This window comes from Streptomyces sp. NBC_00510 (genome assembly GCA_036013505.1).
In the GTDB taxonomy this organism is placed as follows: Bacteria; Actinomycetota; Actinomycetes; order Streptomycetales; family Streptomycetaceae; genus Actinacidiphila.
This window is the reverse complement of sequence record CP107851.1, coordinates 7121065-7234370: the sequence shown is the minus strand read 5'-3', so window position 1 is coordinate 7234370 and position 113306 is coordinate 7121065. Positions and strand designations below refer to the sequence as shown.

The window sequence follows — 113306 nt, the reverse complement described above, 5'->3', positions numbered from 1 at the left end:
GCCGACCTGGGGAAGATCCGGACCGAGCTGGCAGACCTGGCAGCAAAGCGGGTGCGGGTAGATCTGGGGGACGTCGAGTACCTGTGGGAGGAGCTGGACTACGAAGACCCCGACCGGATCGACTACGTGCGGACGGTCGTCATGCAGGTCTGCGAACTCGTTGAGCTGCTGCCGAGAGGTCGAGGAGTGCGACGGTTCAGGTCGGAGCACTGCCGGATCACCTTCCGGATCCCGTGAGCGATGCGTGACGGCCGGGCTCAACTCCGCGCCGGCCCACCGGCAAGCCGCGAACGAGGCGCACAGCGGCTCAGGCTCCGGCGGACGGCTTGGCTCTCGGGCTCAGTCGGTACGCCGAGACCGTTGGATCACCGGCTAGGTAGAAGCGGTGCTGCCAGTCATGGGCTTTGCTCACACCTACCCGAGGACCGGCCCGGATGAGTGCGGCGGGTACCGGCTCACCCTCGGACAGCGCGACCGAGGCGCCTGTCAGCAGGTCTGTGCCGTTGTGCTCTGCCGTGATGCCGAGCGCTTGGCACAAGTTCCCCGGACCCCGCGCGAGACGTGGACTCTCGACCTTGCCCCCTCGCCGCTCGCGGGCCAGGTCTTCCCCTTCGATGACCCTGCCTGCCCGGATGAGGACAGCTGTAGCGATGCCGTCTGCCCCGGTGACGACGTTGGCGCACCAGTGGAGTCCGTGAGACCGGTAGACGTACAGGTGTCCCGCGGGTCCGAACATGACGGCGTTTCGGGCTGTCCTGCCTCGGTAGGCGTGGGAGGCGGGGTCGGCCGAACCGGAGTACGCCTCGGTCTCCGTGATGGTGATGCTCACGGTTCCCTCGGGGGTCTCGTGGGTGAGGATGGCACCGAGCAGCTTGGGCGCGACTTCTTCAGCGGGGTGAGCAAGATCCACAACGTTCATGCCGACCGCCTTGACATGCCGTAGGTGAAGTAGACGTACGCGTGGCCGGGCGGGCCGAACATGACCGCGTTGCGGTCGGTGCGCCCGCGGTAGGCGTGGGAGCCCGGGTCGAGGGGGCCGGCGTAGGCCTCGACCTCGGTCAGCCGGAGCGCCACGGGGCCGTCGTCCGTCCTGCGTACGAGGGTCCGCCCCAGGAGGTCGGGGGCCACCTCCAGCACCGGTCGGTCGAAGAAGGACCTGGGGAGCGGGGTGCTTTCAGGAGGGGGGATCATGCGGTACGAGAGTAATGGAACCGTTCGGGGTGGGGCCGCGTTCGTAATGACCGAGGCAACCGCCAGTAAAGGGAGAGGGACATCGTGGGCTTCAAGAAGCTGCTTGCGAGCTTGGGCGCCGGTGGCGCGTCGGTCGAGACGGTGCTCAACGAGCCGAACGTCGTCCCGGGCGGGGTCGTCCAGGGCGAGGTGCGGATCCAGGGCGGCTCGGTGCCGCAGCGGATCGAGGGACTGTCGGTGGGCCTGCAGGCCCGCGTCGAGGTCGAGGGCCAGGACGCGGAGTACAAGCAGGACGTCGAGTTCCACCGGCAGCAGCTGGGCGGGGCGTTCGAGGTGCAGCCGGGTGCGGTGCACGTGGTGCCGTTCGGGCTGGAGATCCCGTGGGAGACCCCGATCACGACCTTCCTGGGGCGTCACCTGACCGGGATGAACGTCGGGGTGACGACGGAGCTGGCGATCGCCCGTGCGGTGGACTCCGGTGACCTCGACCCGATCAACGTGCACCCGGTGCCGGCGCAGCAGGCGATCCTCGACGCGTTCGGCCAGCTGGGCTTCGGCTTCAAGAACGCGGACCTGGAGCGCGGCCACATCCGTGGCACGCGGCAGCGGCTGCCGTTCTACCAGGAGATCGAGTTCTTCGCGCCGCAGCAGTACCGCGGGCTGAACCAGGTGGAGCTGAGCTTCGTCGCCGACGGCCACGAGATGGACGTCATCCTGGAGATGGACAAGAAGCCGGGCCTGTTCAGCGAGGGCAGCGACGCGTTCCGTTCCTTCACCGTGGACCTGAACAACTTCCACGCGACCGACTGGGCGGGTTACCTCAACCAGTGGCTGGCCGAGGTCGGCGGGAAGCGCAACTGGTTCTAGGATCGGCGGGCGGAAGCGCGTTTCGCGATCAGCAGGAGGTACCGAGGTGACCGAGCACAAGCGGCGGCCGCTCCCCCACGATTTCCATCCTCAGGTGCCGTCGTTCACGGTGGTGAGCGACGACATCGAGCCGGGCGGCACGCTGAAGGACTCCCAGGTCTACGCCGAGGGCAACGTCTCGCCGCACCTGCGGTGGGAGGGGTTCCCCGAGGGGACCGGGAGCTTCGCCGTCACGTGCTACGACCCCGACGCGCCCACGGGCAGCGGTTTCTGGCACTGGGTGCTCTTCGACATCCCGGTGTCGGTGACGGAGCTGCCCGCGGGTGCCGGCAGTGACGGCTTCAAGGGGCTGCCCGAGGGTGCGGTGCACGTGCGCAACGACTACGGGAGCAAGGACTTCGGCGGCGCCGCGCCGCCGCCCGGGGACGGACCGCACCGTTACGTGTTCACCGTGTACGCGGTGGACCAGGAGAAGCTGGGGCCGGACGGGGACGTGTCGCCCGCCGTCGTCGGCTTCAACCTGCGGTTCCACGCGATCGCGCGGGCCAACCTGATCGGCGAGTACGAGAACCCGCAGTAGTCGTGGCGCTCCCGGCCGAGGGCCGGGGGTCCCAAATTCCGTTGCGCCCCGGCGCTCCCGCATCGCACTGTGGTGTCTGCCTGGTGACCTGACCGTCACCGGGGGTCGGCACCGCAGTGGCGGGGGCGGCGGGGCGTTGCGCTGTGCGGCTCTCGCCGCGCGACCTGCCCGCCGTCCGCCGGAGCCCGGTCATGCGCCCGGGCGTCCACGCCGATCGCCGCGCTCCGGGCGCCCCGGACCCCACGGGGGCGGGCGCCCGGAGTGGCCGGCGGCCGGGGACGCCGTTTCGTTCCCCGTTTCCTCCTGTTCGCTTTCACGTGCGGAAATTACGTTGTCCGCGCGGGTATCGCCCGGTCACAGTGGAGCCACCTCGCCGCGGGGCGGGGATGGACCCGAGGGGTGGGCGACATGCGTGAGACGCTGGTGCTGAACGCGAGCTTCGAGCCGCTGTCGACCGTGTCGCTGCGGCGTGCGGTGGTGCTGGTCATGCAGGACAAGGCCGTGGTCGAGCAGGCTCATCCCGGGCTGCGGATCCGCGCGGCGGCGGTGGAGGTACCCGTGCCGCAGGTGATCAGGCTCTGCAGGTACGTGAGGGTGCCCTTCCGACAACGGGCGGCGTGGTCGCGGCGGGGTGTGCTGGTCAGGGACCGGCACCGGTGCGCGTACTGCGGCCGGAGGGCGACGACCGTGGACCACGTGCAGCCGCGTTCGCGCGGTGGTGGGGACACCTGGCTGAACACCGTGGCGTCGTGCGCGGAGGACAACCACCGCAAGGCGGACCGTACGCCGGAGCAGGCGGGGATGCGGCTGCTGACCCAGCCGTTCGAGCCGACCCCGGCGGACGCGCTGCTGCTGGCCCTGGGTCTGAAGGACCGTGAGGACGTCCCCGGCTGGCTCGCGCTGCCGGCCTGAGTCCTGAGCCCCGAGGCGGTCGCCCGGCTACTTCAGCAGGAGCTGGGCGATCGCCACGAGGCCCACGACGACGATGACGCCGCGCAGGGCGGCGGGCGGCAGGCGGCGGCCGATGCGGGCGCCGAGGACACCGCCGAGCGCCGCCCCGACGGCGATGAGCGCGACGGCGGTCCAGTCGAAGTCGGCGACGAAGAGGAAGAACGCCGCGGCGACTCCGTTGACGATCAGTGCGAGGACGTTCTTCACCGCGTTGATCCGCTGCCAGGACTCCTCGAGGAGGACGCCCATCAGGGAGAGGTAGATGACTCCCTGGGCCGCGCCGAAGTAGCCGCCGTACATGCTGGCGAGGAGGAGGCCGCCGAGGAGGAGCGGGCCGCCGTGCTCGGGGGCGTGCGTGCCGTTGCCGGCCCGGCGGGCCTGGAGCACGCGGGAGAGCCGGGGCTGGACGACGACGAGGACGAGGGCCACCGCGATCAGGATCGGCACGATGGTGTCGAAGGCCTGGGAGGGCAGCGCCAGCAGCAGGACGGCCCCGGTGAGTCCGCCGACGAGGGCGGCGGCGCCGAGCCGCAGCAGACGGTCGCGCTGTCCGGCGAGTTCGCGCCGGTAGCCGATGGCACCGCTGAGGGAACCGGGGACCAGGCCGAGGGTGTTGGACACGTTGGCGGTGACGGGCGGCAGGCCGACGGCGAGCAGGACGGGGAAGGTGATGAGCGTGCCGGAGCCGACGACGGTGTTGATGGTGCCGGCCCCGATTCCGGCCGCGAACACGGCCAGGGCTTCCCAGTAGGTCATAGGCGTCTCCATGGTCGGTGCGGCTCCCCTCCCCCCGACGGGACCGGGGGGAGCCGGAGCGCACGGATCATGTCATACGCGTTCGCGGCGGCGGCCGCGCTGCTCAGTCCTTGTCGAGCCGGGGGGTCTCGCGACGGGTGCCGCCCTCGCCGTTGCCGGGGGCGCCGGGGAGGTTGACGATGCCGCCGAGGCCCTTGAGGGCGTCGTTGAGTTCGCTGGGGATGATCCAGAGCTTGTTGGACTCGCCCTCGGCGATCTTGGGGAGCATCTGCAGGTACTGGTAGGCGAGCAGCTTCTGGTCGGGGTCGCCCTCGTGGATGGACTCGAAGACCGTGCGGATGGCCTGGGCCTCGCCCTCGGCCTTGAGGGCGGCGGCCTTGGCCTCGCCCTCGGCGCGCAGGATCGCGGACTGCTTCTCGCCCTCGGCGGTGAGGATCTGGGACTGCCGGATGCCCTCGGCGGTGAGGATGGCGGCGCGCTTGTCGCGGTCGGCGCGCATCTGCTTCTCCATCGAGTCCTGGATGGAGGTGGGCGGCTCGATGGCCTTGAGTTCGACGCGGTTGACGCGGATGCCCCACTTGCCGGTGGCCTCGTCGAGGACGCCGCGCAGGGCCGCGTTGATCTCCTCGCGGGAGGTCAGGGTCCGCTCCAGGTCCATGCCGCCGATGATGTTGCGGAGCGTGGTGACGGTGAGCTGCTCGATCGCCTGGATGTAGCTGGCGACCTCGTAGGTGGCCGCCCGCGCGTCGGTGACCTGGTAGTAGATGACCGTGTCGATGTTGACGACCAGGTTGTCCTGGGTGATCACCGGCTGCGGCGGGAACGGCACGACCTGCTCGCGCAGGTCGATGCGGTTGCGGATGGTGTCGATGAACGGCACCACGATGTTGAGGCCCGCGCTCAGGGTCCTGGTGTAGCGACCGAAGCGTTCGACGATCGCCGCGCTGGCCTGCGGGATGACCTGGACCGTCTTGATGAGCGCGATGAAGACGAGCACCACCAGGATGATCAGGACGATGATGATCGGCTGCACGTCCACTCCCACGCCGATTGCCTGTGGCTACCTGTACGAAGACATGATCAAGTCTGACAGACCCCGCGGGGAGGCGGGCCGGGTTCGGCGAATTCCCGTGCCGTCTCGGGGTGCGGGGGCGGGCAGGATCACATCACGACGGCCGTCGCGCCCTCGATCTCGACGACGTCCACGCTCTCGCCGGGCTCGAAGGCCCGTCCCGTCTCGAGGGAACGGGCGGACCAGACCTCTCCGTTGAGCTTGATCCGGCCGCCGTGCCCGTCGACCCGTTCCAGGACGACGGCCTGGCGGCCCTTGAGCGCGTCGATGCCGCTGCGCAACTCCGGGCGTTGCGAGCGGCTCCGGTTGGCCAGCGGGCGTACGACGGCGATGCCCGCGACCGAGACGATGACGAAGATCAGTACCTGCGGAGTGATGCCCAGGCCGAGGCCTGCCGCGATCGCGGCGGCGACGGCTCCGACCGCGAACATCCCGAACTCGGGCATCGCGGTCACCACGAGCGGAATACCCAGCCCCACGGCGGCGATCAGCCACCACAACCAGTCGTCCACAGGCCCATCGTAGGGGTCCGCAGTGGATCTGTGACAGGGTGCGACGGCTCTCCCCGAGGCTTTCGGCGCGGGGCTTCGTGCGCGGGTGGCCTCAGGGGGTCACTTCAGGGGAAGCCCGTTGGCCGTCCAGCGGTCGCCACGGCGCTCGACGACGAGCGGGAGGCCGAAGCACAGGGAGAGGTTGCGGGAGCTGAGTTCGGTCTCCATGGGACCGGCGGCGACGACCTTGCCCTGACGGATCATCAGGACGTGGGTGAAGCCCGGGGCGATCTCCTCGACGTGGTGGGTGACCATGACCATGGAGGGCGCGATCGGGTCGCGGGCGAGCCGGCCGAGGCGGCGGACGAGGTCCTCGCGGCCGCCGAGGTCGAGGCCGGCGGCGGGCTCGTCGAGCAGCAGGAGCTCGGGGTCGGTCATCATGGCGCGCGCGATGAGGGTGCGCTTGCGCTCGCCCTCGGAGAGGGTGCCGAACTTGCGGTCGAGGTAGTCGCTCATGCCGAGCCGGTCCAGGAAGGCGCGGGCGCGGTCCTCGTCGACCTGCTCGTAGCTCTCCTGCCAGTGCGCGGTCATGCCGTACGCGGCGGTGAGCACGGTCTCCAGGACGGTCTGCCTGCGCGGCAGCTTCTCGGCCAGGGCGACGCCCGCGATGCCGATGCGCGGGCGCAATTCGAAGACGTCGACGCCGCCCAGCTTCTCGCCGAGGATCTGGACGGTGCCGGAGGTCGGGAAGAGGTAGCTGGAGGCGATGTTCAGCAGGGTCGTCTTGCCGGCGCCGTTGGGACCGAGGATGACCCAGCGCTCGCCCTCGGCGACCGACCAGGAGACCTGGTCCACCAGAGCCCGGCCGTCTCGGACCACGGATACGTCCACCAGCTCCAGAACATCGCTCATGAGCGTGTTGTCTCCCACTTCCCGATCGCATGTCTGCCGTTGCGAGCACCTGCAGGCGCCGCCCCCAGGAAATCTACGCCACGCCCGGGCCGCCCCAGTCCTTAGGCTGGGGGGATGCTCGACGAACCTCGCTCAGGACGGCTGGCGGCCTGGGGAAATGCACTGATTGCCGGACTTGCCGCGCCCGATGACGCCGCTCAGGAAGTGATCGCCGACGATTCGGTCCACCGGATCTCCGGCCTCCCAGGGGAGGCCGGCCCGGTGGGGCTGACGCTGGGGCTGGGGCGGCTGCGCGCGCTCGGCGTGTCCGGGCTGCGGATAGCGCTCCCGGTGCCCGGGCACCCGCTCGGGCTCAGCGGGCCACCGGAGTTCAACGCGCGGGCGCTGGCGGCGGGCGAAGCGGTCATCACCGTCGGCGGACCGGCCATCGGCCTGGTGCCGGAGGTCACGGAGGCCGGTCCGCAGGGCGACGTTCACGTGTCGGTCGAGTGGCAGTGCCTGGAGGTGCGGAACGCTCCGCCGGCGGACGTGCCCTCGCTGGGCGAGGCGGAACGGGAGCTCGCGGAGGCGCTGCGGGACGCCACGGAGGCGCTGGCGCGGCTGGACGTGGCCGGCGCGGGCCCGGCGGCGCAGGCGGCTCTGGAGGCGTACCGGGCGCGGGCGGCGCGCGGCCGCGAGGTGTTGGCGCCGGGGTATCCGCCGCGGGCGGTGCGGGTGCTGGAACTGGCCCAGCGGGTGGGCGCGCTGGTCGGGATCGCGACCGAGGCCCGGTCCGGGCACGGGGCGGCGGTCAGCGCCTCGGAGATCGCCGCCCGGGCGGAGCTGCTGCGGCCGGTGGAGCGCACGGCGCGGCGGGCGCAGGTGGCGGCGTACAACGCGTACGTCGAGGAGGCCGAGCGGCGCAGCGGCTGAGCTGCGCCCGGGACAGGGGAAGGCCCCGCGAACGGCGCTGTCCGCGGGGCGCTCCGCACGCGTCAGCGGTTGAAGCAGACGTTGCCGATCGCGGGGTTGTGAAGGGCAAAACCGTTGACGGTGTTGCCGCACAGGTTGATCGGGATGTTCACCGGGACCTGGATCACGTTGCCGGAGAGCACACCGGGCGAGCCGGCGGCCACGGCACCCGCGTGGGCGTCGGCGGCCGCGGCACCCGCGTGGGAGTCGGCGAGCGCGGTACCGGCCGAACCGGCGGCGGCCGCACCGACGGCGGCGATGATCAGGGCGGCCTTCTTGGCGCTGTTCATGAAACTGTTCCTCCTGTGATGGCACGGCCCGGTTCGAGGAGCCGCACTGTGAGGAACGCGGAGCCCGGGGCGTTGACACGGGGAGGGCACCGGAAACCTCCGTACGGCGGAATCTGCGTGTCGCACCGGCGTGTGCCGCGCGCCGTACGCCTGACGCCCGTGAGCCGCACGAACGGACCGGCCCCGGGGCGGCGGAGCGCTCCGGGGCCGGTGGTCACGGCCGTGCCGTGGGGGTGACGTCCCGGGTCAGCGGTTGACGCAGACGTTCCCGATGGCCGGGTTGAGCAGACCGATGACGCTGATGGTGTTGCCGCAGACGTTCACCGGAACGTGCACCGGCACCTGGATCACGTTGCCGGAGACCACGCCGGGGCTGTTCTTCGCGCCGCCGTGGGCCTGGGCGCCACCGCTGTGGGCGGAGGCGGCACCCGCGCCGACCATGGCGAGGCTCCCGGCGACCATGGCGACGGCGGCGGCCTTGTGCAGGTTCTTCACGTTCTTGACCCTCCTTGCATGGGTACCGCGGCAGGCGCCGCAGCACGCCATGGAGAACGGCCCACGCCCGGCCAGGTTGCGCCATCCGGGCGACATACACCCGACGGTATGAATCTCACTCCGGATGGCGACGATCCGCTTGTCCTACCGCTACGCGCCCCGGCTTCCGTGGCGTCGGACCCCCCTCGGATGCGTCGGATCAGCCGCCGATGCCGTGCCGCACCGCCCACAGGGCGGCCTGGGTGCGGTCGGAGAGGTCCAGCTTCATCAGGATGTTCGACACATGGGTCTTGACGGTCTTCTCCGACAGCACCAGGGCGCGGGCGATCTCCCGGTTGGAGCGGCCCTCCGCGATCAGCGACAGCACCTCGCGCTCCCGGTCGGTGAGGGTGCCGCCGCGGCCCTGACCGGGACCGGAGTCCTCCTGGGAGAGCAGGGCGTCGGCGACCTCCGACTGCAGCAGCACGTGGCCGGCGTGCACCGAGCGGATGGCGCCGGCCAGCGCGTCCGGGTCCACGTCCTTGTACACGTAGCCGGCCGCGCCCGCGCGCAGCGCCGGGACGACGGTGCGCTGCTCGGTGAAGCTGGTGACGACCAGGACGCGGGCCTTGCTGCCGCTGTCGCGCAGCAGGCGCAGGGCCTCGATGCCGTCGACGCCCGGCATCCGGACGTCCATCAGGATCACGTCGGGCGCGAGTTCCCCGGCGCGCTGCACGCCCTCCTCGCCGTCCCCGGCCTCGCCCACCACCTCGATGTCGGGCTGCACCTCAAGGAAGGTCCGCAGGCCGCGCCGGACCACCTGGTGGTCGTCGACCAGCAGGACGCGAATGGGGCCGTCAGCCACCGGGCACCTCCATCTCGATCACGGTGCCCTTGCCGGGCGCCGAGTCCACCGTCAGTCCGCCGCCCACCCCGTCGGCCCGGTCCCGCATCGAGACCAGTCCCAGGTGGCGGCCGGCCCGGCGCACCGCGGACGGATCGAAGCCCCGCCCGTCGTCGCGCACCGTGAGCACCGCTCCCCTGCCCCGGCCCTCCAGGCGCACCGTCACCGAGGCGGCGTCCGCGTGGCGCAGCGCGTTGTGCAGGGCCTCCTGGGCGACCCGCAGCAGCGCTTCCTCCTGGGCGGCGGGCAGGGCGCGGACCCGGCGGTGGCTGAAGGAGATCCGCGACGAGTGCGCCCGGTCCAGGACGTCGACCTGGGTGCGCAGGGTGGCCAGCAGGCCGTCCTCGTCCAGGGCGGCGGGGCGCAGCTCCACCACGACCGCGCGCAGTTCGTCGACGGCCTCGGCGGCGAGCGCGGCGACCTGCCGCAACTCTTCGCGGGCGCGCTCCGGGTCGCGGGCCACCAGGGCGGAGGCGGCCTGGGCGGTCAGCCGCAGCGAGAACAGCTTCTGCGAGACGGCGTCGTGCAGTTCGTGGGCGATGCGGGCCCGTTCGCCGGCGAGCGTCAGCTCGCGGCTGCGCTCGTACAGGCGGGCGTTGGTGAGGGCGATCGCGGCGTGCGCGGCCAGGGTGCGCAGCAGCTCCTCGTCCTCCTCGGTGAAGCCGCCGTCCTGCGGTGGGCGGGTGGCGCAGCGCTTGTTGGCGAGGAAGAGGGCGCCCAGGATCTCGTCGCCGTCGACCACCGGCATGCCGAGGAAGTCGGACATGTCGGGGTGGGCGGACGGCCAGCCGCCGAAGCGGGGGTCGCCCTTCACGTCCCGCAGGCGCTGCGGGGTGGCCTCGTGGAGCATCGCGGCGAGGATGCCGTGCTGCCTGGGCAGCGGGCCGATCGCCTTCCACTGCTCGTCGCTGACGCCGTCGACGACGAACTGGGCGAAGCCGCCGTGGTCGTCCGGCACGCCCAGCGCCGCGTACTCGGCGTCGAGCAGTTCGCGGGCGGACGAGACGATGGTCTGCAGGACCTCGCGCACTTCCAGGTGCCGGCTCATCGCGAGGACGGCCGCGCTCACCGCCTCGATGCCGCGTCGGGACGATCGGCTGGACATGACCTCACCGTACCGGCGGATCGCGGCCCGCGGGATCGGCCAGGTGACCGAGCGCCCCCGGTCCCTGGACCTAGGGCGAAGTTCCCTGCCCCGGTGCTGCGGGCGGCCGAGGTGGCCGGGACGGGGCCGTTCCTACGGTGGGGGGCAGCCGCCGGGCGACGGACCGGGCGGCCGGTGGGAGGACACGTCATGCCGGTGGCAATCATCACGGGGGCGTCGCGGGGACTGGGACGGGCCCTCGCCGGAGCGCTCGCGGAGCGGGGATGGGACCTGGTGATCGACGCGCGGTCGGCCGAGGCGCTGAAGCGGGTCGAGGGGGAGCTGGCGGGCCGGACGCGGGTGGCCGCGCTGCCGGGCGACGTCACCGACCCCCGGCACCGGGTGGAACTGGTCTCGGCGGCCTGGGAGTTCGGTGGGCTCGACCTGCTGGTGAACAACGCGAGCGCACTGGGCGCCGAGCCGCTGCGGCCGTTGTCCGAGCAGCCGCTGGAGGGGCTGCGGGCGGCGCTGGAGACCAATGTGGTGGCCGCGCTGGGCCTCGTGCAGGAGGGGCTGCCGCTGCTGCGCCGGCGGCGCGGGACCGTGCTCAACATCAGCTCGGACGCCGCCGTCGAGGCGTACCCCACGTGGGGAGGGTACGGCGCGAGCAAGGCGGCGCTTGAGCGGTTGTCGGCGGTGCTGGCGGTGGAGGAGCCGGAGCTGCGGGTGTGGTGGCTGGACCCGGGCGACATGGGCACCGCGCTGTACACGGCGGCGGTGCCCGACGATCCGGACGCGGACGGGCGCCCGGCCCCCGAGTCCGTGGTGCCGGCCGTGCTGGGGCTGCTCGACACGGGTGCGGCCGGTGGCCGCTACGTGGCCCCGGCGCTGCTGGAGGCCGGGCGGTGACCGCGCTGGGCGCGCTGAGGGTGCCGGAGGAGCTGGCGGCGCGGGTCCCGGTGGAGCAGCGTGCCGACGGGGCGTCGGGCCGCGACGGGGTGCGGATGCTGGTGGGCGGGCGCGCCCGGGGCGAGGTCGCGCACCACGCCTTCGGTGACCTGCCGGGGCTGCTGCGGGCCGGGGACGTGCTGGTGGTGAACACCTCGCGGACCCTGCCGGCGGCAGTAAACGCGGCGCTCGGGGAGTCCCCGGTGGTGGTGCACTTCTCGGGGCTGCTGGACGACGGGCGCTGGGTGGTGGAGCTGCGGACGCCCGACGGACGGGGCACGACCCGGCCGCGGGCGGGCGGCCCGGCGGGGGTCGCGGTGGCGCTGCCCGAGGGTGAGCGGCTGATGCTGCAGGAGCCGCTGAGCCCCTGCGGGGAGCGGCTGTGGGTGGCGCGGGCGTCGGTGGCGGACGCGATGGCGTTCCTGCACCGGCAGGGGCGGCCGATCCGGTACGCGTACACCCGGCGGGACCAGCCGCTCGCGGCGTACCAGACGGTGTTCGCGGTGCCGTCGGCCGACGGCCTCGGCTCGACGGAGATGCCGAGCGCGGCGCGCCCCTTCACGGCCGGACTGGTCACGGCGCTGGTGAGCCGCGGCGTGCAGATCGCTCCGGTGGTGCTGCACACCGGGGTGTCCTCGGGCGAGGCGCACGAGCCGCCCTACCCGGAGCGCTTCTCGGTGCCGCGGAGCACCGCCTGGCTGGTGAACGCCGCCCGGGCGGGTGGTGGCCGGGTGGTGGCGGTGGGCACCACCGCGGTGCGCGCCCTGGAGACGGCGGCCGACGAACGAGGGCGGGTCGCGGCGGCGGACGGCTGGACGGACCTGGTGGTCACGCCGGAGCGGGGCGTACGGGCGGTGGACGGCCTCCTCACCGGGCTGCACGACCCCGCGGCGTCGCATCTGCTGATGCTGGAGGCGGTGGCCGGGCGCGAGCTGCTGGAACGGGTCTACGACGCTGCGGTGGGGGCCGGTTACCTCTGGCACGAGTTCGGGGACGTGAACCTGCTGCTGCCCTGACGGCCCCGCCCGGGGCACCCGGAGTGGCCGCGCGGTCGCGGTGCGCGACGGGCCTGTGAGGCGGCACATAGGGCGTACGTCACGTACGAGGACGCCTAGTAGGAGGCGGGGTGGCCGGATCGGCCGGAAGTGCGGCGTGTGCCGTACCCGGTCGGTCCCGCCACTACGACTTCGGGTAGTAATGGATGGGTTTGGTCGGGGAATTTCCCGGGGCTAAGAATGCTCGGGTCGCTCCGCGCCGCGTTCGACACGCGGCGCCTCTCCTTGCCCGAGGGCGGAGTGGGGCGCAGCCGAATGGAAGAGGTCACTCCCCCATGCAGCTCCCGACGATCCCGAAGTTCGACCGTCTGACCAAGACCCACAAGTTCTCCGCCGCCGGCCTCGCCGCGGCCGGTGTGGGTGTCCTGGCCATCACCGGTGTGACCGGGACCAGCGGGACGGCGCAGGCCTCCGGCAAGGCACCGGAGGCGGTCGCCGGACAGGTACGGTCCGCCGCCGCCAAGCAGCACGCGTCGCACGTCGCGCACGTGGCGCACCGCAAGGCGCTCGCGAGGCAGCACGCCGCCCACGTCGCGCACCAGGCCGCGGAGCGCAAGCGCCGGGCCGAGGAGCGCGCCCGCCAGGCCGCGCACGAGGCGCACCGGGCCCACGCGCGCCGGCAGGAGCAGCAGGCCGCCAACCGCAGCCACGAGCGCAGGGCCCTCGTCCCGCAGCAGCGGCACGAGACCTCGCGTCCGGCACCGCGCGCGGCCGCCCCGGCGGCCCCGTCCGGCAGCCCGCAGCAGATGGCGCAGCAGATCATCGGCGACGCGGCCCAGTTCCAGTGCTTCGCCAACATCGTGATGCACGAGAGCACCTGGAACCCGTACGCGGTCAACCCCTCCTCCGGCGCGTACGGCCTGGTCCAGGCGCTGCCGGGCTCCAAGATGGCCTCCGCGGGCGCGGACTGGCGCACCAATGCGGCCACGCAGATCAAGTGGGGCCTGGACTACATGAACGGGCGCTACGGCAGCCCCTGCGGCGCCTGGTCGTTCTGGCAGGCCAACCACTGGTACTGAGCCGGCGGGCGCGGACCGTACGGACATGCGGAAGGCGGCGGTTCCCCTCCCCGGGGAGCCGCCGCCTTCCGCATCCGTACGCGGGGGCCGCTACTTGCGCATGACCTCCGGCTCGTGGCGGCGCAGCAGCCTCAGGACGAGGATGCCGCAGACGAGGGCGATGCCGAGCAGGATCGCCATGTCGAAGCCCCACTGGCTCGCCGAGTGCTCCCACAGCGGGTCCAGGTTGTCGGGCTTGGCCTGGTCCCACGGCGGCATGAGGTGGCCGAGGTCGAGGGTGGCGCCGGCGGCGCCGACGGCCCAGCGGGAGGGCATCAGCCAGGCGACCTGCTCCAGGCCGACGGTGCCGAAGATCTGGAACAGGACGCCGGTGAAGACGACCTGGACGATCGCGAACATCACCAGCAGGGGTATGGTCTTCTCGGCGGTCTTCACCAGCGAGGAGATGACCAGGCCGAACATCATCGAGGTGAAGCCCAGCGCGATGACCACCAGGGTGATCTCCGCGGCCGGGAAGCCCTTGACGATCAGGCCCTCCTCGGGGAGCTTGCGCACCGACAGCCCGATGGCGCAGATGATGACGCCCTGCAGGGCGCTGATCAGGCCCAGCACGAAGACCTTGGAGACCAGGTACGCGGAGCGGGACAGGCCCGTGGCGCGTTCCCGTTCGTAGATCACCCGTTCCTTGATCAGCTCGCGCACCGAGTTCGCGGCGCCCGAGAAGCAGGCGCCGACGGCGATGATCAGCATGATGGTGCCCGCGTCGGCGTTGAACTTCCCCGCCTCGTCGGGCGGGGCCAGGCCGAACTTCGCCGGGATGACCACGCTCACCAGGCCGAGGACGGCCGGGAGGATCACCATCAGCGCCATGAAGCCCCTGTCGGAGGCGATCACCGACAGGTAGCGGCGGACGAGGGTGACGAACTGCGCCGGCCAGCTCTGCGGCTTGGGCGGCTTGGCCCGCTGCGGGGCGGCGCCTACGGACTGCGGGGCGACCGCGTCCAGGTCCGCGGCGTAGATCTGGTAGTGCTGGGAGCCGCGCCAGCGACCGGACCAGTCGTAGTCGCGGTAGTTCTCGAAGGCGGAGAAGACGTCGGCCCAGGTTTCGTAGCCGAAGAAGTTCAGCGCCTCCTCGGGCGGGCCGAAGTAGGCCACGGCACCGCCCGGCGCCATCACCAGCAGCTTGTCGCACAGGGCGAGTTCGGCCACCGAGTGGGTCACGACGAGCACGGTGCGGCCGTCGTCGGCGAGGCCGCGCAGCAGCTTCATGACGTCGCGGTCCATGCCCGGGTCGAGGCCGGAGGTGGGCTCGTCCAGGAAGATCAATGAGGGCTTGGTGAGCAGTTCCAGGGCGACGGAGACGCGCTTGCGCTGGCCGCCGGAGAGCGAGGTGACGCGCTTGTCGGCGTGCACGTCGAGCTTCAGCTCGCGCAGCACCTCGTCGATGCGGGCCTCGCGCTCGGCGGCCTTGGTGTCGCCGGGGAAGCGGAGCTTGGCCGCGTAGCGCAGGGCTCTGCGGATCGTCAGCTCCTTGTGCAGGATGTCGTCCTGCGGGACGAGGCCGATGCGCTGCCGCAGCTCGGCGAACTGCTTGTAGAGGTTGCGGCTGTCGTACAGCACCTCGCCCTCTTCGGCCGGGCGGTAGCCGGTCAGGGCGCGCAGCAGCGTCGACTTGCCGGAGCCGGACGGGCCGATGACGGCGACCAGCGACTTCTCGGGGACGCCGAAGGAGACGTCGTTGAGGATGGTCTTGGTCGTGCTGCCCTGCGGCACGCGGACGGTGAGCCGGCGGGCGGAGAAGGAGATCTCGCCGGTGTCGACGAACTCCTCGAGCTGGTCGCCGACGAGCCGGAAGGTGGAGTGGCCGACGCCCACGATGTCGTTGGGGCCCAGCAGATGACGCTGTATCGGCTGGCCGTTGACGTACGTGCCGTTGTGGCTGCCGAGGTCGACGATCTCGTAGCGGCCGTCGGGGTGCGCGCGGAACTCCGCGTGGAAGCGCGAGACCTGCAGGTCGGAGACGACCAGGTCGTTCTCCAGGGCACGGCCGATCTTCATGACGCGGCCGAGCACCAGGTGGTGGAAGGTGGTCGGGCTGCGGTCGCCGTAGACGGGCGGCGCGCCGGAGGCGCCCGACGGCCCGTGCGGGGACGGGATGTGCGCCTGCGGTTTGCGCTGGTCCGGCCGTGGGGCCTGCGAGGGCTGCGGCACCTGCGCGGCGGACGACCCGTTCCCCCAGCCGCCCTGCCGCGGCGGGGCGACGGAGTGGGGCGTCCCCTGCGCGGCGGGGCCGGACTGGCGCGCCTGCTGCTGCGGGTTGGCCAGCGCGGTCTCGGCGCTGTAGATGTCACCGCCTGCCGCGGCGCCGCCGCTGAAGCTCAGGCGCGGGCCGTCGGTGGCGTTGCCGAGGTTGACGGCGGCCCCGGCGGCGACGTCGTAGGCGTGGACGCGCTGGCCCTGGACGTAGGTGCCGTTGGTGCTGCCGAGGTCCTCGATGACCCAACCGCGTTCGCCTCGGCGGATGGTGGCGTGCCGCCAGGAGACCCGCGCGTCGTCGAGGACGACGTCCGACTGCGGATCCCGGCCGAGGCTGTAGGACCTGGCCGGATCGAGCGCCCAGGTCTGTCCGTTCAGTTCGAGTACGAGTTCAGGCACCCCAAGCCCCACAAAGTTGTCCCCCGGGTTATCCCCCATGAGGGGAGTCTAGGGATTGCGAACATCGGGAGGAACCATTCCAGGCACGCCCACCCGTCGGGAAGCCGTGCAAGGGGAGTGATGTGAACCCTCTTCCGAGAAGCCGTTGACGGCGCCGAAACACCACCGGAGAGTGGTAACCGCCCATGAACCGTGCGGATCATGACGGATCAGGGCACCATGCAGCGCAGGCGGTTCGGACGCGAGACCTCGGGGGCGGGCATGACCGCGTACACCTCCACACCTTCGAACGCGCCCGCGCGCCCGGGGCGCCCGGTCCCCTGGGGCGGTGTGCTGCTCTCCGCGGTCGCCGCGGTCAGCTGGGCGTACCTGGGGATGGTGGGGGCCGCCGCGCTGGGCCTGCACCTGCTCGGTGCCGACACCGCGGGCTCGCTGGGGCCGATGACGGCGGCCGTGGTCGCGATGGCGGTGGGCGGCAAGGTCGTCCCCTCCGGTGACGTCGCGGTGTTCGGGCTGGGCGGTGCGGGCGGCGAGGGCCGGCTCGACCTCATGCCGCTGGGCGTCGCCCTGGTGGGTGCCCTGCTGCTGGCCTGGGTGTTCCTGCGGTCGCTGCGCGGCGCGGGGCTGACCGTCCCCGGGGGCGAACTCGCCGCGCGGGCCGGGGCGGTGGTGGTGCTCTTCGTGACGCTGCTCGGCGCACTCGCCTGGGCCGGGGAGGACACCATCGCCCTCGACGGCGCCGCGCTGGGCGCGGACAAGGGCGGCGGCCTGACGGACGGAATCCCGGGCATCGGTGACATCGGCGGGGGGCTCGGGGACGGGCTGCAGGACCTGATCGACGCCAAGGCCTCGGTGAGCTTCCACGTCGCCACCGGCCGCACCCTGCTGGGCGGCCTGCTGTGGGTGCTGGTCGTCCTGCTGCTGGCCCTGCTCACCTCGCGCCGTACGCCGCTGCCGCCCGCCCTCGAAGGGCTGCACCGGGTCGTCCGGCCCGCCGCGTCGGCGCTGCGCTGGGTGCTGCTGCTGGCCGTCGTCGCGGGCTGTGCCGCCGCCGGGTACGCGGCGGTGACGGGTGACGAGCCCGGCCGGATCGCCGGGGCCGCCCTGCTGGGGGCGCCCAACGGGGTGTGGCTGGCGGTGCCGCTCGGGCTGTTCGTGTCCTGGCGGGGCACGGCCACCGGGGAGCTGGCGAAGGTGCTCCCGGATCCGCTGGACCGGCTGCTGTCGACCAGCGTGGCGGAGCCGGTGACGCCCGCCCGGCTGGCCGAGTACGACCAGCGGGTGTGGCTGCTGACCGTCGCCGCGGCGCTGATGATGCTGGCGGCGGGGGCGCTGGCGGCGGCCCGCACCCCGCTGTGGGGGGCGACGCGGGCCGGGTACGCGGGGCGCTGCGCGGTACGGCTCGGCCTGGTCACGGCGGTCGCCTTCCCCTTGCTGGTGTGGGTGACGGGGGTCTCGGTGAACGCGGGCGTCTCGGTCTTCGGGTTCGACGCCGTGGGCGCCGGCGTCGACCTGCACGGCAGCCTTCCCCTGGCGTTCCTGCTGGGCGCCGCCTGGGGGGCGGTGGCGGGCGGCACGGGGGCGCTGCTGGCCCTGCTGACGGGCACCGCCGGGCGCCGGGTGTCGCCGTACGCGCTGCGCCGGGCGGCCGAGGCGGCGGCCGGGGAGAGCAGCTCCCGCACGTACCCGGGCATCGCGTACCAGCCCGGTCCGTACATCCCGAGCGCCGGTTACGGGCCGCCGGACGCCGGACCCAACCCCTACCGGCAGCCCCCGCAGGGACGGCCGCCACAGGGCCAGGCGCCGCATTCCGCGCGGACCGTCACCGGGGCGCCGCTGCCCCCGCCGCCCGGGCCGCCCGGGCCGCCCCCGGGGCCGCCGCCCGGCCCGTCGCGCGAGGGCCCGCCGCCGCCCGGCGCGCCCGGGGGCCGCCGCTGACCACGGACGGTGTCCGCCAGGCGGAACACATGTCCGTCCAGGGCGCGGTGCCCGATACGGTGGAGGCACCATGAACGACGCATCGCAGGCGACCGCTGCCACCGCCGCCAATGTGCCGACGCTGCTGGTCAAGATCTTCGGGAAGGACCGGCCGGGGATCACCGCCGGGCTCTTCGAGACGCTGGCCCGCTTCCAGGTGAACGTCATCGACATCGAGCAGGTCGTCACCCGTGGGCGCATCGTGCTCTGCGCCCTGGTGCCCGCCCCCGCGGGCCGTTTGGTGGAGGGCGAGCTGCGCGCGACGGTGCACGCGTGGGCGGAGTCGATGCGCCTGCAGGCCGAGATCATCTCCGGCATCGGTGACAACCGGCCGCGCGGCGAGGGCCGCTCCCATGTGACGGTGCTGGGGCACCCGCTGACCGCGGAGTCCACGGCGGCCATAGCGGCCAGGATCACCGGCACCGGCGGCAACATCGACCGCATCTTCCGGCTCGCGAAGTACCCGGTGACGGCCGTGGAGTTCGCCGTGTCCGGTGTCGCCACCGCCACGCTGCGTCCCGCGCTGGCCCTGGAGGCCCACGAGCGCGGGGTGGACGTGGCCGTGGTCTCGGCCGGCCTGCAGCGCCGGGCGCAGCGCCTGGTGGTCATGGACGTGGACTCCACCGTCATCCAGGACGAGGTGATCGAGCTCTTCGCGGCGCACGCGGGCTGCGAGGACCAGGTCGCCGAGGTGACGGCCGCGGCGATGCGCGGCGAACTGGACTTCGAGCAGTCCCTGCACGCGCGGGTCGCCCTGCTCAAGGGGCTGGACGAGTCCGTGGTGGACAAGGTCCGCCAGGAGGTGCGGCTGACGGCCGGGGCCCGCACGCTGATCCGCACGCTCAAGCGGATGGGCTACCAGGTGGGCGTGGTCTCCGGGGGCTTCACGCAGGTCACCGACGACCTCAAGGAGCGGCTGGGACTGGACTTCGCCGCCGCCAACACCCTGGAGATCGTGGACGGCAAGCTCACCGGCCGGGTGACCGGCGAGATCGTCGACCGGGCGGGCAAGGCCCGGTTGCTGCGGCGCTTCGCGGCGGAGGCCGGGGTACCGCTCAGCCAGACCGTCGCCATCGGCGACGGCGCCAACGACCTGGACATGCTCAACGCGGCGGGCCTCGGGGTCGCCTTCAACGCCAAGCCGGTGGTGCGGCGGGCCGCGGACGCCGCGGTCAACGTGCCGTTCCTGGACACCGTGCTCTACCTGCTGGGCATCACGCGCGAGGAGGTCGAGGCGGCCGACGCCGGGGACGGCGCGGCCTCCGGGGCCTGACCGGCGCGGACCCACGGGCAGGGAAAGGGCTCCGGAGCAGGTGCTCCGGGGCCCTTTCCGTACGGTCCCTGCGTCCCTGCGTCCCTGCGTCCCTGCGTCCCTGCGGCTCGGCCGGTCGCGGCCGGTCGCGGCCTCAGTCGTGCGGCGACCAGAAGTCGACGAGGCGGCCGACGCCGTGCTCGACCGTCTTCCACGGACCGGAGAAGGTGATCACCGCGATGGCCGCCGTCGGGAATCCGGTGCGGTTCATCCGCGCACGGGCGTCCCCGTCGCTCTCCCCCGCGAGGGCGTCGGCCAGTGCGTGGATGGTCGGGTTGTGACCCACCAGCAGCAGGTCGTCGACGTCCTCCGGGGTCTCGTTGAGGAGGGCGATCAGGTCACCGAGGGTCGCGTCGTAGAGGCGCTCCTCGTAGACGGTGCGCGGGCGGTGCGGGAGTTCGTGGGCGGCCAGCTTCCACGTCTCGCGGGTGCGCGCGGCCGAGGAGCAGAGGGTCAGTTCGAACGGGATCCCCAGCTCGGCGAGCCTGAGGCCGGCGACGGGGGCCTCCTTGCGTCCCCGTTCGGCCAGCGGTCGCTCGTGGTCGGGGACGTCGGGCCAGTCGGCTTTGGCATGCCGGAGCAGGACGATCCGGCGTGGCGATGCAGCTGCGCTCATGACCCTCAGCTTTCCAGAAATCCGGCCGCCAGGCGCGGGCTGCGGGACGGATCACGGTTCGCCGCGGGAGGGTCACAGCAGGTGCTGCAGGAGCCCCGGGAGCCCTTCGCCGACCGCGTGCAGGAGCTGTCCGACGGGCTCCGCGGCCGAGGCGTCCGCGGCGCCGGGGCCCGCGACCAGGGCGAGCAGCGCCACGAAGGCGAGTGCGGGCAGGGCGAGCGCCCACCACGGCAGGCGCGTCTGCGTGCCGCCCCCGACCGCCGGGCGGGCGGCGCGGGTTCGCGGGGTACGCGAGGGAACAGCCTGCAGGGACACGGGACGCCTCCGTGGGTCAGCCGGGGTGCCGGAGCGGTGTCCGACCTTGCACCACGACGCTACGGAAGGGCGGCCGCCGGGCCCATCGGGTGGCCCACCCACTCGACCCTGACCCTGGCCCCCTAGGGGAGGTGGGGTTGTCCCTACCCCGGGTCTCGGGGTCGCAGGTCAGCCGAACTTGGCGCCGATGATCGCGATCACCGCGACGAGGGCGGGCACGGCCATCATGAGGCCGAAGATGATCAGGAGCTTCTTCTGCGGCTGCGGGGGGTCGGGCTCGAGCACGGGCATGCGGCCCAGTCTCGCACCCGGTCGCGGCAGCCGCGCACGCGGGTGGTCAGAGCTCGTCCTCCACGGCGCGGTCGCGGCCGGCGACCACGCCCGCGGCGATCTGCGGCACCAGCAGGGCCAGCATGAAGGCCACCGGCAGGTCCCAGCCGCCGGTGTGCTGGTAGAGGGCCCCGACGAGGATCGGACCGGGGATGGAGAGCAGGTAGCCCGTGCACTGCGCGAAGGCCGACAGCCGCACCACCCCGCCGCCGGTGCGCGAGCGCATCCCGATCATGGTGAGGGCGAGCGGGAACGAGCAGTTGGAGATGCCCAGCAGCAGGGCCCACACCCAGGGCGCGGCGGCCGGGGCCGCCCACAGGCCGCCGTAGCCGACGATTCCGAACAGGCCGAGGCCGACGGCGAGTCCGCCCTGGTGCCGCATCCGGCCGGCGAGCGCGGGCAGCACGAAGGAGAGCGGTACGCCCATCACCATGGTGACGGCGAGCAGCACGCCCGCGGTGGAGGCGGAGACTCCGGCGTCACGGAAGATCTGCGGCAGCCACCCCATGGTGATGTACGCGCCCGTGGCCTGGAGCCCGAAGTAGACGGCGAGTGCCCAGGCGGTACGGCTGCGGGCGATGCTGCCGGCCGGCGCCCGCTCCGCGGCCGGCGCCGCGGGGGTGGCGGCGGGGGCCGCGGGAGCGTGGTCCCGGTCCCGGACGAGGGCGAGCCAGGGCAGTACGGCGACGGCGGCGATCACGCCCCAGGCGGCGAGACCGAGCCGCCAGTCGCCGCCGAAGGCGCGGGTCGCCGGGACGGTCGCCGCGGCGGCGAGGGCGGTGCCCAGGGACAGGGCCATCGAGTAGAGCCCCGTCATGGTGCCCACCCGGTCCGGGAACCAGCGCTTGACGACGACGGGCATCAGGACGTTGCCGACGGCTATGCCGCCGAGTGCGAGGGCGCTGGCGGCGAGGAAGAGCGCCGTACCGCCGGCGAACGGACGCAGGAAGAGCCCGAGGGTGATCGCGACCAGCCCCGCGCAGACCACGGCGCCGGGGCCGCGGCGGCGGGCCAGCCGGGGCGCGGTCACCCCGAACACGGCGAAGCACAGCGCGGGGACGGAGGTGAGCAGCCCCGCGACGGTGCCGCTCATGCCGAGGCCGTCGCGGACCTCCTCCAGGAGGGCGCCGAGGCTGGTGATGGCGGGCCGCAGATTGAGGGCGGCGAGCACCAGCGCGACCGCCACCAGGATCCGGGTGCGCCGTACGCCTTGCGCGGCGGGGGGAAGGTGTGCGGGCATGGTGGCCCGTTCCGTGGCAGGGTCGAGCGTCGCTTCGTCGTCACGCATGCCGACCATCATAGAATGATGGGATGAATGTTGAGGAGACCCCATGCCCCTGACCTCACCCCGGCGCTCCGCCCTGGCCGACCAGGTGATCGCGCAGCTGCGCGCCCAGATCACCTCCGGTGAGTGGCCGGTGGGGTCGCGGATCCCCACCGAGACCCAGCTGGTCGAGCAGCTCGGGGTGGCCCGCAACACCGTCCGCGAGGCGGTGCGGGCGCTCGCGCACAACGGACTGCTCGACATCCGGCAGGGCTCCGGCACCTATGTGCTGGCCACCAGCGAGCTCGCCGGGGTGATGCACCGCCGCTTCGCCGACGCCGACCCGCGGCACGTGGCCGAGCTGCGCAGCGCCCTGGAGGCGTCCGCGGCCGCGCTCGCCGCGCAACGGCGGACGGACCGCGACCTGAAGCAGCTGGACGCGGCCCTGGCCCGGCGCGAACGGGCCTGGGAGTCGGGCCGTACCGAGGCCTTCGTCGACGCCGACGCGGCGCTGCACCTGTCCGTCGTGGCGGCCTCGCACAACGACGTCGTCGCCGAGCTCTACGCCGACCTCGGCGAGGTGCTGCGCGCCTTCCTGCGCGCGGACGTCGGCGAGGAGCTGCGCGCCGAGCAGTACGTGGACCACGCCCGCCTGGTCGAGGCGATCCGGGCCGGCGATCAGGAGGCGGCCTCCGCCGAGGCCTCGGCGCACGCCTTCAGCTGCCGCTTCAGTCCAGCGTCCCGGTGACCCAGACCTCCTGGATCTCCTCCCAGCAGCGGTCGCTGAGCGTGACGGTCTGCGCGGGTCCGACCGGGACGGGGGCTCCGTCGACGTCCGGGTCCCACCACTGGAGGCATTCGATGTGCAGCTGCACGCGGTCCAGGTCGGGGTCGGGGTTGAAGCACACGGCGACGCCCTCGCTGCCCTGCACCGAGGTCCGGCACTGCGCGACGTCCGGCAGCCGTGCCGCGGCCTCCGCCGCCGCGGCCGCCGGGCCCACGCCCGCGGCGAGCGCCGCGAGCACCGCCGCGGCGCATACGTAGGGACGCACGATCGACGCCCTCCCTCCGCTCGCCCCCGGCCCCCGCACAGCCATCCTCCCGGCCCGGGGGGTCCGGCCACCCGGTCTGCTGGGCCGAACGGGGGACAGCGCCCCGAACGTGCGTACGGCCCTGGTGACGCCCGAGGGCGGCACCAGGGCCGTACGCGAAGGGGCCGGAACGGCCCGTACGATCAGGCTCCGACCGCGTGCAGACCGCCGTCGACGTGGATGATCTCCCCCGTGGTCTTGGGGAACCAGTCGCTCAGCAGCGCGACGACACCGCGGCCGGCGGGCTCGGGGTCGGCGAGGTCCCACTCGAGCGGGGCCCGGTGGTTCCAGACGTCGGCCAGCTCACCGAAGCCCGGGATGGACTTGGCGGCCATGGAGCCGATCGGACCGGCCGAGATCAGGTTGCAGCGGATGTTCTGCTTGCCCAGGTCCCGGGCGATGTAGCGGGAGGTGGCCTCCAGCGCCGCCTTGGCCGGGCCCATCCAGTCGTACTGGGGCCAGGCGAACTGCGCGTCGAAGGTGAGGCCGACGACCGAACCGCCCTCCTGCATCAGCGGCAGGCAGGCCATGGTGAGCGACTTCAGCGAGTACGCGGAGACGTGCATCGCGGTGGCGACGGACTCGAACGGCGTGTTGAGGAAGTTGCCGCCGAGGGCGTCCTGCGGCGCGAAGCCGATGGAGTGCACGACGCCGTCGAGGCCGCCCAGCTCCGCGCCGACCACGTCGGCGAGGGAGGCCAGCTGCTCGTCGTTGGTGACGTCGAGCTCGATGACCTTGACCGGCTTGGGCAGCTTCTTGGCGATGCGCTCGGTCAGCGTGGGCCGCGGGAACGCCGTGAGGATGATCTCGGCACCCTGCTCCTGGGCGAGCTTCGCGGTGTGGAACGCGATGGAGGACTCCATCAGCACGCCGGTGATGAGGATGCGCTTTCCAGCGAGGATTCCGCTCATGGTGCTCAGTGACCCATACCCAATCCGCCGTCGACGGGAATGACGGCTCCGGTGATGTATGCCGCCTCGTCGGAGGCGAGGAAGCGGACCGAGGAGGCGATCTCCTCGGGCTGCGCGTAGCGGGCCAGCGGGACCTGGCTGACGATGTTCTTCCGCTGCTCGTCGGTGAGCACACGGGTCATGTCGGTGTCGACGAAGCCGGGGGCGACGACGTTGACGGTGATGTTGCGCGAGCCGAGCTCACGGGCGAGGGAGCGCGCGAAGCCGACCAGGCCGGCCTTGGACGCGGCGTAGTTCGCCTGGCCCGCCGAGCCGAGCAACCCCACCACGGAGGAGATCAGCACGATGCGGCCCTTGCGGGCGCGCAGCATCTTCCTCGACGCGGCCTTGACCACGCGGAAGGTGCCGGTGAGGTTGGTGTCCACGACGGACGTGAAGTCGTCGTCGGACATCCGCAGCAGCAGCTGGTCGCGGGTGACGCCGGCGTTAGCCACCAGCACCTCCACCGCACCCTGCTGGGCCTCGATCTCCTTGAACGCCTGCTCGACCTGCTCACCGTCGGTGATGTCGCACTTGACGGCGAAGAGCCCCTCCGGGGGCTCGCCCGAGCGGTAGGTGACGGCGACCTTGTCGCCCGCGTCGGCGAACGCCCTGGCGATGGCGAGGCCGATGCCCCGGTTTCCTCCGGTGACGAGAACCGAGCGGCTCAACGGATCACCCTTTCCATAGAGGTCTGGTACTCCAGAAAACTATCTGCCTACCTCGCGGTACGGGGAATCGACCCCCGACAGGGGCGTGTGCGAGTCGCTGTCGAGTCTCTACAGAAAACCGCAGGCGGGCGGATTGTCGGAGCGGCATGATTCACTGCGGAGACCTTGACGATTGGACAGAACGGGAGGCCGTCGTGCCCCACGAGGTCGATCAGTCATTCCTGGCGCTGCCCCTGCGGGCGCTCGCGGACGCGGCGCTGGCACGCGCCCGCGCCCTGGGAGCCGAGCACGCGGACTTCCGCCTCGAGCGGGTGCGCAGCGCCTCGTGGCGATTGCGCGACGGCAGGGCGTCCGGGTCGTCCGACACCACGGACGTCGGCTACGCGGTGCGCGTGGTGCACGGCGGGGCGTGGGGCTTCGCCTCCGGGGTCGACCTGACGATGGACGCCGCGGCGCGCGTGGCCGGGCAGGCGGTCGCGATGGCGAAGCTGTCGGCCAAGGTGATCGCCGCGGCGGGCTCCGACGAGCGTGTGGAGCTGGCGGCCGAGCCGGTCCACTCCGACAGGGTGTGGGTCTCCTCGTACGGGACCGACCCCTTCGAGGTGCCCGATGCCGACAAGACGGGTCTGCTGTCCGAGTGGAGCGGCCGGCTGCTGGCCGCCGACGGCGTGTCGCACGTCGACGCCTCCCTGATGACCGTCCACGAGAACAAGTTCTACGCGGACACGGCGGGGACGACCACGACCCAGCAGCGGGTGCGGGTGCACCCGGAGCTGACCGCCGTCGCGGTGGACCCGAAGTCCGGGGAGTTCGACTCGATGCGCACCCTCGCGCCGCCGGCCGGCCGTGGCTGGGAGTACCTGACCGGCACCGGCTGGGACTGGGACGCGGAGCTCGCGGAGATCCCCGGGCTGCTCGCCGAGAAGATGGCGGCGCCCTCGGTGGAGGCGGGCTCGTACGACCTCGTGGTCGACCCCTCGAACCTGTGGCTGACCATCCACGAGTCGATCGGCCACGCCACCGAGCTGGACCGTGCGCTGGGCTACGAGGCCGCCTACGCGGGCACCTCCTTCGCGACCTTCGACCAGCTGGGCACGCTGCAGTACGGTTCCCCGCACATGAACGTCACCGGTGACCGCACCGCCGAGCACGGCCTGGCGACCATCGGCTACGACGACGAGGGCGTGGCCGGGCAGTCCTGGGACCTGGTCAAGGACGGCGTCCTGGTCGGCTACCAGCTCGACCGCAGGATCGCCCGGCTCACCGGGTTCGAGCGCTCCAACGGCTGCGCCTACGCGGACTCCCCCGGCCACGTCCCGGTGCAGCGGATGGCGAACGTGTCGCTGCAGCCCGCGCCGGACGGGCCGTCGACGCAGGAACTGATCGGCGGCGTCGAGCGCGGCATCTACGTCGTGGGCGACCGCTCCTGGTCGATCGACATGCAGCGCTACAACTTCCAGTTCACCGGCCAGCGCTTCTTCAGGATCGAGAACGGCCGGCTGGCCGGGCAGCTGCGCGACGTCGCCTACCAGGCGACCACCACCGACTTCTGGGGCTCCATGGAGGCCGTCGGCGGGCCGCAGACCTACGTCCTGGGCGGTGCCTTCAACTGCGGCAAGGCCCAGCCGGGTCAGGTCGCCGCCGTCTCGCACGGCTGCCCCTCCGCGCTCTTCCGCGGCGTCAACATCCTCAACACCACGCAGGAGGCCGGTCGATGAGCTCCGTTTCGAAGCCCCACGAGATCGTCGAGCGCGCCCTGGAGCTGTCCCGGGCGGACGGCTGCGTCGTCATCGCCGACGAGGAGTCCTCGGCCAACCTGCGCTGGGCGGGCAACGCGCTGACCACCAACGGCGTGACGCGGGGCCGCACCCTCACGGTGATCGCCACGGTGAACGGCTCCCAGGGCACCGCCTCGGGCGTGGTGTCCCGCGCCGCGGTCACCGCGGACGAACTGGAGCCGCTGGTGCGGGCGGCCGAGACGGCCGCGCGCGCCGCCGGTCCCGCCGAGGACGCCCAGCCCCTGGTCGAGGGGGTGCCGGCGAGCGCCTCCTTCACCGAGCCGCCGGCCGAGACCTCCTCCGAGGTGTTCGCCGCCTTCGCGCCCGCCCTCGGCGAGTCCTTCGCCGCGGCCCGGGCCGGCGGCCGGCGGCTGTACGGGTTCGCCTACCACTGCGTCACCTCCACCTACCTGGGCACGTCCTCGGGGCTGCGGCTCCGGCACGACCAGCCCAGCGGGACCCTGGAACTCAACGCCAAGTCGCAGGACATGTCGCGCTCGGCGTGGGCCGGGGCCGGCACCCGCGACTTCACCGACGTCGACCCGGCGGCCCTCGACGCCGACCTGGCGCAGCGCCTGGCCTGGGCCGAGCGCCGGATCGACCTGCCCGCCGGGCGGTACGAGACGCTGCTGCCGCCCTCCGCCGTGGCGGACCTGGTGATCTACCAGCAGTGGAGCGCGGCGGCCCGGGACGCCGCGGAGGGCCGTACGGTCTTCAGCCGGCCGGGCGGGGGCACCCGGGTCGGCGAGAAGCTCTCGGAACTGCCGTTGACGCTGCGCAGCGACCCGGCCGAACCGGGGCTGGAGTCGGCGCCGTTCGTCATCGCGCACGCCTCGGGTGACACCGCGTCGGTCTTCGACAACGGGCTGCCCGTCGAGGCGACCGACTGGGTGCGCGAGGGCGTGCTCAACCGCCTGTCCACCACGCGGCACAGCGCCGGTCTGACCGGGCTGCCGTTCGCGCCGTCCGGGGGCAACCTGGTCCTGGACGGCGGCGGCAAGCGGTCGCTGGAGGAGATGGTGGCGGACACCGAGCGCGGCCTGCTGCTGACCTGCCTGTGGTACATCCGCGAGGTGGATCCGGCCACCTTGCTGCTGACCGGGCTGACCCGGGACGGGGTCTACCTGGTGGAGGGCGGCGAGGTGACCGGTGTGGTCAACAACTTCCGGTTCAACGAGTCGCCGGTGGACCTGCTGGGCCGGGCCACCGAGGTGGGCCGCACCGAGCGGACGCTGCCGCGCGAGTGGAGCGACTGGTTCACCCGGGCCGCGTTCCCGGCGATGCGGGTCCCGGACTTCAACATGAGCTCGGTCAGCCAGGGGGTCTGACCAGGACGATGGGTGGGGCGATGGACGAGAAGCAGACGGTCAAGGTCTCGAAGTTCCTGGCGCGGGTGCTGCGGCACGACCCGGCCTCGATCGGGATCACCCTGGACGAGGCCGGCTGGGTGGACGTGGACGCGCTGATCGCCGCGTCCCGCCGGGCGGGCCGGCGTTTCTCGCGCACCGACCTCGACCACGTCGTGGCCACCAACAACAAGAAGCGGTACGCGTTCTCGGAGGACGGGCGGCGGATCCGGGCCAGTCAGGGGCACTCGGTGGAGGTCGACCTCGGGCTGTCGCCGGCGGAGCCGCCGGCCGTCCTCTTCCACGGCACGGCGAGCACCACCCTGCCGACCGTGCTGCGCGAGGGGCTCAAGCCGATGTCCCGGCAGGACGTCCACCTGTCCGCGGACGTGGAGACGGCCGTGCGCGTCGGTGCGCGGCACGGCCGTCCGGTTGTGCTGGCGGTGGACGCGGCCGGACTGGCCGCCGCGGGCCACGAGTTCCGGGTGAGCGCCAACGGCGTGTGGCTCACCGACCTGGTGCCCCCGACGCATCTGCGCCAGCACGTGCTCTGAGCCTTGAGCGGGGCGCCCCTGTCAGGTGGCCGTCCGCCGCCGCCTGCCGCGGATCGAGGCCCACAGCGGGGTGATCACGGCGACGACGAGGATCGCGCCGAGGATCTGGAGCACGTGACGGATCCAGTCGATGCCACCGGTGTGCCGGACGCCGATCCATCCGGCGACCGCGTTGCCGAGGAAGGCGCCGAGGATGCCGCAGATGATGGTGAGCCACCAGGGGATGTCCTGTCTCCCCGGCAGGAGCAGCTTCGCCAGGAAGCCGAGCACGATGCCGACGATGATCGCCCAGAACCAGTTCATGCGGCCAGTCTCGGCGTGGCCCGGGTACGCCGCATGCCGAAGGCGGCCATACGCCGTACGGCGGGTGCTGTCACACGCGGACGGCCTCCCCGGTCTCCTCTGCGGCAAACCCACGGCGTACCGTGGACAGTGCCGGAACCGGGTGGCTTCCGGCGTTTCGAGCAGGTGGTGGAACGTGATGCGGAAGCGGAGCGGTACCGAGGTCTTCCGGATCACCGGGACCGCGGCAGGGCTCACCGACGACGTCCGCGGAAGGCAGCGGCGCTACATCATCTCGATGTCGGTCCGCACCGTGTCCTTCATCCTGGCGGTCGTCCTGTGGAACGTCTCGACGCCGCTGGCCTGGATCGCGCTGGTCCTCGGCCTGGTGCTGCCGTACATCGCGGTCGTCATCGCCAACGCGGGCCGGGAGAACGCCCCCGGACTGCCGTCGGCCCGGATCGCGCCGCCGGTGCGGCCGGCGCTCGGCCCCGGCGAACCGCTGCTGCCTGCGGAGCGGACCCCGGAAGAGGACGGACGTTCCCCCTCCGGTCAGGTCTGAACCTTTCCACCGCTCCGGGGCTGCTCAGGGGCCGCTCCGAAGCTCAAGAAAACCTCAGATCAATCATGGGGATCCACTGCACTGCGGGCCTTTCCGCGTGACATACTGCGTACGCGCTCCGCATCCCCCGTCGGAGCGACGGACCGACGCCGGGCGGCTCCCCCCGTGGCTGCCCGGCGTCGCCATGTTTGGATGGGGTTCGTGAACGACGAATCCCCGATCTGCTCCGCCAAGGGTTGCCGCGCCCCCGCCGTGTGGGTGCTCGCCTGGAACAACCCGAAGATCCACACGCCCGAGCGCCGCAAGACCTGGCTGGCGTGCGAGGAGCACCGCGAGCACCTCTCGTCGTTCCTGGGCGTCCGCGGCTTCCTGAAGGACGTCGTGCCCTTCGAGGAGTGGGAGTCGAGCTCAGCCGCCGATGGCTGACATGGGCCGCTCGGGCTGCAGGAACGTGGGGTCGTCCAGGCCGGAGCCGGCCTTCTTGCCCCACATCGCGGTCCGCCAGAGCTCGGCGACCTCCTCGTCGGAGCCACCAGAGCGGAGCGCCGCGCGCAGGTCGGTCTCCTCGCGCGCGAACAGGCAGTTGCGCACCTGACCGTCGGCCGTGAGCCGGGTGCGGTCGCAGGCCCTGCAGAAGGGCCGGGTGACGGAGGCGATCACACCGACCCGGGCGGGCCCGCCGTCCACCAGCCAGCGCTCGGCGGGGGCGTGGCCGCGGGCCGCGTCGGGCTCGGCGGTCAGCGTGAACCGGGTCCGCAGGCTCTCCAGGATCTCCTGGGCGGTGACCATGTCGCTGCGCTGCCAGCCGTGCTGGGCGTCGAGCGGCATCTGCTCGATGAAGCGCAGCTCGTAGTCGCGCTCCAGGGCCCAGGCCAGCAGCTCGGGGGCCTCGTCGTCGTTGATGCCGCGCATCAGCACGGTGTTGACCTTGACCGGGGTCAGACCCGCGGCGTGGGCGGCCGCCAGGCCGCGCACGACGTCCTCGTGCCGCTTGCGACGGGTGAGGGTCTGGAATACGTCGGGACGCAGGGTGTCCAGGGAGACGTTCACCCGGTCCAGACCGGCCCCCTTCAACGCCTGCGCGGTACGGGCGAGGCCTATGCCGTTGGTCGTCAGGGAGAGCTTGGGGCGGGGCTCCAGCTCCGCGCAGCGCTCGACGATCCCGACCAGGCCGGGGCGGAGCAGGGGCTCTCCGCCGGTGAAGCGGACGTCCTTGACGCCGAGCAGGGTGACGGCGATCCGCACCAGCCGGACGATCTCGTCGTCGGTGAGGAGATCGGGCTTGCCGAGCCACTGCAGGCCCTCCTCGGGCATGCAGTAGGTGCACCGCAGATTGCACCGGTCGGTCAGCGAGACCCTCAGGTCGGTCGCGATCCGGCCGTAGGTGTCGATCAGCACGGCGCGCCTCCCTTTGAGGGTCCGGTCGGTGGAACGGCAGTGCCGTCCCGCTACTTCGCAGCCTACGGGACGGCACTGACCTTCAACAGTCTGTTTAATGCGCTCCGGCTCCCGTGAGGGAGCGGACCTCCAGTTCCGCGTACTTGCGGTCGGCGTCCTCTTCCGGCTTGGACAGGAGCGTGCCCACCACACCGAGCAGGAAACCGACGGGGATGGAGACGATCCCGGGGTTCTCCAGCGGGAACCAGTGGAAGTCCACGCCGGGGAACATCGCGGTCTCCTTGCCCGAGACCACGGGCGAGAAGACCACCAGGAACACGGAGGTGATCAGACCGCCGTAGATGCTCCACAGCGCCCCGGTGGTGTTGAAACGCTTCCAGAACAGGCTGTACAGGAGCGTCGGCAGGTTCGCGGACGCCGCGACGGCGAAGGCCAGGGCGACCAGGAAGGCGATGTTGAGCTTGCCCGCGAAGATGCCGAGCAGGATCGCCACGGCCCCGATGGCGACCGCCGCGATCTTCGCCGCCGCGACCTCCTCCTTCTCGCTCGCCGTGCCCTTGCGGATGACGTTGGCGTACAGGTCGTGCGCGAAGGACGACGAGGAGGCGAGGGTGAGGCCCGCGACCACGGCCAGGATCGTGGCGAAGGCGACCGCGGAGATCACGGCGAGCAGGATCGCGCCGCCCGTGGAGTCCGCGCCGCCGCCGATCTCCTGCGCGAGCAGCGGGGCCGCGGTGTTGCCTGCCGCGTTGGAGGTGGTGATCGTCTCCGGGGTGAGCAGGGCGGCGGCCCCGAAGCCCAGCGCGATCGTCATCAGGTAGAAGCAGCCGATGATGCCGATCGCCCAGTTCACCGAGGTACGGGCGGCCCGGGCGGTGGGCACGGTGTAGAAGCGGATCAGGATGTGCGGCAGGCCCGCGGTGCCGAGCACGAGGGCCAGGCCCAGCGAGATGAAGTCGATCTTCGAGGTGGCCGTGACGCCGTACTTCAGGCCCGGCTCCAGGAAGGCCGCGCCCTTGCCGCTCTTCTCCGCGGCGGCGCCGAGCAGCGACGACAGGTTCCAGTGGAACTTGGCGAAGACCAGGAACGTGATCAGCAGGGTCCCGCCGATCAGCAGCACCGCCTTGACCATCTGCACCCAGGTGGTGCCCTTCATGCCGCCGATGGTCACGTACAGCACCATGACGACGCCGACGAGGATGACGATCAGACGGCGCGGCCCCTCACCGGTGATGCCGAGCAGCAGGGCCACCAGGGCGCCCGCGCCCACCATCTGGGCCAGCAGGTAGAAGATGCTGACAACGATGGTCGAGATGCCCGCGGCCGTGCGCACCGGGCGCTGCCGCAGCCGGAAGGCGAGGGCGTCCGCCATGGTGAACCGGCCGGAGTTGCGCAGGGGTTCGGCGACCAGCAGCAGCGCCACCAGCCAGGCGACGAGGAATCCGATCGAGTAGAGGAAGCCGTCGTAGCCGACGAGGGCGATGGAACCCGCGATGCCCAGGAAGGACGCGGCCGACATGTAGTCGCCGGAGATCGCCAGGCCGTTCTGGAAGCCGCTGAAGGAACGGCCGCCGGCGTAGAAGTCGGTGGCGTCCTTGGTCTGGCGGCCGGCCCAGACGGTGATGCCGAGCGTCGCGACGACGAAGACCGAGAACAGGGTGATGATGAGCGGTCGGTGTTCGCTCGCGCCGACCGCGACCACCTGGACTCCCGTGGTGTGCAGCGCGGTCATGCGGTGGCCTCCGTGCTCTCGGTGTCGTCGGTGCCCTGGGGGCCAGGGCCTTCCAGGCTCGCCTTGATGGCGTCCGCGCGGGCGTCGAGCTTGGCGTTCGCGTGCCGGGAGTACCACACGGCGATCCCGAAGGTGGTGGCGAACTGCGCGAGCCCGAAGACGAGGGCCACGTTGATGTGGCCCACGACCTTGGTGTCCATGAAGCCGCCGGCGTAGTTCGACAGCAGGACGTAGAGCAGGTACCAGGTGATGAACGCGACCGTGAGCGGGAACGCGAACGAGCGGTATGAGCGGCGCAGTTGGGCGAACTCCGCGCTCGCCTGCACCTCGGCGTACGAGTCGGCAGACGGCGGACCGGAGCTTGCCGACGGTCGTGCGGGGTCCACGATGCCTCCTGTGGGGCGGAGCTTGAGAGGGCACGAGCAGGCGACGCGACCCGCGTGGGCGCACGGGGGCGCCGACGTGAGCTACGTCACGTAAAGATCGGACCCGCGCATGGTAGATGCGCGACCACGGCCTTCGACAGGGGGCGGTAGTTGAAAACTGGTTGTTCCTCGGCAACCGGAACTTGAGCTTTCTTTACCAATCCATTGATAGCGCGCCGACGGCGACGATAGCTTCCAGCGTCATGTACCCGTCCAAGGGCAACACGGCCGCCAGGACGGGTGTTTGGACGATTGGAGATCCCATGGCTCCACTGCCAAGACGGCGCCGCGCCTTCGCGATACCGATCGGTGTCGCGGTGGCGAGTGCTCTCGCCTTCCTGCCGAACGCCGCCTCGGCCGCCACCGCCGGATCCGCCTCGGGCGGCGGCAGTGCCGCGTACGACGGCCCGACGCTGTCGTACGTGGTCAACACCAAGACCGACCGGGGAACCATCAAGTCCGTGGAGCGGGCCGTGTCCCGCAGCGGTGGCGACGTCGTCACCACCTACGACCGGATCGGCGTGATCGTCGTCCACTCGGCGAACCCCGCGTTCGCCTCCGAGATGCGCAAGGTCCGCGGTGTGCAGACCGCCGGGGCGACCCGGACGGCCGCGCTGTCCACGGCGTCGACGACGGAGCTGGGCGCGGTGCAGGAGATCACGGCCGCCGACGCCGCCCGGGCGAAGTCCGCGGCCACCGCCGCTCAGGAGCCGATGGAGCCGGACCAGTGGGACCTGCCGGCCATCAGGGCCGACAAGGCCGCCCGGATCAACCCGGGCAGCCGCAAGGTCACCGTCGCCGTCATCGACACCGGCGTCGACGACACGCACCCGGACCTCACCGCCAACTTCTCCGCCTCGCAGTCCGCCAACTGCGTGGGCGGCAAGGCCGACACCGGCCCCGGCGCCTGGCGCCCGTACACCCCGGACGCCTACCACGGCACGCACGTCGCGGGTGAGATCGCCGCGGCGCGCAACGGGATCGGCGTGGCCGGTGTGGCCCCGGGCGTGAAGGTCGCCTCCATCAAGGTGGCCGACCCCGTCACGCAGCTGTTCTTCCCGGAGAGCGTGGTCTGCGCCTTCGTCTTCGCCGCCGACCACGGCGTCGAGATCACCAACAACAGCTACTACATCGACCCGTGGCTCTACAACTGCTTCGGCGACGCCGACCAGCGGGCCATCGTCGACGCCGTCAACCGGGCCGCGCAGTACTCCCACAAGAAGGGCGTGTTGAACGTCGCCTCGGCGGGCAACTCCAACCACGACCTCGACTCGGACGCGATCGTCGACTCGACGAGCCCCGACGACACCACCCCGGTCACCCGGACCATCGACCCGCACGTCTGCTGGGACATCCCGACCCAACTGCCGGGCGTCGTCACCGTCTCCGCGACCGGCGTGCAGAAGCTGAAGTCGTACTACTCCAGCTACGGTCTCGGCGTCGTCGACGTCGCGGGCCCCGGCGGCGACCGCTACCAGATCCCCGCCACCCCCTCGGCCAACGGGCGGATCCTGTCCACCCTGCCCGGCAACACCTACGGCTACCTGCAGGGCACGTCGATGGCCAGCCCGCACGTGGCCGCCGTCGCCGCGCTCATCAAGAGCCGCCACCCGCACGCCTCCCCGGAGCAACTGCAGTGGATGCTCAAGGCCCAGGCCGACGACCCGGGTTGCCCGACGGGTCTGTACGACCCGGACGGCAACGGCGTGCAGGACGCCACCTGCACCACCGGCCGGCACGTGACCAGCTTCTACGGCCACGGCGTCGTCGACGCCCTGGACGCCGTCACGAAGTGACGCGCCCCGCGTGACACGAGGAACGCCCGGCGGGATCCCCGCCGGGCGTTCCGTTGTCCGGGCGTTCCGCCGTCCGGGCCCGGGTCAGGCCTTGACCAGGACCTTCAGCGCGGTGCGCCCGTCCATCGCCTTGTAGCCGCCGGGGACGCCGTCCAGGCCGACGGTGAGGTCGAAGACCGGGGACGGGTCGACGGTGCCGTCGAGGACGTCCGGGAGCAGTTCGGGGATGTAGGTGCGGACCGGGGCGACGCCGCCGCGCAGGGAGACGTTGCGGTCGAACATGTCGCTCAGGTCGAGGCCGGTGCCGCTGCCGTGCGGGACGCCGACGTAGCCGACGGCGCCGCCGTCGCGGGTGATGGCGACGGCGGTGCGCATCGACTGCTCGGTGCCGACGGCCTCGATGACCGCGTGGGCGCCGTGGCCGCCGGTCAGTTCGCGGACCGCCGCGACGGCGGCCTCGCCGCGCTCGGCGACGACGTCGGTGGCGCCGAAGGTGCGGGCGATCCCGGTGCGGGCCTCGTGCCGGCCGAGCGCGATGATCCGCTCCGCGCCGAGCCGCCGGGCGGCCAGCACACCGCACAGTCCGACCGCGCCGTCCCCGACGACCGCGACCGTGGCGCCGGGCCGCACACCGGCGCCGACGGCGGCGTGGTGGCCGGTGCCCAGTACGTCGGAGAGGGTGAGCAGACCGGCCAGCAGGCGGTCGTCGGAGAGCGCCTCGGCGGGCAGCCGTACGAGGGTGGCGTCCGCGAACGGCACGCGCACGGCCTCGCCCTGGCCGCCGTCGGAGCCGACCTGGCCCCAGAAGCCGCCGGCCGGGCAGGAGGTCGTCAGACCCTCCGCGCAGTAGGCGCACGTACCGTCGGACCACACGAAGGGCGAGACGACCAGGTCGCCCGGCTTGAGCCCGGACACCTCGGAGCCGGTCTCCTCCACGACGCCGAGGAACTCGTGCCCGATGCGCTGTCCCGGCTGCCGGGCCGACTCGCCGCGGTACGCCCACAGGTCGCTGCCGCAGATGCAGGCCAGCACCACGCGCACCACCGCGTCGGTGGGCTGCCGGACCACCGGGTCCGGCACCTCCTCCACCCGTATGTCGTGGGGGGCGTGGATCACGGTGGCGCGCATACGGAGGTCGTCCTCGCTGGTCGTACGAATGGGGTCGTACCACCGTACCGGCCGGTGGCGAGCAGGAACTGCGCCCCGAGATAGGTGAGCATGATCCAGAAGTCGGCCGCCGGGAGCTGCGGGAGGTCGGCGAGCCGGATCGCGAGCAGGGTGTCGGAGAGCAGGAAGAGCGCCCCGCCCACCGCCGTCGCCCGCGGGCCGAGCGCGGCCGCGCCGGCCGCCATCGCCGTCAGCAGCAGGCTGTACGCGGCGACCGGGATCCGCAGCCCGGAAGGCAGGCCCGGCCACACCACGACGAGCGCGGCGACCCACGCGACCGCGTAACCGGCCGCCGTCACGGCGGCGCGCCGCCGGTCGGTGAAGGCCCCGCGGGCGGCGAAAAGTGTGAGGTAACAGACGTGCCCGGCCGCGAAGGCGCCCATCCCGGCGAGGAAGGACGCGTCCCCGTCGAGCTGCAGCAGCACGTCCCCGGCCCAGCCGCACAGCAGCGCGGCGACCAGCAGCCGGGGGCCGCTCCGCAGCGCCGCGCAGACCGCGAGCAGCGGCACCAGGACGGGCTTGGTGAGGTGGTCGGCCGTCACCGACCCCGCGAGCTGGGCGGCCAGGTGGACCACGGCCACCACCGCGAAGACGGCCAGTGCCGCGCGGGCGGCGCGCTCCCGCGTCACGCCGCCGGCTCCTCGCCCCGCGGACGCCAGCCGGGACCGCGCAGGACGTGGCCCGCTCGGTCGCGCCAGGTGCGGGCGGCGGCGACGTCCCGGGCGATCGCGGCGTACTCGTGGGTGGCCACGCGCAGCGGGTTGAACGTGGTGATGTTCTTGGTGAGCCCGAAGACCGGGCGCTGCGCCTCCGCCGCGAAGGAACCGAACAGCCGGTCCCAGACGATCAGGATGCCGCCGAAGTTGCGGTCCAGGTAGCCGCCCTGCGAGGCGTGGTGCACGCGGTGGTGCGAGGGCGTGTTGAGGACGAACTCCACCGGGCGGGAGAGCTTGTCGACGCGCTCGGTGTGGATCCAGAACTGGTAGACGAGGTTGAGCGAGGAGCAGAACGCCAGTGCCGCCGGGTGCACCCCGCAGACGATCATCGGCAGGTAGAACACCCACGACGTCATGCCGGTCCAGGGCTGGCGCAGCGCGGTGGAGAGGTTGAACTTCCGGCTGGAGTGGTGCACCACGTGGGACGCCCACAGGATGCGGACCACGTGGTGGCCGCGGTGCTGCCAGTAGTAGAAGAAGTCCTGCGCGAGCAGCATCAGCGGGATCGTCCACCACACCACGGGCACCCGCAACGGGCTGAACGCGTACACAGCGGTGTATACCGCGACGATCGGGATCTTCCAGAGGAAGTCGAAGAACAGGCTGCCGAGTCCCATCGACAGGCTCGTCGCGGTGTCCTTGGCGGCGTAGCCGGCGGCGTCCTCGTCCGGACGGATCCGGTAGCTGATCAGCTCCAGGACGGTGAGCAGCACGAACGCGGGTATCGACCACATCACGGCATCGGGCAGTTGCGGCATGCGCGCACCTTAAGGGCGCGCGGCGGCCCCGGCTAGAGGTCGTTACCGATCGGTTCTACCCGGGGGTACCCGCGGGATTGCGCCGGGTGGGCCGCCTCGCAGGGCCGACGGCCCAACCGGGTCCACGCGACGGGTGGTTGACCCGCGGGGGCCGCGCCCGGCGGGCCCCGCGCGCCGCCGCGGCCGACCCGTCCCCGGCGGGATCCGACGGTGCGCCAGGGGCGGGTGGCGGCGGGCGCTGTCGGTGGCCGCCCGTATTGTGTTCCTCCATGCACGCGCCCCAGCTTCCGCACCCGTCGTGGCCAGAGGCCTACCCCGACGGATACGCCGTCGTGGACGTCGAGACCACCGGCCTCGGCCGCGACGACCGGATAGTGTCCGCGGCCGTCTACCGGCTGGACGCGCGCGGCGAGGTGGAGGACCACTGGTACACCCCCGTCAACCCGCAGCGTGACCCGGGCCCGGTGTGGATCCACGGCCTCACCTCGGACATGCTGGCCGACGCCCCGCTCTTCGGCGAGGTCGCGGCCGAGCTGGCGGACCGGCTGTCGGGCCGGGTGTTCGTCGCCCACAACGCGGTCTTCGACTGGTCCATGCTCGCCCGGGAGTTCGCGCGGGCGGGCACCGTGGCGCCGGTGGAGCACCGGCTGTGCACCATCGTGCTCTCCAAGGCGCTGGGGCTGCCGCTGGCCAACCACAAGCTGGAGTCCCTGGCCGCGCACTTCGGCGTCGTCCAGCAGCGCGCCCACCACGCCCTGGACGACGCGCGCGTGCTGGCGGAGGTGTTCCGCCCCAGCCTGCGGCAGGCCGCGGCGGGCGGCATGCAGTTGCCGCTGCACGCCTGCCGCCCCCTGACGGAGTGGATCGACACGGCCGTCCCCCGGCAGTCGGTCTCCGCGGGCTACCGCAGCACGTACCGGCCGATGAACTGGCGGACCTCGCGGAAGCGGCCGGCCTGCCCCTATCCCAACCCGGGGCGGCTGGAGTCCGGCGGACCGTTGGTCCAGGGGATGCGGGTCGCCTTTTCGGGCGACACGGGCATCGACCGCGAACTGCTGGAGGACCGCGCCACCGAGGCGGGTCTGCACGTGTCGTCCTCCGTGAGCCGGCTGACCAGCCTCCTGGTGACCAACGACCCCGACTCGCTCACCACGAAGACGGTACGGGCCCGGCAGCTCGGCACCCCGGTCGTCGACGAGCGCCGCTTCGCCGAGTTGCTGCGGGACGTCGCCCCCGCGCCGGACGTGCACGGCTGACGCCTCCGTTCGAGTGGTGCGCCCGCGACGCACCCGGTCACCGATTGCCGCGCCAGGGCCCGGCCCGCACCCTGGGCCTCATGGCCCGATGCGAAGTATGCGGAAACGACTACGTGATGAGCTTCGAAGTGCACGCCCAGGGGGCCGTGCACGTCTTCGACAGCTTCGAGTGCGCGATCCACCGGATGGCGCCCATCTGCGAGCACTGCCGGGTACGGATCGTCGGCCACGGGGTCGAGGTCGACGGCCACTGGTACTGCGGCGGCCACTGCTCCAAGGCGGAGGGCCGCAGCGGCATCGTCGACCGGGTCGGCTCGCTGCCCGGCGGCGGCTGATCCCGGCGGCCGCACCACGGCGCCGTCCGACCCCTCCGGAAGGCGCCCCGCGACCGAGTTGTACGGTCATGGGGTGTACCGCTTCCTGTTGTCCCGGCAGTGGGTGATCCTCACCCTCATCGCACTGCTCCTGATGCCCGCCATGGTCGAGCTGGGCTTCTGGCAGCTGCACCGGCACGAGCGCCGGGTGGCCAGCAACCACCTGATCGCGGACAACCTCGAGGCGGAGCCCGTCCCGGTGGAGTCGCTGACCGCCCCCGGCGCGGCCGTGCCGAAGCGGCAGATCTACCGCACGGTCACCGCGACCGGGCACTACGACACCGCCCACGAGGTCGTCGCCCGTCAGCGCACCGCCGCCGACGGGGACAGCATCGGCTACCACGTGATCACCCCGCTGGTCCTGGCCGACGGCCGGTCGGTGCTGGTCAACCGGGGCTGGATCCCCGCCGGCACCGACCTGACCACGTTCCCCAAGGTCCCCGCGGCGCCGTCCGGCGAGGTCACCGTCACCGGCCGGCTGCGCCCGGACGAGACCACCGCGGCGACCGGCATCAGGAACAAGGGCGGACTGCCCGACCGCATGATCATGCTGATCAACAGCGGGATGGTGGCCCAGGACCTGCCCGCGGCACAGCGGCCGGTCGGCGGCTACATCGAGCTGGCGGCGACCTCCCCCAAGCCCTCCGGGCGGCAGCCCGAGCTGATCCCGGATCCCGACCACAGCAGCATCGGCATGCACATGGGGTATGCGATCCAGTGGTGGCTGTTCACCGCCATGGTGCCGGTCGGCTGGGTCATCCTCGTCCGCCGCGAGCGGCGGGAGCGGCTCGCCGCCCGCGACGCGGCGGCGCAGGAGAGTGCCATGGCCGAACCGGCCGCCGCTGCGGTCGCGTCGCCCTAGCGCCGGGGGCACCCTCGTAGAGCGGGGACCCTCGTAGAGGGAGAGACGGAGGCCGACCGTGGCGGCACTGATCGAGGACTACGCGATCATCGGTGACCTGCAGACCGTCGCGCTGGTCTCCAGGAGCGGCTCCATCGACTGGCTGTGCCTGCCCCGCTTCGACTCCGGCGCCTGCTTCGCCGCGCTGCTGGGCGACGAGGACAACGGCACCTGGCGGATCGCCCCGGCCTCCGCCTGGGACGAGGAGCCGTGCACGCGCCGCTCGTACCGCGAGGGCACCTTGGTGTTGGAGAGCGTGTGGGAGACCCGCGACGGCACCGCCAAGGTGATCGACTTCATGCCGCAGCGCGATCGCGCACCGGACGTCATGCGCATCGTCGAGGGCGTGCGCGGGCACGTCGCCATGAGCAGCGAGCTGCGGCTGCGCTTCGACTACGGGCGGGTCGTCCCCTGGATGCGCCGCACCGACGGCCACCGCGTCGCGATCGCCGGGCCGGACTCGGTGTGGCTGCGCACCGAGCCCCAGGTGCCCATGTACGGCAGGGGCTTCGCCACCCACGCCGACTTCACCGTCGCCGAGGGCGAGCGGATCGCCTTCGCCCTGACCTGGCACCCCTCCCACGAGAGCCGGCCGCGCCTGATCGACCCCTACCAGGCGCTGGAGCAGAGCTGCGCTGACTGGGAGTCCTGGTCGGCCAAGTGCCGCTACGACGGTCCCTGGCGGGACGCGGTGCTGCGCTCGCTGATCACCCTCAAGGCGCTCACGTACGCGCCCAGCGGCGGCATCGTCGCGGCGGCGACCTCCTCGCTGCCCGAGGAGATCCGCGGGGTGCGGAACTGGGACTACCGCTTCTGCTGGCTGCGCGACGCGACGCTCACCTTGAACGTGCTGGTGGAGACCGGCTACCTCAAGGAGGCCTACCACTGGCGCGACTGGCTGCTGCGCGCCGTCGCCGGCGACCCCGCCGACCTGCAGATCATGTACGGGCTGGCCGGTGAGCGCCGGCTGCCCGAGGAGGAACTGGACTGGCTCGCCGGGTACGAGGCGTCCCTGCCGGTGCGGACCGGGAACGCCGCCGCCAAGCAGCTCCAGCTCGACGTCTACGGCGAGGTCCTGGACTCGCTCTTCCTCGCCCGCAGCTTCGGGCTGCGCGACGAGCCCCACGCCTGGGCGGTGCAGCGCACGCTGATGGACTTCCTGGAGTCCAAGTGGCACGAACCCGACGAGGGCCTGTGGGAGGTGCGCGGCGACCGGCAGCACTTCGTGCACTCCAAGGTGATGGCCTGGGCGGCCGCCGACCGGGCGGTGCGCACCCTGGAGGGGCAGCCGCACCTTTCCGGCGACGCGGACTCCTGGCGGGCGATGCGCAGCGAGGTGCACCGGGAGGTGTGCCGCAAGGGCTTCGACCGCGAGCGCAACACCTTCACGCAGTACTACGGCTCCAGGGAACTGGACGCGGCGACCCTGCTGATCCCGCAGGTGGGCTTCCTCCCCGTCACCGACAGCCGGGTGGTCGGCACGGTGGAGGCGGTGCGCCGCGAGCTGGACCACGGCGGCTTCGTACGCCGCTACACCCTGGAGGACAGCAGCGTGGACGGGCTGCCCGGCGGCGAAGGCGCCTTCCTGGCCTGCTCGTTCTGGCTCGCCGACGCGCTGCACCGGATCGGCCGCGCCGACGAGGCGCGCGAGCTGTTCGAGCGGCTGCTGGGCCTGCGCAACGACGTCGGCCTGCTGGCGGAGGAATGGGACCCGGTCGACCGGCGCCAGCTGGGCAACTTCCCGCAGGCGTTCAGCCACATCGGCCTGGTCAACACCGCGCTCACCCTCTCCGGCTGCGATGGGGCACGATGACGCCATGGATCTCGGGCTGAAGGACAGGGTGTACGTCGTCACGGGCGGCACCCGCGGGCTGGGCTTCGCCGCCGCGCGGGAACTGGTGGCCGACGGCGCGCGGGTGGTCGTCAGCGGCCGCCACGAGGAGTCGGTGACCGCCGCCGTCGCGGCGCTCGGCGGCGCGGAGCGGGCGACCGGCGTCGTCGCGGACAACGCCGGGCCCCAGGCGCCGGAGCGGCTGGTCGCCGCCGCCCGCCGGGCGTTCGGCAGGCTCGACGGCTTCCTCATCAGCGTCGGCGGGCCGCCGGCGGGCGGCACCGACGTCATCGGGGACGACCAGTGGCGGGACGCGTTCGAGTCCGTCTTCCTGGGTGCCGTACGGCTGTCCCGGGCGGCCGCCGACGAGCTGGGCGAGGGCGGCGTCATCGGCTTCGTGCTCTCGGGCTCGGTGCACGAGCCGATCCCGGGGCTCGTGGTCTCCAACGGCCTGCGGCCGGGCCTGGCCGGCTACGCCAAGAGCCTCGCCAACGAACTGGGACCGCGCGGCATCCGCGTGGTGGGGCTGCTGCCCGCCCGGATCGACACCGACCGCGTCCGCGAGCTCGACGCCCTCACCGGGGACCCGGACGCCGCCCGCGCCCGGCTCAGCGAGCGCATCCCGCTGCGCCGCTACGGCACCCCGGAGGAGTTCGGCCGTACCGCCGCCTTCCTGCTGTCGCCCGCGGCGTCCTACCTGACGGGGGTCATGCTCCCGGTGGACGGCGGCGCGCGCGGCGGCTTCTAGCGGACGTGTCCGTCCGCCCCGTCCGTCGCGCCCTGGCGCGGTCAGCTGACGCGGGCCGCCCGGTGGCTGACGGCGCGCAGGCGCGCCTCTGCGGGGAGCAGGGGGAGGCCGGCGCTGACGCGGGCGCGGTCCAGGACGGCGGAGTCGAGCCCGGCGAGGACGTCCCCGGGGACGGCGTGCGGCGACAGGGCGAGCAGCAGACGGGCGCGGGGCGCGGTGGGCGTGCCCATGAGCGCGGTGGTGGCGTGGTCGACGCCGTGGAGCTGCTCGGCGTCGGCGGCGATGATCTCCTCCAGTGCGCGGCCGCGCAGCAGCGCCACGCCGTCGTCGTCGGCGTCCACCGCCAGCCGGCGCAGCCTGCGGTCGCGCACCTGGGCGAGCAGCCACCACAGGGCGCCCAGCACGAGCAGGGCCAGCACGCCGATCACGACGGGCCACCACCACGAGGAGGCCTCGTAGCGGGTCCGGTCGCCCCCGCTGAGCAGCACGTCGTCCCGCCCGGTGTACGGACGGCGCAGCAGGCCCGTCGCGGAGCACAGCACGACGGCGCCGACGAGCACCAGGGCCAGCCCCACGAGGGCGAGGACGACACGATTGACGGTGGCGCGCACCGCGCCTCACCCCTCTTCCATGCGGCGGACGTGCAGCGCGAGGCCCAGCGGCCGGGCCAGGCCCAGCTGTTCCATGGCATCGGCCAGGGAGGACGCCAGATCGGCACGGACCGCGTCCGTCTCCCGGAAGGAGATCACGGCGCGCACGGTGGCGGTACGGCGGGTGACCGTGACGCGCGCCGAGCGCACCCCGGAGACCTCCACCGCGCGGTCGCGCAGGGTGAGTTCGGCGGCGTGACGGTCGAGTCCGGCCCGTACGGGCGCCGTTCCGGCGCGCATGGCGAGCACGTCGCGGAGCCCCGGGGTGACGGCGAGGACGAGCAGCCACAGCCCGAGCAGGACCGCCACACAGGCCCCGGCGAGGATCCACGGGTCGTCCAGCGGGCGGGTGGCCAGTTCGTCCGCGAGGATCCGGCGCCAGGCCATCCCGGACCGTCCGGCGCGCACCGCGGCGACGTCGTACAGCAGCAGCCCGGCCGCGGCGGCCAGGAGGGCGGCGGTGATCGCGGCCGGGAGGCGACGCGGGGACCAGAAGCGCCGCGGGCGGGAGCCGTACGGCGGCCGTCCGGTCGGCGGGAGGGGTGCCGGGCCGAGGTCGCTCACCGGACCCTCGCCTCCTCCAGGATGTGGCTGGCCCGCGAGTGCAGCCGCTCGACCTCCACGGTCACCCCGAAGACCACGACGCCGGTCAACTCCTCGACCCGGGCCGCGACATGACGGCGCACCGAGCGGCACACCGCGGCGATGTCCACCGGGTAGCCGAGTTCGACGGAGAGCCGTACGTACACCTGCTCGCGGTGGACGGAGACGCCGGCCTGGGGGCGCGCCCCGCGCGGCACGTACTCCCTGCCGGGGGCGTCGGCCAGCGCCTCGCGGGCCGCCTGGGAGGCGATCTTCGCCAGCACGCGGTCGGCGAGGCGGAGCGAGCCGCGCTCGCCGGGGACGAGGGGCGGAACGGAGGACGCCGGCGTCGGCACCGCGGCCGTCATCCGGGGGCTCACCGCCTCCGGTCACGGCTGCGGAAGAACTCCCCTGGCTCCAGGTCGCCGTCGAGGAACCGGCCGACGACGAACCCGACGGCGCCGAGCGCCGCCACGAGCAGGAAGGCCGCGAACCCACCGAAGTACCCGGCGAATCCGAGCGCCATCCCGACGATCAAGCCGAGCACGGCCATGCTCATCGTCCGCTCCCTGTTTCCCACCCGGGGCCCGTCACTGGACCCGCTGCTCCTGGTCGTCGTCGTCCGTGTCCTCGGGCAGCTTGACGTCGCCCACCGCGATGTTGACCTCGATGACCTCGAGGCCGGTCATCCGCTCCACGGCCGCGATGACGTTCTCGCGCACCCCGTGCGCGACCGCCACGATCGAGACCCCGTAGTCCACGACGACGTCCAGGTCGAGGGCGGCCTGCACCTCGCCCACCTCGGCCCGCACGCCCCGGGTCACGGACTTGCCGCCGGGCACTCGGTCGCGGACCGCGCCGAAACCGCGGGAGACCCCGGAACCGAGGGCGTGCACACCCTCCACGTCACGCGCCGCAAGCCCGGCGATCTTCTCGACCACGCCGTCCGCGATGGTGGTCCGCCCGCGCGTCGCGGGATCACCCAGGGGCGCCCGCCGCTGCCCTGACGTGCCGTTGCCGGCCGGGCTGGTCCCCTTCTCCAGGGTCCGGCCCCGCCCTTCCGGCTGCTGCGCGGTGTCGGTCATCGCACCTCTTCCCTTCGGGATTCCGATGGCGGGAGCGGTACGGGCTGCTCCGTGCACCACACTATGTGGGCATGCCCCGTCGCGCTGTGAGGATGCAGCGATCAGGGCCAGGATGGCGGCCCGCGCGGATGCGCGCGGTGGAGGGAGGCGACGGCCGATGACCGCGGACCGGTTGGCTCGTGCGGTACGCCGGCAGCTCGGGCTCGGCCGGGTGCTCCCCCTCGGCGGGCCCGGGGACACGGTGTGGGTCACCGAGCGGGCGGCGGCCGGGGTGCTGCGCGCGGCCGCCGACGCGGTGCCCGGGGTCCGCCTGGGCACCCTGCGCATCGGCACGGCGGACGGACCGGACGGACCGGACGGACCGGACGGACCGGACGGACCACATGACGGGGAGCCCGGGAACGCGGCGGCGGTGCTGCCGGAGTCGGCGCCGTCCGGCGCGCTGCCGAGGCGGCCGCTGCGGGTGGAGGCCGGCTTCGAGGCCACCCCGGAGCTTCCGCTGCCCGAGTCGGCCGGACGGCTGCGCGACGCGCTGTGGGAGGCGGCGACCGAGGGCGTCGGTCTGGAGCCGGAGGCGGTCGACCTGACGGTCACCGGACTGCTGGAGGAGGGCAGCCCGCCGGCGGCGCGGCCCGCGGAGGCCGCTGACCCGCCGGAGGACGGGCGGTCCGCCACCACCGCGGGCCGCGTCGCGGCGGCGGTGCCCGGGGTGGCCGGGCTGACCTCGCGGCTGGGCGGGCAGCGCCATCCGTCACAGGTGCAGATCGCGGTGGACGCGGGTCACCGTGCCCTGGACGTCGGGCGGGCGGTCGCCACGGCGGTGACGGCCATGACGCAGGAGGTCACGACCGTCGTGGTCACCGACATCGCCAAGGGCTGAGCCCACGGGGACCCGGCCCGCGAGACGGCGGCCGCGGAGCGGCGCGCGGACGCCGTCGGCGCCGGGCGGCCGGTCCGTCGTGCGCGCGCCCGGTCGGGGCGTTACTCCCCCACGCCCGCCAGGTCCCGCAGCCGGCGGCCCTGCGCGGCGCGTTCGGCCACCCGCTGCTCGTCGTACGAACGGCCGGCGGCCTCGCGGAGCAGGGCCTTGGTCTCGATCACCGCGTCGCGCGGCGCGGTCAGCAGGGCGCCCACCAGGTCCTTGACCGTGCCGTCCAACTCGGCAGCCGGGACGGCGACGTTGGCCAGGCCGGTGGCGCAGGCCTCCTCGGCGCCGACGAAGCGGCCCGTGGCGCAGATCTCCAGCGCCCGGGCGTAGCCGACCAGTTCGGTCAGCGGCTTGGTGCCGGCGAGGTCGGGGACCAGGCCCAGGCTCGTCTCGCGCATGGCGAACTGCACGTCGTCGGCGACGACGCGCAGGTCGCAGGCGAGGGCCAACTGGAAACCCGCTCCGATGGCGTGCCCCTGCACGGCGGCGACGGTGACAACGTCGTTCCGCCGCCACCAGGTGAACGCCGACTGGTACTCGGCGATCGTGGCGTCGAGTTCGCCCTCGGGAGCGCGCGCGAGGTCGATGAACGACGGCTCGCCGTCGAATCCTTCAGGCGTGAAGGCCTGCCGGTCCAGCCCGGCGGAGAAGGACACGCCCTCCGCGCGGAGCACGACGACCCGTACGCCGCCCGGGAGCAGACGACCGGCCTCGACCAGCGCCCGCCACATGGCGGGCGACTGGGCGTTGCGCTTGGCCGCGTTGCACAGCGTGACGGTGGCGACGGAATCCTCCGTCACGAGTCGTACGCCGTCACGTTCCAGCAACACAATGGGGTCGGACATCGGGCACCTCCTGGCGATCCGCAGTCTGGATTACCGAAGAGTAACCACCCGGTCGGCCGTTTCCGCGACCGGGTGGTGCTGCCACGACTCCGAGCCGCCGCACGGGGCGCCCGGCTGTGTCAGGCCGTGGAAACCTTCTTGCCCCGTGTCGCCCCGCCGCGACCGCGCAGGGTCACGCCGGACTCACTGAGCATCCGGTGGACGAAGCCGTACGAGCGGCCGGTCTCCTCGGCCAGCGCCCGGATGCTTGCTCCACCGTCGTACTTCTTCTTGAGGTCTGCCGCGAGCTTCTCGCGCGCGGCGCCGGTCACCCGGCTGCCCTTCTTCAGAGTCTCGGCCACCCGTGCCTCCTCTAGGGAAGTGCGCTCTGTGACTCTCATGATCACCCCTAGGAGACTTCCTGGCCACCCATTCGGCAAGGTCCGTGCGACAACATTTGGCGCGCCGTTGACGCGGACACCCGGCGCCGGGCAAGTGGAATCCGGCATTCCGCCGGGCCGTCCCGGACTCCCTCCGGATCACGGCGGAGAAAAGGCAGGTCACCCGGGCCGGTAAGGAGTTTCCCCATGTGACGCGGCTGATCCATTCGTACGTCCGGTATTTCGCACGTTCCCGCGCCGGTGTACGAGCCGGTCTCACACAGATGAAGGATCACCCGTCGGCCGAATGATCCAGTGGAGTGATCCACACGGATGATCGGCCGCGGGCACCGGAAGGATCAGGCGAGCGTGACGAGGTCGGCGTAGTCCTGGCCCCACAGGTCCTCGACGCCGTCGGGCAGCAGGATGATCCGCTCCGGCTGCAGCGCCTCCACCGCGCCCTCGTCGTGGGTGACGAGGACGACCGCACCCGTGAAGGTGCGCAGCGCGCCGAGGATCTCCTCGCGGCTGGCCGGGTCGAGGTTGTTGGTGGGCTCGTCGAGCAGCAGCACGTTGGCGCTGGAGACGACGAGGGTGGCGAGCGCCAGCCGGGTCTTCTCCCCGCCGGACAGCACGCCGGCGGGCTTGTCGACGTCGTCGCCGGAGAAGAGGAACGAGCCGAGGATCTTGCGGACGGCGACCAGGTCCATGTCGGGCGCCGACGAGCGCATGTTCTCCAGCACGGTCCGGTCCGGGTCGAGGGTCTCGTGCTCCTGGGCGTAGTAGCCGAGCTTGAGGCCGTGCCCGGGCACGACCTCCCCGGTGTCGGGCTGCTCGACGCCCGCCAGCAGCCGCAGCAGCGTCGTCTTGCCGGCGCCGTTGAGGCCCAGGATGACGACCCGGGAGCCCTTGTCGATGGCCAGGTCGACGTCGGTGAAGATCTCCAGCGACCCGTACGACTTGGACAGGCCCTCGGCGGTCAGGGGCGTCTTGCCGCACGGCGCGGGGTCGGGGAAGCGCAGCTTGGCGACCTTGTCGGACTGCCGCACCGCCTCCAGCCCCGACAGCAGCTTGTCGGCGCGGCGGGCCATGTTCTGGGCGGCGACGGTCTTGGTGGCCTTGGCGCGCATCTTGTCGGCCTGGGCGTTGAGGGTCGCGGCCTTCTTCTCGGCGTTGGCGCGCTCGCGCTTGCGGCGCTTCTCGTCGGCCTCGCGCTGGGTCAGGTACTGCTTCCAGCCCATGTTGTAGACGTCGATCTGGGAGCGGTTGGCGTCCAGGTAGAACACCTTGTTGACGACCGTCTCGACCAGGTTGATGTCGTGGGAGATGACGATGAACCCACCGCGGTAGGTCTTGAGGAAGTCCCGCAGCCAGACGATCGAGTCGGCGTCGAGGTGGTTGGTCGGCTCGTCGAGCAGCAGGGTGTCGGCGTCGGAGAAGAGGATGCGGGCCAGCTCGACGCGGCGGCGCTGACCACCGGAGAGGGTGTGCAGCGGCTGGGCGAGGACCCGGTCGGGCAGCCCGAGCGCGGCGGCGATGGTGGCGGCCTCGGCCTCGGCGGCGTAGCCGCCCTTGGTGAGGAACTCGGTCTCCAGGCGCGCGTACTTCTTCATCGCGTTGTCGCGGGTGGCGCCCTTGCCGTTGGCCATCCGGTCCTCGTTCTCGCGCATCTTGCGCAGGACGGTGTCCAGCCCGCGGGCGGACAGGATGCGGTCGCGGGCCAGGACGTCGAGGTCGCCGGTACGCGGGTCCTGGGGCAGATAACCGACCTCACCGGAACGCGTCACGGTGCCGCCGGCGGGCAGGCCCTCGCCCGCGAGCACCTTGGTGAGGGTGGTCTTGCCGGCGCCGTTGCGGCCGACCAGGCCGACGCGGTCGCCGCGGGCGATGCGGAAGGAGGCGGACTCGATGAGGACGCGGGCTCCGGCGCGCAGCTCGATGCCGGTGGCAGTAATCACGGGAAGAAGCTCCAGAACGTGGCGGACGGCAGTCGGACGATGTGGTCGCGGTGGGTCGCGGTCGGACGCCGTCTAATGCGTGAGGATCACTGCCATGTCTCCAGTCTACCGGGGGCGGCACGGGTCCCCGGCAAACGGTTTTCGGCCGGGGACCCGGGGCGGGCCCGGCCGGGGACCGAGACGGGGGTCGCGACGGGGGCCGTGACGGGCCGGGAGGGACAAAGCGGCAGATAATCGTAGGTATGCAGTTCGACGACGACGCATCGCTCGACACGTCCCAGGTGGAGGACCGGCGAAGCGGCGGACGGTTCGGCGGCAGGCCGCGGGGCAAGATGGTGGGCGGCGGTCTCGCCGGGCTGATCGTCCTGGTGATCGGGCTGATCTTCGGCATCAGTCCCGACCAGCTGGGACTCTCCTCCGATCCGCCGGGCCAGGCCCCGGGCACCACCTCGGGCTCGGACCTCGCCGCCGGCTGCCGCACCGGCGCGGACGCCAACGCCCACCAGGAGTGCCGCATGGTCGCGGTGATCAACAACGTGCAGGCGTACTGGGCGTCGGAGTTCCGCGAGCGCGGCATGACGTACGAACCCGCGCCGACCGTCTTCTTCGACCAGCCCATCCGCACCGGGTGCGGGGTCGCGGACCCCGAGTCGGGGCCGTTCTACTGCCCCGTGGACCGCAAGGTCTACCTGGACCTGGACTTCTTCTCGACGCTGAGCAGCCGTTTCGGCGCGGAGGGCGGGCCGTTCGCCGAGAGCTACGTCGTCGCCCACGAGTACGGGCACCACGTGCAGGACCTGGTGGGGACGCTGGGCAAGGCGCAGGACCGGCTCACCGGCCCCGGCAGCAACTCGGTGCGCGTGGAGCTGCAGGCCGACTGCTACGCGGGCGTGTGGGCGCACAACGCCACGCGGACCCTCGACGAGGACACGGGCAGCCCGATGATCAGCGCGCTCGACGAGGAGGACATCCGGCGGGGGCTGGACGCGGCCGCGGCGGTCGGCGACGACGCGATCCAGTCCCGGGTCCAGGGCCGGGTGACCCCGGAATCCTGGACGCACGGCTCGTCCGCGCAGCGGCAGCAGTGGTTCACCACCGGACTGGACACCGGTGACCCCGGCAACTGCGACACCTTCCAGCGCTGACCGGCCGGAATGTCCGTGCGCGGGGCCATTGTCGGACCCCCCTGCCAGACTGGGATCCACGTCACACAGGACGTCAGGTCCCGGAAGGGGAGGGTGATCGTCATGGCCGGCAAGGGAACCGCGCCCACCGTCTACCCGACGCTGCGCTACAAGGACGCGAAGGCCGCCATCGCCTTCCTCAAGGAGGCCTTCGGCTTCACCGAGGTCGCGGTGCACCAGGGCGAGAACGGCGTCGTGGAGCACGCGGAACTCGCGTACGGCAACGGCGTGGTGATGCTCGGCAACGAGCGCTCGGGGACGGCTTTCAGTCGGATCGCCGCGGACCTGGGCGCCGTGTCGGTGTACGTGGTCGTGGAGGACACCGACGCCCACCACGAGCGCGCCGTCGCCGCCGGGGCCGAGGTCGTGCTGCCGCTCACCGACCAGGACTACGGGTCGCGGGACTACACGGCCCGCGACCCCGAGGGCAACCTCTGGTCCTTCGGCACCTACGTGCCGCGGATACCGGACGAGTAGGCCCTGTCGTCGCGGGCCCGTCGTCGCGGCCCTGTCGTCACTCTCCCCCGGTGTGCACCTGGAAGGCGGCCCGGCGGATCATCTTGGACAGGGCCGGGTCGGGGTGGGCGGCGGCGAGGGCGACCAGCACCTGGACGGTGCGGGGGTGGCCCGCGTGGCGCAGCTCCTCCAGCAGGCGGCTGACCGAGCCCTGGACGGCCGTCTCGAGATGGCTCACCAGCAGGTGGCTCTCGCCGTGGTCGGCGACGGCCGCGGCGGTGTCCACCCACAGCCAGGTGGACTCCTCGCGGGTGAGCAGCGCGGCGACGTCCTCCGGGTCCCCTCCCTCGTGCTCGGCGAGCCACAGCAGCGCGTAGGGCCGCAGGCCGGCCTCGTCCACCACGACGCGCACGGCCGGCTCCGCCGGGCCGCCGACGACGCGCAGCGCCTCGAAGGCCAGGGCGCGCAGCAGGGCGTCGTCGCCGCGTGCCACGTCCAGGAACTCGCCCACCGCCTGGGCCACCGGGCGGGCCGCCAGCCAGGCCTTGTACTCGTCGCGGGCGGCACCGGGCGGCATCCCGATGCAGGCCTTGAGCATCTCCTCGGCGGAGTGCTCGAAGTGCCCGGCGGGTCCCTGCGCGGCCACGCAGATCTGCTCCAGCTTCACCCACACCGCCCAGCTGCCGAGCGCGGTGACGGTGACCTCGCCGGGGCGGGCGGCGTCGCGGGGCCTGAGCGCGCCGACCCGGGCCAGCGCGTCCAGCGTCCAGTCAAGCAGCGCGGGCAGTTCGTCGCGGGCGGCACCGGCCGGGGGCTCGTGGCGCTCCGCGCGTAGCTCGGCCACACGCTGCCGCAACAGGTCCAGCAGTACGGCCACGGCGACCGGGCCGGAGGAGAGGTGGAGCAGGGAGAGCAGCTGCGGTGCGGCCTCGACGACCTCGGCGACGAGCGAGGGGTCGGCGTCGGCGCACCCCGGCTCGAGCGCCGCGGGGTGCGCGAGCGACCACGCGTCGAAGAGCGCGACCCAGCCGCGCAGCACGGCGGTGTCGTCGCGGTCCCAGGCGCGCAGTCGCCAGCCGGGCCGGGCGGCCCCTCCTTTGTGCAGCTCGATCAGGCCGGTCAGCCGGGCCCGGTCCCAGGCGGTGCGCACCTGCCGCTCCGTCAGGCCCAGGGCGGCGGCCGCGCGCAGCACGTCGGGGTCCCGTAGTATCCCGGCGGTCCCGGGGGCGGCGGCGCCGGTCTCCGCGTCGGCCCAGCGGGCCAGCCGTACGGCGTCCGCGAGTTCGGTGCGCGCCCTGCGGGCGAGCTCGGGCAGCGCCGGGATTCCCTCCGGAGGCCGCGGCGGACGGCTTCGCCGCACTGTGGCGGCACGGCGCGCGGTGGCGAGTGGCCTGCGCGGGACAAGACGCAGCGGAGTGTCTCGCGGGATACGGGACGTCACGGGAGCAGTCTTGCGGGTGAGCACCCGGAAACCCAAACGAGCGTCCCCGTACCGGGATTGATCCCGCCCGAATTGGAGGGAGAGATGGGTCTTTGTGCGGATATAAAGACCACGTATGGCGGGCGTCAGAGGAGGGGGGTGAGGAAGCGCCGGAGGGCCTCCTCGTATGTTGAGGGGTTGGCGTTCCACATGGCCGCGTGCGAGGCGCCGCTAACGGCGTGCAGCGTGACCAGGTCCGGGCGCTGCCGGGCGAGTTGGCGGGACGGCCCCCACGGGGCGAGCGTGTCGTCGGGACCGTGGAAGACGAGCGCCGGGACGTCGAGCCGCTCGGGGTGGGCGGCCTCGGCGATCCGCTCCGCGTGCAGTCCGGTGCGGCCCTCGGCGGCGCGCACGCCGAGCGGCAGCAGCGCGCGAGGGGCACCCCGGGATGCGGCGGCGGCACGGACCGTGCTCTGCCAGTCGAGCACCGGGGAGTCCAGGACCATCCCGGACACCAGGGCGCGCAGCGGGGAGTGGCAGGCGGCCCGGAGCGCCATGGTCGCGCCGGTGGACCAGCCGTGCAGCACCAGCCGGCGCGCGCCGTGCCGTACCGCGTAGCGCATCGCCGCGTCGAGGTCGCGCCACTCGGAGTCGCCGAGGTGGCCGATGCCGTCCCACGAGGGGGGCGCGCCGGCGTCGTTGCGGTAGGAGAACGCGAGCACGGGCAGCCGCAGTTTGGCCAGGAACGCCATGACGTTCATGCCGAGCTCGCGGGAGGTGCCGAGGCCGTGCGCGAGGACGACCCAGGTGTCACGGGCGCCGGGCACGAACCAGGCGGGCAGCAGGCCGAGTTCGGCGGGTATCTCGGCGTCCCGGTACTCCAGGCCGAGGGCCGATCCCGGGGTGCCGACGTGCGTCTGCGGGGTGAGCCGCACCTGGTCGCCCGGCGCGACGCCGCCGCGGTTGATCCGCACCAGACGGCGGGTGACCGAGTCCGGTGCCGTCGAGAGCACCTCGCCGACGGTGACGTGCACCCCGGCCGCGATCAGGCCGTGCACACCGCGCCGGGCGGTGCCCAGGGTCCGGCTGAGGGTGACGTCCTGCCCGGTCACGGCGTGGACGGTGAGCGGGTCCGGGTCGACGCCGTTCGCGGTCGGCCTCAGGGCAAGCTCGGAGACGTGCCGCCCGGCCGCCACCGCGGCCGCACCGGCACCGAACGCTGTCGTGGCGGCGAGGGCCGCCGCGGTGGTGAGGCGCATCGCTTCCAGTCTCCGCGCGCTCACCCCGCGCGGCCAGTGGGCGGGGCCGTCCGGGCTCAGTCGTTCTCGGCGTCGTGGGCCGCGCGGGGCCGGGGGACGTCGCCACGTGCGGCCCGGTGCTCCCCCTGCTCGCCGTGCTCCCCGTGGGCCTCGTGGGCCTCGTGGGCCTCGTGCTCGCCGTGTGCCCCGTGCCCTTCGTGCTCCTCCTCCGGCTCGTCCCCGGGTTGGCCGTACTGGCGCAGTCTCTCGGCGACACGGGCGAGTTCGCGCTTGGAGAGCAGGGAGGGCGAGAAGCCGGCGACGGAGCGGGCGGCGAGCCAGACCTGGCACATCCACTCCAGCTGCGCGGTGCGGTCGTAGGCCTGCTCGAGGTCGTCGCCGTAGACGATGGTGCCGTGGTTGCGCAGCAGGCAGCCCGTGCGGTCGCGGAGCGCGCGCAGGACGTTGGCCGCCAGTTCCTCGCTGCCGTACGTCGCGTAGTCGGCGACGCGTATCCGGCCGCCCAGGGCCGCGGCCATGTAGTGGATGGCGGGCAGCTCGTAGAGGAGCGTGGAGACGGCGGTGGCGTGCACGGCGTGGGTGTGCACGACGGCGCCCGCGTCGGTGTGCCGGTAGATCGCGAGGTGCATCGCCAGCTCGCTCGTCGGGCGCAGTTCGCCGAGCACCTGCTTGCCGTCCAGGCCGACGCCGACCGTGTCGTCCGGGCCCAGGCGGTGGTAGGGCACCCCGCTGGGGGTGACGAGCACGAGGTCGTCGCCCACCCGCACCGACACATTGCCGGACGTACCGACCACGAGACCGTCGTCGACCGAGCGGCGGGCCGTGTCCACCAGCTCCGACCAGGCCCGTGCCACCGCGTTCCGCACCGACATCCGTGTCACCTCCGAGCGCTGATCCTGACAGGTTGGCCGTTGCCGCACGCTCCCGGGGCACAGTAGCGTCCCGGCACAGTTTCCGGACCGATCACGCATACGAATTGCAGGGGCACCATGACCACCGTCAACGGCGGCATCTCCTTCTGGTACGCGAAGTCAGGGCTCCCGGTGCCGCGTGAGCCGCTGCCCGGGGACACCACCGCCGACGTGTGCATCGTCGGGGGCGGCTACACCGGACTGTGGACCGCCTACTACCTGAAGAAGGCCGTGCCCTTCCTGCGGATCGTCGTCCTGGAGCAGCGCTTCTGCGGCTACGGCGCCTCCGGCCGCAACGGCGGCTGGCTGTACAACGGCATCGCCGGGCGCGACCGCTACGCCGCGCTGCACGGCCGTGAGGCCGCCGTGGCGCTGCAGCGCGCGATGAACGGGACCGTGGACGAGGTGATCCGGGTCGCCGCCGAGGAGGGCATCGACGCGGACGTCCACAAGGGCGGGGTGCTGGAGGTCGCGCATTCCCCCGCACAGCTGGCGCGGCTCAGGGCGTTCCACGAGGCCGAGGTCGCCTTCGGCGAGAAGGACCGCCTGCTGCTGGGCGCCGCCGAGTCCGCCGCGCGGATCCGGGTCGCCGGGACGGCCGGCGGCACCTGGACGCCGCACGGGGCGCGCGTCCACCCGGCGAAGCTGGTGCAGGGGCTGGCCCGGGCGGTGGAGGCGCTCGGCGTCGTCGTCCACGAGTCGACCCCGGTGACCGAGATCCGGCCGAAGCACGCGGTCACCCCGTTCGGCAGCGTGCGCGCCCCCTACGTCCTGCGCTGCACCGAGGGCTTCACCGCCTCGCTCAGGGGCCAGAAGCGGTCGTGGCTGCCGATGAACTCCTCGATGATCGTGACGGAGCCACTGCCGAAGGAGGTCTGGGACACCATCGGCTGGGAGGGCCGGGAGGCGCTCGGCGACATGGCGCACGCGTACATGTACGCGCAGCGCACCGCCGACGACCGGATCGCCATCGGCGGCCGCGGGGTGCCGTACCGCTTCGGCTCCCGTACGGACAACGACGGCCGCACCCAGGCGGCGACGGTCGAGGCGCTGCGCGAGATCCTGGTGCGCTTCTTCCCGGCGACGGGGCGGGTGGCGGTCGACCACGCGTGGTCCGGGGTGCTCGGCGTGCCGCGTGACTGGTGCGCGAGCGTCGAACTGGACCGCTCCACCGGTCTCGGCTGGGCGGGCGGCTACGTCGGCAGCGGGGTCGCGACGGCGAACCTCGCGGCGCGGACGCTGCGCGACCTCGTCCAGCTGGACTCCGGCCAGGCGCACGGCACGGAGCTGACGTCCCTGCCGTGGGTGCACCACCGCGTGCGCCGCTGGGAGCCCGAGCCCTTCCGGTGGATCGGGGTGCACGGGCTGTACGCGGCCTACCGCGCCGCCGACCGGCGCGAGCAGACCGGACGCAGCGCGGAGACCGACCGGGTGGCGCGCATCGCGGACCGCATCTCGGGCCGCCACTAGGCCGCGGCCCTGGGCCCGTCCCCCCCGCTGGGTCACGACGGCCCCGGGCCGTGACCAGGATCTCTTCCGGAGGCGCCGGGAAGGGCGATCGAAGCACGTCCAAGGCCGGATTCCGGGGCGAAGTCCACACGGGCCCACACCCCCCGCACGCACCGGCACCGCCGCGCCTCCCCTCGTTCACCTTCCGTTCATCCAGACTCCGTACGGTCGCCACCGCCACTGTCCGATCGAACGAATGCCTGGGTCAATGGAACACATCACGCTCCTGATCGGAATCGTGATCATTACCGCACTCGTGTTCGACTTCACGAACGGTTTCCACGACACCGCCAATGCGATGGCGACCACCATCTCCACTGGCGCGCTCAAGCCCAAGACGGCGGTGGCCATGTCCGCCGTGCTCAACCTCGTCGGCGCCTTCCTCTCCGTCGAGGTGGCGAAGACGATCTCCGGCGGCATCCTCGACGAGAGCGCGGGCATCAAGCCCGAGGTGATCTTCGCGGGGCTCGTCGGCGCGATCGTCTGGAACCTGCTGACCTGGCTGGCGGGCCTCCCCTCCAGCTCCTCCCACGCCCTGTTCGGCGGCCTCATCGGCGCCTCCGTCGCCTCCGCGGGCTTCAGCTCGATCAACGGTGACGCGGTCGTCATGAAGGTCCTGATCCCGGCCGTCTGCGCCCCGGTGGTCGCCGGTCTCGCCGCGATGCTGGCGACCCGCCTGACCTACCGCATCGGCCGCAACGCCGACCCGAAGGCGACCGCCAAGGGCTACCGGGCCGGGCAGATCGCCTCGGCCGGTCTGGTCTCCCTCGCGCACGGCACCAACGACGCACAGAAGACCATGGGTGTCATCACCCTCGCCCTGATCGCGGGCAACGTCGTCGCCCCCGACTCCGACCCGCCGCTGTGGGTCATCGTGTCGGCCGGCATGGCGATCGCGCTCGGCACCTTCATCGGTGGCTGGCGGATCATCCGCACCATGGGCAAGGGCATCACCGACATCCAGCCGCCGCAGGGCTTCGCCGCCCAGACCGGCGCCGCCACCGTCATCCTCGCCTCCTCCCACCTCGGCTTCTCGCTCTCCACCACGCAGGTCTGCTCCGGCTCCGTCATGGGCGCCGGTGTCGGCCGCAAGGGCGGCGTCGTCCGGTGGAGCACCGCGGGCCGCATGTTCGCCGCGTGGGGGCTCACCCTTCCGGCCGCGGGTCTGGTCGCGGCGGGCGCCGCGCTCCTGGCCGACCAGGGGGACCTGGGCGTCACCGCGGTCGCCGTCCTGGCCCTCGCCGCCTGCGTCGCGATCTGGATCGCCTCGCGCCGCAAGCCCGTCGACCACACCAACGTCAACGAGGCCCACGGCGACGCCGAGGAGCCGGGCGTCATCACCACGGCGATCGCCGCCGTGATCCCGCCGCCCGCCGGCCTCACGGCCGCCACCGTCGACGCCGACCCCGCCCAGGCCTCCGCCTGACGGCGGCGCCGCACCGGCCCCGGAAGGAATCAGCATCATGCACATCGACTGGGCTGCCCTCGGCTCCGTCTTCGGCGTCAGCCTCGCCGTGACCATCGGACTCGTCGGCCTGTTCACCCTCGGCATCGTGGGCCTGTCCAAGCAGGGCGCGGCCACCGGCGAGGCGGGCGGCGGCTCCGCCGCCGGCTCGACCGCGCTGGCCCGCAGCGGCGCGTACCTGTGCTTCGCGCTGTGCGCGGCAGCCGTCGCGTACGGGATCTTCCTGATCGTCGCCTGACCCGCGGGTCCCCGGGCCGCGTGCGCGCGGCCCGGTGTGAAGTTGACCTCAGCTCCCGGCTTTCCGGCCGTGAGCTGGGGTTTCTTCTTTTCCACAAGCCGTCGCGGTGAGTTGACGGGCCGGAGCGGCGCGTGGTGGTATCGGAACCGCCAAACGGCGGCAGGAGAGGAAGTCCGGTGCGAATCCGGCGCGGTCCCGCCACTGTCACCGGGGAGCGGACCCCCGCCCATGGCCACGGCCCCGTGAGGGGCTGGAAGGCCGGGGGTGCCGCCGATCCGGGAGCCAGGAGACTCTCGTCGCCGGTCACGTCGAACCAGGGCGCGGACCCTGAGTGAGGACTCCTGTGATGCGCGGCCCCGGCCGTTCACCCGACACCGGCGCCGCGGCGCCGTGCGCGTTCGCCACCGGTGCCGCCCTCGGCTGGCTCGCCGACCTCGCCCTCGCCGACCCGCGCCGCGGTCACCCCGTGGCGGTCTTCGGCAGCGCCGCCGCCGGCCTGGAGCGTGCACTGTGGCGCGACCACCGCGGCCGGGGCGCCCTCCACACGGCGCTGTGCGCGGGCGGCGCGGTGGCGGCCGCGGCCGGGCTCCAGCGTGCGGCACGCCGTTCCGGCCCCGCCTCCGTCGCCCTGACGGCGGCGGCGACCTGGGCCGTGCTCGGCGGGACCTCCCTGGTACGGGAGGCGCGCGCCATCGGCGCCGCCCTGTCCGCCGGGGACACCGAGGCGGCGCGCGGGCGGCTGCCCCATCTGTGCGGCCGCGACCCGCAGGCGCTGGACGAGGCCCAGTTGGCCCGGGCGGTCGTGGAGTCCGTCGCGGAGAACACCTCGGACGCCGTCGTGGGCGCCCTGGTGTGGGGCGCGCTGGGCGGCGTGCCCGGGCTGGTGGGCTTCCGGGCGGTCAACACCCTCGACGCGATGGTGGGTCACAAGTCGCCGCGGCACCGGCGGTTCGGCTGGGCGGCGGCCCGGCTGGACGACGTGGCCGGCTATCCCGGCGCCCGGCTGACCGCCGCGCTCGCGGTGCTGGCCGGGCCCGACCCCCGGGGGGCCTGGCGGGCCTGGCGCAGGGACGGCTCCCGGCATCCCAGCCCGAACGCGGGACCGGTGGAGGCCTCGTTCGCGGGGGCGTTGGGCGTGCGCCTCGGGGGGACGCTTGCCTATGGCGGGCGGGTCGAGCACCGGCCCGTCCTGGGGGCGGGGAACCGGCCGGTGGAGGTACGGGACATCGAACGGGCGGCGCGGTTGTCGCGGCGGATCGGCGCGCTGGCGCTGGCGGTCGCGGTGGGCGGGCGCCTGGCGTGGGGCGCGGTCGCCCGGAGGAGGAACGCATGAGGGGCGGGGGCCTGCTGGTCGCCGGGACCACGTCGGACGCCGGCAAGAGCGTCGTCACGGCGGGGATCTGCCGGTGGCTGGCGCGGCAGGGTGTGTCCGTGGCGCCGTTCAAGGCGCAGAACATGTCGCTGAACTCGTACGTGACGCGCGAGGGCGCCGAGATCGGCCGCGCCCAGGCGATGCAGGCCCAGGCGGCGCGCGTGGAGCCCTCGGCCCTGATGAACCCGGTGCTGCTCAAGCCCGGCGGGGACCGCACCAGCCAGGTCGTCCTGATGGGGCGCCCGGTGGGCGAGATGAGCGCGCGCGGCTACCACAACGGGAGCCGCGCGCAGCTGCTGGAGACCGTCACCGGCTGCCTGGAGGAGCTGCGCGGCCGGTACGACGCGGTGATCTGCGAGGGCGCCGGCAGCCCCGCCGAGATCAACCTGCGGCAGGGCGACATCGTCAACATGGGCCTGGCGCGGGCCGCCCGGCTCCCGGTGGTCGTGGTCGGCGACATCGACCGGGGCGGGGTCTTCGCCTCGTTCTTCGGGACGACGGCGCTGCTGGCCCCCGAGGACCAGGAGCTGGTCTGCGGCTACCTGGTCAACAAGTTCCGCGGCGACGTGTCCTTGCTGGAGCCGGGTCTCGAGATGCTGCGCGGGCTGACCGGACGCCGCTTCTACGGGGTGCTGCCGTACCGGCACGGCCTCGGCATCGACGAGGAGGACGGCCTGCGGATGTCGCTGCGCGGCACCGTCAGGGAGTCGGACACGGCGGCGCCGCACGGTGAGGACGTCCTTCGGGTCGCCGTCGCGGCGGTCCCGCTGATGTCGAACTTCACCGACGTGGACGCGCTCGCCGCCGAGCCCGGTGTCGTCGTCCGCTTCGTCGACCGGCCCGAGGAACTGGCCGACGCCGACCTCGTCGTCCTGCCCGGCACCCGCGGCACGGTCAAGGCCCTGGAGTGGCTGCGGCAGCGGGGCCTGGCCGATGCCGTCACCCGCCGGGCCGCGCAGGGGCGCCCGGTGCTGGGGATCTGCGGCGGCTTCCAGATGCTCGCCGAGACGATCGAGGACGACGTCGAGTCCCGCGCGGGCACGGTCGCCGGGCTCGGCCTGCTGCCGGTGCGGGTCCGCTTCGCCGTGGCGAAGACCCTGGCCCGGCCCTCCGGGAAGGCGTACGGCGAACCGGTCGAGGGGTACGAGATCCACCACGGCGTCGCCGACGTCCGCGGCGGCGACGAGCCCTTCCTGGACGGCTGCCGCACCGGCGCGGTCTGGGGCACCCACTGGCACGGCTCGCTGGAGAGCGACGGCTTCCGCCGCGCCTTCCTGCGCCGCGTCGCCCAGGCCGCGGGACGGCGTTTCGTACCCGCCCCCGGCACCGCCTTCGGCGCGCTCCGCGAGGAGCAGCTGGACCGGCTGGGCGACCTGATCGAGGAGCACGCCGACACCGGCGCGCTGCTCCGCCTCATCGAGCAGGGCCCCCCTGCGGGGCTGCCCTTCGTCCCCCCGGGGGCGCCGTGAGCACCCCGTCGCGGCCCCGGAGCGGGGCCGTCCGTGAGCACCGCCGCAACGACCGTTCGACCCAGGAGGCCGCGTGAGCACCCCTTACCCCTTCACCGCGATCGTCGGGATGGCGGACCTGCGCCTGGCGTTGCTGCTGAACGCGGTCAGCCCGGCGGTGGGCGGTGTGCTGGTGCGCGGCGAGAAGGGCACCGCCAAGTCGACCGCCGTACGGGCGCTGTCGGCACTGCTGCCGCCCGTGGACGTCGTGCCCGGCTGCCGCTTCGGCTGCGACCCGGCGGCGCCCGACCCGGCCTGCCCGGACGGGCCGCACGGCCCGGACGCCGGCGCGGAGAGCCGGGCGGCGCGCATGGTGGAGCTGCCGGTCGGCGCGTCCGAGGACCGCCTCGTCGGCGCCCTGGACATCGAACGGGCCCTGGCGGAGGGCGTGAAGGCCTTCGAGCCGGGGCTGCTGGCCGACGCGCACCGCGGCGTGCTGTACGTGGACGAGGTCAACCTCCTCCACGACCACCTGGTGGACCTGCTGCTGGACGCGGCCGCCATGGGCGCCTCCTACGTCGAGCGGGAGGGCGTCTCCGTGCGCCACGCCGCGCGCTTCCTCCTCGTCGGCACGATGAACCCCGAAGAGGGCGAGCTGCGGCCGCAGTTGCTGGACCGCTTCGGTCTCACGGTGGAGGTCGCGGCGTCGCGGGAGACCGACGAGCGGGTGCAGGTCGTCCGGCGGCGCCTCGCCTACGACGCGGACCCGCCGGGCTTCGCCGCCGCCTGGCAGGCCGACGAGCGGGAACTGCGCGAGCGGATCGCGGCGGCGCGGGCGCTGTTGCCCGCGGTGTCGCTCGGCGACGGCGCGCTCCGCCAGATCGCGGCCACCTGCGCGGCCTTCGAGGTGGACGGGATGCGCGCGGACATCGTCATGGCGCGCACGGCGACCGCCCTGGCCGCCTGGGCCGGACGCACCGACGTGACCGACGCCGACGTACGGCAGGCCGCGCTGCTGGCGCTGCCGCACCGGCGCCGCCGCAATCCCTTCGACGCGCCGGGCCTGGACGAGGAGAAGCTCGACGAGACCCTGGAGCGCAACCGCGCCGAGGACGACGACCCGGACCCGGACCCCGGTCCCGGCCCCGACGGGGGCGGACCCGACGGCGGCGGCCGCCCGCCGCAGGGTGACGACGGCACCCCCGACGCCACCCCTGACATCGCCCCGCCCCGGGAGCCGGCGGACTCCGGTCCCCAGCCCGAGCCCGAGCCCGGGCCCGAGCCCGCGCAGGCGCCGCAGGGCGGCGCCGGGGAACGGGCCGCGGTGCCCGCGGCCGAGCCGTTCAAGGCCCGCGCCCTGACCGTTCCCGGCCTCGGCGAGGGCGCCGCGGGCCGCCGCTCACGGGCCCGTACGGCGCACGGCAGGACGACCGGCGCCCGGCGGCCCCGCGGCGCCCTGTCCAAGCTGCACCTGGCCGCCACCGTGCTCGCCGCCGCCCCGCACCAGCGGGCGCGCGGGCGCGGCGGCCCGGGCCTGGTGATCCGCCGGGACGACCTGCGCGAGGCGGTGCGGGAGGGCCGCGAGGGCAACCTGGTGCTCTTCGTCGTCGACGCCTCGGGCTCGATGGCCGCCCGGCAGCGCATGAGCGCGGTCAAGGGCGCGGTGCTGTCGCTGCTGCTCGACGCCTACCAGCGGCGCGACAAGGTCGGCCTGGTCACCTTCCGCGGCGCGACGGCGGAGCTGGCGCTGCCGCCGACCTCGTCGGTCGAGGCGGGCGCGGCACGCCTGGAGAAGCTGCCCACCGGCGGCCGCACCCCGCTGGCCGCCGGGCTGCTGAAGGCGCAGGACGTGCTGCGCGTGGAGCGGCTGCGGGACCCCTCGCGCCGCCCGCTGCTGGTCGTGGTCACCGACGGCCGGGCGACCGGCGGCCCCGAGCCGGTGCGCACGGCCGCGCGGGCCGCACGGCTGCTGGCGGCCGAGGGCACCGCGTCGGTGGTCGTCGACTGCGAGTCCGGGCCGGTGCGCCTGGGGCTCGCGGGTGAGCTGGCCCGCGAACTGCACGGCACCGCCGTGACGTTGGACGAGCTGCGCGCTGACAGCGTCGCGGCACTGGTACGGGATGTACGGAGGGCCGCGTAATGCCGCAGGGACAGCCGAGTGTGGTGCCGCAGGACGGTCTGACCACGCGCCAGCGCCGCAACCGGCCGCTGGTGATGGTGCACACCGGCACCGGCAAGGGGAAGTCGACCGCCGCCTTCGGCCTGGCGCTGCGGGCCTGGAACCAGGGCTGGCCGGTCGGGGTGTTCCAGTTCGTCAAGTCCGCGAAGTGGAAGGTCGGCGAGGAGCGGGCGCTGCGCGTGCTCGGCGCCTCCGGCGAGGGCGGCACCGTCGCCTGGCACAAGATGGGCGAGGGCTGGTCCTGGGTCCAGCGGGACATCTCCGAGAGCGAGGACGCCGCGCGTGAGGGCTGGGAGCAGGTCAAGCGCGACCTGGCAGCCGAGACCTACCGGCTGTACGTGCTGGACGAGTTCGCCTACCCGCTGCACTGGGGGTGGATCGACACCGACGAGGTGGTGTCGGTGCTCCGGGACCGGCCCGGCACCCAGCACGTCGTCATCACCGGGCGCAACGCCCCGCAGCCGCTGCTGGACTTCGCGGACCTGGTCACCGAGATGGGCAAGGTGAAGCACCCGATGGACGCCGGCCAGAAGGGCCAGAAGGGCATCGAGTGGTAGCCAGGATCGTCGTCGCGGCCCCGGCCTCCGGGAGCGGCAAGACCACCGTCGCCACGGGTCTGATGGCCGCCTTCGCGGAGGCCGGGCTCGCGGTCTCCCCGCACAAGGTGGGCCCCGACTACATCGACCCCGGCTACCACGCGCTGGCCACCGGCCGTCCGGGCCGCAACCTGGACGCGTACATGTGCGGCCCGGAGCGGATCGCACCGCTGTTCCTGCACGGTGCGCGGGGGGCCGACCTGGCCGTCGTGGAGGGCGTGATGGGGCTCTTCGACGGCGCCTCCGGGATGGGCGAGCTGGCCTCCACCGCGCACGTGGCGAAGCTGCTGCGGGCACCGGTGGTGCTGGTGGTGGACGCCTCGTCGCAGTCCCGTTCGGTGGCGGCGCTGGTGCACGGCTTCGCCTCGTGGGACCCGGAGGTGCGGGTCGCCGGCGTCATCCTCAACAAGGTCGGCTCCGACCGGCACGAGGAGCTGCTGCGCGACGCCCTCGACGGCGCCGGCGTGCCCGTGCTGGGCGCGCTGCGGCGCGACACGGCGGTCGGCACGCCCTCCCGGCACCTGGGTCTGGTCCCGGTCGCGGAGCGGCGTGCGAACGCCGTCGACGCCGTGCGGGCCCTGGCCGCCCGGGTGCGGGAGGGCTGCGACATGGACGCGCTGCTGGCGCTGGCGCGCAGTGCTCCCCCGCTCGCGGACGAGCCCTGGGACCCGCAGGAGGCGGCGGCCGGTCCGGCGGCGCCGGGCGCACGGCCGGTGGTCGCGGTGGCGGGCGGGGCGGCGTTCACCTTCTCGTACGCCGAGCACCTCGAACTGCTCGCCGCCGCGGGGGCGGAGGTCGTCACCTTCGACCCGCTGCGCGACGAGCACCTGCCGCCCGGCGCCGCGGGGCTGGTCATAGGCGGCGGCTTCCCCGAGATGTACGCCCACGAACTGTCCGCCAACGAGCCGCTGCGCAAGGCCGTCGCCGCCTTCGCCGGACCCGTGACGGCGGAGTGCGCGGGCCTGCTCTACCTCGGGCGGGAACTGGACGGACGTCCCATGTGCGGGGTCCTGGACACCACGGCCCGTATGACCGAGCGGCTCACGCTGGGCTATCGCGAGGCGGTCGCGATCGCCGACAACGCGCTGGCGGCCGCCGGGACGCGGGTGCGCGGCCACGAGTTCCACCGCACCGTCGTGGAGCCAGCCGCCGGGGCCACCCCCGCCTGGGGACTGATCCGGCCGGAGCGGCGCGTGGAGGGCTTCGTGCGGGGCGGCGTCCACGCCTCGTACCTGCACGTCCACTGGGCCGCCGAACCGTCCCTGGCACGGCGGTTCGTCGCCTCCTGCGCGAGCGGCGCGGCCGCGTGAGCGTGGTCGTCGGCGTCGGGGCGGGCCGCGGTGTGGCAGCGGCCGAAGTGCTCGCGCTCGTACGGTCCGTGCTCGCCGAGGCCGGGGTGCCGGAGCCGTCCGTCACGGCGCTGGCGACCGTGGACGGCAAGGCCGGCGAGCCGGGTCTCGTCGCGGCGGCGGCGCGGCTGGGCGTCCCCCTGGTGACGTACGACGCGCGTACGCTGGCCGCGGTCGACGTGCCGAGCCCCTCGGGCGCCCCGCTGGCCGCGGTCGGCACGCCCTCCGTCGCGGAGGCGGCCGCGCTCGCCGCGGCGCCCGGCGGCGAACTGCTGGTACCGAAGAGGAAGTCCGCCCCCGGGAACGGTACGGCGAGGGCGACCGCGGCCCTGGCGCGGCACCGTACGCCCGATCGCGGCACGGACGGCAGGCGCGGCACGCACGGCACGACGGAGGAGAAGGCACCGTGATCAACCCCCCGCCCGAGGACGTGCTGGAGCGGCGCGTCGACGCCGCGCTGGGCGGCGGCCGCCGTACGCCGCTGGATCTGGCGGCGACCATGGTGCTGCTGGTCGGCGCCGGCTCCCCCGAGGCCGCCGACAACGCCGAAGTGGCCCGTACCGCACGGCTGCTGTGGGAGGGCCGGGGCTACGCGGGCGTGGAGACCGCCTTCCTCACGACGGCGGCGCCGGACGTGCCCGCGGGCCTGGAACGCTGCGCACGGCTCGGAGCCCGGCGGATCGTCGTGCTGACCTGCTTCCCGGCGGACGCGGCCCTGGAGGAACGGGTCGGGCAGCAGGCGGAGGGCTGGGCCGAGGCGCGTCCCGAGGCCGACGTACGGCACGCGCCGCCCGGCGACGCCGAGGCCCTGCGGCAGGAGCCCGGCGAGGGCGACCACGACCTGCGGCACCACGGCGACGCCGAAGTCCGCGACGGCGGCGGGGACCTGACGGACCTGGCCGTGAACGTGCGCGCCGGAACACCGCCCCGGTGGCTCAAGGAACGCCTCGCCGCCACCCTCGACGGGCTGGCCGGCTACCCCGACGACCGCGCCGCGCACCGGGCGGTCGCCGCCCGCCACGGCCGACCCGTGGAGGAGGTGCTGCTCACGGCGGGTGCCGCGGAGGCGTTCGTCCTGCTGGCCCGCACCACCCGGGCCCGCCACGCGGTGGTCGTGCACCCGCAGTTCACGGAGCCGGAGGCGGCGCTGAAGGATGCCGGACACTTCGTGCACCGCGTCGTGCTGCGCGCGGAGGACGGCTTCCGCCTCGACCCGCGCGCGGTGCCGGACGCCGCCGACCTGGTCGTCGTCGGCAACCCGACCAACCCCACCTCCGTGCTGCACCCCGCGGCGGACCTCGCCCGCCTGGCCCGCCCGGGCCGCACCCTCGTCGTGGACGAGGCGTTCATGGACGCGGTGCCCGGTGAGCCCGAGAGCCTCGCCGCCCGTCGCGACCTGCCCGGCCTGGTGGTGCTGCGCAGCCTCACCAAGACCTGGGGCCTCGCGGGCCTGCGGGTCGGCTACGTCCTCGGCGACCGCGAGCGCGTGGCGGCGCTGCGCCGCGCCCAGCCCCTGTGGGCGGTCTCCGCGCCCGGCCTCACCGCCGCCGAGGCGTGCAGCGCCCCCGCGGCCCTCGCGGAGGCCGAAGAGGCGGCCCGCCGGATCGCCGCCGACCGCGCCCACCTGCTGCGCCGGCTCGCCGAGTTCGACGACGTCGAGGTCGCCGGTCCGGCGCACGGTCCCTTCGTCCTGCTGCGCCTCCCCGGGGCGGTCTCCGTCCGCGAGCGCCTGCGCGACCTCGGCTTCGCCGTCCGCCGCGCCGACACCTTCCCCGGCCTGTCCCCCGACTGGCTCCGCCTCGCCGTCCGCGACCCCGCGACGACCGACCGCTTCGCGGCCGCCCTGTCGAAGGCGCTCGACGGCTGACGCCCTGGCGGACGGACCCGTCCCCCTCGAAACCGACCTCCGTCAGGGCGCGGTAGCCGGAGGCGACCTCCGCTCCGGATCGGTGTCCGATTCGCCGATCCGGCCGGCCAGGGAACGCAACGCCTCCGCGGACGGTGAGCCGGGTGGGGCCGTGCACACGTACAACCACTGGTCCGGGTCACCGGGGAACACGAGGGTCTCGTAGTCGAGGACGAATTCCCCGAGCAAGGGGTGCCGACAGCGCCTGGTGCCGTGGGAGAACACCTCCACATCATGCGCCGCCCACCACCGGCTGAAGTCGGCGTCCGCGGCCGACAGGTGGCCGATCAGCTCGGTCAGACGCGTGTCGTCCGGATTCTGACCCGCGTACAGGTGCAACCCCGTCACCACCATACGGGCGGCCATGTCCCAGTCGACGAACAGTTCACGTGCCGCAGGATCGAGAAATACGAACCGCGCCAAATTACGTTCACGGACCGGCATCGCTTCGAAATCGACGAATAGCGCCCGGGCCATCCGGTTGACTGCGAGGACGTCCATACGGCCGTCCAGGATCATGGCGGGGCTGTCCGCGAGAACCTCGAGCAGGGCGTACGCCCCCGGCCGTACTCGCCGCGGAACCTCCGGCTGGCTGGCCCTGACCACGGACTGCGGCCTGGCCAGGTTGAACAGGTGCGCACGCTCGGCGTCGTCCAGCCGCAGAGCCCGGGCCACGGCCTCCAGCACCGCCTCCGAGGCGTTGGCCACCCGTCCGCGTTCCAGACGGATGTAGTAGTCCACGCTCAATCCGGCCGAGAACGCGACCTCCTCGCGACGAAGTCCCGGAACACGGCGACTCGCCCCCGGCGTGACCCCGGCCTGCTCGGGAGCCACCCGGGCGCGCCGCGAGCGCAGGAAATCGCTCAGTTCCCTGTTGTCACCCGAACCGGACGGTGCTTTGGCCATATGCCAAGGCTAACCCTCTGCGCACCGCCCCGGCAAAATCACGGTTTCCACCACGCCAATTCCCGCTCACTTCAATGCATTGTTTCGAGAACGAGCCGTCGGGGGCGTTTATCGAAAAGGCCCGTGCCGCAGAGATCACTCGGCGATGGACAGGGGGCCTGCCAGTACCCGGACCAGCAGGCCATGGCCGAGGAGAGCCTGCTTGACCGCCCTCAGGCACCCCTCCGGCTGGTTCGCTGGAATTGCACGCAGATCGGCTTTCCCCCGCGCCACACGCCTGAAGGGATAAACCGCGATGACGACCACTGAACAGGCCGAACTCATTGAGCCCCCGAAGCCCCGGGAGATATCGGATGCCGCAATAGCGATGGTCGACAGCGGGCCCGGCATCGACGCCGCCGCGACCACCGTGCTCCTCGTCCGGACCCGCACACTCAATGCGGCCCGGATTGCCTCATGGGACTTCCCCGCCGATCCGACCGTCGTCCGTACCGCCCGGCACATGGCCGCCCGGCAGCTCGGCGAATGGGGGCTGGACCACCTCGTGCCCACCACGGAACTGATCGTCAGTGAGCTGGTCACCAACGCCGTCCGCCACGGCGTCGGCCCCCTCCGTCTCAGGCTCATCAAGCACCAAGTCCTGACCTGCGAAGTCTTCGACAGCGGCAGCGGCCACCCGCGCCTGCGCCACGCTCGCGGCGCCGACGAGAACGGCCGGGGCCTCTTCATGATCGCTCAGCTGTGCCACAGGTGGGGCTTCCGGTCCGCGACCGGCGGCAAGCTCGTCTGGGTCGATCAGGACCTGTCCTGCGCGCCCTCGCATCCGCATCCGCGGCGTCCCCCGCCGCACGCCCTCTTGCCCAGACCCGGCGCCGCCCGGTCAGCCCTTGACCCCGAGGGCCTGGACGTCGAGGCCGCCCAGGGCCGGGTGGACGTAGGCGTTGGTCAGGCGGTCGGACCGGTAGTTGAGGCGGCGGTCGTAGAGGAAGGGCAGGAGCGTGCCGCGGTCCTGGGCGGTGGAGTCGACGGTGCGCCAGAGGTTGTCGGCGGCGTTGCGGTTGGTCTCGGAGTCGGCCTCGTCCATCAGGGAGTTGATCTCCCGGTCGTCCAGCCCCGCGTAGTTGCTGGGGCTGTCCGGCAGCAGCAGCGGGCGCAGGAATCCGGCCGGGGAGGGCCAGTCGGACTGCCAGGTGGTCATGACGATGCCCCAGCCCTTGTCCTTGATCTGCTGCTGGTCGGTGAGGGCGGCGTAGAAGTCGGCGGCGTCGGGGGTCTGTACGGTCGCCGTGATGCCCACCTCGGCGAGCTGGCCGGCCAGCGACTGCGCGGCCTTGCGGGCGGCCTGGTCGCCGGCGGAGACCGCGACGACCGTGCTGAACCCCTTGGCGTGGCCGCATTCGCCGAGGAAGCGGCGGGCCTGTTCGGGGTAGGAGCCGCCGGTCACGGTGCCGTAGGTGTCGAGGTGCCGGTCGTGGCCGCCGACGGTCGGCGGGAGCATGCCGCCGGCGACGTCGCCCGCGTCCTGGCCGCCCAGGGCGTCACGCAGCAGGCTGCGGTCGGTGGCGTACTGGACGGCCCAGCGGCAGCGGTAGTCGTCCAGGGGCGCGACGGCGGTCTGCAGGGAGAAGTAGCGGACGGCACCGGTCTGCACGAGGTCCGCTCGGGACTTGAGCGCGTCGTCGGCGAGGATGCGGGTCCGGGTGGCCTGCTGGACGCCGGTCTGGGCGAGGTCGAGGTCGGCGGTGCCGTTCATCAGGGCGGTGTCCACGGCGGCCGCGTCCGCGGCGATGGTGAGCTCCACCTCGTCGGGCAGGGCGGTGCGTATCGCGTCCGTCGCCGGGTCCCACTTGTCGTTGCGCACCAGGCGCAGCCCCTTGGCGGCGTCGTAGGAGGCGATGCGGTAGGGGCCGCTGGCGACCGGCTGGTCCTGGTAGCTCTCCTTGGTGTCCTTCGCCTTCGGGACGGGCGAGGACATGGGCAGCGCGAGGACGTGGGGGAAGTCGGCGAAGGGCGCGTCGAGGTGGAAGACGATCGTGCGGTCGTCGGGGGTCTCGACGCTCTTCAGGCCGAGCCCGTCGGGGTCGGTGTCCTTGTAGGGACCGGGGTAGTCCTGCCCCTGGTCGAGCAGGTCGCGCAGGTGGGTGGGGCCGCCGGGGTACAGGTCCCTGGCGAAGGTGCGCTCGATGCCGTACTTGACGTCCCGTGAGGTGATCGGCGTGCCGTCCTCGAAGGTGACGCCCTCCTTGAGGGTGTACGTGTAGGTGCGGCCGCCGTCGGAGATCGTGCCGGTGCTGGTGGCGAGGTCGGGGGCGAGCCGGGTGCCCGCGGCGCCGGGCTGCGGGGCGAAGTCGACGAGTTTGCGCAGGTAGAGGCGGCCGAGGTTCCACACGATCGGCGAGTAGGTGCGGGCCGGGTCGAGGGAGTCTGGGGTGTAGGCGGAGATGAGCCTGAGGGTGCCGCCCTTGGCGGTGGACGGGTTGACGGCGCCGGTGAGGGCGCCGTTGTAGCCGCCGGTGGGCCTGCGGGCGGCGATCACGTCCTGGGCGGTGGGGGTGGACCGCTTCTTCGGGTCGTCGCCGAAGGGGTCGACGACGACCGTCACGGTGACCAGGACGGCCACGACGGCCGCGGTGACCGCGGACACCACGCCCCAGCGGCGGCGCCGGGGCCCCGGGACCGGGGTGTCCCAGGCGGGACGGGTGGGGTAGGACGGCGGGCCGTACGAGGGCGGGTTGTACGCGGGGTGGGGCAGGGTGGGCGGCCGTGCGGGCGGCGGGGGCAGGGCGGGCGGACCCGTGGGCGGGGTCCGCGAGGCCAGCCAGCCGCTGAGGGCGTCCCTCATCTCCGCGGCGCTCCGCGGGCGCAGGGCGGGGTTCTTCGACAGGGCGGAGAGCACGATCGCGTCGAGTTCGGGCGGCACCAGCGGGTTGCGCGCGGAGGGCGGCGCCGGTGTCTGGTGGACGTGGGCGTACATCACCGACAGCGGGGTGGCCCCGGCGAAGGGGACGGTGCCGGTGAGGAGTTCGGTGAGCATGCAGGCGACCGCGTACAGGTCGCTGCGGGCGTCCACGGCGTCGCCGGCGCACTGCTCGGGGGCCATGTAGCCGGGGGTGCCGATGGCGGAGCCGGTGCCGGTGATGCGGGACAGCGAGTGGACGACCCGGGCGATGCCGAAGTCGGCGACCTTGACCGTGCCCCCGGTGGCGATCAGGACGTTGGAGGGCTTCACGTCGCGGTGGACGAGTCCGCGGGCGTGGGCGTGGGCGAGGGCGTCCAGGATCTCGCAGGTGATGCGGACGGCCCGCGCGATCTCCATCGGGGCCTGTTCTCGGGCGAGTTCGGCGAGGGTGCGGCCCTCGATGTGCTCCATCACCAGGTACGGCACGACCGCGTCGTCCGTCGTCACCTCGTCCTGGTCGTGGACGGTGACGATGCCGGGGTGGTTGAGCCCGGCCGCCGCCCGTGCCTCGCGGGCGAAGCGGCGGCGCGCCTCGGGGTCGCGGGCCAGCTCCGGAAGGAGCGTCTTGACGGCCACGGTCCGGCCGAGCCGGGTGTCGTACGCGAGATGGACCCGGGCCATGCCGCCGGAGCCGAGCAGCGCCCGCAACTCGTACCGTCCCCCGAACATGCGACCCCCCGGCCCCGTCCGCGACGGGCGCGCGGACACTCCCCAACAGGGTAGTGGAAAGTGCCCTTTTCAGACGGCGACGAGAGAGCGGCCGGAGCGGGGAGCGGTGCGGGAAAGCGCGTGGAGGGCGGCTCCGGACACTCCGCCGCCCTCCACGTCCCCCCTCACCCCTGGTCCGCCCCCCGGGGTCGACCCGGGTTCGTCAGTCCCGGGCGCTCTCGGCCGCCGGCTTGCGGCGGGTCTTGCGGATCACGAGGAATCCGGCGGCGAACAGCAGCACCGAACCGCCTGCGAGGTACGGGGTCATGGAGCTGCTGCCGGTCTCGGCGAGGTCACCGGCGGCCGCGGGCGCGGCCTGCGGGGACTGGTCGGCACGCGCGGACTCCGACGGCCCGGCCGACTGCGAGGGCTCCGCGGACTGCGAGGGCTGCTCGGACTCGCCGCCGGTCTGCGGCTCCTCGCCGCTGCCGGAGTCGTCGCCGCCGTTGTCCCCGTCGCCGTTGCCGCCGCCGTGGTGCCCGCCGCCGTCGTGCCCGCCGCGGCGGGGCGTCTCGCAGGTGGCCCCGGCGAGGGTGACGGTGCCGTTCACCTCGGCGACGCCGAGCTTGAGCGGGTTGACCTCCACCGACAGTTCCAGTGCGGTGGCGGCGGCGCTGCGCGAGGTGACGGTCCTCTTGGCGAGGTCGAGGCGGACCTCGCCCACGCCGGGCACCTTCACCAGGGTCGTGCCACCGGCCGACACCTTGACGCGCTTGCCGAGGACGACGACATGGCCGGGCAGCTCGACGTCGGCGACCGGCTTCCGGCCGGCCACGCACGTGGCGCGGGCGGAGATCGCGTCGGCCTTGATGAGCCCGAGCAACGGCAGTCCGGGCAGGCTGACGCGCGCCTTGACGAGGTTGGCGTAGCCCTCCGCCTTGTGGCGGTCGGCGGTGGCCCTGGCGGTGGCGACGTCGGCGCGCAGGACGCTGAACGGCCTGCCGCGGTCCACCCCGTCGAGGGTGGCGGAGAGCGCGGTCTCGTCGGCGCTCGCCGGTGCGTGGACCTCGTTGAGCGTCAGGTTCAGCGGCACGTCCACGGACTTGCGGAGCAGTGAGACCTCCAGGCCGGTCCGCAGGACGACCGCACCGGCCTTGCCGGAGGAGCCGTGGGTCCCCCCGGTCGCGGCGGCCGGGGTCGCCGGCCCGAGGGCGAGGGCACCCGCCGCCAGCGCGACGGCGGCCCCCAGCGCGGCGGCGGGACGGCGCGCGGGCATGCTGAAGGGAGAGCTGGACAAAGTGGAAAACCCCCAAGTGGTCATGGAGTCGCCACGGCGCCGCTGAAGGGGACAGCGCGCTCGCCGGGCGACCTCGACCCCGTAATGATTTACGTACGGAGAGTGAACCGGCACCCGCCTGAGCCCGGTTCACTCCAAAGGGTGGTTTTCGCCTCCGTATTCGAAACCTGCGGCACATGCGTTCCCGCGCGTCACACCTGCGATCGCGCGTATTCGAGCACCTTGGCGAAGTCCACCGCGCCGGGGTCCCCGTGGGAGTTGTGGCACAGCAGGCCGCGGGCCACATAGGTGCGGGTCGAGGTCGACAGCGAGGCGATCGGCTGCTCCCCCAGGTGCTCGACCGCGAGCACCTCCGCCTCGGCGGTGACGTCGGCGACCGCGGCACCCTCCCACGCCCCCGCGGGGGTGCCCTGCCGGTCGGCGACCGCGACGATCCGGTGCTTGAACGGGGTGAGTTCACGGCTGGTCACCCACGCGTCGCCGTGCGGCAGCCGCACCAGCCACGGATGGTCGGCCGTCGCGACGACCTCGCCCCGCGCCGTGGTCACCCGGTACGCGTCCTTGCGCGCCGGGTCGTTGCGGGTCACCACCCCGCGGCGGAGCCGGCGCCGCCCCTGCCCGCCCGCGACATCCGCAGCGCCCTGGGCGTCCTCCTCGTCGAAGCACGCGACCTCGTCGCCGACGGCCAGTTCGGCCGCCCGGGCCCAGCTCAGGTCGGCGCGGAGCACGGGGGTGTCCGGGTGCACGCAGTTCTCCGGCACGTGCTGGTGCCCGCAGACGCCGCGGAAGGCGTTCCACTCCCGTCCGGTCATCCGCTGGCCGCCCGCGTTCCCGTACGAGCGGGGGTAGGGCAGCCAGAGCTTCGGCCCCTTCAGCGGCACAGCGTGGTGGGTGTGCATCCAGGCGAGGAACTCCGCGAGTTCGCGCAGCGCCCACTGCGGGGCCTTGGGCCAGTAGACGTGCCGGTTGGCGGCGCCCCAGTCCTCGTGCCGCTCGGGGTCGCAGGTGCCCACCAGCTCCACCTGGCACACGTTGAGGGTGTTGGTCTCCACCCCGCCGGGCCGGTTGACCAGGGCGCGCGAGGAGATGTCGATGTCGAAGTGCTGGTACCAGACCAGCTTCTCGTCCTCGAAGTCCGGCTTCGCCGTCAGGTTGGGCGCGCTGCCGCCGCCCCCGTACGTCGGCACGCTGCGGCCCTCGGTGGTGTGCAGCACGACGGCGTTGACCTCCATCGCGTCGCCGCCGTAGTCGTCCTGGTACCAGTACCTGCGCGAGGCCCCCGGGTACCTCTGCGGTCCCTGCCTGGTCATCGTGCTCCCCGTCCCGTTGCGGTGTCGGCCGGTACGACCGATCGCAACACGACAGAAGAGGACGGATCGACTTTTCCCGTACAGGATCACCCGAACCGGTGCTCCGGGATCATTCCGGGCGCATCGGTGGCCGCGCTCCGCTACCGTGGCGCCGCCGTGTCCGCCGGGTCACCCCACCACGCGACCGCGCAGCACGATGCGCCGGGGCGCGGCCAGGACGCGGACGTCGGCACGCGGGTCGTCCGGGTAGACGACCAGGTCGGCGGAGGCGCCCTCGGTGAGGCCGTCGCGGCCGAGCCACTCACGGGCGGACCAGGTGGCGGCCGAGAGCGCGTCGAGGGCGGGCAGACCGGCGGTGACGAGCTCCGCGACCTCGCCGGCGACGAGCCCGTGGGCGAGGGAGCCGCCGGCGTCGGTGCCGGCGAAGATCCGGATGCCCGCGTCGTGGGCGGCGCGGACGGTGTCGTAGCGGCGGGCGTGGAGCCGGCGCATGTGGTCGGCCCAGCGCGGGAACTTGGCCTGGCCGCCGTCCGCGAGGTCGGGGAAGGTCGCGATGTTGACCAGGGTGGGGACGATGGCCACCTGGTGCTCGGCGAAGAGCGGGATGGTGTCCTGCGTGAGCCCGGTGGCGTGCTCGACGCAGTCGATCCCGGCCTCGACCAGGTCCCGCAGGGAGTCCTCGGCGAAGCAGTGGGCGGTGACGCGGGCGCCCTCCTCGTGGGCGGCGGCGATGGCGGCCTCGACGGCGCCCCGCGGCCAACAGGCGGACAGGTCGCCGGTGTCCCGGTCGATCCAGTCGCCGACCAGCTTGACCCAGCCGTCGCCGCGCCGGGCCTCCCGGCGGACGTGGGCGACCAGGTCCTCGGGCTCGATCTCCCACGCGTAGTTGCGGATGTAGCGGCGGGTGCGGGCGATGTGCCGGCCGGCCCGGATGATCCGCGGCAGGTCCTCGCGGTCGTCGATCCAGCGCGTGTCGGAGGGCGAACCGGCGTCGCGGAGCAGCAGGGTGCCCGTGTCGCGGTCGGTGAGCGCCTGCTTCTCGGAGATGCCCGGGTCGACCGGGCCGTGCTGGTCGAGGCCGACGTGGCAGTGGGCGTCGACCAGGCCGGGCAGGACCCAGCCCTGCACGGTGGTGAGGTCGCGGAGACCGGCGGGGCGCTCGTAGGTGACGCGCCCGCCGACCACCCAGAGCTCGTCCCGTACGTCCTGCGGCCCGGCCAGGATGCGGCCCTTGACGTGCAGTGCGTGCGTCCCCTCGCGATCAGCCATGTCTGCACTCTACGAGCCGCCGGATACCCTCGGGCCGTACACCCCCCGACGAAGGAAGCAGCGCTGCCGTGTCCCACCCCCTCCTCGACCTGCCCCCGCTGACCGCCGGGCGCTTCGCCGCGATCGAGCGGAGGGTCGCCGCGCTCCTGCACACCGGGCAGGACGTCGTGATCACGCAGGGCGAGGCCCTGCTGCCGCTGGAAGGCTGCATCCGCGGCGGGGCGCGGCCGGGCTCGACGGCGCTGAACGTGGTGACCGGACCGTACGGCCAGACCTTCGGCAACTGGCTGCGGGACGCGGGCGCCACCGTGGTCGACCTGGAGGTGCCCTTCCACGCCGCCGTGAGCGCGCGGGACGTCGCGCGGGCACTGTCCGACCACCCGGAGGTCGACTTCGTGTCGCTGGTGCACGCGGAGGCGGCCACCGGCAACACCAACCCGGTGGCGGAGATCGGCGAGGTGGTCCGGGCGCACGGCGCGCTGTTCATGGTCGACGCGGTCGCCTCGGTGGCGGCCGAGCCGCTGCTGGTGGACGCGTGGGGCGTGGACCTGTGCGTGATCGGCGCCCAGAAGGCCATGGGAGGGCCCGCCGGGGTGTCGGCGGTGTCGGTGAGCGAGCGCGCGTGGCGGCGCCTGGCGGACAACCCGGCGGCGCCGCGCCGCTCGTACCTGTCCCTGCTGGACTGGAAGGAGCGCTGGATCGACGCCGGGCGCAGGGCGCTGCCGCACGCGCCCGCGCAGTTGGAGATGCTGGCGCTGGAGGCCTGCCTGGAGCGGATCGAGGAGGCCGGGCTCGACGCGGTGGTCGCCCGGCACCGCGCCGCCGCCGCGGCGACCCGGGCCGGTGCGGCGGCGCTGGCCGCCGCCGTCGAGCCGTACGTGTACCGGGACCAGGACGCCGCGCCGGTCGCGACGACGCTGCGCACCCTGGACGGCGTCGCCGCCGACGCCCTGGTCGCCCGCGCCCTCGCGTTGGATCCGGGGCTTCCGCTGGTCGCCGGGGGCGGCGCGCTGGCCAAGGAGATGATCCGGGTCAACCACTACGGCCGGGACGCCGACCCGGCCGTGGTCGTCCGTACGCTGCGCACGCTGGCCGGCGCGCTGGAGGCGGACCCCGGGCCGGCCGTGGCGGCGGCCGAGGCCGCCTGGCGGGCCTGACCCCACCCCACCCCCGAGGGGCCGCCCGGGCCGGCGTGAGCGGCCCGGGCGGCCCCTCGCCGTCGGCACCCGGAATTCCACGGGGCTTGACCCAAGGGAAATTCCGGGGAATTATCCGTGGAATCGGGAAAGGTATTCCGCATTCACCTCCTGCCCCGGGATCACGACTTCAAACGCCAAGATTCCATCAACGCGACGTGATGATTTCGAGGATGTGACCGAGGCCACAACCTCACCTTTCCGCCCCGATATATCCGGGCAAAGCATCCCACGCCAACAGCCTTCACGCGCCTGATATCAGCAGCACCGGCCCGCTACAAGGGCCGCGCGGCATGCAATTCCGAATTCCGCCCGCTACGTTCTTTCCGCATGACCGCCGCAAGGGAATTGCTGCTCGACACCCCGCGAATAGAGGACGGCGCCGCACTGTGGCGCATTGCCCGCGACTCCCGGACCCTGGACCTGAACTCCCCGTACAGCTACCTCCTGTGGTGCCGGGACTTCGCCGGCACCTCCGTGGTGGCGCGTGCGGCGCACGGCGAACCGATCGGCTTCGTGACCGGCTACGTCCGCCCGGAGCGCCCCCGCGCCCTCGTCGTCTGGCAGGTCGCCGTGGACGAGGCGCACCGCGGTCAGGGGCTCGCGGCCACGATGCTCGACGACCTCGCGCAACGGGCCTCCGCGTCCGGTGTGCGCGAGGTCGAGACCACGATCACCCCGGACAACGAGGCCTCGCACCGCCTGTTCACGTCCTTCGGTGCCCGCCACGGAGCCCGCACCGAACGCGAGGTGCTCTTCGACGCTGCGCTGTTCCCCGACGGCCACCAGCCCGAAGTCCTGTACCGCATCGGGCCCCTCGTCTGACCCGGCCGTCCCCGCACGACTCCTCTCTCCCCCACAGAAGGAATGCACGGTGACCCTCACCCCGCCCGCCCTGTCCGTCTTCGAGACCCTCGAGTCCGAGGTCCGCAGCTACTGCCGCGGCTGGCCCGCCGTCTTCGACCGTGCGCAGGGCAGCCGACTCTTCGACGAGGACGGCCACGACTACCTCGACTTCTTCTCCGGCGCCGGGGCCCTCAACTACGGCCACAACAACCGCGTGCTCAAGCGCGCCCTGCTGGACTACCTGGAGCGCGACGGCATCACGCACGGCCTCGACATGAGCACCACCGCCAAGCGCGCCTTCCTGGAACGCTTCCAGGACGTCGTGCTGCGCCCGCGCGGCATGGACCACAAGGTGATGTTCCCCGGCCCGACCGGCACCAACGCCGTCGAGGCGGCGCTGAAACTGGCCCGCAAGGTCAAGGGCCGCGAGTCGGTGGTGTCCTTCACCAACGCCTTCCACGGCATGTCGCTGGGCTCGCTCGCCGTCACCGGCAACTCGATGAAGCGGGCCGGCGCCGGCATCCCCCTGGTGCACGGCACCCCGATGCCCTTCGACAACTACCTCGACGGCCGCGTCCCCGACTTCCTGTGGTTCGAACGGCTGCTGGAGGACCAGGGCTCCGGCCTCAACCAGCCCGCCGCCGTGATCGTCGAGACGGTCCAGGGCGAGGGCGGCATCAACGTCGCCCGCCCCGAGTGGCTGCGCGGCCTGGCCGACCTGTGCCGACGCCGCGACATGCTGCTGATCGTCGACGACATCCAGATGGGCTGCGGCCGCACCGGCCCGTTCTTCTCCTTCGAGGAGGCGGGCATCGTGCCGGACATCGTCACCCTCTCCAAGTCGATCGGCGGCTACGGCATGCCGATGGCGCTGACCCTCTTCCGCCCCGAGCTCGACATCTGGGAGCCGGGCGAGCACAACGGCACCTTCCGCGGCCACAACCCCGCCTTCGTCACCGCCACCGCCGCCCTCGACACCTACTGGGCGGACGGCGGGAGCATGGAGAAGCAGACCCTCAAGCGCGGCGAGCAGGCCGAGGCCGTCCTGCGCGAGATCTGCGCCGAGCATCCGCGCTCCGGCGCCCGGTACCGGGGCCGCGGCCTGGTGTGGGGCCTGGAGTTCACCGACCCCGGCCGGGCCTCGCGGGTGTGCGCCCGCGCCTTCGAACTGGGCCTGCTGCTGGAGACCTCCGGCCCCCGCGGCGAGGTCGTCAAGCTGCTGCCCGCCCTGACCATCACCCCCGAGGAGCTCGACGAGGGGCTGCGCACCCTCGCCCGCTCCGTCCGTGAGACCGCCTGACGAAAGGAACCGTCCGACCGTGATCGTGCGATCCCTGAAGGACATCGAGGGCACCGACCGCGATGTCACCGCCGAGACCGGGACCTGGCGCAGCAAGCGCATCATCCTCGCCGACGACCGCGTGGGGTTCTCGCTGCACGAGACCGTGATGTACGCGGGGACCGAGACCTCCATGTGGTACGCCCACCACGTCGAGGCGGTGCTGTGCGTCGAGGGCGAGGGCGAGCTGACCGACGACGAGACCGGTGAGCGCCACGCGATCTCCCCCGGCACGCTCTACCTGCTCGACGGCCACGAACGGCACACCATGCGCCCCAGGACCGACCTGCGCTTCGTCTGCGTCTTCAACCCGCCCGTCACCGGGCGCGAGGTGCACGACGAGAACGGCGTCTACCCCCTGCTCACCGAGGGAGCGTGACCAGCGATGACCACCGTGACGACGACCGACCTCTACCCCACCCGTGGCACGGCCGAGATGCTGACCCCGCGTCAGGACCCGGTCGTCTGGGGCGGCCCCGGCACGTCCGGCCCGATCCAGCCTTCCGCGCTGCGCGACTTCGACCGCGACGGCTTCCTGCCCGTGGACGCGATCATCGGGCCCGAGGACGTGGCCCGCTACCGCGCCGAGCTGGAGCGGCTGTGCGCCGACCCGGCGGTGCGCGCGGACGAGCGGTCCATCGTGGAGGCGAAGTCCCAGGACATCCGCTCGGTCTTCGAGGTCCACAAGATCAGCCCGGTCTTCGCCGAACTGGTCCGCGACCCCCGCGTCGTCGGCCGCGCCCGGCAGATCCTCGGCTCGGACGTCTACGTCCACCAGAGCCGGATCAACGTCAAGCCGGGCTTCGGCGCCTCCGGCTTCTACTGGCACTCGGACTTCGAGACCTGGCACGCCGAGGACGGGCTGCCCCGCATGCGCACGGTCTCGGTCTCGATCGCGCTGACCGAGAACCACGCCACCAACGGCGGCCTGATGATCATGCCGGGCTCGCACCGGACGTTCCTCGGCTGCGCGGGCGCGACACCGGAGGACAACTACAAGAAGTCCCTCCAGATGCAGGACGCGGGCACGCCCTCTGACGCGGCCCTCACGGAACTGGCGGGCCGCCACGGGATCCGGCTCTTCACCGGGCCGCCCGGGTCCGCGGTGTGGTTCGACTGCAACGCCATGCACGGCTCGGGGGACAACATCACGCCCTACCCGCGCAGCAACGTCTTCATCGTCTTCAACAGCGTGGAGAACGCGGCCGTCGACCCCTTCGCGGCGCCGGTCCGCCGCCCCGAGTTCATCGGGGCGCGCGACTTCTCCCCAGTGCGGTAGCCCTCCGGGCGGCCGGTTGTCGTGTGCGGCGCCGTCGTGGTTGCGGTGGGGGTGGGGGTGTCCGGCGCGGTCAGTGCGGGCCTTGCGCACCGTGTGCCTGGGTCGGTGCCGCGCCGGCGCACTCCCCCAGCCTTCGGCCGGGGGGACCCCCACAGCGCTCGCGGTTTACGTCCACATCGTTGCGTACCGGGTTCGCCGCTCGTCTCCCCCAGCCTTCGGCCGGGGGGACCCCCATGGGCGCACCCCGCCACACCCCCTCCCGTGTGTTGGGGCGCATGACGGCCGGACGAGGTGGGGGTTGTGGGAAGTCGTTCCGCAAGGCATGGGGGTCCCCCCGGCCGAAGGCTGGGGGAGGGTTGGCACACCCCCACCACCGGCGTGCACACGCCGACGACGCCCGAGGCACCGCACAGGTGCAGCTCCGTTGCGGGGTTGCGCCAGCCCGCCTCGCCTCCGGCGAGCGGCCGACCCGCAACCAGGCGAAGACCCCCGCCGCAGAGATCAGGCCCCGCGGTGGCCGTTGAAGCGGCGCGGCAACCCCAGGGGGTTGCCATCGCGCAGCTCCGCCGGGAGCAGCCCCTGCGGCGCGTCCTGGTACACGACGGGCCGCAGCCACCGCTCGATCGCCGTGCCGCCGACCGACGTGGACGTCGAGGTCGTGGCCGGGTACGGGCCCCCGTGGTGCATGGCCGGGGCGACGGCTACCCCCGTGGGCCAGCCGTTCACCACGACGCGCCCCGCCAGCGGGGTGAGGCGGCGCAGCAGGTCCGCGCCGGAGCCGTCGGCGTCGGTGCCGGACGCCTCGGCCTCGCTCAGGTGCGCCGTCGCCGTGAGGTTCCCGGGGATTCGTCCGAGCACCCCCTCGACCTCCTCCGCGCCGCCGTACCGCGCGACGACCGTGACCGGACCGAAGTGCTCCTCCAGCAGCGCATCGTGCACGCCGCCCTCCGCAAGCCGGGCCGCCGGGACGGAGACGAAGCCGGCGCGCACCAGGTGCTCGCCGCCGTCGCCGGGCTCGACCGGCGCCTCCACCTCGGGCAGCGCGGTCAGTTCACGCACGCCCGCGATGAAGTTGTCCCGCATGCGGGCGTCGAGCAGCGTGCCGGGGGCGACGTCGCCGACCGCGGCCGCCAGGGACTTCAGGAGGCGGTCGCCGGCCTCGCCCGCCGGGGCCAGTACGAGGCCGGGCTTGACGCAGAACTGGCCGACGCCGAGGGTCACGGACCCGGCGAGCCCCGCGCCGATCTGCTCGGCGCGCTCCTCGGCCGCGGCCTCCGTGATCACCACGGGGTTGAGGCTGCCGAGTTCGCCGTGGAACGGGATCGGCACCGGTCGTGCCGCGGCGGCGTCGAAGAGGGCGCGCCCGCCCCGTACGGAGCCGGTGAACCCCGCGGCGGAGACCAGCGGGTGCTTGATCAGGTCGATGCCGGCCTGGAAGCCGTGGACCACCGAGACGACGTCGGCGGGCAGGCCGACGGCGACGGCGGCGCGGCGCAGCGCGTCCGCGCACAGCTCGCTCGTCGCAGGGTGGTCGGGGTGGGCCTTGACGACGACGGGGCAGCCGGCGGCGAGCGCGCTGGCGGTGTCGCCGCCCGGCACGGAGAACGCGAGGGGGAAGTTGCTCGCGGAGTACACGGCCACGACGCCGAGCGGGATCTTGTAGCGCCGCAGGTCGGGCCGGGGCGGGGCGAGCGTGGCGTCGGCGTGGTCGATGATGACGTCGAGGAAGGCGCCCTCCTCGACGATCTCGGCGAAGGCCCTCAGCTGGTAGGTGGTGCGCCCGAGTTCGCCGGTGAGACGGGCGGGGCCGAGGGCGGTCTCCGCGTCGGCGGCCTCCAGGATGCGGGGGCCGGCCTCCTCCAGGAAGTCGGCCGCGGTGCGCAGCAGCCGGGCGCGCACCTCGCGGTCGGCCAGCGCCGGGAAGGCCGCGGCGGCGGCGCGCACCGCGGTGTCGACCTCCTCGGCGGTGGCTTCGACGGCGACCTGCTCCCGCTGCTTCCCGGTTCGGGGATCGACGCTCCACACTGGTACGGCCACCGCGGGCACCTCCAGGCCTTCCGTTCGATATACTGAACAGCATCCGCAACTGTGAATCTGTTCGGGAGCCTACTTGTGCGGGTCCCGGCCGAACAAGGGGGGTCCACTCCAGATGGCTGCAGGTGAGGGCGGCGCGCAGGTCAAATCCGCGGTGCGGACGGTGGAGCTGCTGGAGTTCTTCGCGGGGCAACCCGGCATGCACAGCCTGGCCGCCGTGCAGGAGGCCGTGGGCTACCCCAAGTCCAGCCTGTACATGCTGCTGCGCACGCTCGTGGAGCTGGGCTGGATCGAGACCGACGCCACCGGCACCCGCTACGGCATCGGCGTGCGCGCCCTGCTGGTCGGCACCTCGTACATCGACGGCGACGAGGTCGTCGCCGCGGCCCGCCCGACCCTGGACCGGCTCTCGGACGACACCAGCGAGACCATCCACCTGGCCCGCCTCGACGGAACCAGCGTCGTCTACCTGGCGACCCGTCAGTCATCGCACTACCTGCGGCCGTTCACCCGGGTCGGCCGCCGGCTGCCGGCCCACTCCACCTCGCTCGGCAAGGCGCTGCTCGCCACGTACACCGACGAGCAGGTCCGCAAGCTGCTGCCGGAGACGCTGGAGCCGCTCACCGAGCACACCCACACCGACCGCGAGAAGCTGATCGCGGAGCTGCACCAGATCCGGGAGCAGGGCTACGCCGTGGACCGCGAGGAGAACACGCTGGGCCTGCGCTGCTTCGGCGTCGCCATCCCGTACCGCACGCCCGCCCGCGACGCGATCAGCTGCTCGGTCCCGGTGGCCCGGCTGACCCCGGCCCACGAGCAGCTGATCAAGGACGCCCTCTTCGACGCGCGCGACCGCCTCACGCTGGCGACCCGCCGTCTGTGACCGTCCGGGTCAGGACTCCTCGCGGAGCACCCGGACGGCGCCCGGCGGCACGCTGAGCCGACCGATGACCCGTTCCCCGGTGAGCAGTTCGGTACCCGGCGCGTCGAGGGGCACCTTCGCCTCGGACCCGGTGTGGTTGATCACGAAGAGGTACGTGCCCTGCTCGCCGGCGCGGCGGACGACCTCGACGTCATGCGGCAGTTCGGCCCGGTCCGGCAGTCCGGCGTCCTCCGCGGCGGCGGCCAGGACCGCGCCGAGCTCCGCGGGGCCGAGCCGGGTCGAGACGTACCAGGCCGTGCCCTCGCCCAGGGCGTGCCGGGTGACGGCGGGGCGGCCGGCGGCGGGGCCGTCGGCGTACGTCCACACCGGCTCGGCGCCGCGCGGGACGACGACCTCGGTCCACAGGTCGCCGGTGAGGGCGGGGCCCTCGGGGCCGTCGAGCCGGACCCGTTCCCCGTCGAGCAGGGGCGCGAACTCCTCGACGGTCAGCCCGAGCACGTCCCGCAGCGCGCCGGGCACGGGGCCCGGGTGGACGGTGTCGTGCTCGTCGACGACGCCGGAGAAGTAGGAGACCAGCAGCGTGCCGCCGCCCTCGACGTAGGCGCGCAGGTTCCGTCCGGCGGCCTCGGTGGTGAGGTAGAGGGCGGGGACGACGACAAGGGGATAGGCCGACAGATCGGCTTCGGGACGCGTGAAGTCGACGGTCAGGTGCCGGTCGAAGAGGGCCTCGTAGTAACTGTCGGCGCGTTCGCGCGCGTCGTGGTCCTGGCTGGGCCGCCACTCCAGCTTCTGCGCCCACCAGGACTGCCAGTCCCACAGCACGGCGGCGTCGGCGACGGTCCGGGTGCCGGCGACCTCGGCGAGGGCGGCGACGTCGGCGCCCAGCCGGACCACCTCGCGCCAGACGCGGCTGTCGGTGCCCGCGTGCGGCAGCATCGCGGAGTGGAACTTCTCGGCGCCGTAGCGGGACTGCCGCCACTGGAAGAACAGGGCGCCCTCCGAGCCGCGGGCCACGTGCGCGAGGCTGTTGCGGGCCATCTGGCCGGGGGCCTTGGCGGGGTTGCGGCGCTGCCAGTTGACGCCGCTGGTGGAGTGCTCCAGCAGCAGCCAGGGGGCGCCGCCGGCGACGGAGCGGGTGAGGTCGGCGGCCATCGCCAGGTTGACGTGGGTGCGGCGGCCGTCGGTGATCAGGTAGTGGTCGTTGGTGACGAGGTCGACCTCGCGGCCCCAGGCCCAGTAGTCCATGGAGTCGCACTGGCTGAGCGCGGTCATGAAGTTGGTGGTGACCGGGACGCCGGGTGACAGCCGGTGCAGGATGTCGCGTTCCGCGGTGAAGTTGCCGCGGACGGTCTCGTCCGTGAAGCGGGCGTAGTCCAGCTGCTGGGCCGGGTTGGCGACGGTGGGGGTCAGCCGCGGGGCGTCGACGTGCGCCCAGTCGCCGTAGGTCTGGCCCCAGAAAGCCGTGCCCCAGGCGGCGTTGAGGGCGTCGAGGCTCTCGTAACGGGCCCGCAGCCACTGCCGGAACTCCTCGGCGGACGCCTCGCAGTAGCAGGCGCCGACCGGTACGCCGTACTCGTTGTGGACGTGCCACATCGCCACGGCCGGGTGGCTCCCGTAGCGCTCGGCCAGCCGCTCGGTGATCCCTGCGGCGGCCCGGCGGTAGGCGGCGGAGCTGTGGCAGATGGCGCCGCGCGAGCCGAAGCCGTAGCGGACGCCCTCGCGGTTCACCGGGAGCGCCTCGGGGTGGGCGGCGTAGAACCAGGCGGGCGGCACGACGGTGGGGGTGCCGAGGTCGGCACCCATGCCGTGCTCGTGCAGCAGGTCCAGCAGCCGGTCGAGCCAGGCGAAGTCGTAGCGGCCGGACTCGGGCTCCAGCTTCGACCAGGCGAAGATGCCGACGCTGACCATGGTCACACCGGCCTCGCGCATCAGCCGGACGTCCTCGTGCCAGACCTCCTCGGGCCACTGCTCGGGGTTGTAGTCGCCGCCGTAGGCAAGGCGCGCCATGGGATCTCCTGGGTCAACTCTGGGAACGTGCACAGCTGCCCGAGGGGCGGCTCGGCCAAGGTAACCGCACGGCCACAAGCATTGACAAGTGTCGGAGATGTTTCTCTACTGTGAACGCTCACAGCGCCCCCGCGCACCCTCGTCAGGGGAGGAACCCATGAACAAGCGCCTCGTCGCCGCCTTCGCGGCGGCCGCGCTCTCCACCACGCTGCTGGCCGGCTGCGGTTCGTCGGACGACGGCGGAGACGGAGACAAGGCGGAGTCCGGACCGGTCAGCCTCACGTACTGGGCCTGGGCCCCCGGCCTGGACAAGGTCGCGGCGATCTGGAACGCCGGTCCCGGCAAGGAGGCCGGCATCACGGTCACGGTGAAGAAGCAGGCGTCGGGCGACGACCTGGTCACCAAGATCATCACCGCCTCGAAGGCGCACAAGGCGCCCGACCTGGTGCAGGCCGAGTTCCAGGCCCTCCCCACCCTGGTGAGCAACGACGTCCTGGCCGACATATCCGGGCAGGCGGGCGACGTGAAGAAGGACTTCGCCGACGGCGTGTGGCAGCAGGTGACCCTCGGCTCCGACGCGGTGTACGCGATCCCGCAGGACACCGGGCCGCTGATGTTCTACTACCGCCAGGACCTGTTCACGAAGTACGGCCTGAACGTGCCCACGACGTGGGACGAGTTCGCGCAGACGGCCCGGGCCCTGAAGAAGAAGGACGCCAAGAAGTCGCTGACCACCTTCTCGGCGACCGACCCCGGCCTGTTCGCGGGCCTGTCGCAGCAGGCGGGCGCGAAGTGGTGGACGACCGCCGGGGACAAGTGGAACGTCGCCATCGACGACGCCGCCTCCACCAAGGTCGCCGACTTCTGGGGCGGCCTGGTCAAGGAGGGCGTCATCGACAACCAGCCGATGTACACCCCCGCGTGGAACAAGGCGCTCAACACCGGGACCCAGATCGCCTGGGTCAGCGCCGTGTGGGCGCCGGGCGTGCTGACGACCGCGGCCCCCGACACCAAGGGCAAGTGGGCCATGGCGCCGCTGCCGCAGTGGAACGCGGGTGAGAACGTCACCGGCAGCTGGGGCGGCTCCACGACCGGCGTCAGCAACGACTCGAAGCACAAGGACGCCGCGGTGAAGTTCGCGACCTGGCTGAACACCGACCCGGAGGCCGTGACGGCCCTGGTGAAGAACGGCGGCATCTACCCGGCGGCGACGGCCGCCCAGACCGGGGACGCGCTCGCCCAGGCGCCGGAGTTCTTCTCCAACCAGCCGGACTTCTACACCAAGGCGGCGGAGATCGCGAAGACCACCGCCCCGGCGGCGTGGGGTCCGAACGTGAACGTCGCCTACAGCGCGTTCAAGGACGCCTTCGGCAAGGCGGCGCAGGACAAGTCCGGCTTCGGCCCGGCGCTGGGCACGGTGCAGTCGACGACGGTCGCCGACATGCGCAAGCAGGGCTTCTCGGTCGCGGAGTAGCGCGCGGCAGCCCCTCGGGCCGACCGGGGGCACCACGCGCCCCCGGTCCCGCCCGTCCGTCCGTACGCCCGCCCGTCCGCCCGTCCGCCCGTACGTTCGTCAGCCGTCCGAAACGAGCCGCCCATGCCGCCCACGTCCGCTGCCCGGCGCACCCGACGCCTCGCCCCCTACGGATTCCTCGTCCCCGCCGTCGTCCTGTTCGCCGCGACCTTCGCGCTCCCCATCGGCTACGCCGTCTACCTGAGCTTCCGCAAGATCGAGGTCAAGGGCCTGGGCCTGGGCCGGGGCGCACGCGGCGAGGCCTGGGCGGGGCTGTCCAACTACACCTCCGTCCTGTCCGACACCGAGCTCCTGCACGGCGCCGCCCGCATCCTCGGCTACGGCGCGATCGTGGTACCGGTGATGCTGGGCCTCGCCCTGCTGTTCGCCCTGATGCTGGACGCGCAGCGGACCCGTCTGCGCGGCTTCTCGCGGCTGGCGATCTTCCTGCCGTACGCCGTGCCCGGGGTGGTCGCGGCGCTGCTGTGGGGCTTCCTCTACCTGCCCTCGCTCAGCCCGCTCCACTACGCGCTGGGCGCCATGGGGCTGCCGGAGCCGGACCTGCTGACCGGCGGCGCGCTCTTCGGCGCGCTGGCGAACGTCGCCGTGTGGGGCGGCACGGGCTTCAACATGATCGTGATCTACACGTCGCTGCGGGCGGTGCCCGCCGAGATCTACGAGGCCGCGCGGATCGACGGCTGCTCGGAGCTGCAGATCGCGCTGCGGATCAAGATCCCCACGGTGGCGCCGGCGCTCGTGCTGACCTTCTTCTTCTCGATGATCGCGACCTTCCAGGTCTTCGGTGAGCCGATGACCCTGAAGGGGATGACGAACTCGATCTCCACGACCTGGAGCCCGCTGATGAAGGTCTACCAGGACGCCTTCGTCCGCGGCGACCTCCACTCGGCGGCCGCGACGTCCGTGGTCATCGCCGTCGTCACCCTCGTCCTGTCCTTCGGCTTCCTGCGGGCGGCCAACTCCCGTACCCGGCAGGGAGCCTCCTGATGAGCGTCACCGCAACCCCCCTCGCCCAGCGGCCCGGCGCCACCGCGGCGGCCCGCGCCACCGCGCCGCGGCGCCGCCGCGGGACCGGCCTGGTCCCGACCGTCGTGCTGCTGCTCGGTGCGGCCTACTGCCTGCTCCCGGTCGCATGGGTGCTGGTGGCGTCGACGAAGAGCAGCCGCGAGCTGTTCGCGACGTTCACCTTCCTGCCCGGCACGGGTCTGGTCGACAACATCTCCGCGCTGACGGCGTACCGCGACGGCGTCTACTGGCGGTGGATGCTCAACTCCCTCTTCTACGCGGGCCTCGGCGCGCTGCTGTCCACCGCGGTGTCCGCGGTGAGCGGCTACGCGCTGGCGAAGTACCGCTTCCGGGGCCGCGAGGCGATCTTCAACGTCCTGCTGACCGGGGTGCTGATGCCGCCGGTCATCCTGGCGATCCCGCAGTACCTGCTGATGGCCAAGGCGGGTCTGGCCGACAGCTACCTGTCGGTGCTGCTGCCGAGCGTCCTGGCGCCGTACGGCATCTACCTGGCCCGGATCTACGCCTCCGCCGCCGTGCCGGACGAGGTGGTGGAGGCGGCCCGGGTGGACGGGGCGGGCGAGTGGCGGATCTTCCGCACGATCGCGCTGCCGGTGATGCTGCCCGGACTGGTGACGGTCTTCCTCTTCCAGTTCGTGGCGATCTGGAACAACTTCCTGCTGCCGTTCATCATGCTGGGCGACGACGAGAAGTTCCCGGTGACGCTGGGCCTGTTCACCCTGCTCCAGCAGGGCGCCTCGGCGCCCGCCCTCTACACGCTGGTGATCACCGGTGCGATGCTGGCGATAATGCCGCTGATCGCCCTGTTCCTGGTGATCCAGCGGTTCTGGAGCCTGGACCTGCTCTCCGGGGCCGTAAAGTCCTGAGGAGCCCCGAAGGAAGAACGGTATGAGCCGCACAGAACGACGCCGTCCCCCGACGATCCACGACGTGGCCCGCGAGGCGGGCGTGTCACGGGGCACGGTGTCGCGCGTCCTCAACGGCGGGCACAACGTGAGCCCGGCCGCGATGGAGGCGGTCAACGCCGCCATCCGCCGCACCGGCTACGTGGTGAACCGGCACGCCCGCAGCCTGATCACCGGGCGGTCGGACTCGGTGGGCTTCCTGCTCACCGAACCGCAGGAGCGCTTCTTCGAGGACCCGAACTTCAACGTGCTGCTCAGCGGCTGCACCCAGGCGCTGGCCGCACACGACATACCGCTGCTGCTGATGATCGCCGGCGACGAGTCCGAGCGGCGTCGGATAACCCGCTACATCACCGCCGGGCACGTCGACGGCGTGCTGCTGGTGTCCAGCCACTCGGGGAACCCGGTCGCCGAGCGGCTGGAGAAGGCCGGGGTCCCGGTCGTCGCGTGCGGGGAGCCGCTGGGGCAGGGCGGCAGGGTCGCGTACGTGGCGGCCGACGAGCGGGGCGGCGCGCACCGGATGGTGCGGCACCTCGTCGCCTCCGGGCGGCGCACGATCGCCATGATCACCGGGCCGCTGGACACCCCCGGCGGTGTGCAGCGCCTGGCTGGCTACCGCGAGGAGCTGGCCGCCTCGGGGCTGCCCGCCGACGAGACGCTGATCGCCGAGGGCGACTACAGCCGGGCCAGCGGGGAGGCCGCGATGACCGCGCTGCTGCACCGCTCCCCCGGCCTGGACGCGGTCTTCGTCGCCTCCGACCTGATGGCGCAGGGCGCGCTGGCGGCGCTGGAGCGGGCCGGGCGGCGGGTGCCGCAGGACGTCGCGGTCGGCGGCTTCGACGACTCCCCGGCGGCGCTGGCCACGCTGCCGCCGCTGACCACGATCCGCCAGCCGTGGGACCGGATCAGCGCCGAGATGGTGCGCCTGCTGCTCGCCCGCATCGCCGGTGACGAGCCGTCCGCGGTGATCCTCCCGACGGAGCTGGTACGGCGGGACTCGGCCTGAACATCCCCTAGGATCATGGGAGTTGGGGCGTCGAAGCCGCCGCCCCCGGACTTGGAGGACCGGTGCGTCTCCCCCGCTCCCTTTCCGGCTGGACCATGGCCGTCTTCGGTGTGCTCGCCGCCGCGCTCGGCATCGTCGGGATCGTCTCGCCGGCCGTGCAGCTGTCCCTGCTCGGCTTCCACCGTCCGGACCACCGCGCGGCCGGCGACTACACCCTGGTCTTCCTCACCGCGTCCTCGATGGCGGCGCTCAACATGGGCGTGTACTACGTCCTGGCGGCCCTGGCCGACTGGCGCGCCTTCTTCGGCTGGACGGTCCCGTTCCGGCTGCTGACCTTCACCGTCTTCACCACGGCCGTGGTGATCGGCCGGGCGCCCTCCGGCTTCCTCGGGGTCGGCGTGTGGGAGGGCGTGGGCGCGCTGGTGACGGGTGCGGCCCTCTGGCACGAGGGCCGCAGGGCCCGGGCCGCGACCCCCGAGGGCGCCGCGGCGGCGTGACCCGGCCGCGGGGCGGTCAGGACGTACGGGGCGGGACCGCGCACCGCTCGGAGAAGCCCTGGCTGGTCAGCCCGAGGGCGCTGTTGAGCCGGGAGCGCAGGTTCTCCACCGCGACCATGGCCGTGAGCTCGACGAAGGCGGCCTCACCGAGCCGGTCGAGCAGCCGGCGGGCCAGGTCGTCGGTGACGGACGGCTCCGTCTCGCTCATGGCCTCGGCGTACTCCATCACCCACTGTTCGAGCTCGGTGAAGTCCTCCCGGTGCTCACGCCAGACGGGCACCTTGCCCACCTTCTCCATGGGCAGTCCCAGGCCCTCGGCCTTCCAGTGGCCGAAGTCCACGCACCAGGAGCAGCCGATGCGGACCGCGGACGCCATGACGGCGAGGTGCTTGAGGCCCGGGTCGAGCGCGTGCCACTTCTCCACGCCCTGCTCGAAGCGGGCGTAGGACATCAGCACCTTCGGGTGGTGGCCGATCGCCCGGCCGGGGTCGAGGACCCTGCCGAACCTGCGGCGCGCGTACCACTCGGCGAGCCGGATGAACGGGGTCCGGGGCGGGTCGAGGGAGATGCGGGACATGTCGTGCCTCCTGGGGTCGTCCGCGTCGTGCCTGCGGGAGTACGACGGACGGCTGCCTCCCCGCTGTGACATCCGGGGGCGGCGGACATCTCCGGGCACCTCCGTGAGGTCACATCCGCAGGGCGCACAGGGCGCGGTCCCAGAGCCGGTCCGCGGCGATCGGGTCCACGGCGTGGGCGGCGACGCCGCCGGGGCGCTCTTCGTCCCCGTCCACGACCGGCGCCTCCTGGTTGTCCTCGAAGTAGCGTCCGGTCACCCCGTCGAGCAGCGGCGACGCCGCGAGCAGCACCGAGGTGGCGGCTCCCTGCTCCGCGGTCTTGTGGTACGGCTGCGGGATGACGGCGCCGTCCTCGTCCGTCACGCCCATCGCCCGCATGGTGCCGGCGTCGATGTGGCGCTGGAGGTTGGTGCCGAGGATCCATCCGGGGTTGAGCGCGTTGGCCGTGATGCCGTCGGCGGCCCACCGGCGGGCGCCCACCGCGAGCAGGACGTCGGCGGTCTTGGACTGCGCGTAGGCCGTCCAGGGGTCGTAGGGACGCCGCTCGAAGTGGGGGTCGCCGAAGTCGAACGCGGCGTTGCGGTGGGCTCCGGAGCTGACGACCACCAGACGGGCCGAGCCGGCCGCCCGCAGTGCGGGGTGGAGTGCCGTGGCGAGGGCGAAGTGCCCGAGGTGGTTGGTGGCGAGCTGCAGCTCCCACCCGAGGCCGGTGACCTGGCGGGTGGGGAGGGCCATGATCCCGGCGTTGGCGACGAGGATGTCGAGCGGCCCGCTCCAGGCGTCCGCGAAGTGTGCGACGGAGGCGAGGTCGGCCAGGTCGAGGGCCCGTACGTCCACCGAGCCCGCCGGGGCGGTGGTGGCGAGCTCACGGAGGGCGGGTGCCGCGGCGGCGGGGTCGCGCGTGGCGACGGTGACGTCCGCGCCGGCCGAGGCCAGGGCCCGGACCGTTTCGAGGCCGATGCCGGAGGCGCCGCCGGTGACGAGGGCGCGCCGGCCGGTGAGGTCGACTCCGCCGATGACCTCGGAGGCCGTGGCGTGCGAGGGGAAGGGGGTCTGCAGCAGGGGGTGGTCGAGCACGGTGACCTTCTCGGGAGGGGAACGGCCGGTACGCGAACCAGGCTATGGACGGCATCGCGTATTCTCCATAATGAAAACTCCGGAAAACTTCAGCCGTCGTCCAGCTCCTGGAGGCACGTCATGGATCCGCTCGAGGACGTGCTGGCCCTGCTGGAGACCAGGGCCCACCTCTCGACGGGCCTCGTGGCGGGCGGCGAGTGGGCGGTGCGCTTCGAGTCGCCGTCCGGGGTGAAGTTCAACGCGGTCCGGCGCGGCGGGTGCCTCCTGGAGGTCGAGGGGGCGGACGGGCCGGTGGAGCTGGCCGCGGGCGACTGCTTCCTGCTCACCCAGGCCCGCCCGTTCGTGCTGCGCAGCGCTCCCGGCGTGGCCCCGGTCGCCGCGGAGCCGGTGTTCGCCGCGGCGGAGGGCGGTTTCGCCCGGGTCGGCCGGGGGGACGACGTCCTGCTCGTCGGCGGCCGCTTCTCCTTCGGTGACCGCGCGCGGGCCCTGCTGCTGGACGCCCTGCCGCCGGTCATCCACGTGCCCGCGGGGACCGCGCACGCGCAGACCGTGGGCTGGGCACTGGAGCAGATCGGGCAGGAGCTGCTGCGACGGCCCGTGGCCTCCACCCTCGTGGCGGAGCACCTGGCCGTCGTCATGCTGGTCCACGTGCTGCGTCTGCACCTCGCCGAGGAGTCGCACGGCGCGTCGGGCTGGCCCGCCGGCCTGGCCGACCCCGTCGTGGCGCCCGCCCTGGCCGCGCTGCACCGCGCGCCGGCGCACGGCTGGACGGTCGCCGAACTCGCCCGCACCAGCGGGGTGTCGAGGTCCACGCTCGCCGCGCGGTTCAAGCGGACCGTGGGCTGTCCGCCGCTGGACTACCTCAGGCGGTGGCGCATCGAACTCGCCTCGCAGCGCCTGCGCAAGGGCACCGAGACCCTCGCCGTCATCGCCCGCGCGGTGGGCTACGGCTCCGAGAGCGCGCTCAGCACGGCCTTCAAGGAGGTGACGGGGAGCTCGCCCCGTGCCTACCGCGGTGGTCCCGCGGCCTGACGGGACGGCCGGGGGCCCGGGCCTCCGCCGGCCGGGGACGGTCGGCCGACGGGCGGGTGCGGGGCGCCGGCCGGTCAGAGCCTTCCGCTGCCCGCGTGGCAGTCGACGACGTGCGGTACGGCGCCCGCACGGTCGACCCGGGCGCGCAGGGCCGGGGTCCACCCCGCGTCGTCGCCGAGCTGCTCGGCGGGGACGCCCGCGTTGTGGACGGCGAGCAGGTCGACGGGGCGGCCGTTGACGAGGTTGCCGTCCTCGGTGAGGGCGGTGCCCTTCCACTTCTTGATGACCGTGGCGCGGTCGACGCCCGCGGGCAGGGTGAAGGCGTTGGCCTCCGCCACGAGCTGCGACTGGACGCCGACACCGAGGCTGTAGCCGTAGGCGTAGCCGGAGTCCGCGGTCGCCACGTAGTGGTTGTTGTAGACGTCGACCTGGCCGAAGCGGACGCGCGGGGCGCGCTCGGTGACGTTCCGGTAGAGGTTGTGGTGGAGGGTGACGCGCAGTCTGCCCGCGTCGGTGGCGGCGGCGCTGTCGCTGTTGCCGATGAGCGAGGTCTTGCCGTGGTCCCGGAAGACGTTCCAGGACCCGGTGACGAGGTCGGAGCCCTTGATGACGTCGAAGAGGCCGTCGTGCTTCTGGAAGACGCGGCCGAAGTACGTGGGCAGGGTCGTGTCGGGCTCGTCGCCGTCGGAGAAGGTGTTGTGGTCCACCCACACGTGCGTGGAGCCGACCACGCTGAGGTTGTCGTACTCGGAGTTCCAGTTTCCGGTGTCGCCGTCGGTGGGGTCCCAGGCGGGGAAGCAGTCGGCGGCGTTCTCGAAGGACAGGTTGCGGATGATGACGTCGTCGGCGTCCTGGACCATGAGGTTGCCGCCGCGGAGGGTGGCGCCCCGGCCGAGGCCGACGAGGGTGGTGCGGGAGCCGACCCGCACCTGGACGCGTTCCGCCTGGACCTTCTGCGAGGCGGCACGCGCGTCCTCGAGCGGGCCGGACGGCTCGCGGTCGGTGCCCCACACCGCGGGGTCGTAGGCGGCGAGGTAGCCGTCGAGCGTGTAGCCGTCGGTGGCGTAGTCCGCGCAGTCCAGCGGGGTGCCGTCGTCGGCGGTGTTGACGTCGATGACGCCCTTGACCCGGACGATCCGGGGGGTGCCGTCGCCGTCGCCGAGGGCGGCGACCAGTTCGGCGCGGTTGCGCACGGTGAAGACGTGGGCGGCGTCGGCGGCCGAGCCTCCCCTGGTGCCCCCGCCGGCCGAGGCCCAGCCGTCGCCGGCGGGCAGTACGGCACGGCCGAGGGCGGCCCCGCGCGGGGCGGCCTGAGCCGCGGCCGGAGCGGTGAGGGCGAGGGCGAGCGTCGTGCAGCCCACCAGAGCAGGAATGACGCGTGCATGACACACAAATCTGCGCATTGCGGCTCCTTGGAAGGAGGTGGGGATGGGAGGGGGAACGGGGACGGCCGGCGGCTCACGGCGCGGCGTGGGCGCCGCCGGCCGTCCCGTACCCGGGCACGCGGATCAGGAGGTGTGCTTCTTCCAGTCCGCCTGCGCGGCGTTGAGCTTCCCGGCGAGGGCGTCGAGGAAGTCCTTGGCGCTCAGCCGGCCGAGGACGACCTTCTGGAACTCCGGTTCGCTGTCGGCCTTGCTGAGGGTGTTCCAGTCCGGCAGGTAGTACGGCAGCTGGACGATCTTCGTCTTGGGGTCGGTGAGCGCCTCGATGGCGATCTTGGTGGCCCCGGCGGAGGCGATCCAGTCGTCGTCCTGCGCCTCGGTGTTGGACGGGATGGCCCCGGCCGACTCGTTCCACAGGCTGTTCGCCTCCGCGGAGGCGGCGAACTCGATGAACTTCCAGGCGGCCTCCTTGTTCCCTGAGCTCTTGAACAGACCGAGCCCGTCCACCGGGTTGGAGACCGTGGTGCGCACCCCCGCCGCGTCCACCGGCATGGCCACGCCCGCGAACTTGTCCTGGCCGAGGGCGTCCAGGTGGTTCTGGTAGGAGCCCAGGTTGTGCTGGAGGATGCCGATCTTCCCGTTGTCGAACTCGGCGACCATCTTGGTGAAGTCGTTGTTGAGGTCGGCCTCGGGCGTGGTCTTCTTGTACAGCGCGACGTACTTCTCCAGCGCCGCCACGTTCTTCGGGTCGTTGACGGTGGTCGTGTCGCCGTTCCAGAAGCTGTCGATGCCCGACTGCCCGTACATCATGTCCAGGGCCTGGGCGATCGAGCCGGCGCCGCCGCGGAAGGTGAAGCCGAACTCGTTGCTCTTCCGGTCCGTCAGCTTCTCCGTCGCCGTGAAGAACGCGTCCCAGGTGGTGGGCGCCGGCACCCCCGCGGCCTCGAACAGGTCGGTGCGGTACCACAGGACGCCCATGTTCGCGGAGGTCGGCACCGAGAACAGCTCGTCGCCGCCGCCCGCCACCTGCACGCTCTTGACCAGGTTGGGGTCGAACCTGCCCTTCAGGGGGCTGTCGTCGATGCGGTCGGTCACCGGGTCGAGCGCGCCCTGCGCCACCAGGCTCGCGAGCATCGCGGTGCCCACGCCGCCCACGTCGGGCAGGCCCTTGCCGCCCGCGATGGCGGTGTCGTACTTGGACTGCACGTCGGCGGCGGCGACCCCGACGTACTTCACCTTGACGTCCGGGTTCTTCTTCTCGAAGCGGGAGATGATCTCCTTCCACACCTCGGTGCGGACACCGCCGTTGTTGTCCCAGAAGGTGACGGTGCCCTTGCCGCTGCCCTCGCTGCCCGAGCTGCCCTTGCCGTCGGTGCCGCAGGCGGACGCGCTCAGCGCCAGTGCGGAGACGGCCGCGACGGCGGCGGCGAGGCGCGCTCCGCGGCCCTTCGGTGCTCTCATGGTGACTCTCCTGTCGGGGTGTGTGCGGGTGGTGGGGACGTGAGGGGTGGCCGGGGGTCCGGCGGGGGTTCCGGGCCCGAGCGGCGCGGGCCGTCGCCGGTGTCCGCGGCGGTGGGTGCCGTCGCCGAGGCCGGCGGTCCAGGGGCGCATCGTCAGCCGCTCCCCTCGACGAGGCGGCGGGCCAGCGCGCCGGCCTGCGCGGGTCCGAGGCGCCCGTCGGCGACGGCGGTGACGATCCGCCGGGTCACGGTGCCGCCGGCGGGGACGGGCAGCCGCCGCGCCCAGGCGAGGGAGGAGCCGACGCCCGGGTACTCGGCGGTGCGCACGAACCACGGGTCGCGGCGGGTCCCGGCGGTCGCCCCGGCGAAGACCAGCGTCCAGCCCTCGCCGGAGAGGGCCAGCCAGTCGGCCGCCCGGCCGTGCACGGCCTCCTCGCCCTCCGCGACGGCCGTGAACACCCGTGCCCGCTCCGGCTCGGTGGGCGCCCGCCAGAAGAAGCCGCCGTAACCGGCGCCGGGACGGCCGTTGGTGGCGGGACTGCCGAGGGTCAGCTCCCGGTCGCCGGGGTTGGCCAGCGCGAAGGTGACGTCGAGCGCCCAGCAGCCCTCGCCGAGCGCGCGGGCCGTGACCGTCCTTCGCTCGCGGAGCAGTTCGCGGTCCCCGGTGCGCCAGGACAGCTCCTCGGTGAAGCCGTCCGGGCCGCCACGGAGCAGGCCCAGGTGCTCCTGGACGCCGTGGTCGTCCAGCTCGGCCGGGCCCCGGTCGCGGACGTAGGTGCGCCCGCCCCAGAAGTTGCGCCCGTCGACGTCGGGGACGGCGACGCTCACCCCGAGGTGGTGGAGGTGGTCGCCGGGCATGAACTCGGTGACGGGCACCCCGGCCAGGGTGGTCAGCGGGTGCAGGTACGGGCGCGGGGCGAGCCGCCCGGGCAGCTCGGGGCGGTGGACGTACCGTCCGACGGTGCGTCCCGCGGCGCGCAGCACGGTGGCCGTCATCGCCGGACCACCCCGTTCGGTGCGGCCCACGGGGCGCCCAGCTCGGAGAAGAGGGCCAGGGACTCCGCGCCGGCGGTGACCATGCCGTCGACCCCGGTGACGACACGTCGCGTGGACCGTTCGCCGGGCTCGGTGCGCCACGCGCCGTCGGGGAGCGGCACCGGGTCCGGGGCGGTGCGCACGGCCTCGACGACCTTCATGAAGGCGCCGGTCGCGCGGGGCGGCACGAGCAGGTCCTCGCCGTGCCGCACGTGCGCGACCAGGTTCTCCAGCAGGTCCCTGCGCCCGTACCGCTGCTCCTGCGGGCCGTGCCCGGCGCGTTGCAGCAGGACGCGGTCCTGCTTGTACCAGAACGTCACACGGCCGCGGTCGCCGTGGACGACGACGTACGGCTCGGTGTTCCGCTCGGCGCACAGGGTGGCGGTGACCGTGACGACCGTGCCCCGCGCGGTGCGCAGCCGCAGGGCGGAGGTGTCGTCGGCCTCGATGGCGTTGGCCCGGAAGAGCTCCAGCTCGATCGCCCCCACGTCTTCGGCGCGTTCGCTGCCGTCCAGGGCGAGCGCGGTGGCGACGGCGTGGGCGAGGGGGTTGGTGAGCACCCCGTCGACGACGTCCGTACCGCCGATCCTGCGCAGCCCCGACCAGGCGGCCCGGCGGAAGTAGTGCTCGTCGCGCACCCAGTTGCCGGCGGCGCCGATGCCGCGCACGGCGCCGATCGCGCCGTCGGCGACGAGCGCCCGCACGGCGGCCACGGCGTGCGAGCCGAGCGACTGGAAGCCGATCTGGCAGGCCCGCCCGCTCGCCTCGACCCCGGCCATCAGCCGCTCGTACGCGGCGTAGGAGAGCGCGGGCGGCTTCTCCAGCAGCACGTGGGCGCCCTGCGCGGCCGCGGCCAGCGCCAGGTCGGTGTGCGTGTGGAGGGGGGTGCAGACGATGACGATCCCGGCACCGGTCCGCGCGGTCAGTTCGCCCAGGTCGGTGCCGTGGGCGGGTCCGGGGAACCCGGCCGGTTCCCCCGGTGCGAGCGGGACGGTGTCGCAGATCCCGGCGAGCCGCACCAGACCGGTGGCCGACAGCCTCCTCAGGTTCTCCAGGTGCCAGGCGCCGTGACCGCGGGCCCCGGCCAGGACGACGGGCACGGGCGCGTCGCCGGGCGGTGTCGCCGCCGGGCCGCCGCCGGCGGGCCGCGTGGATGCATCTCGCACGGTTCGGACCTCCTCGTCCGCGGGACAGGGGTGGGGGGGCGGGACGGGCGTCAGCCCTTCACCGCACCCGCGCTGAAGCCGGTGACCAGCCACTTCTGGATGAAGGCGAAGACGATGACGACGGGCACCGCGGCCACGACGCCGCCCGCGGCGAGCGTTCCGAGCTCGACGCTCTCGCCGGAGCCGATGGTGTAGCTGAGGCCCACGGGGATCGTGTACTTCTCCTGCGTGCTGAGGAACATCAGCGAGAAGAGGAAGTGGTTCCAGCTGTGCACGAAGGCGAAGGAGCCCACCGCGACCAGCCCCGGCCGCAGCAGCGGCAGCACCACCGCGCAGAAGGCCCGGATCCGGCCGCAGCCGTCGACCCAGGCGGCCTCCTCCAGCGACACCGGGACGTTCCTGATGAAGCCGCTGATGAGGATGATCGACAGCGGCAGCTGGAAGACCGTCTCGGCGACGATGACGCTCCACAGGGAGTCGATCATGCGTAGCTCGCTGAAGATCTGGAAGAGCGGCACCAGCATGAGCGCGCCCGGGATGAACTGCGAGCACAGCAGGGCGAGCAGGAAGGCGCGCTTGGCGCGGAAGTCGAAACGGGCCAGCGCGTAGCCGCCGAGCAGGGCGATCACGGTGGTCATCACGAGCGTGGCCACGCCGATGAGCAGGCTGTTCTTGAAGAAGACCGCGAAGCCGAGGTCGTTCCACACCTTCGAGAAGTGCGCGGTGGTGGCCGGCCACGGCACCAGCGAGGTGGACCCCGAGGGGCGCAGCGCGAACAGCAGCATCCAGTAGAAGGGGACGAGCGTGAACAGCAGGTACAGACCGAGCGGCAGGTAGATCTGCCACCGCGGCGCACCCGCGCCGAGCGCCCGGCGCCCGCGGCGCGGCCCGGTGCCGCCGCCGTCGGGGCGCACGGCGGGCGCCACGCGCGGCAGGGGGAGGCCGTTCCTCTCCGGCACGGTGGTGGTCATGTGCGGTCGCCCCCGAACTTGCTCAAACGCAGGTAGACGATGGAGCAGAACAGGAGGATCACGAAGGCGACGGTGGTGAGCGCGGACGCGTAGCCGAAGTCGTGGCCGTCGATGCCGGTGTTGGCGACGTACAGCGGCAGCGTGGTCGTCGAACCGGCGGGACCGCCGCCGGTGAGCGTGTAGAGCAGGTCGACGTTGTTGAACTCCCACACCCCGCGCAGCAGCGTGGACAGCACGATGGCGTCCCGCAGGTGGGGCAGCGTGATGTGGAAGAACCGCCGGAAGCGGCCCGCGCCGTCGACCGAGGCCGCCTCGTACAGCTCGTTCGGGATGGACTGCAGGTCGGCGAGGATGAGGATGGCGAAGAACGGCACCCCGCGCCACAGTTCGGCCAGGACGGCGGCCGGGAAGACGGTGTCGGGATTGGAGAGCACCGAGGTGCCGTACTCGCCGATGCCGGCGTCCGCCAGGTAGCGGCTGATGCCGGTGGCGGGGTTGTACAGCAGCATCCAGATCGTGGTGGTCAGCACGCCGGAGACGGCCCACGGCGAGAAGACCAGGGCGCGCGACAGGCCGCGGCCCACGAAGGTCTGGTTGACGACCAGGGCGAGCGCCAGCCCGAGGGCGAGCTGCAGCCCCACCTCCGCGACGACCCACTTGAGGCTGAAAAGCAGGCTCTGCCAGAACAGCGGGTCGTCGAAGAGGATCCGCCGGAAGTTGCCGAAGCCGGCGAAGCCGTTCCGCCAGGGCTTGGTGACGTTGTGGTCCCGAAGGCTGTAGTAGAGGACGCTGACCATCGGGTAGGCGATGAAGCCCAGCATCAGCAGGACGGCGGGGGCGATCAGGAGGTACGGGGTGCGCCGGGCCGCGCCGGACGGCCGGCGCCGCGGGGGCCGGGGTGGTTTCGCCACGGCTGTGGCCATGACCGGTACTCCTTCGTACGGGTGCGGGGAAAGCGCTTGCCTAGTGGTGCGGGGCCGCCACGGGCGCGGTGGCGGTACGGGCGGTGCGGGGTGGTGCGCGGCGGGGCGTCAGCCCGCGTAGGGCTCCGGCACTTCTCCGGGCCGGGCCAGGAAGCGGAAGTCGCAGCCGGTGTCGGCCTGGGTGATCTGGTCCTGGTACAGCGCGCCGTAGCCGCGTCCGTAGCGGGGCGGCGGTGCCTGCCACTGCGCGCGCCGGCGTTCCAGTTCCGCGTCGTCGACCTCCAGGCGCAGGGTGCGCGCCTGGACGTCCAGGGTGATCGGGTCGCCGGTACGGACGAGGGCGAGCGGCCCGCCCACGTGCGACTCGGGCGCCACGTGCAGCACGCACGCGCCGTAACTCGTGCCGCTCATCCGGGCGTCGGAGATCCGCACCATGTCCCGCACCCCCTTCTTCAGGAGGTGGTCGGGCAGCGGCAGCATCCCGTACTCGGGCATGCCCGGGCCGCCGAGCGGACCGGAGCCGCGCAGCACGAGCACGCTGTCCTCGGTGATGCCGAGCGCCGGGTCGTCGATGGTGCGCTGCAGGGTCCGGTAGTCGTCGAACACCACGGCCGGGCCGGTGTGCTTGAGCAGGTGCGGCTCGGCGGCGATGTGCTTGATGACCGCGCCGTCCGGGCACAGGTTGCCGCGCAGGACGGCGACGCCGCCCTCGGCCGCGAGCGGCCGGTCCAGCGGGCGGATCACGTCCTCGTCGTGGACGAGGGCACCGGCGAGCTGTTCGCGCAGCGTGGCGTGCGCGACGGTCGGCCGGTCGAGGTGCAGGACACCGGCGTCCCGCAGCCGGGTCAGGAACCCGGGGAGGCCGCCCGCGAAGTGGAAGTCCTCCATCAGGTGGCGGCCGCCCGGCCGGAGGTTCGCCAGGACAGGCACCGTGCGGGCGATGCGGTCGAAGTCGTCCAGCGTCAGCGGGACACCGCTGCGCCCGGCCATCGCGATCAGGTGGATCACGGCGTTGGTCGAACCGCCCAGCGCGAGCACCGTGGCCACCGCGTCCTCGTACGCCTCGCGGGTCAGGATCGCGGACGGTCGCAGGTCCTCGCGCACGAGGTCCACGATCCGCATCCCCGAGGCCGCCGCCATGCGGTCGTGCCCGGAGTCGACGGCGGGGATCGACGACGCGCCCGGCATCGTCATCCCCAGCGCCTCCGCCGCGGCGGTCAGCGTGGAGGCGGTGCCCATGGTCATGCAGTGGCCGGGCGAACGGGCCAGCCCGCTCTCCAGTTCGGCCATCTCGCAGTCACCGATGAGGCCGGCCCGCTTGTCGTCCCAGTACTTCCACATGTCGGTGCCGGAACCCAGGACCTCGGTGCGCCAGTGCCCGGGCAGCATGGGCCCGGCCGGCACGAACACCGCCGGCAGGCCGGCGCTCGCGGCCCCCATGAGCAGCGCGGGCGTGGACTTGTCGCAACCGCCCATCAGGACCGCCCCGTCCACCGGGTAGGAGCGCAGCAGTTCCTCGGTCTCCATCGCGAGCAGGTTGCGGTAGAGCATCGGCGTCGGCTTCTGGTACGTCTCCGACAGCGTCGCGACGGGGAACTCCAGGGGGAAGCCGCCCGCCTGCCACACCCCGCGCTTGACCGCCTGGGCCCGGTCGCGCAGGTGGACGTGGCAGGGGTTGATGTCGCTCCAGGTGTTGAGGACCGCGATCACCGGCTTGCCCAGGTGCTCCTCGGGCAGGTAGCCCAGCTGCCGGGTACGGGCCCGGTGGCTGAACGAGCGCAGGCCGTCCGTCCCGTACCACTGGTGGCTGCGGAGCTCTTCCGGCTTCTTCATGGCGGCCCTCCGTCCCGTCCCGGCTCACACGTCCCAGCCGGCGACGAGCGCGGCCACCCGCTCGCGCCGGCCCCCGGTCAGCAGGCGGCTGGGCGGGCGCACGTCGCGGCGGCACAGTCCCAGCACCGCCAGCGCCTCCTTGACCACCGACACGTTGTTGGCGGACTGCTGTTCGGCCCGCAGGTCCTCGAACTCCCTGATCTGCTCCCACACCTTCATCGCCGCCGCGTAGTCGCCGTCGCGCAGCGCGCGCAGCATCTCCTGGGACACCCGGGGCGCGACGTTGACCAGACCCGAGGTGAAGCCTCGCGCGCCGACCGCCCAGTACGCGGGGGCGTACAGCTCGGCGAGGCCCGCGACCCAGGTGAAGCGGTCCAGCCCCGCGTCCCGGGCCACCGCCGCGAAGCGGGCGGCGTCCGGCACCGCGTACTTCACCCCGACGACGTTCGGGCACAGCTCGCCGAGGCGCGCGATCAGCCCGCCGTCCAGCACCGCGTTGCGGACGTACGGGACGACCCCGGTCTCCGGGACGGCCTCCGCGATGGCCCGGTGGTAGTCCACCCAGCCCTCCGGGGACACGTACGGGTGGATCGGCTGGTGCACCATCACCATCTGCGCCCCGGCATCACGTGCGTGCCGCGCGGCGGCCACCGCGGTCGGCACGTCGTGGCCGACGCCCACCACGACCTGGGTGTCCGGGTCCGCCTCGGCCATCGTCAGCTCGACGACCAGCCGCCGCTCGGCCGGGTCGAGGGCGTAGAACTCCCCGGTGTTGCCGTTCGGCGTGACCGTCCGCACCCCGCTGTCGAGCAGTCTGCGCAGCAACGCCCGGTACGCGGTGCGCTCCACGCCCCCGTCCGCGCCGAACGGGGTCACCGGGATCGCCACGACATCGGCGAGCGCCGACGACTGCTCTGCGAATGACATGCGGTTGCCCTTCAACTCGGTTCGCCACGGGGTGCGGTGGGGGCGGCGTGGGGGAGCGGGCGCGCGGAGGGCCGTCCCCTCACCCCGCGCGCCCGCGGCTCAGCGGGCCGTTCCTTCGCCGCCGTCCGGGCCCTCGGGGAACGCCCGGGCCACGAAGCTCGCGATGTGGTCGTGGAGCAGCCGCGCGGCGCCGTCCGCGTCCCCGTCGAGGGCATGCGCCAGGATCTCCCGGTGCTCGCGGGCCTCCTGCTCCCACGACGGGGTCTCCTGCCAGACCACCGCCGAGACCAGGGCCGCCTGGTCCCGCACGTCGTCGAGCATCCGGGCCAGCAGGGGGTTGCCGCATGGCGTGTACAGCGCCCGGTGGAACTCCCGGTTGGCGAGCGACCGGTCGGCCCGGTCCCCCGCCTCGTCGGCCCGCGACAGCGCGTCCCGCGCGGCGTCCAGCGGGGCGCGGTGCGTGACGGTACGGCGCAGCGCCTCGGGCTCCAGCAGCAGGCGCACGTCGTACACCTGACGCGCCATCTCCGCGTCCACGGTCCGCACGGTCACGCCCTTGTACTGGCTCATCACGACCAGCCCGGTGCCGGCCAGCGTCTTGAGCGCCTCCCGCACGGGCGTCTTCGACACCCCGAACTGCGCGGCCAGCTCGGCCTCCACGAGTGCCTGACCGGGCTTCAGCTGCCCGGTCAGTATCCCGTGCTTGATCGTTTCCAGCACAACCTGGGTACGGGACGGAATCGGCGTCGGCGCGGCGCCGGCGAGCAGGTCCATGGGGGCTCTTTCGGATCTCACGTATGGCGTCTCATATATGACGTACGAAGTACGACGCGATGAAAGTAGGGCGGGGGGCGGGGTTCGTCAATGGGCCCGACGCACTTTGTGTGTGGTGCGGTTGTTGTCGTGTGCGGGTTGTTTGCGCCTGCGGCGGGCATCCCCCGCCCGCCCGATTGCCCGGCGCGGTCAGTGACCGCCTCGCTCCGTGCGTTTGGGGTCGGTGCCGCGCCGGCGCACTCCCCCAGCCTTCGGCCGGGGGGACCCCCACGGGGCTCGCGGCGCTGCCCAACGTCATTCGGCGCCGGGTCCGCCGCTCGTCCCCTCCGGGCGCACCCCGCCACACCCCCTCCCGCTGTGTGGGCGACTGACGGCCGGTGGGGGTGTCAGGAGCGCACGTTCCAGGGCAGTCCGCAGGATGCGAGCACGAGGTGCAGGCGTTCGTCGGTGGCCTCGGCGAGAGGGGGGACCAGCAGGGTCGCGATGCCCGCCTCGACCGCCGCACCGTCATAGGCGGAACGGTCCCCGACCATCAGTGCCTCGCCCGGACCCACCGCGAGCTCGTCCAACGCCCGCCGGAAAATGGCGGGATCGGGCTTGCAGACACCGTGCTCGAAGGACAGCACGAACCGGTCGACGTAACCGTCGAGGCCCGCCTTCTCGAACCACGGGCGGATGTCGAAGTGGACGTCGCTGACCACGCCCACCCGCACCCCGGCGGCCTTCAGCGTCGCAAGTGTCCGCTCCACGTCCACCGCGAAGAGATCGACGTCCGGTTGCGCCAGTTCGGCATACAGGGCGTCCACCAGCGCCTCGTCGATGCCCGCGGCCGAGGCCCAATGCCTGAAGCCGGCCCGGTACGACTCCACGGACGCGTCCGCGCCGTTCATCGCCCGCGCCACTTCGGGTTGCCTGATCGCCGCGTCGAGACCAGCGCTGAGCCGCCTCACCTCCGACGGCGAGGCGTCCCGGGCGAGACGCCTCAACGCGCCCTCGATCCACGCCTCGCCCTTGGGGCCACCGTGGTCAGGACCCCACTTGGGGACGATGAGCGTCCCCACCCAGTCCAGAAGGACAGCCCTCACCTTTTCGATCACCCCGCCGGTATACCGGTGCGCTTATGTCGGCGGAAGGGCACACACCGGCAGGAGGGGGTGTGGCGGGGTGCCCCCGCAGGGGACGAGCGGGAGACCCGGCGCCGAATGACGTGGGCGTAAACCGCGAGCCCCGAGGTGGGGGTCCCCCCGGTCGAAGGCTGGGGGTGTACCCCGGCGCGGCACCGACCCCATACGTACGCAGCGAGGCGGTCACTGACCGCGCCGGATGGGGGTCCCCCCGGCCGAAGGCTGGGGGAGGGAGGGCGGGCGGGGGACGCCCGCCGCAGGCGCAAACAACCCGCACACAACAACCCACCCGCACACGAGGCGCAAGCCTCACCCCACCCCCGCCAAAAACGACCGCACCGCCGCCAGGTCCCCCGCGGACGCGAGCCCCGCGTGGTAGAGCCGCAGCTCCGTCGCCCCGGCCGCCGCCGCCCGGGAGGCGTCCGCGGCCAGCGTGCCGGGGCTGCCCCCCATTCCCGCGACCACGGGGAAGTTGGCGGCCAGCACGGTGCCCGCCCGCGCGTGCGGCACGCAGGCCGCCACCAGGTCCGCCCCGGGCAGCACGAGCCCGTCCGCGTGGGCCAGGACGTACCCCGGGTCGACGCCCACGTTGGCCCCGCAGCGGTGGGCGTGCGGATCCGCGTGCAGCAGCACCTGGAACCCCGGTGCCGCCGCGGCCCGTGCGGCCGCACCCCGAACCGCCTCCACCGCCGCCCGCTGCAACTCCCGCGCGACGGGGCCCCGCCACGCCGTCGTCAGCCCCGCGAGGTCCGCCCCGAGCAGCTTCTCGACGTCGGCCCACTCGTCGGGCCCCGGGGTCCACTCCCCCGCCCACACCGGCGCCAGGGCGTCGCGCACGGTCGCCCGCAGTTCGTCCGGGTCCGCGCCCAGCCCGGTGTACCCCGCCTCGCACGCGGGGCAGAAGCACAGGGACATCAGGTACTGCGCGGCCCCGGGCAGCGGCACGCCGCCCGTCTTGTCGTGGGCGTGCAGGTGGGCGAGGCCGTACCAGCCGCAGGACTCCAGTTCCGTACCCGCCGTCCCGGTCCCCGGCCGCACCGCGGCCTCCGCCGCCAGCGTGACGAGGTACTCGCGCACCTCCGGCTGGGCGATGCACGGCGCCCACGGGTAGTGGTCGCCGTAGGCGTTGCGCACGGCCACCCGGGGGTGTTCGTCCCCGAGGCGGGAGTTGTGGGCGAGCACGACCCAGGAGTGCACGGCCAGTCCGGCCGCCCGCAGGGCCCGGGCGGCCTCGCCGTAGGCGTCCTCGGCGCCCGCCCAGTCCTGGGTGTACGGCCGCAGGGCGCGCCCCGCCCAGCGCCGCTCGTCCGGCGGGTAGAGCACGGCGGCGTGGCGGGCGGTGACGACGCGGTGCCTGGGGTGGCGTGGTGTCAGCGCCCGCGTGGAGTGGTACGCGGAGGCGAGGGTGACCTGCTGCACGCCGAGGCCGGCGATGCGGTCCGCCGCCTCCGGGTCGCCGACGACGTCCCACGGGTAGACGAAGGTGGAGGCTCTCAACGCGACTCCTGGGGATGGGGGTTGACGCGGGTCACCGTACGTCAGTCCTCGCCGAGCAGGGCGAGTCCGCGGTCGATGAGTTCGGCCAGTTCCTTGATGTGCGCGGGCGCGGGCTCGGACAGCGGCGGGCGCACCTCGCCGACGTCGAGCCCGCGCAGCCGGACGCCGGCCTTGACCAGGGAGACGGCGTAGCCGCGGCCCTGCTGGCGCAGTTCCACCAGGGGCCGGTAGAAGCCGTCGAGGAGGGCGTTCACGGTGGTGTCGTCGCCGCCGGTCAGGGCGCGGTGGAAGGCGAGGGCGATCTCGGGCGCGAAGCAGAAGACCGCGGAGGAGTAGAGGGTGACGCCGATGCCGCGGTAGGCGAGGCCGGTGAGTTCGGCGGTGGGGAGGCCGTTGAAGTAGCGGAAGTCGCGGTCGGGGACCGTGCTGCGGACGGCGCTGATGATGCGCTGCATCAGGTCGAGGTCGCCGACGCCGTCCTTGAGGCCGATGATGCGTGGGATGCGGGCGAGTTCGGCAACGGTCGCGGGGGTGAGGACGGCGTTGTCGCGCTGGTAGACGATGACGTCGAGCGAGGTGCCCTCGGCCAGCGCCGCGTAGTGCCGCAGCAGTCCGGCCTGGTCGGCGACGACGAGGTAGGGCGGCATGGCGAGGAGTCCGTCGGCGCCCGCCTCCTCGGCGAGGCGCGCGAACTGCAGGGCCAGGGCGGTGCCGTAGCCGGCGCCGGCGACGACGGGGACCCGGCCCGCGGACTCCTCGACGGCTGCGGCGACGCAGGCGCGGAACTCCTCGGGCGTCAGCGCGTGGAACTCGCCGGTGCCGCAGCACGCGAAGACCGCCCCGGCTCCGGCCTCGATCCCGCGGCGCACGTGCGCGCGGAAGACCTCCAGGTCAACGGCGCCGTCCGGGCCGAAGGGCGTCACGGGGAAGAACAGCAGGCCGTCGAGGCGCGCGGAGAGTGAGGCGGCATCGGTCATCGGGTTCTCCCTGAAGACTGGCGTCTGTGCGCTCATCTGATCGATGTCTATATTCATGAACGCGTTTACGCTAAGGCAGCACATAAGGAGGGGTCAAGGAAGACAGCCGCAGGTGGTGGAGTCTTGACGCTTCGACAAGCTCTCTTTAGCGTGTCCATGCATATGAATGACATCCACGAACGTGGACGTCCGATCGAGGAGACCCGCGCATGCCCGCTCCCCGCACCGTCCTGCTGACCGGCGCCGCAGGCGGCCTGGGCACCCTGATGCGCGAGCTGCTGCCGGCCTACGGCTACCGGCTGCGCCTGCTCGACATGCGGCCCGTCGAGGGCGCGCCCGACGCGATCACCGCGGACCTGGCGGACCGCGCCGCCCTGCGCGAGGCCGTACGCGGGGTCGACGCGATCATCCACCTCGCGGGCATCTCCCTGGAAGCCCCCTTCGAGAAGATCCTGCGCGCCAACATCGAGGGCACCTACCACCTCTACGAGGCCGCCCGGGAGGAGGGCGTGCCGCGGATCGTCTTCGCCTCCAGCAACCACGCCGTGGGCTTCACCCCGCGCCCGGTCGGGGACGACCCGCTCATCCCGGTCGACACCCCGCGCCGCCCCGACACCTTCTACGGCCTGTCCAAGTGCTTCGGCGAGGACCTCGCCCAGCTCTACTGGGACCTGCACGGCCTGGAGACCGTCTCCATCCGCATCGGTTCCTGCTTCCGGGAGCCGACCTCGGTGCGCATGCTGTCGGTCTGGATGAGCCCCGAGGACGGCGCCCGGCTGCTGCACGCCGCCCTCACCGCCGAGGGCGTCGGGCACACCGTGGTCCACGGCAGCTCCGCCAACACCCGGCTGTGGTGGGACCTGTCCTCCGCGCGGGCGCTGGGCTACGAGCCGCAGGACGACTCCGAGCCCTTCGCGGCCAAGCTCATCGCCGAGCAGGGCGAACTCGACCCGGACAACCCGGACCACGCCCACCTCGGCGGCCACTTCACCACGCATCCGCCGCTCTGGCCCCACTGACCCGCGGCGGCCCGCAGCGGCCCTAGCGGCCGCGTTCCGCGCCGCCGTTCACCTGGTGGATCTGCGCGGTGATGTGGGCGGCACCCGGGGAGGCGAGCCAGTGGGCGAGCGAGGCGACGTCCTCGGGGACGCCGACCCGGCCGGTGAGGGTCTGGCCGACGAGGAACGCGCGCCGCTCCTGCGTCATGCGCCCGCCGAAGAACTCGGTGTCGTCGATGAAGCCGGGCGCGATGACGTTGACCGTGATCCCGCGCCCGCCCAGGTCCGCCGCCAGGTCGTAGGCGTACGGGTGCAGGGCGGCCTTGGCGGCGCCGTACGAACCGGAGCCGCCGCCGCGCACCGCGGCGATGGAGCTGAGCAGCAGCACCCGGCCGCCGTCGGCCAGCAGGTCGCGCAGCGCCTCGGTGAGCAGCACGGCGGTCAGCACGTTGGACCGGAAGTTGCCCGTCCACAGCTCGGTGGGCGACAGCTCGCCGCCGCCGAGCGCGACGTTCCCGCCCGCGTTGTTGACCAGGACGTCCACCCGCCCGAAGCGCTCGGCCACGAGCTCGCGGACCCCGGCCGTCTCCGCCTCGTCGGTCAGGTCCGCCGGGACCGCCAGGGCCGATCCGGAACCCAGCCGGGCGACCGCCCCGTCCAGGACGTCCTTGCGCCGTCCGACCAGCACGACCTGGTCCCCGTCGCGGACGAAGGCCTCCGCGACGGCCAGGCCGATGCCCGTACCGCCACCGCTGATGACCACGATGCGTGACACGTGAAAACTCCGTTCGGTAATGGAACCGTAAACCCGGAACGATCGTTAAGCGGAACATGACCGCAATGACACCCGGCTCGAACATCCCGCTCTCCGCGGCGCGCGTGGCAGTGGAGGTATCCGCGCCCGTGCGGCTTGATGTGTCGGGCCTCCTGATCGCCGCCGACGGCAAGGTGCGCTCCGACGACGACTTCGTGTTCTACAACCAGCCCGCGGGGCCGGGTGTGACCTACCGGTCCGGCGGCGGCACCTCCCCCGACGCGATCACGGTGGACACCGTGGCCGTGCCCGCCGGCATCGAGAAGATCGTCGTGACGGCGAGCCCCGACGCGCCCGGGGCGACCTTCGCCGGCACCGAGCCAACGGCGACGGTGCGGGACGCCGACAGCGGCGCCGTCCTGTCGACCTTCACCCCGCCCGCCCTGAGCACCGAGACCGCCCTCGTGGTGGTCGAGATCTACCGCCGCTCCGGCGCCTGGAAGGCCCGCGCGGTCGGCCAGGGGTACGCCAACGGGCTGGCGGGCATCGCCACCGACTTCGGCGTGTCCGTCGACGAGCCCGCGGCCGCCGCGCCGCAGGCACCGCCGCAGGCGCCGCCCGTGGCTCCCCCGCCGCCCGCTCCCCCGGCCGCCGCCATGACGCCTCCCCCCGCGCCCCCGGCGCCGCCCGCGCCGCCGGCACCCCCCGCCCCGCCGGTCGGCACCGGCAAGATCAACCTGGACAAGGGCCGGGTCAACCTCCAGAAGAACCAGACGGTCTCCCTGGTCAAGGGCGGCAAGCCGCTGATGACCTCGGTCCGCATGGGCCTCGGCTGGGAGCCCGCCTACCGCGGCAAGGACATCGACCTGGACGCCTCGGTCATCGCGTACGGGCCGCAGCGCAACCACATCGAGTCCTGCTACTTCGGCCGGCTCACCATCCTGGGCGGGGCGATCCAGCACTCCGGTGACAACCTCACCGGCGAGGGCGCGGGCGACGACGAGGTCATCACCGTCCACCTCGGCGGGCTGCCGCCCGAGGTCACCGGGCTGGTCTTCACGGTGAACTCCTTCTCCGGCCAGAAGTTCAACCAGGTGGCCAAGGCCTACTGCCGCCTGCTGGACGGCACGACGGGCGAGGAACTGGTGCGCTTCGACCTCACCGGCGCCGAGCCCCGCACGGGCGTGATGATGGCCAAGTTCGTCCGCCAGTTCTCCGGCGAGTGGGAGATGACGGCGCTGGGCGACTTCGTCGACTCCCGCACCGTGAAGGGCATGGTCAAGCCCGCCGCGCAGGCGCTCTGAGCGACGCGGGTGCGCCCGGTGGTCCGTGCGGGGCACGGACCACCGGGCGCGGGTGGTGCGGTCGGAGCTCAGCAGGCGCCGCCGTGGCCCTGGCGGCGCCACGGTCCGGTGATGGCCAGCATGATGCCCGGCACCTGGATGTTGGCGAACAGCGTCCTGCCGTCGGGCGAGAAGGTCACACCGGTGAACTCGCTGTACTCCGGCTCCTGCGCGGTGCCGATGTTCAGCTCGTTGCGGGCGATCGGGTAGGTGCGGCCGTCGCCGAGCGCGCCGAACAGGTGCTGCTGGCCCTCGCCGTCCTCGGCGATGACCAGGCCGCCGTAGGGCGAGACGGTGATGTTGTCCGGGCCGTCGAAGGCGCCGTCGACCGACGGGTCGGGGTTGACGCCCAGGAGGACCTTGAGGGTCAGGGTGCGGCGCTTGGGGTCGTAGAACCACACGGCACCGTCGTGGGACGCGCCCGGGCTCTCCTCGCGGGCGTAGGAGGAGACGACGTACACGCCGCCGTCGCCCCACCACATGCCCTCCAGCTTGCGGGCCCGGGTGACCTCGCCGGCCGCGAACTGCTTGCGGACGGAGGTGGTGGCGGCGTCGCGGTCCGGGACGTCCACCCAGTCCACGCCGTAGACCGTGCCGATCTTCGTGGCGCGGGACAGGTCGTCGACGAACTTGCCGCCGGAGTCGAAGCACTTGAAGGCCTGCAGCACACCCGCGTCGGCCCCCAGGGCGCGCAGCTTGCCGCGGCCGTGGTGGAAGCCGGCCGGCGGGGTCCAGCGGAAGAACAGGCCGTTGGGGTTGGAGGCGTCCTCGGTGAGGAAGAGGTGGCCGCGCTTGGGGTCGACGACGACAGCCTCGTGCGCGTAGCGGCCCAGGGCCTTGATCGGCTTGGGGTCGCGGTTGGCCTTGCGGTCGTACGGGTCGACCTCGAAGACGTAGCCGTGGTCCTTCAGGAAGCCGTTCTTGCCGGCCTTGTCCTCGGTCTCCTCGCAGGTCAGCCAGGTGCCCCAGGGGGTGCGGCCGCCCGCGCAGTTGGTGACGGTGCCGGCCACGCCGACCCACTCCACGACGTGGCCGCCGTGCTGGGCGACCTCGACGATGGTCACGCCGCCGGCCGCGCCGGAGTCGTAGACCAGGCCCTCGGTCAGCGGGACCGGGTGCGGCCAGTCGGCGCGGGCGCCGGCCAGCTCGTGGTTGTTGGCGAGCAGCGTGGCGCCGCGCAGCCCCTCGAAGGTCGCGGTGCCGTCGTGGTTGGAGGGGGTCGACTCGCCGGACTCCAGCTTGGTGACGCCGGTCCGGGTGATGACGCGGTACGAGAAGCCCTTGGGCAGGGCCAGGATGCCCTTGGGGTCCTTGATCAGATCGCCGTAACCCAGCCGGCCGTGGTGCCGGGACGCCCCGGCCTCCGCGGCGGTCGCCGGGGCCTCGGCGGCGAGGGCGCCCGGTGCGGTCGCGAGGACGTCGACGGTTCCGGCCAGCGCGACTCCGGCGCCGGTGATCGCCGTGCGCTTGGCGAAGTCTCTACGGGTGAGCGGCATCGTTGTCTCCTGGGGCCACGAGGTCACTGCTCTGCCGCAGTCACGCTCCCGCCCCGCGGCGAACGGCAGTTGAACTGAGCGGGACATTCCGACGCCCATTCCCTGAGGCGTTCGGGCCTCCTCCGCGCCCCGTTCCGCAACCCGTTCCGCGCCGCGGCAGGCGGCTCAGGGCGCCGTGGGTCCCGCCGAACGGGCCTTGAACGCGGCCTTGCGCGCCTCCTTGGCCAGCCGCTTGTCGGGGTGGATGCGGCCCATGGCCTCCAGGACGTCGGCGGTCGCCGGGTGGTCCACCCGCCAGGCCGCGGTGAAGAACCCGTCGTGCCGGGCGACGAGGTCGGTGACCAGCTCGCGCAGCAACTCGGGGTCGTCGTCGGCGTCGAGCTGGGCGGCGATGGTGTCGACGGTGAGCCAGAAGATCATGTCCTCGTCGGGCGTGGGGACGTCCGCCGCCTCGCGTTCGGTCAGCCAGACCCGGGCCAGTCCGCCGAGCTGGCGGTCGGCCAGGACCTCGCGCAGGGCCGGCTCGGCCTCGTCGCCGAGCAGGCTCAGGGTCTGCTGGGCGACCAGCCGGCGGCCGGGCGCGTTGCGGTCCTCGCCGCGCGCCGCCTCCAGCAGCTCACGGGCCGCGTCGTACGGCTTGCGGTTGCCGAGCCACGCGTCGGCCTCCCGGCGGGCGATCTGGTCCGGGTACCGGAACAGCGCCTCCAGGAGGGCGGCGGCGGGCTCCCCGGCCAGGTCGCCGGCGACCGGGGCGTGCAGGCCGGCCTCGACCATCCGGGACCGCACGCCGTACACGCCGAGCGGGGTCAGCCGCACCAGGCCGTACCGGGAGACCTCCTCGGGCCCGATCTCCTGCGGGAAGGCCACCGTCCCCTCGGCGGGGCCGGCGTCCTCGGACTCGGCCTCCTCGATCAGCGCCTCGTCCAGCGGCTGGTACTCCAGCAGCCCGGTGGTCGTGAGCAGCCGGAAGTGCTCGTCGAGGCGCATCATCACCTCGGTGACGTCCTCCAGCAGGGCGTCGCTCGGCTCCTCCACGTCCTCGGGGACGACGAGGGAGGCGGCCAGGACCGGCAGCGGCACGGCGTCCTTGGCGTCGCCGCCGGAGTCCTCCATGACGGTGAAGAGGTAGAGGTTGGCGAGCGCGCCGTCGAGGAACTCGGCCTCCTCCTCCGGGTCCCAGTCCAGGGTGCTCAGGTCGACCTCCCCGTCCGGGCCCAGTTCCTCCATCAGGCCGTCCAGGTCGGGGGTCGCGGCCTCGGCCAGCGCCGTGTCCAGTGCGGCGAGCCACAGCTCCAGCACCTCGCGGGGCTCGCCCGCGTCCAGCCGGGTCAGCGCCTCGCCGGGCACGGCGCGCCCCGCGGGCTCGTCCAGGGCCACGCTCGGGGCGCCGCCCTCCTCGTCCTCGTCCGCGGTGTCCGCGATGTCCAGGTCGACGAGGCCCGCGTCCACGGCCACGCCCCAGGCCTGGGTCGTCTCCGCCGGGCCGTCCGGCTGCTCCTCCAGGCCCAGCTCTCGGACCGCGCGCGGGACGTCCTCGGCGGTCAGCTCCCCCATCGCGTCCACGGTCACGTGCGGCGCGCACCAGCGTGCCAGCCGTACCGCGCGGTCGAGGAGCGGTACGGCGAGTGCGAGCCGCGCCAGCTCCTCCTCGGGCAGCAGCCTCACCGGCGGCAGGTCGAGGCGGTCAGCGGCCATGGCGGGATCTCCAATGCAGCGGTGTCGGGGGGCGCGTGAGCGCGCAGCACCAGCCTAGACGTGCGGGCGCCCGGCGGGTGCGCTTCGGCTTCCCGTCACCCGTCGTTACCGCAACGGACGCGCGGGGCGTCGGCATTGGCGCGCGTCGGCGGACCCCGGAGGACGACCACGGCGGCTCCACCCGTCAGCGGTGTCACTTCCGCCCCACCGCCGTGGCCGGGCACCGGTGCGCACGTCCCGGAGCCCGCGCCACACGGCGCGCACCGGTGCGCTGCAGGGCGTACGGCGGGCCCCTCGCGCCCCGCGCGGTGGGGCGGGGGCGGGCCGCCGGGCACCTGACATGATCCCCGCCATGACGACGAGCGGGGCGGACCCGGCGCAGGAGGCGCTCGACCGGCACGTGCGGACCTTCTTCGCGGGCCACCCGGTGGGCACGGCCGACCACGACCTGGGCGACGGACGGCGCGGCACGGTCCCCGGCCTGCGGGTCCTCGAGGTGGGCCCGGGCCCCCGGGGCGACTACTGGACCTACGTCACGGCCGGTCGCGGGTCACGGGCCGACCGCGACGGCCACCGCCTCGAGTTCGTCCTGACCGCCCCGGTCCGCGACCCCCGCTTCGCCGACCTGATCGCCATGACCGCCCACTACCACCGCGGTCCCCGGCCGCATCCGCTCGACGTGGGCCACAGCCTGCCGGTCGGCGGGCCCTGGGTCCCCGGTTCGGCCTGCGACCACATCCTGGTCAACCTCCCGTACCTGCACGGCCCCGATCTGGAGGTGTGCCGGCTGCCGGGCGGCCACGCCCGGCTGCTGTGGCTGCTGCCGGTGACCGCGTCCGAGATCGCCTTCCGCCGCGAGCACGGCACCGAGGCCCTGGAGCGGCGCTTCGACGACGCGGGGATCCTTCCGCCGGCCCTGCATCGGGCACCGGTCGTCTGAGCCGGCTCGCTCCGCCTGCCGTGGTCAGTCCCGCGAGAGGAAGTCCTCCAGTGCCTCCAGCCAGGCGTCGGGCCGGTCGACGTGGGCCATGTGCCCCGCCTCCTCGATCACCGCGGCCCGAGCGGACGGCAGGAGCCGCAGCGTGGGTGCGACCAGACCGACCGGGAAGGTCATGTCCTGCCGTCCGTGCAGCAGCAGCACGGGCACGCCGAGCGCCGCGAGCCGCCCGGGGTCGCCGGGGCGGCGCGGCCCCGGCAGCGTCCCGGCCTGCCAGGGGCGCAGCCATTCCGCGGTGAAGCGGACGCCGCGCAGGACGTCGAGGTAACCCGGCAGGGCCTCC

At 73.2% G+C, this 113306-nt stretch carries 107 protein-coding genes, 6 pseudogenes and 1 riboswitch (2 of these 114 only partly in view); of the genes and pseudogenes, 52 read left to right on the top strand and 61 right to left on the bottom strand.

From position 1 onward, the window contains the following. A protein-coding gene (locus OG937_32685) for a hypothetical protein (GenBank protein WUD76114.1) crosses the window boundary here: on the top strand, positions 1-237 show its 3' portion. It extends 195 nt beyond the left edge of the window; the window shows 237 of its 432 coding nt (coding positions 196-432); its start codon lies off the left edge, out of view; it ends in the stop codon at positions 235-237. Positions 238-307: 70 nt separating this feature from the next. On the opposite strand, the gene OG937_32680 is transcribed toward OG937_32685, so the two are convergent. Beyond that, positions 308-919: a DNA-3-methyladenine glycosylase gene (locus OG937_32680; protein ID WUD76113.1), complete on the bottom strand. Its 612-nt coding sequence runs from the start codon at positions 917-919 to the stop codon at positions 308-310. A 14-nt stretch (positions 920-933) separates the two neighbouring features. Beyond that, a pseudogene (locus OG937_32675) lies at positions 934-1191 on the bottom strand (DNA-3-methyladenine glycosylase). Positions 1192-1275: 84 nt separating this feature from the next. Between OG937_32675 and OG937_32670 the strand changes: the two are divergent. From OG937_32670 to OG937_32660, 3 genes are all read left to right on the top strand, one after another. Then, complete coding sequence (locus tag OG937_32670) at positions 1276-2058, top strand: sporulation protein (GenBank protein ID WUD76112.1); 783 nt, start codon at positions 1276-1278, stop codon at positions 2056-2058. Positions 2059-2104: 46 nt separating this feature from the next. Continuing rightward, a complete protein-coding gene (locus OG937_32665) occupies positions 2105-2638 on the top strand; it encodes a YbhB/YbcL family Raf kinase inhibitor-like protein (protein WUD76111.1) in 534 nt (177 codons plus the stop codon). A 408-nt stretch (positions 2639-3046) separates the two neighbouring features. Further along, on the top strand, positions 3047-3550 hold the full coding sequence (locus tag OG937_32660) for an HNH endonuclease (GenBank protein ID WUD76110.1): 504 nt from the start codon (positions 3047-3049) through the stop codon (positions 3548-3550). Positions 3551-3577: 27 nt separating this feature from the next. Here OG937_32660 and OG937_32655 read toward each other — a convergent pair whose 3' ends face one another. The 4 genes from OG937_32655 to OG937_32640 form a co-directional block, all read right to left on the bottom strand. Then, positions 3578-4345, bottom strand: coding sequence for a sulfite exporter TauE/SafE family protein (locus tag OG937_32655; GenBank protein ID WUD76109.1), 768 nt, complete (start codon positions 4343-4345; stop codon positions 3578-3580). Positions 4346-4448: 103 nt separating this feature from the next. Further along, entirely contained in the window at positions 4449-5378 is a 930-nt protein-coding gene (locus OG937_32650) for an SPFH/Band 7/PHB domain protein (GenBank protein WUD76108.1), read from the bottom strand. Between the two features lie 128 nt (positions 5379-5506). Next, positions 5507-5929, bottom strand: a complete 423-nt coding sequence (locus tag OG937_32645) for an NfeD family protein (protein ID WUD76107.1) — start codon at positions 5927-5929, stop codon at positions 5507-5509. A gap of 99 nt (positions 5930-6028) precedes the next feature. Next, positions 6029-6820: an ABC transporter ATP-binding protein gene (locus OG937_32640; GenBank protein WUD76106.1), complete on the bottom strand. Its 792-nt coding sequence runs from the start codon at positions 6818-6820 to the stop codon at positions 6029-6031. 114 nt (positions 6821-6934) lie between these two features. On the opposite strand from OG937_32640, the gene OG937_32635 reads away from it, so the two are divergent. Further along, a complete protein-coding gene (locus OG937_32635; protein ID WUD76105.1) occupies positions 6935-7732 on the top strand; it encodes a hypothetical protein in 798 nt (265 codons plus the stop codon). A 62-nt stretch (positions 7733-7794) separates the two neighbouring features. On the opposite strand, the gene OG937_32630 is transcribed toward OG937_32635, so the two are convergent. The 4 genes from OG937_32630 to OG937_32615 all read right to left on the bottom strand — a co-directional run bounded on the left by OG937_32630 (position 7795) and on the right by OG937_32615 (position 10544). Next, positions 7795-8061, bottom strand: coding sequence for a chaplin (locus OG937_32630; GenBank protein ID WUD76104.1), 267 nt, complete (start codon positions 8059-8061; stop codon positions 7795-7797). 246 nt (positions 8062-8307) lie between these two features. Then, a complete protein-coding gene (locus OG937_32625; GenBank protein ID WUD78962.1) occupies positions 8308-8523 on the bottom strand; it encodes a chaplin in 216 nt (71 codons plus the stop codon). A gap of 232 nt (positions 8524-8755) precedes the next feature. Then, positions 8756-9400, bottom strand: a complete 645-nt coding sequence (locus OG937_32620; GenBank protein WUD76103.1) for a response regulator transcription factor — start codon at positions 9398-9400, stop codon at positions 8756-8758. Beyond that, positions 9393-10544: a GAF domain-containing sensor histidine kinase gene (locus OG937_32615; protein WUD76102.1), complete on the bottom strand. Its 1152-nt coding sequence runs from the start codon at positions 10542-10544 to the stop codon at positions 9393-9395. The genes OG937_32620 and OG937_32615 overlap by 8 nt, the downstream gene beginning before the upstream one ends. A gap of 189 nt (positions 10545-10733) precedes the next feature. Between OG937_32615 and OG937_32610 the strand changes: the two genes are divergently transcribed. The 3 genes from OG937_32610 to OG937_32600 all read left to right on the top strand — a co-directional run bounded on the left by OG937_32610 (position 10734) and on the right by OG937_32600 (position 13545). After that, positions 10734-11432, top strand: coding sequence for an SDR family oxidoreductase (locus OG937_32610; GenBank protein ID WUD76101.1), 699 nt, complete (start codon positions 10734-10736; stop codon positions 11430-11432). After that, entirely contained in the window at positions 11429-12487 is a 1059-nt protein-coding gene (locus OG937_32605; protein WUD76100.1) for an S-adenosylmethionine:tRNA ribosyltransferase-isomerase, read from the top strand. Before OG937_32610 ends, OG937_32605 begins: the two co-directional genes overlap by 4 nt. A gap of 314 nt (positions 12488-12801) precedes the next feature. Beyond that, positions 12802-13545: a lytic transglycosylase domain-containing protein gene (locus OG937_32600; protein ID WUD76099.1), complete on the top strand. Its 744-nt coding sequence runs from the start codon at positions 12802-12804 to the stop codon at positions 13543-13545. Between the two features lie 90 nt (positions 13546-13635). Here OG937_32600 and OG937_32595 read toward each other — a convergent pair whose 3' ends face one another. Then, complete coding sequence (locus OG937_32595; GenBank protein ID WUD76098.1) at positions 13636-16239, bottom strand: FHA domain-containing protein; 2604 nt, start codon at positions 16237-16239, stop codon at positions 13636-13638. Positions 16240-16461: 222 nt separating this feature from the next. Here OG937_32595 and OG937_32590 point away from each other — a divergent pair, with 222 nt between their 5' ends. After that, positions 16462-18138, top strand: a complete 1677-nt coding sequence (locus OG937_32590; protein WUD78961.1) for a streptophobe family protein — start codon at positions 16462-16464, stop codon at positions 18136-18138. 70 nt (positions 18139-18208) lie between these two features. After that, on the top strand, positions 18209-19450 hold the full coding sequence (serB, locus tag OG937_32585; GenBank protein WUD76097.1) for a phosphoserine phosphatase SerB: 1242 nt from the start codon (positions 18209-18211) through the stop codon (positions 19448-19450). Positions 19451-19583: 133 nt separating this feature from the next. On the opposite strand, the gene OG937_32580 is transcribed toward serB, so the two are convergent. The 4 genes from OG937_32580 to OG937_32565 form a co-directional block, all read right to left on the bottom strand. Further along, positions 19584-20105 (bottom strand): histidine phosphatase family protein, encoded by a 522-nt coding sequence (locus OG937_32580; GenBank protein WUD76096.1) that lies wholly within the window; start codon positions 20103-20105, stop codon positions 19584-19586. A 72-nt stretch (positions 20106-20177) separates the two neighbouring features. Then, positions 20178-20420, bottom strand: a complete 243-nt coding sequence (locus OG937_32575) for a hypothetical protein (protein ID WUD76095.1) — start codon at positions 20418-20420, stop codon at positions 20178-20180. A gap of 168 nt (positions 20421-20588) precedes the next feature. After that, positions 20589-20711 carry an SGM_5486 family transporter-associated protein gene (locus tag OG937_32570; GenBank protein WUD76094.1) on the bottom strand — a complete coding sequence of 41 codons (123 nt, stop codon included), beginning with the start codon at positions 20709-20711 and terminating at the stop codon, positions 20589-20591. A gap of 46 nt (positions 20712-20757) precedes the next feature. Continuing rightward, positions 20758-21990, bottom strand: coding sequence for an MFS transporter (locus OG937_32565; protein ID WUD78960.1), 1233 nt, complete (start codon positions 21988-21990; stop codon positions 20758-20760). Between the two features lie 91 nt (positions 21991-22081). On the opposite strand from OG937_32565, the gene OG937_32560 reads away from it, so the two are divergent. Beyond that, complete coding sequence (locus tag OG937_32560; GenBank protein WUD76093.1) at positions 22082-22762, top strand: FCD domain-containing protein; 681 nt, start codon at positions 22082-22084, stop codon at positions 22760-22762. Here OG937_32560 and OG937_32555 read toward each other — a convergent pair. From OG937_32555 to fabG, 3 genes are all read right to left on the bottom strand, one after another. After that, positions 22743-23066, bottom strand: a complete 324-nt coding sequence (locus OG937_32555) for a hypothetical protein (protein ID WUD76092.1) — start codon at positions 23064-23066, stop codon at positions 22743-22745. The two genes, OG937_32560 and OG937_32555, sit on opposite strands and share 20 nt — an antisense overlap. A gap of 182 nt (positions 23067-23248) precedes the next feature. Further along, on the bottom strand, positions 23249-24016 hold the full coding sequence (fabI, locus tag OG937_32550; protein ID WUD76091.1) for an enoyl-ACP reductase FabI: 768 nt from the start codon (positions 24014-24016) through the stop codon (positions 23249-23251). Positions 24017-24021: 5 nt separating this feature from the next. Then, the gene (gene fabG / locus OG937_32545; protein ID WUD76090.1) at positions 24022-24726 is read right to left on the bottom strand and encodes a 3-oxoacyl-[acyl-carrier-protein] reductase; all 705 of its coding nucleotides are present in this window, start codon (positions 24724-24726) and stop codon (positions 24022-24024) included. Between the two features lie 194 nt (positions 24727-24920). Here fabG and OG937_32540 point away from each other — a divergent pair, with 194 nt between their 5' ends. From OG937_32540 to OG937_32530, 3 genes are read left to right on the top strand one after another with little or no spacing between them, the layout of a single operon-like run. After that, on the top strand, positions 24921-26444 hold the full coding sequence (locus OG937_32540) for a TldD/PmbA family protein (protein WUD76089.1): 1524 nt from the start codon (positions 24921-24923) through the stop codon (positions 26442-26444). Continuing rightward, entirely contained in the window at positions 26441-27832 is a 1392-nt protein-coding gene (locus OG937_32535) for a metallopeptidase TldD-related protein (GenBank protein ID WUD76088.1), read from the top strand. The genes OG937_32540 and OG937_32535 overlap by 4 nt, the downstream gene beginning before the upstream one ends. Before the next feature lie 20 nt (positions 27833-27852). Beyond that, the gene (locus tag OG937_32530; protein ID WUD76087.1) at positions 27853-28404 is read left to right on the top strand and encodes an RNA 2'-phosphotransferase; all 552 of its coding nucleotides are present in this window, start codon (positions 27853-27855) and stop codon (positions 28402-28404) included. A 21-nt stretch (positions 28405-28425) separates the two neighbouring features. Here OG937_32530 and OG937_32525 read toward each other — a convergent pair whose 3' ends face one another. After that, a complete protein-coding gene (locus OG937_32525) occupies positions 28426-28707 on the bottom strand; it encodes a GlsB/YeaQ/YmgE family stress response membrane protein (GenBank protein WUD76086.1) in 282 nt (93 codons plus the stop codon). A gap of 178 nt (positions 28708-28885) precedes the next feature. Between OG937_32525 and OG937_32520 the strand changes: the two genes are divergently transcribed. After that, on the top strand, positions 28886-29248 hold the full coding sequence (locus OG937_32520; GenBank protein WUD76085.1) for a DUF3099 domain-containing protein: 363 nt from the start codon (positions 28886-28888) through the stop codon (positions 29246-29248). 201 nt (positions 29249-29449) lie between these two features. Continuing rightward, positions 29450-29674: a hypothetical protein gene (locus OG937_32515; protein ID WUD76084.1), complete on the top strand. Its 225-nt coding sequence runs from the start codon at positions 29450-29452 to the stop codon at positions 29672-29674. On the opposite strand, the gene moaA is transcribed toward OG937_32515, so the two are convergent. The 3 genes from moaA to OG937_32500 all read right to left on the bottom strand — a co-directional run bounded on the left by moaA (position 29657) and on the right by OG937_32500 (position 32764). Further along, on the bottom strand, positions 29657-30646 hold the full coding sequence (moaA, locus tag OG937_32510; protein WUD76083.1) for a GTP 3',8-cyclase MoaA: 990 nt from the start codon (positions 30644-30646) through the stop codon (positions 29657-29659). The genes OG937_32515 and moaA overlap by 18 nt on opposite strands. A 94-nt stretch (positions 30647-30740) precedes the next feature. Then, complete coding sequence (locus OG937_32505; protein WUD76082.1) at positions 30741-32378, bottom strand: cation acetate symporter; 1638 nt, start codon at positions 32376-32378, stop codon at positions 30741-30743. After that, a complete protein-coding gene (locus tag OG937_32500) occupies positions 32375-32764 on the bottom strand; it encodes a DUF485 domain-containing protein (protein WUD76081.1) in 390 nt (129 codons plus the stop codon). The genes OG937_32505 and OG937_32500 overlap by 4 nt, the downstream gene beginning before the upstream one ends. Before the next feature lie 302 nt (positions 32765-33066). Here OG937_32500 and OG937_32495 point away from each other — a divergent pair, with 302 nt between their 5' ends. Further along, the gene (locus OG937_32495; GenBank protein WUD76080.1) at positions 33067-34599 is read left to right on the top strand and encodes a S8 family serine peptidase; all 1533 of its coding nucleotides are present in this window, start codon (positions 33067-33069) and stop codon (positions 34597-34599) included. Positions 34600-34683: 84 nt separating this feature from the next. Here OG937_32495 and OG937_32490 read toward each other — a convergent pair whose 3' ends face one another. The 3 genes from OG937_32490 to OG937_32480 are packed head-to-tail and all read right to left on the bottom strand — an operon-like array spanning position 34684 to position 37240. Next, a complete protein-coding gene (locus OG937_32490; protein WUD76079.1) occupies positions 34684-35727 on the bottom strand; it encodes a zinc-dependent alcohol dehydrogenase family protein in 1044 nt (347 codons plus the stop codon). Next, a complete protein-coding gene (locus OG937_32485; GenBank protein WUD76078.1) occupies positions 35712-36395 on the bottom strand; it encodes a lysoplasmalogenase in 684 nt (227 codons plus the stop codon). The genes OG937_32490 and OG937_32485 overlap by 16 nt, the downstream gene beginning before the upstream one ends. Continuing rightward, a complete protein-coding gene (locus OG937_32480) occupies positions 36392-37240 on the bottom strand; it encodes a sterol desaturase family protein (protein ID WUD76077.1) in 849 nt (282 codons plus the stop codon). The genes OG937_32485 and OG937_32480 overlap by 4 nt, the downstream gene beginning before the upstream one ends. Before the next feature lie 269 nt (positions 37241-37509). Here OG937_32480 and OG937_32475 point away from each other — a divergent pair, with 269 nt between their 5' ends. From OG937_32475 to OG937_32455, 5 genes are all read left to right on the top strand, one after another. Beyond that, entirely contained in the window at positions 37510-38496 is a 987-nt protein-coding gene (locus tag OG937_32475; GenBank protein WUD76076.1) for a DEDDh family exonuclease, read from the top strand. A gap of 80 nt (positions 38497-38576) precedes the next feature. Further along, complete coding sequence (locus OG937_32470; GenBank protein WUD76075.1) at positions 38577-38831, top strand: hypothetical protein; 255 nt, start codon at positions 38577-38579, stop codon at positions 38829-38831. Between the two features lie 73 nt (positions 38832-38904). Next, positions 38905-39732: an SURF1 family protein gene (locus tag OG937_32465; GenBank protein WUD76074.1), complete on the top strand. Its 828-nt coding sequence runs from the start codon at positions 38905-38907 to the stop codon at positions 39730-39732. 58 nt (positions 39733-39790) lie between these two features. Then, positions 39791-41584, top strand: coding sequence for a glycoside hydrolase family 15 protein (locus OG937_32460; protein WUD76073.1), 1794 nt, complete (start codon positions 39791-39793; stop codon positions 41582-41584). A 4-nt stretch (positions 41585-41588) separates the two neighbouring features. After that, the gene (locus OG937_32455; protein ID WUD76072.1) at positions 41589-42350 is read left to right on the top strand and encodes an SDR family oxidoreductase; all 762 of its coding nucleotides are present in this window, start codon (positions 41589-41591) and stop codon (positions 42348-42350) included. A 41-nt stretch (positions 42351-42391) separates the two neighbouring features. Here the strand turns inward: OG937_32455 and OG937_32450 are convergent, their stop codons facing one another. Genes OG937_32450 through OG937_32430 form a run of 5 tightly spaced genes read right to left on the bottom strand, consistent with a single transcriptional unit; the run spans position 42392 to position 44667 of the window. Then, positions 42392-42961 (bottom strand): alkaline shock response membrane anchor protein AmaP, encoded by a 570-nt coding sequence (locus OG937_32450; protein ID WUD76071.1) that lies wholly within the window; start codon positions 42959-42961, stop codon positions 42392-42394. A 6-nt stretch (positions 42962-42967) separates the two neighbouring features. Next, positions 42968-43564, bottom strand: a complete 597-nt coding sequence (locus tag OG937_32445; protein WUD76070.1) for a DUF6286 domain-containing protein — start codon at positions 43562-43564, stop codon at positions 42968-42970. Next, positions 43561-43950: an Asp23/Gls24 family envelope stress response protein gene (locus OG937_32440; protein WUD76069.1), complete on the bottom strand. Its 390-nt coding sequence runs from the start codon at positions 43948-43950 to the stop codon at positions 43561-43563. The genes OG937_32445 and OG937_32440 overlap by 4 nt, the downstream gene beginning before the upstream one ends. A gap of 8 nt (positions 43951-43958) precedes the next feature. Then, complete coding sequence (locus OG937_32435; protein WUD76068.1) at positions 43959-44141, bottom strand: hypothetical protein; 183 nt, start codon at positions 44139-44141, stop codon at positions 43959-43961. Between the two features lie 31 nt (positions 44142-44172). Further along, entirely contained in the window at positions 44173-44667 is a 495-nt protein-coding gene (locus OG937_32430) for an Asp23/Gls24 family envelope stress response protein (GenBank protein ID WUD76067.1), read from the bottom strand. A gap of 157 nt (positions 44668-44824) precedes the next feature. Here OG937_32430 and OG937_32425 point away from each other — a divergent pair, with 157 nt between their 5' ends. Then, the gene (locus OG937_32425) at positions 44825-45547 is read left to right on the top strand and encodes a hypothetical protein (GenBank protein ID WUD76066.1); all 723 of its coding nucleotides are present in this window, start codon (positions 44825-44827) and stop codon (positions 45545-45547) included. 101 nt (positions 45548-45648) lie between these two features. Here the strand turns inward: OG937_32425 and OG937_32420 are convergent, their stop codons facing one another. The 3 genes from OG937_32420 to OG937_32410 all read right to left on the bottom strand — a co-directional run bounded on the left by OG937_32420 (position 45649) and on the right by OG937_32410 (position 48757). Continuing rightward, a complete protein-coding gene (locus OG937_32420; protein WUD76065.1) occupies positions 45649-46440 on the bottom strand; it encodes an enoyl-CoA hydratase/isomerase family protein in 792 nt (263 codons plus the stop codon). Between the two features lie 119 nt (positions 46441-46559). Beyond that, complete coding sequence (locus tag OG937_32415) at positions 46560-46781, bottom strand: helix-turn-helix domain-containing protein (protein ID WUD76064.1); 222 nt, start codon at positions 46779-46781, stop codon at positions 46560-46562. Between the two features lie 377 nt (positions 46782-47158). Next, positions 47159-48757: an ATP-binding cassette domain-containing protein gene (locus OG937_32410; protein ID WUD76063.1), complete on the bottom strand. Its 1599-nt coding sequence runs from the start codon at positions 48755-48757 to the stop codon at positions 47159-47161. A 242-nt stretch (positions 48758-48999) separates the two neighbouring features. Here OG937_32410 and OG937_32405 point away from each other — a divergent pair, with 242 nt between their 5' ends. Both OG937_32405 and OG937_32400 read left to right on the top strand, forming a co-directional pair. Continuing rightward, the gene (locus tag OG937_32405) at positions 49000-49902 is read left to right on the top strand and encodes a neutral zinc metallopeptidase (GenBank protein ID WUD76062.1); all 903 of its coding nucleotides are present in this window, start codon (positions 49000-49002) and stop codon (positions 49900-49902) included. Between the two features lie 102 nt (positions 49903-50004). Beyond that, a complete protein-coding gene (locus OG937_32400) occupies positions 50005-50418 on the top strand; it encodes a VOC family protein (GenBank protein WUD76061.1) in 414 nt (137 codons plus the stop codon). Between the two features lie 37 nt (positions 50419-50455). Here OG937_32400 and OG937_32395 read toward each other — a convergent pair whose 3' ends face one another. From OG937_32395 to OG937_32385, 3 genes and pseudogenes are all read right to left on the bottom strand, one after another. Next, positions 50456-51838 (bottom strand): hypothetical protein, encoded by a 1383-nt coding sequence (locus OG937_32395; GenBank protein ID WUD76060.1) that lies wholly within the window; start codon positions 51836-51838, stop codon positions 50456-50458. A 125-nt stretch (positions 51839-51963) separates the two neighbouring features. Then, positions 51964-53076, bottom strand: a complete 1113-nt coding sequence (locus tag OG937_32390) for an alpha/beta fold hydrolase (protein ID WUD76059.1) — start codon at positions 53074-53076, stop codon at positions 51964-51966. A 221-nt stretch (positions 53077-53297) separates the two neighbouring features. Continuing rightward, positions 53298-53948, bottom strand: a pseudogene (locus OG937_32385) (class II aldolase/adducin family protein). Positions 53949-54065: 117 nt separating this feature from the next. Between OG937_32385 and OG937_32380 the strand changes: the two are divergent. The 11 genes and pseudogenes from OG937_32380 to cobC all read left to right on the top strand — a co-directional run bounded on the left by OG937_32380 (position 54066) and on the right by cobC (position 66010). Beyond that, a complete protein-coding gene (locus OG937_32380) occupies positions 54066-55457 on the top strand; it encodes an FAD-binding oxidoreductase (GenBank protein WUD76058.1) in 1392 nt (463 codons plus the stop codon). A gap of 247 nt (positions 55458-55704) precedes the next feature. Continuing rightward, positions 55705-56922 carry an inorganic phosphate transporter gene (locus OG937_32375; protein ID WUD76057.1) on the top strand — a complete coding sequence of 406 codons (1218 nt, stop codon included), beginning with the start codon at positions 55705-55707 and terminating at the stop codon, positions 56920-56922. Positions 56923-56959: 37 nt separating this feature from the next. Next, on the top strand, positions 56960-57199 hold the full coding sequence (locus OG937_32370; protein ID WUD76056.1) for a hypothetical protein: 240 nt from the start codon (positions 56960-56962) through the stop codon (positions 57197-57199). 164 nt (positions 57200-57363) lie between these two features. Then, positions 57364-57492, top strand: a riboswitch (cobalamin riboswitch). Between the two features lie 53 nt (positions 57493-57545). Then, positions 57546-58532: a cobalamin biosynthesis protein gene (locus OG937_32365; protein ID WUD76055.1), complete on the top strand. Its 987-nt coding sequence runs from the start codon at positions 57546-57548 to the stop codon at positions 58530-58532. Then, entirely contained in the window at positions 58529-60040 is a 1512-nt protein-coding gene (locus OG937_32360; GenBank protein WUD76054.1) for a cobyric acid synthase, read from the top strand. Before OG937_32365 ends, OG937_32360 begins: the two co-directional genes overlap by 4 nt. A 73-nt stretch (positions 60041-60113) precedes the next feature. Then, positions 60114-62159: a putative cobaltochelatase gene (locus OG937_32355; GenBank protein ID WUD76053.1), complete on the top strand. Its 2046-nt coding sequence runs from the start codon at positions 60114-60116 to the stop codon at positions 62157-62159. Further along, on the top strand, positions 62159-62755 hold the full coding sequence (gene cobO / locus OG937_32350; GenBank protein ID WUD76052.1) for a cob(I)yrinic acid a,c-diamide adenosyltransferase: 597 nt from the start codon (positions 62159-62161) through the stop codon (positions 62753-62755). The genes OG937_32355 and cobO overlap by 1 nt, the downstream gene beginning before the upstream one ends. Further along, a complete protein-coding gene (locus OG937_32345) occupies positions 62749-64104 on the top strand; it encodes a cobyrinate a,c-diamide synthase (GenBank protein ID WUD76051.1) in 1356 nt (451 codons plus the stop codon). Before cobO ends, OG937_32345 begins: the two co-directional genes overlap by 7 nt. Continuing rightward, positions 64104-64481 (top strand): annotated as a pseudogene (locus OG937_32340) (cobalamin biosynthesis protein). Before OG937_32345 ends, OG937_32340 begins: the two are co-directional and overlap by 1 nt. Before the next feature lie 161 nt (positions 64482-64642). Next, positions 64643-64924 (top strand): annotated as a pseudogene (locus OG937_32335) (hypothetical protein). 12 nt (positions 64925-64936) lie between these two features. Further along, a pseudogene (gene cobC, locus OG937_32330) lies at positions 64937-66010 on the top strand (Rv2231c family pyridoxal phosphate-dependent protein CobC). A gap of 42 nt (positions 66011-66052) precedes the next feature. Here cobC and OG937_32325 read toward each other — a convergent pair. Then, entirely contained in the window at positions 66053-66955 is a 903-nt protein-coding gene (locus tag OG937_32325; GenBank protein WUD76050.1) for a helix-turn-helix transcriptional regulator, read from the bottom strand. A 502-nt stretch (positions 66956-67457) separates the two neighbouring features. Between OG937_32325 and OG937_32320 the strand changes: the two are divergent. After that, a pseudogene (locus OG937_32320) lies at positions 67458-67667 on the top strand (ATP-binding protein). A gap of 168 nt (positions 67668-67835) precedes the next feature. Here the strand turns inward: OG937_32320 and OG937_32315 are convergent. The 4 genes from OG937_32315 to OG937_32300 form a co-directional block, all read right to left on the bottom strand. Next, complete coding sequence (locus OG937_32315) at positions 67836-70583, bottom strand: ABC transporter substrate-binding protein (protein WUD76049.1); 2748 nt, start codon at positions 70581-70583, stop codon at positions 67836-67838. A 202-nt stretch (positions 70584-70785) separates the two neighbouring features. Further along, positions 70786-71838 (bottom strand): LPXTG cell wall anchor domain-containing protein, encoded by a 1053-nt coding sequence (locus OG937_32310; GenBank protein WUD76048.1) that lies wholly within the window; start codon positions 71836-71838, stop codon positions 70786-70788. 212 nt (positions 71839-72050) lie between these two features. Beyond that, entirely contained in the window at positions 72051-73169 is a 1119-nt protein-coding gene (locus OG937_32305; GenBank protein ID WUD76047.1) for a hypothetical protein, read from the bottom strand. Positions 73170-73337: 168 nt separating this feature from the next. Then, positions 73338-74438 (bottom strand): amidohydrolase family protein, encoded by a 1101-nt coding sequence (locus OG937_32300; protein ID WUD76046.1) that lies wholly within the window; start codon positions 74436-74438, stop codon positions 73338-73340. A gap of 68 nt (positions 74439-74506) precedes the next feature. On the opposite strand from OG937_32300, the gene OG937_32295 reads away from it, so the two are divergent. The 5 genes from OG937_32295 to thpD all read left to right on the top strand — a co-directional run bounded on the left by OG937_32295 (position 74507) and on the right by thpD (position 79098). Next, complete coding sequence (locus OG937_32295) at positions 74507-75595, top strand: aminotransferase class V-fold PLP-dependent enzyme (GenBank protein WUD76045.1); 1089 nt, start codon at positions 74507-74509, stop codon at positions 75593-75595. 369 nt (positions 75596-75964) lie between these two features. Then, positions 75965-76459 carry a diaminobutyrate acetyltransferase gene (gene ectA, locus OG937_32290; protein WUD76044.1) on the top strand — a complete coding sequence of 165 codons (495 nt, stop codon included), beginning with the start codon at positions 75965-75967 and terminating at the stop codon, positions 76457-76459. A 49-nt stretch (positions 76460-76508) separates the two neighbouring features. Then, positions 76509-77780 (top strand): diaminobutyrate--2-oxoglutarate transaminase, encoded by a 1272-nt coding sequence (gene ectB / locus OG937_32285; protein ID WUD76043.1) that lies wholly within the window; start codon positions 76509-76511, stop codon positions 77778-77780. Positions 77781-77799: 19 nt separating this feature from the next. Further along, complete coding sequence (locus OG937_32280; GenBank protein WUD76042.1) at positions 77800-78198, top strand: ectoine synthase; 399 nt, start codon at positions 77800-77802, stop codon at positions 78196-78198. A gap of 6 nt (positions 78199-78204) precedes the next feature. Next, complete coding sequence (thpD, locus tag OG937_32275; GenBank protein ID WUD76041.1) at positions 78205-79098, top strand: ectoine hydroxylase; 894 nt, start codon at positions 78205-78207, stop codon at positions 79096-79098. Positions 79099-79599: 501 nt separating this feature from the next. Here thpD and OG937_32270 read toward each other — a convergent pair. Next, the gene (locus OG937_32270; GenBank protein WUD76040.1) at positions 79600-81135 is read right to left on the bottom strand and encodes an aldehyde dehydrogenase (NADP(+)); all 1536 of its coding nucleotides are present in this window, start codon (positions 81133-81135) and stop codon (positions 79600-79602) included. Between the two features lie 112 nt (positions 81136-81247). On the opposite strand from OG937_32270, the gene OG937_32265 reads away from it, so the two are divergent. Next, positions 81248-82015: an IclR family transcriptional regulator gene (locus tag OG937_32265; protein WUD76039.1), complete on the top strand. Its 768-nt coding sequence runs from the start codon at positions 81248-81250 to the stop codon at positions 82013-82015. 9 nt (positions 82016-82024) lie between these two features. Here the strand turns inward: OG937_32265 and OG937_32260 are convergent, their stop codons facing one another. Then, positions 82025-84022, bottom strand: a complete 1998-nt coding sequence (locus tag OG937_32260; GenBank protein ID WUD76038.1) for a beta-galactosidase — start codon at positions 84020-84022, stop codon at positions 82025-82027. A 157-nt stretch (positions 84023-84179) separates the two neighbouring features. On the opposite strand from OG937_32260, the gene OG937_32255 reads away from it, so the two are divergent. The 5 genes from OG937_32255 (at position 84180) to OG937_32235 (ending at position 88987) form a co-directional block, all read left to right on the top strand. Further along, on the top strand, positions 84180-85496 hold the full coding sequence (locus tag OG937_32255) for an extracellular solute-binding protein (protein WUD76037.1): 1317 nt from the start codon (positions 84180-84182) through the stop codon (positions 85494-85496). A 123-nt stretch (positions 85497-85619) separates the two neighbouring features. Beyond that, on the top strand, positions 85620-86540 hold the full coding sequence (locus tag OG937_32250) for a sugar ABC transporter permease (protein ID WUD76036.1): 921 nt from the start codon (positions 85620-85622) through the stop codon (positions 86538-86540). Next, positions 86540-87445 (top strand): carbohydrate ABC transporter permease, encoded by a 906-nt coding sequence (locus OG937_32245; GenBank protein WUD76035.1) that lies wholly within the window; start codon positions 86540-86542, stop codon positions 87443-87445. Before OG937_32250 ends, OG937_32245 begins: the two co-directional genes overlap by 1 nt. A 22-nt stretch (positions 87446-87467) precedes the next feature. Next, entirely contained in the window at positions 87468-88490 is a 1023-nt protein-coding gene (locus tag OG937_32240; GenBank protein ID WUD76034.1) for a LacI family transcriptional regulator, read from the top strand. A gap of 95 nt (positions 88491-88585) precedes the next feature. Next, positions 88586-88987: a hypothetical protein gene (locus tag OG937_32235; protein WUD78959.1), complete on the top strand. Its 402-nt coding sequence runs from the start codon at positions 88586-88588 to the stop codon at positions 88985-88987. Positions 88988-89003: 16 nt separating this feature from the next. On the opposite strand, the gene OG937_32230 is transcribed toward OG937_32235, so the two are convergent. After that, positions 89004-89564: a carboxymuconolactone decarboxylase family protein gene (locus tag OG937_32230; protein WUD76033.1), complete on the bottom strand. Its 561-nt coding sequence runs from the start codon at positions 89562-89564 to the stop codon at positions 89004-89006. A 109-nt stretch (positions 89565-89673) separates the two neighbouring features. Next, the gene (locus OG937_32225; protein ID WUD76032.1) at positions 89674-90639 is read right to left on the bottom strand and encodes an SDR family NAD(P)-dependent oxidoreductase; all 966 of its coding nucleotides are present in this window, start codon (positions 90637-90639) and stop codon (positions 89674-89676) included. A 120-nt stretch (positions 90640-90759) separates the two neighbouring features. On the opposite strand from OG937_32225, the gene OG937_32220 reads away from it, so the two are divergent. After that, entirely contained in the window at positions 90760-91671 is a 912-nt protein-coding gene (locus OG937_32220; protein WUD76031.1) for an AraC family transcriptional regulator, read from the top strand. Between the two features lie 74 nt (positions 91672-91745). Here OG937_32220 and OG937_32215 read toward each other — a convergent pair whose 3' ends face one another. The 12 genes from OG937_32215 to OG937_32160 all read right to left on the bottom strand — a co-directional run bounded on the left by OG937_32215 (position 91746) and on the right by OG937_32160 (position 105740). After that, complete coding sequence (locus OG937_32215) at positions 91746-93074, bottom strand: pectate lyase (protein ID WUD76030.1); 1329 nt, start codon at positions 93072-93074, stop codon at positions 91746-91748. A 105-nt stretch (positions 93075-93179) separates the two neighbouring features. Next, positions 93180-94514 (bottom strand): sugar ABC transporter substrate-binding protein, encoded by a 1335-nt coding sequence (locus OG937_32210; protein ID WUD76029.1) that lies wholly within the window; start codon positions 94512-94514, stop codon positions 93180-93182. A 152-nt stretch (positions 94515-94666) separates the two neighbouring features. Then, positions 94667-95509 carry a PmoA family protein gene (locus tag OG937_32205; protein WUD76028.1) on the bottom strand — a complete coding sequence of 281 codons (843 nt, stop codon included), beginning with the start codon at positions 95507-95509 and terminating at the stop codon, positions 94667-94669. Then, on the bottom strand, positions 95506-96714 hold the full coding sequence (locus tag OG937_32200) for a Gfo/Idh/MocA family oxidoreductase (protein WUD76027.1): 1209 nt from the start codon (positions 96712-96714) through the stop codon (positions 95506-95508). Before OG937_32200 ends, OG937_32205 begins: the two co-directional genes overlap by 4 nt. 50 nt (positions 96715-96764) lie before the next feature. Further along, the gene (locus OG937_32195; protein WUD76026.1) at positions 96765-97685 is read right to left on the bottom strand and encodes a carbohydrate ABC transporter permease; all 921 of its coding nucleotides are present in this window, start codon (positions 97683-97685) and stop codon (positions 96765-96767) included. Further along, positions 97682-98608: a sugar ABC transporter permease gene (locus OG937_32190; protein ID WUD76025.1), complete on the bottom strand. Its 927-nt coding sequence runs from the start codon at positions 98606-98608 to the stop codon at positions 97682-97684. The genes OG937_32195 and OG937_32190 overlap by 4 nt, the downstream gene beginning before the upstream one ends. A 108-nt stretch (positions 98609-98716) precedes the next feature. Then, a complete protein-coding gene (gene araD, locus OG937_32185) occupies positions 98717-100441 on the bottom strand; it encodes an L-arabinonate dehydratase (protein WUD76024.1) in 1725 nt (574 codons plus the stop codon). Positions 100442-100465: 24 nt separating this feature from the next. Then, positions 100466-101368 carry a dihydrodipicolinate synthase family protein gene (locus OG937_32180; GenBank protein ID WUD76023.1) on the bottom strand — a complete coding sequence of 301 codons (903 nt, stop codon included), beginning with the start codon at positions 101366-101368 and terminating at the stop codon, positions 100466-100468. A 99-nt stretch (positions 101369-101467) separates the two neighbouring features. Further along, the gene (locus OG937_32175; protein ID WUD76022.1) at positions 101468-102142 is read right to left on the bottom strand and encodes a GntR family transcriptional regulator; all 675 of its coding nucleotides are present in this window, start codon (positions 102140-102142) and stop codon (positions 101468-101470) included. Positions 102143-102528: 386 nt separating this feature from the next. Next, positions 102529-103227: an HAD-IA family hydrolase gene (locus tag OG937_32170; protein WUD76021.1), complete on the bottom strand. Its 699-nt coding sequence runs from the start codon at positions 103225-103227 to the stop codon at positions 102529-102531. Positions 103228-103575: 348 nt separating this feature from the next. Beyond that, a complete protein-coding gene (locus OG937_32165; protein WUD76020.1) occupies positions 103576-104763 on the bottom strand; it encodes a hypothetical protein in 1188 nt (395 codons plus the stop codon). Between the two features lie 41 nt (positions 104764-104804). After that, positions 104805-105740 (bottom strand): 5-dehydro-4-deoxyglucarate dehydratase, encoded by a 936-nt coding sequence (locus tag OG937_32160; protein ID WUD76019.1) that lies wholly within the window; start codon positions 105738-105740, stop codon positions 104805-104807. Positions 105741-105949: 209 nt separating this feature from the next. Here OG937_32160 and OG937_32155 point away from each other — a divergent pair, with 209 nt between their 5' ends. Continuing rightward, a complete protein-coding gene (locus tag OG937_32155; protein WUD76018.1) occupies positions 105950-106759 on the top strand; it encodes an NAD(P)-dependent oxidoreductase in 810 nt (269 codons plus the stop codon). Between the two features lie 22 nt (positions 106760-106781). On the opposite strand, the gene OG937_32150 is transcribed toward OG937_32155, so the two are convergent. Then, the gene (locus OG937_32150) at positions 106782-107513 is read right to left on the bottom strand and encodes an SDR family oxidoreductase (GenBank protein WUD76017.1); all 732 of its coding nucleotides are present in this window, start codon (positions 107511-107513) and stop codon (positions 106782-106784) included. Positions 107514-107578: 65 nt separating this feature from the next. Here OG937_32150 and OG937_32145 point away from each other — a divergent pair, with 65 nt between their 5' ends. Continuing rightward, positions 107579-108796 carry a TerD family protein gene (locus OG937_32145; protein ID WUD78958.1) on the top strand — a complete coding sequence of 406 codons (1218 nt, stop codon included), beginning with the start codon at positions 107579-107581 and terminating at the stop codon, positions 108794-108796. A gap of 68 nt (positions 108797-108864) precedes the next feature. Here OG937_32145 and OG937_32140 read toward each other — a convergent pair whose 3' ends face one another. Then, positions 108865-110331, bottom strand: a complete 1467-nt coding sequence (locus OG937_32140; protein ID WUD76016.1) for a PhoX family protein — start codon at positions 110329-110331, stop codon at positions 108865-108867. A 165-nt stretch (positions 110332-110496) separates the two neighbouring features. Beyond that, positions 110497-112026 carry a hypothetical protein gene (locus tag OG937_32135; protein WUD76015.1) on the bottom strand — a complete coding sequence of 510 codons (1530 nt, stop codon included), beginning with the start codon at positions 112024-112026 and terminating at the stop codon, positions 110497-110499. 352 nt (positions 112027-112378) lie between these two features. Between OG937_32135 and OG937_32130 the strand changes: the two genes are divergently transcribed. Further along, entirely contained in the window at positions 112379-112966 is a 588-nt protein-coding gene (locus OG937_32130) for a suppressor of fused domain protein (GenBank protein ID WUD76014.1), read from the top strand. Between the two features lie 24 nt (positions 112967-112990). Here the strand turns inward: OG937_32130 and OG937_32125 are convergent, their stop codons facing one another. Further along, positions 112991-113306: the 3' end of an alpha/beta hydrolase gene (locus OG937_32125; GenBank protein WUD76013.1), read on the bottom strand. The gene runs 545 nt beyond the window's last position; the window shows 316 of its 861 coding nt (coding positions 546-861); the start codon falls outside the window, past its right edge; it ends in the stop codon at positions 112991-112993.

Coding starts and splice junctions, on each gene's coding strand:
- OG937_32380 (WUD76058.1), top strand. CDS start 54,066: ATGACCACCGTCAACGGCGGCATCTCCTTCTGGTACGCGAAGTCAGGG.
- OG937_32390 (WUD76059.1), bottom strand. CDS start 53,076: ATGCGCCTCACCACCGCGGCGGCCCTCGCCGCCACGACAGCGTTCGGT.
- OG937_32180 (WUD76023.1), bottom strand. CDS start 101,368: ATGTCATTCGCAGAGCAGTCGTCGGCGCTCGCCGATGTCGTGGCGATC.
- OG937_32420 (WUD76065.1), bottom strand. CDS start 46,440: ATGTCCGACCCCATTGTGTTGCTGGAACGTGACGGCGTACGACTCGTG.
- OG937_32365 (WUD76055.1), top strand. CDS start 57,546: ATGCGCGGCCCCGGCCGTTCACCCGACACCGGCGCCGCGGCGCCGTGC.
- OG937_32370 (WUD76056.1), top strand. CDS start 56,960: ATGCACATCGACTGGGCTGCCCTCGGCTCCGTCTTCGGCGTCAGCCTC.
- OG937_32260 (WUD76038.1), bottom strand. CDS start 84,022: ATGGCGCGCCTTGCCTACGGCGGCGACTACAACCCCGAGCAGTGGCCC.
- OG937_32265 (WUD76039.1), top strand. CDS start 81,248: ATGGCTGCAGGTGAGGGCGGCGCGCAGGTCAAATCCGCGGTGCGGACG.
- OG937_32160 (WUD76019.1), bottom strand. CDS start 105,740: ATGACCGATGCCGCCTCACTCTCCGCGCGCCTCGACGGCCTGCTGTTC.
- OG937_32490 (WUD76079.1), bottom strand. CDS start 35,727: ATGCGCGCCACCGTGATCCACGCCCCCCACGACATACGGGTGGAGGAG.
- OG937_32440 (WUD76069.1), bottom strand. CDS start 43,950: ATGACGGCCGCGGTGCCGACGCCGGCGTCCTCCGTTCCGCCCCTCGTC.
- araD (WUD76024.1), bottom strand. CDS start 100,441: ATGAAGAAGCCGGAAGAGCTCCGCAGCCACCAGTGGTACGGGACGGAC.
- OG937_32470 (WUD76075.1), top strand. CDS start 38,577: ATGGCCCGATGCGAAGTATGCGGAAACGACTACGTGATGAGCTTCGAA.
- OG937_32130 (WUD76014.1), top strand. CDS start 112,379: ATGACGACGAGCGGGGCGGACCCGGCGCAGGAGGCGCTCGACCGGCAC.
- OG937_32430 (WUD76067.1), bottom strand. CDS start 44,667: ATGACCGACACCGCGCAGCAGCCGGAAGGGCGGGGCCGGACCCTGGAG.
- OG937_32495 (WUD76080.1), top strand. CDS start 33,067: ATGGCTCCACTGCCAAGACGGCGCCGCGCCTTCGCGATACCGATCGGT.
- OG937_32190 (WUD76025.1), bottom strand. CDS start 98,608: ATGGCCACAGCCGTGGCGAAACCACCCCGGCCCCCGCGGCGCCGGCCG.
- OG937_32535 (WUD76088.1), top strand. CDS start 26,441: ATGAGCTCCGTTTCGAAGCCCCACGAGATCGTCGAGCGCGCCCTGGAG.
- OG937_32315 (WUD76049.1), bottom strand. CDS start 70,583: ATGTTCGGGGGACGGTACGAGTTGCGGGCGCTGCTCGGCTCCGGCGGC.
- OG937_32505 (WUD76082.1), bottom strand. CDS start 32,378: ATGACCGCGCTGCACACCACGGGAGTCCAGGTGGTCGCGGTCGGCGCG.
- OG937_32230 (WUD76033.1), bottom strand. CDS start 89,564: ATGTCCCGCATCTCCCTCGACCCGCCCCGGACCCCGTTCATCCGGCTC.
- OG937_32625 (WUD78962.1), bottom strand. CDS start 8,523: ATGGTCGCCGGGAGCCTCGCCATGGTCGGCGCGGGTGCCGCCTCCGCC.
- thpD (WUD76041.1), top strand. CDS start 78,205: ATGACCACCGTGACGACGACCGACCTCTACCCCACCCGTGGCACGGCC.
- OG937_32455 (WUD76072.1), top strand. CDS start 41,589: ATGGATCTCGGGCTGAAGGACAGGGTGTACGTCGTCACGGGCGGCACC.
- ectA (WUD76044.1), top strand. CDS start 75,965: ATGACCGCCGCAAGGGAATTGCTGCTCGACACCCCGCGAATAGAGGAC.
- cobO (WUD76052.1), top strand. CDS start 62,159: ATGCCGCAGGGACAGCCGAGTGTGGTGCCGCAGGACGGTCTGACCACG.
- OG937_32310 (WUD76048.1), bottom strand. CDS start 71,838: ATGCCCGCGCGCCGTCCCGCCGCCGCGCTGGGGGCCGCCGTCGCGCTG.
- OG937_32570 (WUD76094.1), bottom strand. CDS start 20,711: ATGCCCGTGCTCGAGCCCGACCCCCCGCAGCCGCAGAAGAAGCTCCTG.
- OG937_32680 (WUD76113.1), bottom strand. CDS start 919: ATGAACGTTGTGGATCTTGCTCACCCCGCTGAAGAAGTCGCGCCCAAG.
- OG937_32175 (WUD76022.1), bottom strand. CDS start 102,142: ATGGACCTGCTCGCCGGCGCCGCGCCGACGCCGATTCCGTCCCGTACC.
- OG937_32530 (WUD76087.1), top strand. CDS start 27,853: ATGGACGAGAAGCAGACGGTCAAGGTCTCGAAGTTCCTGGCGCGGGTG.
- OG937_32220 (WUD76031.1), top strand. CDS start 90,760: ATGGATCCGCTCGAGGACGTGCTGGCCCTGCTGGAGACCAGGGCCCAC.
- OG937_32250 (WUD76036.1), top strand. CDS start 85,620: ATGCCGCCCACGTCCGCTGCCCGGCGCACCCGACGCCTCGCCCCCTAC.
- OG937_32235 (WUD78959.1), top strand. CDS start 88,586: ATGGCCGTCTTCGGTGTGCTCGCCGCCGCGCTCGGCATCGTCGGGATC.
- OG937_32245 (WUD76035.1), top strand. CDS start 86,540: ATGAGCGTCACCGCAACCCCCCTCGCCCAGCGGCCCGGCGCCACCGCG.
- OG937_32630 (WUD76104.1), bottom strand. CDS start 8,061: ATGAACAGCGCCAAGAAGGCCGCCCTGATCATCGCCGCCGTCGGTGCG.
- OG937_32565 (WUD78960.1), bottom strand. CDS start 21,990: ATGCCCGCACACCTTCCCCCCGCCGCGCAAGGCGTACGGCGCACCCGG.
- OG937_32615 (WUD76102.1), bottom strand. CDS start 10,544: ATGTCCAGCCGATCGTCCCGACGCGGCATCGAGGCGGTGAGCGCGGCC.
- OG937_32595 (WUD76098.1), bottom strand. CDS start 16,239: ATGGGGGATAACCCGGGGGACAACTTTGTGGGGCTTGGGGTGCCTGAA.
- serB (WUD76097.1), top strand. CDS start 18,209: ATGAACGACGCATCGCAGGCGACCGCTGCCACCGCCGCCAATGTGCCG.
- fabI (WUD76091.1), bottom strand. CDS start 24,016: ATGAGCGGAATCCTCGCTGGAAAGCGCATCCTCATCACCGGCGTGCTG.
- OG937_32375 (WUD76057.1), top strand. CDS start 55,705: ATGGAACACATCACGCTCCTGATCGGAATCGTGATCATTACCGCACTC.
- OG937_32425 (WUD76066.1), top strand. CDS start 44,825: ATGACCGCGGACCGGTTGGCTCGTGCGGTACGCCGGCAGCTCGGGCTC.
- OG937_32405 (WUD76062.1), top strand. CDS start 49,000: ATGCAGTTCGACGACGACGCATCGCTCGACACGTCCCAGGTGGAGGAC.
- OG937_32195 (WUD76026.1), bottom strand. CDS start 97,685: ATGACCACCACCGTGCCGGAGAGGAACGGCCTCCCCCTGCCGCGCGTG.
- OG937_32635 (WUD76105.1), top strand. CDS start 6,935: ATGCTCGACGAACCTCGCTCAGGACGGCTGGCGGCCTGGGGAAATGCA.
- OG937_32325 (WUD76050.1), bottom strand. CDS start 66,955: ATGGCCAAAGCACCGTCCGGTTCGGGTGACAACAGGGAACTGAGCGAT.
- OG937_32155 (WUD76018.1), top strand. CDS start 105,950: ATGCCCGCTCCCCGCACCGTCCTGCTGACCGGCGCCGCAGGCGGCCTG.
- OG937_32580 (WUD76096.1), bottom strand. CDS start 20,105: ATGAGCGCAGCTGCATCGCCACGCCGGATCGTCCTGCTCCGGCATGCC.
- OG937_32255 (WUD76037.1), top strand. CDS start 84,180: ATGAACAAGCGCCTCGTCGCCGCCTTCGCGGCGGCCGCGCTCTCCACC.
- OG937_32600 (WUD76099.1), top strand. CDS start 12,802: ATGCAGCTCCCGACGATCCCGAAGTTCGACCGTCTGACCAAGACCCAC.
- OG937_32435 (WUD76068.1), bottom strand. CDS start 44,141: ATGAGCATGGCCGTGCTCGGCTTGATCGTCGGGATGGCGCTCGGATTC.
- OG937_32400 (WUD76061.1), top strand. CDS start 50,005: ATGGCCGGCAAGGGAACCGCGCCCACCGTCTACCCGACGCTGCGCTAC.
- OG937_32480 (WUD76077.1), bottom strand. CDS start 37,240: ATGCCGCAACTGCCCGATGCCGTGATGTGGTCGATACCCGCGTTCGTG.
- OG937_32655 (WUD76109.1), bottom strand. CDS start 4,345: ATGACCTACTGGGAAGCCCTGGCCGTGTTCGCGGCCGGAATCGGGGCC.
- OG937_32475 (WUD76076.1), top strand. CDS start 37,510: ATGCACGCGCCCCAGCTTCCGCACCCGTCGTGGCCAGAGGCCTACCCC.
- OG937_32525 (WUD76086.1), bottom strand. CDS start 28,707: ATGAACTGGTTCTGGGCGATCATCGTCGGCATCGTGCTCGGCTTCCTG.
- OG937_32215 (WUD76030.1), bottom strand. CDS start 93,074: ATGCGCAGATTTGTGTGTCATGCACGCGTCATTCCTGCTCTGGTGGGC.
- OG937_32135 (WUD76015.1), bottom strand. CDS start 112,026: ATGGCCGCTGACCGCCTCGACCTGCCGCCGGTGAGGCTGCTGCCCGAG.
- OG937_32640 (WUD76106.1), bottom strand. CDS start 6,820: ATGAGCGATGTTCTGGAGCTGGTGGACGTATCCGTGGTCCGAGACGGC.
- OG937_32305 (WUD76047.1), bottom strand. CDS start 73,169: ATGACCAGGCAGGGACCGCAGAGGTACCCGGGGGCCTCGCGCAGGTAC.
- OG937_32300 (WUD76046.1), bottom strand. CDS start 74,438: ATGGCTGATCGCGAGGGGACGCACGCACTGCACGTCAAGGGCCGCATC.
- OG937_32660 (WUD76110.1), top strand. CDS start 3,047: ATGCGTGAGACGCTGGTGCTGAACGCGAGCTTCGAGCCGCTGTCGACC.
- OG937_32205 (WUD76028.1), bottom strand. CDS start 95,509: ATGACGGCCACCGTGCTGCGCGCCGCGGGACGCACCGTCGGACGGTAC.
- OG937_32610 (WUD76101.1), top strand. CDS start 10,734: ATGCCGGTGGCAATCATCACGGGGGCGTCGCGGGGACTGGGACGGGCC.
- OG937_32360 (WUD76054.1), top strand. CDS start 58,529: ATGAGGGGCGGGGGCCTGCTGGTCGCCGGGACCACGTCGGACGCCGGC.
- OG937_32520 (WUD76085.1), top strand. CDS start 28,886: ATGCGGAAGCGGAGCGGTACCGAGGTCTTCCGGATCACCGGGACCGCG.
- OG937_32140 (WUD76016.1), bottom strand. CDS start 110,331: ATGCCGCTCACCCGTAGAGACTTCGCCAAGCGCACGGCGATCACCGGC.
- OG937_32560 (WUD76093.1), top strand. CDS start 22,082: ATGCCCCTGACCTCACCCCGGCGCTCCGCCCTGGCCGACCAGGTGATC.
- OG937_32210 (WUD76029.1), bottom strand. CDS start 94,514: ATGAGAGCACCGAAGGGCCGCGGAGCGCGCCTCGCCGCCGCCGTCGCG.
- OG937_32240 (WUD76034.1), top strand. CDS start 87,468: ATGAGCCGCACAGAACGACGCCGTCCCCCGACGATCCACGACGTGGCC.
- OG937_32145 (WUD78958.1), top strand. CDS start 107,579: ATGACACCCGGCTCGAACATCCCGCTCTCCGCGGCGCGCGTGGCAGTG.
- OG937_32590 (WUD78961.1), top strand. CDS start 16,462: ATGACCGCGTACACCTCCACACCTTCGAACGCGCCCGCGCGCCCGGGG.